Raw genomic sequence first — 115343 nt, forward strand, 5'->3', positions numbered from 1 at the left:
TCTCCATTGAAAGTGTTCCTTTTTTCGTCAGCACGGGGGTGCCAACGAGGCTCGTGCTTCTTTAATAGAAGCGCTAGCTTTTATTGCTTTAATTCGCTTATCTTTCATTCAGTTTTCAAAGGGCAATCGTTGCGCTGTCGCTGTTTTGGCGACTTTTCTATCTTACCACTCAGTCAATGTAGTGTCAATAACTTTTTCGTGGTGTTTTTTCGGCTTGTCGGTTGTTTCCGAAGCGCGAATTCTAATGTAACATTTCCTAACAACCACCGTCAATACTTTATTTCAAAAGTTTTTAGATGGTGGGCCTGAGTGGACTCGAACCACCGACCTCACGCTTATCAGGCGTGCGCTCTAACCAGCTGAGCTACAGGCCCATTTTCTTAAATGGAGCGGGTGATGGGAATCGAACCCACATCATCAGCTTGGAAGGCTGAGGTTTTACCACTAAACTACACCCGCATGAATGTAAGTATGTATTTAGGCAATCATGGTCGGGAAGACAGGATTTGAACCTGCGACCCCTTGGTCCCAAACCAAGTGCTCTGCCAAGCTGAGCTACTTCCCGTTCTTCTTGAAAATGAACGGCGAATCTCTTCGTCATCTGCACTCGTTCGTTCGAGTCGCGTACGGTGTACGCTCACTCTCTCGCTCCTTTGTTTCCTCGACCTTCTTGTTCCTTTCCAAGAAGACCATAGAGCTGAACGGCGAATCTCTTCGTCATCTGCACTCGTTCGTTCGAGTCGCGTACGGTGTACGCTCACTCTCTCGCTCCTTTGTTTCCTCGACCTTCTTGTTCCTTCCCAAGAAGACCACAGAGCTGAACGGCGAATCTCTTCGTCATCTGCACTCGTTCGTTCGAGTCGCGTACGGTGTACGCTCACTCTCTCGCTCCTTTGTTTCCTCGACCTTCTTGTTCCTTTCCAAGAAGACCATAGAGCTGAACGGCGAATCTCTTCGTCATCTGCACTCGTTCGTTCGAGTCGCGTACGGTGTACGCTCACTCTCTCGCTCCTTTGTTTCCTCGACCTTCTTGTTCCTTCCCAAGAAGACCACAGAGCTGAACGGCGAATCTCTTCGTCATCTGCACTCGTTCGTTCGAGTCGCGTACGGTGTACGCTCACTCTCTCGCTCCTTTGTTTCCTCGACCTTCTTGTTCCTTTCCAAGAAGACCATAGAGCTGAACGGCGAATCTCTATATTAATGAAGAAAATGGCGCGCCCGAGAAGAGTCGAACTCCTAACCTCCTGATCCGTAGTCAGACGCTCTATCCAATTGAGCTACGGGCGCATATGAATGGTGTATGTCATCTTTTCGACATGCATTAATATAGCATGTTGCACAGAAGTTATGCAACCCTTTTCGCGAAATCTAATAATTCCCACTCAACATTACTAACCTATTCATCTTCCAACGTGAAGTATTGTTTGAGGAAGTCACGCATGTTTTCATTCCCCCAGTTTGTCATTGAGTGGAGCGTATGGGTATCTTCTGTATCCATTATACTACCCCCTTTTGGTGTCGTCCAAATATAAAAAGATTCCTCTGGGAACTCAACTTTGAAATGAGGATCAGTCGTATCGACGGCTCCACGTTCAGCACTACCGCTATTTATCCAGCGTTGCATGGATCGTAAGACATCACGATCTTCAATTTTAATAGAAGAATCGGGTGCAACATTGTGAAATGACTCCATTTGATGAATAACTGCAGTGTCGGCACTTTCGGTACTTGGCCCACATCCGAGTAGAAACGCGACAAAAATGATTGGTACAAACCACCTTTTCAACATCACCAGCTCCTTACATCAAAACTGACGTTAACTAGCGACACTCGTTGCAAAAACTGCCTCACCGCTATAATTTAGTAGCGATGAGGCAGTCAACGTTTACACAGTACATGCATTTTCAACCATTTCCACAAACAACCGGTGCATACTCAAGTCATCTGTGAGCTCGGGATGGAATGAGCAAGCTAAAAAATTCCCTTCCTGAACAGCAACAGTTTCATCATTGTACGTACTCAATACATCGACGGATGCACCGACAGCTCTGACAAGAGGCGCTCGAATAAAAACTGCTTCAACTTCCTCTGCAACACCTTTCACCCGTAGTTTCACTTCAAAACTTTCTCGTTGTCGTCCGAAAGCATTTCGCTCGACTTCCATATCCATGAGACGCAGGTGATCTCTTCCCATTAATATTAAACCCGCACACGTACCAAACACTGGTTTTTCCGATTTCGCAAAGGCTTGCAACGGTTCAAAAAAGTGATATTTGTCAATGAGCCTTCTCACGGCAGTAGACTCTCCCCCAGGAATGATTAACCCTGAGATCTCTTCAAGTTGGCTTACTCGCTTCACAGCGATCGCATTTGCACCACTCTTTTCAATCATGCGAATGTGTTCGTCTACCGCTCCTTGCAAGGCAAGCACACCAATCGTTGACATTACCAACCTCTCTCTTGCATACGATCTGCAGGTGCCAATGTAGAGATTTCAAGTCCTTTCATTGCAGTACCGAGATCTTTAGATAGCTCAGCAATGAGCGTGTAGTCTGTAAAGTGAGTGGTCGCTTCAACAATTGCACGGGCAAACTTCTCAGGGTGATCGGATTTGAATATGCCCGATCCGACAAACACACCATCTGCGCCAAGTTGCATCATTAATGCAGCATCTGAAGGAGTGGCAATGCCTCCTGCGGCAAAGTTCACAACAGGCAAGTGGCCTTTTTCTTTAATTTCAAGCAACAATTCATACGGCGCACCAATATTCTTCGCTTCTGTCATAATCTCATCTGTCGACATATTAGCGATTTGCTTGATCTGTGCTTGCATTTTTCTCATATGGCGTACAGCTTCTACGATGTTTCCTGTCCCAGGTTCCCCTTTCGTACGAATCATCGACGCACCTTCGCCAATTCTTCTTGACGCTTCCCCTAAATCTCTTGCACCACATACGAACGGAACAGTGAACTCTCGCTTATTTAAATGGAAAACTTCATCTGCAGGCGTAAGAACTTCACTTTCATCGATATAATCAACGCCCATTGCTTCTAATACACGCGCTTCCACGATATGACCAATTCTTGCTTTCGCCATGACCGGGATCGAAACAGCATTCACTACCTCTTCAGTAATTCTAGGATCAGCCATTCGAGCAACGCCTCCAGCTGCACGAATATCCGAAGGTACTCTTTCTAAAGCCATAACCGCAACTGCCCCTGCTTCTTCAGCAATCTTTGCCTGTTCCGCATTCACAACGTCCATAATGACGCCGCCCTTTTGCATTTGTGCCATCCCTTGTTTCACACGATCTGTACCGACGAACTTATCCATCGTAACGCCTCCATAGTATGTAAGTGATTGATGCTTCAAAGTATAAAAGACATCTGGTATTGTTATAAGTGTCAGTTTTTTAATTTTTGATGGGGTCAGGTGAAAACAATGGATCAACTTTGGTGTGAACTGGACCGAACGAGCACAACGCCTCTATATGAGCAGCTTTACACACACATAAAAAATGAAATTATTTCTGGCAGAATCGCTTACAACTCAAAGCTTCCGTCCAAAAGAAAGCTAGCGACCTTCCTTAAAATTAGTCAGAATACAATTGAAACCGCCTATGAACAGTTACACGCGGAAGGATACATCGCCGTACTTCCTCGCAAGGGATATTTCGTACAAGCATTTGAATCTTTGGAATATGTAGCACCGACCAGTAGTGTAGCCGCATCGTATCCTTCAAAGAAACACGCCCATCGTTACACGTTTCACCCTGCACAGATAGACAGCCGCCAATTTCCTTATGACAAGTGGCGCAAACATTTTAGAAACACGATGGAAGAGTCCAATCACGATTTGCTATTGCTCGGTGATGGGAAAGGGGAGCGGTCCTTTCGCGAAGAGATTGCCTCTTATCTTTATCATTCTAGAGGCGTTGCCTGCTCCGTCGATCAAATTGTTGTCGGGGCAGGAATTGAAGTGTTAGTTCAACAATTGTTTTTATTGCTCAGCGATGAGCAAACGTTCGGCATTGAAGATCCTGGGTATCAATTAATGCCAAAACTGCTCAAAAATTACGCCCATAAACTCCAACCCATTCCTGTCGACGACAAAGGAATACGTGTGGATGATATTATAGACTCCACAATCGATGTTGTATGCACGACCCCATCACATCATTTCCCATACGGCTCAGTGCTTTCAATTAATAGAAGAAAGCAGCTACTAGACTGGGCACGAGACAAGAGCGGTCGATACATAATTGAAGATGATTACGATAGTGAATTTCGCTATACAGGGAAAACAATCCCATCTTTGCAAAGCATGGATCAAGACGGCAAGGTAATCTACTTAGGATCCTTTTCCAAGTCGTTAATTCCGTCTGCCCGAATTAGCTATATGGTCATGCCGCAGCCACTATCTGACCGTTACGAAAACGCATTTTCTGACTATCACTCTACCGTATCAAGAATCGATCAACACGTTCTCACTTCATTTATGAAAACGGGTGACTTCGAGAAACATCTCAATCGCATGCGAAAAATCTATCGTCGTAAATTAGATACCGTTATACAATTGTTGCGACCGTACGAGAATACATTGCAAATCATTGGTGAGCATTCCGGCTTACACATCGTTCTTGTTGTTAAGAATCACATGACTGAAAATGAATTGGTTGAAGCTGCAGAACGAGAACATTTGAAAGTTTACCCACTCTCCTATTACTCTCTAACCGCACCAGAGTATAAGCATGCACGAATTGTCTTTGGGTTCGGATCTTTAGCTGAACACGAACTTCCAGACGCACTCTCAAGCCTAATGAAAGCTTGGAACATTTAAACGATCGCTTAGTTTTTACTACCGTTATTGAGAGGGTTCGATATAGAAAATATCGGCATGAATCATGCCTAAGACCGTTTAGGTTTTTCTTTGGCACCTCTGGTTGCTAGCACCAGAGGTTTTATATGAATACACAGGGAAGATTTCGGTGGAGAAACGAAGCTTCATAGACTAGCTAATATGAGGCGACCTGTGGTGCTCCCAAACGATCTAGATTACCATCCACCTAAAAATCACAAAAATGAGGAGCCTTCACCACTGAATGTTCAGCAGATCGCGAAAAAGCGATCTAGATCACCGATCTCCTAATGATTCCCAAATACCATTCAACTAGAGATATATGAAAGCAAACACTACCTTAATCTCGGTAGAGAACGAATGCAAACGCACACTTCTTCGTATACTTGACTAGCGTGAGTTCACTCTTGCATTACTCACTCAGATCAATGCGGAAGTGTGCGGGATGCACTGTTTATTTCTAATTCTTTAAAAGCGTGAGGTTATTAGGTCTAGATCGTTAAACCCTAGTATCGGCCAATTCGGTTCGAGCGCAGAAGCCGAACGAATCTTCACCACACTATCCCCCTAAATCATCCGATGATTCAGGGGGGATTTTCTTCAATTTCACGTCGCTATTTTGTTAAGCGGCGTCATCTTGATCGGAAGGCCTTGGATCTGGCAGCTCGATTGCCGGTAACACTGTAATGACCATTTCATCATCGGATCGAACACTGCCTGATTCGTTTACAGCTTCTGCATGAAGTACATACTCACCAGGAGCGAGTGTTAACCTGGTAGAAAACACGCCATGCTCGTCACTGTATACCGCTTCCAATCGCTCTTCACCTGCGTAGATTTCAATCCGTGTATTCGGATCGGCTGTGCCTTCTACAATTATGGAACGTTCGCGGTATTCACCTGATGTTTCTTTCCAAACCGGTGCGTTAGGTAGCGGCACTTCATCCATTTCTGCTTCCTTCGCCCAATTAACGGCTTCAAGGAACAAGTCTTTTCCATCTGTCGTCCACCCTCGTTCAGGGCCTGTCATGTTATTGACGGCAAACATAGAAAGTAATACGTGTACATGAAATTTACTTCGGTATTCATGCCCAAACCCTGTACCTTTTTCCGTATCACCGACAACAACTTGCCCACTTGCGGTTCCTTCATAACCTGCAAACGTTGCGTACGGACTTCCTTCAGCTAGAATCTCTATTTGCTCATCGGCAAACGACGCAAAGATTGGATGGTCTTCGGTCTGGATCGAAACTGCCCCTTCACCGTAACCTTGCTCGTCTCGATGGAACCCGTCAAAGATCTCGCTTAATGCTTGGAACGTGCCACTATTCCCCCACGTATCCAACAGGACGAGACTCACATTGGCAGCGTCCGTACGATCAATGATTTGTTGGAGTTGAGAAGCATCTGGCGCTTCATTGACAATCACAAGTTCAAACGCCTCTACGTTGAATTCTCTGTCTGCTTGAACCGACACTGCTGCGATATCTTGTTGCTGTAAGAACGTGCTTACCTCTCCTCGGTAATCACCAACAACAGCAACATCGTATGCTGACAGTTCCACATTTACCGTTTCGTCATTCCCATCTTCTAGAGTGATTTCTCTCACCACATTCATGTAACCTTCTTTGTGGAATTCAACTGTATAAGATCCTGCTACCAATCCTTCGAATACGTACTCTCCACCAGCGTTTGTTTCGGTACTTCTTGTTTCTCCGTTATCCAATACTACGCTCACTTCTTGTAACGAGTCCCCCGTTGTACCATCTGTAACAACACCCGACACTTGCATAACCGGCAGTGACTGCAATGTGAAGTTCACTTCTACTGATTCACTATTACTTGCGACAGTCACTTGCTTTTCTTCGTATTCATAGCCGTCTCGCTCCGCTCGGATTGTGTAATCACCTGCTGCAACACTAAGCTGATACTCACCCTCTTCATTTGTTACAGTCTGACGATCAAGCGTATCAATACGCACGGTTGCGCCTTCCAACCTCTCACCGTCTTCGTCTGTGACGACACCCACAATTTCTGAAGATGCCGATTGTGAAGCCCATTGAATCCCATTAATGAATATCGTTTTTGCATCTTCTGTCCAGCGATGATTCGGATGACCGTATGTGGACGATGCGAGTCCTGCCATAAGCAAATGAACATGGTTACTTGAACGGAATTCGTATCCGATGCTAGAACCGAGCTCTTGTTGCTCAGAGCCTACGCTACTTGCAATCACTTGTCCATCGTAGTCATTAAATACCGCATACTGTTGGTTCCCACTCGCGTTATGAAGCACATCAATTTGCTCTCCTTCATCAAACCCTGCAAAAATTGGATGCTCTTCGGCCACTTCAAAACGAACGGTATTCGCTACAAACCCTTGAGACGTGTTACCCGGGTTCCCAGTATAATCACGCAACGCATTAATCGGACTCGCTCCAAATTGACTTAAAAACACGAGACTCGTCTCCGCATCATCTGCTGCTTGAATCAATTGTTGAAACGCTTGTTCTGAGGCAGGTGCAGGCGCTTCATTCATAATAATCACCTCATACTCACCTGCTTGTTCTGTCAGCTGTTCAACTTGATCCCTTGTATACTCGGACACATCATAACCTTCTTCTGCAAGCAATGGTCCTAAACGATCATGATTTACAGGAGAGGCAAACAGCGCAACATCTTCTGCCCCTGATAGATTGATTTGTACTGACGTCTCCTCTCCCTCAATGATCGTTACTTGCTCTGTTACAGGTTGAAATCCTTCTTTAGAAAAACGAATATCGTAATTTCCTTCCGGAAGTGTTACGGCAAATGTGCCGTCTTCTCCCGTCGATGTTGTAACACCACTGTTTATAACGTCGACAACTACCCCTTCTAACGGTTCTCCTGCTCCTAATACTTCACCGATCAGTTGCCCTGATTGATCCGCTTCCATTTCAAATACTTGCTCAATAATGTCACCATTTTGTATCGATTGTTCATACGTAACATCTCGATGCCCAAACGCAGAGAAATGAAGAGTGTACGTGCCTTCAGGCAACGCGACAAAAAATTCGCCATTATCACGTGTTTCTACTTCATCCCCAGTCTCCTCAATGTGAATGATACCTTGGACCGGTGTACCGAAGTTGTTCATGAGCGTCCCTTGAATTTCGCCTGCATAACTTTCTTCTGTGTCGATTGCATAAAGAATCGCGTTATCAATAATTTGCGCGCGATTGTCATCATAGTTCTCATGCCCAGGATAGAAGTGAGTATTAATGGTCATACCTGCCAGCAGAATTTCGATACTTTCTGCTGTCCTCCCTTTCATCCCGACCATGCTACCGATGTTGTCCACGCCTTCTTTTGTTTGCTCAGCTAAGATGTTGCCACTGTACCCATCAAAACCGTAATAGTAGTTGGATTGATTCGTAAATGTAAATGTCTCATCCACATTTTCAAAGATTGGGTGATCATTTGCTGTCACTAAAGCTGTATTCTCACCGGCCACATTTCCCCGGTACTCGGTTTCAGGATCATTCATATAATCTACGAGATAACGAATGCTTCCTCTGCCACCATGTTGACCTGTCCAAATCACAGGAGTACGAGACGCATCTAATGCTTCTGTAAAGCGGATAAACTCCTCTTCGCTCGGAATGAGCTGGTTATTGAAATCAGAATTGGCAAATACGAGATCCACTTCTTCAATCATTTCTGTGTCCGTATATAGAAAATCTTCAGTTTCGTACCCTTGATATTGTAAATAACTGCTCAGGTTAGGACCAGTTCCTGATGACCGATCAACAATAATTCCTACAGTTGGTGAGCTCCGCATCCCTATTTCTAACTGGACATTCTCATTCGGAGCTACATCCACATCAACTTCTTCACGCAACAACCCTTCTTTATACAAAGAAACGGTATAAGAACCTGGCTCTACTGCGTCAAATCTGAAGCTCCCTTCAGCATTCGTTACCGTAGTGCGGTCTGTTGGCCGGAGTGATACTTCTACATTTGCAATCGCACCGTACTCAAAAAGTTGATTCACACTGCCTTGAATGCTACCCGCATCTTCAGCCGTTTGTAGCACGATATCCAGCATCTCAAGATCTTCATTTATGCTTACCTCAATTTCTTCTGTCGCATAACCAAATGCCTCCACGCGCACATTTGCTTCACCAGCAATGGATGGGATGGTGAAAGAAGCGTCATCTTCAGCTGTTCGATCTGCGAGCGTCGCATCATCGATTGAAACCGTCACATCCGCGCGAATGGCTTCGCCATTTTCATTGGTTACCGTTCCTGCTACTTCGTAAAACTGTTCGTACGCGGCCCAAAGGGTTGCGTCGATGAACATGTCCTTCCCGGATGCCGTATAATCATCACCAGACTTGGCGATCTCAACGGCATGAGCACTCATGAGAAGTTCAACACTCTCCGGTGATGTCGGCGTGAACGCCACACCTGTTCCGTGAGGCGCTTCACCTACATGTGCCACCTGAGCAAGGGAGAATCCATCATACTCATTAAACGCAGTTACTCTGCTCGCGGTTGGCGTTAACAGTCCAATATTGCCTGTTTCGTTAGCAAAAATCGGATGTTCGTCTTCAACAACATACTCAGCAGCCGTTTGACGATGGTCAACTCTCGTACGTTCCCCAGGATGGTCCCGGTGGTTATGAAGATGCGAAATTCCACCACCACTAAAATAAGTGTCTCCGTACACTACGCTCGTTTCCCTCGCTATCGCTGCTTCTTCAAAAGCGGCAAAGTCTGATGCACTGACATTGGTTTCATTGTTAAACCAAACCACATCATAGTCTCCGACGGTTTCTAGTATGTCAGCTGTTGAACTGTACCGTTCTGCATCGATATTAACTTCCTCGAAAATGGCTTGTAAGTGATCATTACCAATCGCACGGTCTCCTATAATGGCGACGCTCGGTACCGGCTCCATGAAGATTTGTTGCTCAACCGAGGAAGACGCGACCGTAACTGTCGTCTCGAAGTGGACAAATGATTCGAGTTGTGACGTTAATTGATATTCGCCTTCTGTTAGCTCAGTAAAGACATAGGATCCCTCTCCATCGGACGTCGTTTCTTGAATGACCTCCCCACCTTCATCACGCAGCTGCAATGTAGCCCCTTCTAGCGGAGTGTTGGTTTGCGCGTTCACGACGTCCCCAATAATCTGACTGCCGTCAGATTCGCCCATCTCCACTTCTATTACAACGGCTTCTCCGTAAACAAAGTCAACGTCAACGGTTTCGATCTCATACCCCGAATGACGAACTTCTACAGTAAATTCACCTTCTTCATGATGCAACACGGCTTCACCGTCACGATCAGCTGTCGTTTGCAAACCTGTTTCACGAACCGTCGTTCTTGCTTGTAAAGGATCCCCATTCGTATCCACGATCGTTACGCGCAGTTCTCCAAATCGTGTTTCTTCATCTAATAAATAATCCAACGTTGCGAGCAACACTTCGTGTTGGCCATGTAGCCAATGTTGTTGAGGTTGGTTCCAACTCGCTGCTGTAAATGTTGATAACAGCACATGTGCGCTCTCTTCAGACACAGGTTTGTAAGCAACGCCAGTTCCTGCAGTCCCGATCAAACCACTCTCAATATCTCCCAAATGGATGCCGCTGTACCCGTTAAACCACGATGCGTTTGCACTACTTGCAAAGGGTAACCGGTCCCCTGGCGCTAACCCTTGCAATATCGGATGAGCTTGTTGTACCTCTAATGTAAGAGAAGTCGATCCATAATTTGATTGATGTGAGTCAGGATCCCCGTAGTACTCGACGAGATGTTGAATCGATCCATAACTCGGTCCCCACGTATCAGCGAACACAAGGTCAACATCTTCGGCATTCGCCTTATCAATTAAATCTCGTACTTCCTCATCACTCGGTTGCCAGCCTCCTGAACCATATGCCCCGTTCAGGTACACCACTTCATAGCGCTCAATGTCATCAACAAAACCATCCCACTCACGCTCTTCGGCACGGTACCCTTGCTGCGTAATTAGATCTGTTATTGCTGACTCGTAGTCGTTTAACACAGCAATATCAAAAGGTGCCATTTGCCAATCCACTCTTTTTCGCTGCCCTTCAACAATCGTCACTTCTGACTGAAAATCTTCATATCCACCTGCTTTTGCTGTTACTGTATACGTTCCGGCAGCAATATCTTCTAACTCAAATCGGCCTGATTCATTGGTTGTCCAATCCATTTCAGTATCTTGTAATGAGAACTCGACACCAGAAATCGGTTCTCCCGTTCGTTCATCAGTAACCGTACCGATAAATCTTCCATCTCCAACCGGCGCCAAGGAATACTCCTGCTCATAAATATGCCCAGATCGAAACTCGAGCGTCTCGATAACCTGCTCGTATCCATACGCACCGACACGCACCTCATGTTCTCCAGGCAATACTTCGAGAAGAAACTCCCCTTGCTCGTCCGCGGTGACCACTTGATCCGTTCCCACAACGCGAACCGTACCTTGAAGAGCTTCACCAGACTCATCAGCAATCACACCAGTGAGCATACCTGGGGACACAAATGAAAGGAGTGCATCATGAGTCGTCATAAATAAGTTCCCATCAAGAATGGCTGGGGCGGAGCTACTTGCTGCACCTATTCCCCATTGACCGAGACTTTCCCCATTCGCACTATCAATGGCTGTCAATGTGTTCGTATTGTCGGACAAGTAAAAGGTGCCGCTCCCGTCCATTGCCCCGTTGTTCACCGTTGTACCCACCTCACGGTTTTCCCAAATCATTTCACCCGTGTCGGTATCAAATCCCCGTACACCACCTACAGTTGCGGAACTCGCAATCACAACTGATCCAGCGACTACCGGTCCAGCGGCTTGCGTATCACCCATTCCATCAACTTCCCATAGAACAGTTCCACTATTCGCTTCGATCGCATAAAGGGTCCCATTTGCTGAGAAATTCGTACTAAACGCATAAATTGTGCCATCTTTCACTGCAGGCGTTGCCGCAAACCCTTCTTGGCTACCCGTTTGTACATGCCAGTTTTCAGACCCATCTTCAAGAGACAACGCATAAATCGCTCTGCCTGAGTATGAACCTACGACCAATTGTTCCTCGGCAATCGCCGCACCAAAGTACGTATCCCCTTGAACTTCGGCTCGCCACAATTCACTGCCATCCTCAGCTTGAATCGCCACGACCGTCGTGTTTCCACTAATGTTCGACGTTAAATATAAAACACCGTCATGATACAGAGGTGACTCATAAATCGGCACATTGTCGAGAACAATTTCCCAATCCACGACCCCGGTATCGAGATGAATACGATATAGCCGTTGATTCTGTCCTCCTGTTACATACACATAATCACCGGCAATTGTCGGCGTAGAACGATTCAAACTTTGCGTACGGTACGACCACCTCGTTTCTTCACGATCACGATCCACAGCATGCACATAGCCCGCATCAGTCGTATAAACGATCGTGTCCTCATTCGCAACCGGTGAGGAGAAAATCGTTCTTCCCGGCGCTGATGATTCCCACGCTAAGTCTAAAAAGGATGGATCAACATGTGCATCCGCAACGGCATTTCTTTCAACATTCTGATTTCTCGTTTGCCAGTACGGCTGCTCCGATGTTTCACTTCGCTGGACGGTAATCGTCACTTCATCGGTAGCGGCAACATCCACTTCGTATGTTGTGTTAACAATGCCCTGCCCACTCACACTCAACGTGTATACACCTAAAGGCAAACTACGAATCGTAAATGCCCCGTTATCATCTGTCCAAACGGCAGAGATTGGCGCATCTTGCACCCGAATCCTCGCAGCGGGTACCCCTTCCCCGTCTTCATCGACGATTAATCCTAAGAGATCCGTCTGTGCTGTTTCATTTAAGGTGACGTTCAATTCAACTGTTTCCCCACGTGTCACTTCAAAAGAAAATTCACTCGTCTCATACCCGAATGCTCGAGCAAGTCCGACGTGACTGCCTTCTCTTATTGAAAAAGAAAACGTCCCGTCATCGTTCGTATCCACGTGGATTTGCTCTTGTTCGACTTCGATGCTGCCGGGAATTGCGTTACCATCAGAATCGGTAAGTGTTCCTTCGACAGTGCCTGCGTAACCTGCGATGGTTACCGCTTGATAGGCGTTCGCAATCCCTTCTCCGTAAATGACATTCGGCAAGTTGCCCATATGTGTTTCTGCCCTTGCGGTATCTTTTAATACGTTTCGAATGTCTTGGATCGTCATGTCTGGGTTGGCTTCAATCATGAGAGCAGTGACGCCGGCAACGTGGGGCGCTGCCATTGATGTCCCACTAATCGTATGATACCCTCCCCCTGGCCACGCAGAATAGATTTGCGCACCTGGCGCAGACACTTCCGGCTTGATGTAAGATTCTCCGTCCCACACTACCGGCCCTCGACTTGAGAAGTCGGCAATCTGATCCAATCGATTTGTTGCTCCTATAGCAAACGATTCAGGGAAACTCGCTGGAGAACCGATCGTTCCCCCTCCTGGTCCTTCATTGCCTGCAGAAAACAACGGGAAAATCCCGGCGGCTTCCCAAGCTCGTACCCCTTCTAGAAATGTGGTCGCGTACGTATTCGCATTTCCCCATGAGTTGTTCACTACATCAGGCGCCATCTCTGGGTCACCACCTGGCGCGAGAAACCATTGAAACGCTTGATGAATGCCTGTCTCTGTGGCAGACCCACTATCATTAAAAATCTTTACAGCAATCCACTCAGCTCCTGGAGCGACACCGATCGGCTCCCCGTCATTGCCCCCAACTGCCGTACCTGCAACGTGTGTGCCGTGGCCATGACCATCTTGAGGATCTGCATATCCATTCGATGAAAAGTCTGCCCATGAATAGTCGTGATTATTTGCTGAGCCACGGTAGTTTTCGTGGAGTGCTTCATGGTCACCTTCAACACCTGTGTCCATAATGCCGACAACTACGCCATCTCCTTCAATGCCGTACGTCTCCCATACATCAGGTGCATATACTTTTTCTAATCCCCATTCAGGAAGGCGCGGCTCTGTTTCTACCTCCACCTCTGGTACAGTAAATGTCTCTTCTTTAGTAATATGAGACACATCTGGAAGTTGCTTTATTTCAGCAAGTGCAGCTTCTGTAACACGCACAGAAATGGCATTAATAATCCATAATGAAGCAACTTCACTCGCTTCTCCTTGACTCGCCAAGTTCTCTAGCGCCGATAACACTTCTGTTTGTGTCGTCTCTGCTCTGTCTGTAAGTTGGTCAATAATCGTTTGAATGCGTTCTGCTCGATGATTAATTGCTTGAGCGTCATCTAAAAATTCTTCGCTTTCACCATCTTCTATATGTACGATCACGCTCACATCATCTTCTGATTCAAAAGCTTCCTGTACATCTTGATCAACCTTATCCGTACGCTCACGGTCTACCGCGTCCCCTTCAGACATTTCCACCCATTCTTCTAACCCTCCTTGCACATGGGTATAAGGTTCGTCAACATCTTGAGAAGTCTCCTCTTGTTCGAGTTTCTTTTCTAATTCCAAATATTCGGAAATATCATGCTCTGTTGCACTACTTATACCCGATGGAATCAAACTAAACACGACTAAAAAGCACATAAAAACCATCATCAACTTCTTCAGCCCGTTGCTATACATCAGCATTCCTCCTTTTTAGACTATTAGTAATAGTAAAAATATATCACGATGAAATTTACATGCCTATCAGCCGATTCTATGTACTTTTATGTCGAAGGTTACGTCTTATGAATCAATAGTTTCCTTCTCCTCCATAGCATTGAACTATACCGAGCAATTTCACTAGTTGATGTAACTTACTATGTTATACTGAAGCCAACTTTTCGATAAATTGTCCTAGTGAAAGGGTGGTTCAAATGTCTAAAGAACAAGCGCAAGCCTATGTCGATCAGGTTCTCGCATCTGTAAAAGAGAGAAATCCCCACGAAGAAGAATTTCAGCAAGCGACAGAGGAGATCCTCGAGTCTCTCGTTCCTCTACTCGCTGAGCACCCGAAGTATCAGAAGTTTGGGATTTTAGAGAGAATGGTCGAGCCTGACCGCCTCATTACCTTTCGTGTCCCTTGGGTCGATGATGAGGGCACGGTTCAAGTGAACCGCGGGTACCGCGTCCAATTCAATGCTGCTCTTGGTCCGTATAAAGGCGGTCTTCGCTTTGACCCTTCCGTAAACAGCAGCATCATCAAATTTCTCGGCTTCGAACAAATCTTCAAAAACTCACTTACAGGTCAAGGAATCGGCGGAGGAAAAGGCGGTGCCGATTTTAATCCTAAAGGCAAATCCAATGCAGAAATTATGAGATTTACTCAAAGTTTCATGAGCGAGTTAGCAAAATATATCGGCCCAAATGTTGACGTTCCAGCAGGAGATATTGGCGTCGGCGGCAGAGAAATCAACTATATGGTTGGGCAATACAAGAAGATTAACGGCACAAAAGAGGCCGGTGCTTTTACCGGTAAAGAAATCGACATCGGCGGTAGCCTCACCCGCACGGAATCGACAGGCTACGGTGTCGTGTACTTTGTTGAGAATATGCTCAAAGAAGAAAACAAGACATTAGAAGGGCAAAGAGTTGTCGTTTCCGGAGCTGGTAAAGTATCCATCTATGCGATGGAAAAAGCGGTTGAACTCGGAGGCATCGTCGTTGCTTGTAATGATTCTAGTGGCTACATCTATGATAAAAACGGAATCAACGTAGAAACAATCAAGCAAATTAAAGAAGTCGAGAAGAAACGCATTCACGCCTATACAGAGCATCATCCAGAAGCAGAGTATTACGAGGATAAGAAGATTTGGGAAGTCGCTTGTGATGTCGCCTTGCCTTGTGCCACACAAAACGAATTAGACGGGGAAGACGCTAAACGCCTCGTCGAGAATGGCGTGCGCGTTGTTGCAGAAGGGGCAAATATGCCTTGTACACTTGAAGCGTTTCATCATTTCCGTGATAACAACGTCCAGTTTGCGCCAAGTAAAGCTGCAAACGCCGGTGGGGTTGCCGTATCGGCGCTAGAAATGGCACAAAACAGCTCGCGCGTATCTTGGTCATTTGAAGAAGTCGACACACAGCTAAAAGAAATTATGAAAGAAATCTTCGACAAAAGTTTAGCATCAGGTCGAAAATATCGATGCGAAGACAACTTATCAGATGGCGCCAATATTGCCGGTTTCAAGAAAGTCGCCGATGCAATGATTGCCCAAGGCATCGTCTAGTCATCAATTTTTTGGCCACCTATTATTGTAATAGGTGGCCAAAAATATAAATCACTTAATCATTTAGCGCTTGTTGAAGTATCTCAATGTTCATTTGCATCATGCTTACATAATCTTCGTCATTATCACTGTCTTCTTGAGAGATGCTCTCCATGTTGCGAAGCACTAAGCTCTCTGCACCAATCTCAGATTGAATCACTTCGGTAATCGTGGAGCTAACGTTGTTTTCGAAAATCACATAGTCTAAGTTGTTCTCCTCGGCAATCGTTACAATGTTCACAAGTTCAGACTGTGAAGGTTCTTGCGTCGATGATAAACCGTGGACACTTAATTGCTCCAATCCGTACCGGTCTTCCCAATACCCGTATGCTGCGTGAGAAACAATGATCTGGTTGTGGTCGGCTTCCTCAAAAGTGCTTGCTAACGCTTCATCCAACTGCTCAAGATCGTCAATAAGTGCTTCATAGTTTGCCGTAAAATCATCTTCTTGTTCTGGTCGTAATTCAATGAGGACTTCTTTAATATTTTCAGCAATTTGCTGACTGAGCACAGGATCGAGGAAAACATGTGGATCTCCCACGCCATGTTCTTCGTCATGATCATCAATAATCACGCTCACTTCATTTGTTTCAAGTAGAACTTCGTCCTCTTCATCGTACAAAACCGCTTTTAATTGTTTCGTTTCCGTAGCCTCGCCTGAGTATTCGAGTCCTTCGACATCCGTACGTTGCCAATCACCAGCTTCATCCGTGCGAGTGTACCAGTGCCACTCACCATCGCCGGCGTCATCCGCATCGCCAATGTGGACATCGATCGTGTCACCTGTATGATAGTGGGCTTGAACGCCTTGAATGACCGGGCCATCCTCATCTGCATGCTGTTCATCATGTGCATGATCATGGTCTTCTTCATGGGCGTGGTCGTGACTATGATCATGATCTTCTTCCTCCTGCCCGTGGTCATGTTCATGATGCCCCTCACCACGAAGATCGAGGTTCTCTCCAGCTGCAAACACATGGACGTTCTCATCTTCGAGAACTTCTTCCGCTGTATCAGCAAAAGGCTCCATCCCTACGCCAGAGTAAATAAACAGATCTTGTTCTGCCAACATCACAAATTCACTCGATGAAGGTTCAAATGTATGGGCATCAGCATTAGGTGGATAGATGCTCTCGACCTCTACATGCTCCCCGCCAATCCGACTCGTGAAATCCTCAAGCGCATATAACGTCGTTGAAACCGCTAAAGGGTCCTCGTCTGTCGTGCCTTCATCGCTTTCATCGCCAGAATCTTGACATGCTGTAAGTATTACACTACTTGCTATCGTTAAAAAAAGTAATTTTTTCAAAGTCCCAACCTCCCGTGATCGTCGCTATTTACTATACATGTATATAAATCGTAATGATTACGTTTTATAGATTACCCGTATTTTTTTTTACTGTCAACCTTTTAATTTAAAAAAGTGACCGCGGTTATCGATCACGGAGGAGGGTACATTAGTGAAACGATTCATCAAGTAAGGCGCGGGGATGTTGTCGAATGCGTGCACTTCCGTGTCGAATGCGTGCACTCGCCTGTCGATTGCGTGCACTTCCATGTCGAATGCGTGCACTCTCCCCTCCTCGACCTCACAACGTCGCCCCCTACAACAAAGGACTGCCCCGTCGGAGCAGCCCTAGCCGTTATCTTCTTTCTGAGTCATCTTGGTATGCAGCTTTTACAATACGGTTAATCTCACCGAGCTTATCTTTGAACATTGAACGAGCGCGGTGGGTTTTCGGTTTGGACATTCTCCGTGCGATAAATATCACCCCTGTTCATTATCATGAACGACAGAAGAAACATTTATGCAAAGAATTGTAGGGGTTTTATATGCTTAATGGCTCACTTTGCTTGCTTCGAGACGCTTCGAAAGCTCGTTTGATATTTACTAATCGCTCTGAATCTAGGAACAACTCTAATCCAATAAGCGCGAGCCCTACACCGCCATCGATGACCGCTTGGTCTCCTTTCGGCGAACTAGCCGCTTCGGCGAATTCCCTTGTATGACCGACAAGGTTATCGCCGATCTTAATATGAGGATGGATTGTAGGAAGAACTTGACTCACATTGCCTGTGTCCGTTGATCCAGCTGCTTGAGACGGTGTCTTTTCTACATCGTGACCAAGTTCTGTGAAAATGTCATAAAATAATTCGTTAAATGGATCGTTAGGTAGCAGTTCATCGATAGCGTTTTGGAATTCAGTAATTTCAAGGTCGGCCCCACTCATGAATCCGGCACCTTCAGCGATGCGATCAACTTTCTTCCTTACTTCATTTAGATCATGCCTTGAAGCCGCCCGCAGGAAAAACCGAGCTCGAGCGTAGTCGGGGACAACATTTGGCGCTTTTCCTCCATCAGGAATAACACCGTGAATTCGAATATCGTCTGCTAAATGCTCGCGCAATGCGTTTATACCATTAAATAATTGAATCACACTATCGAGGGCATTAATTCCCTTTTCAGGTGTTGCAGATGCATGAGCCGTTCGTCCGTGGAAATGATAATCAACAGGATCAACCGCTAGAGAATGACCAGACACGCGCGTCTCTTTGCCCGGATGAATCATAATTGCGGCATCGCCATCATCAAAGTACCCTCGATTAACAAAACTTGCTTTTGCACTGCCGTTATCTCCACCTTCTTCTGCAGGCGTTCCAGCAACAGCCACCGTACCTCCAATTTCTTCAATAATTTGCCCTAGAAGAATGGCTGCCAATACGCTCGTCGTCCCGATGATATTATGGCCACAAGCATGCCCGATTTCTGGCAACGCATCGTACTCAGCAAGAAAGTATACGGTTGGACCTGGTTTTTCAGATGACTTTTTTGCAATAAATCCAGTCGAGTGTCCCGCAATGTTTCGTTGGACGGAGAACCCTTCACGTTCTAATTGCTCAGATAATCGTGCAGATGCATACACTTCTTCATTTCCTAATTCCGGACGTGCATGAATTTGCTGACTAATGGTAATAAAGGTTTGTTGGTGCGCTTTTGCGTAATCGGTAATGGTTTGTTTTAACGCTTCTCTCGTCATCGTAATGACCTCCTATTTTGGGTAATTGAGCAATTCTTCGACTGAAATAAATGTCGGAATACTTGCACCTTCATACTCGTCTAAAATAAATTGTTCAACTTCTTCGCTTTGGTAAATGTCGATAATCTTTTGCAACGCTGGATCATCAGCATTGTCCTCACGCGCAGCGATAATATTGATATAAGGCGTAGCCGTCTCATCTTCAATGGCAATGGCATCATCAGGAGGGCTTAAACCTGCATCTACAGCGATTCCGTTGTTAATAATTGCGGCATCAATGTCTGCCATGATGCGAGGCGCATTCGCCGGTTGAACAGGTGTGAGTGTTAGGTTTAAAGGATTCTCTTTAATGTCATCAAGCCCACTCGTTACCCCGAAATCGTCTTCTAGCTCTAATAGCCCGGCTTCTTCGAGAAGCATAAGATTTCTCGCTTGATTGGTCACTTCATTGGCTATGGCAATTTCAGCCCCTTCTGGGATGTCTTCCACGCGCTCATACTCGTCGCTGTACAAGCCTAAAGGAGCGAGCACAGTCGCTGCAATGGCTTCTAAATGATCAAACCCGTGCTCTTCTTTAAAGTTGTCAAAGTAAGAAACGGTTTGAAAAGCATTGGCGTCAATCTCCTCTTCGGCAAGTGCGATATTCGGTTGCACATAATCACTAAAACGAATTAAATCAATCTCAATGCCTTCCTCTTCAGCAAGTTCAGCAATATAGTCCCACTGCGGCGTGTCGGTCCCGCTCACGCCAATCTTTACTGTTACCGGGTCATCAGGGCTAAACGCTCCTGCCTCCGTTTGTGATTGTTCATCATCGCCGCACGCAACGAGTGCCGCTGCAGTAAATGTTACCCCTACGAATTTCAATTGTTTTTTCATTATGGCATTCTCCTCTATCTGTTTTATCTTCTTCTTGCTTTTCGCGAAAAATAATTACCTGATGTTTGTACCGCTTGAACAATTAAGACGAGCAGTACGACGGTGATGAGCATCGTCATATTATCAAACCGCTGATACCCGTATGTGAGCGCAACGTCACCAATTCCTCCAGCTCCAATCGCACCCGCCATCGCAGTCGCCCCAACCAGACCAATGGTTACCGTCGTAATCGTAAGGATGAGCGAGCCCATCGCTTCAGGTAAGATAAACTTTGTAATCACCTGTACTTTCGATGCCCCCATCGCATCAGCTGCCTCCAATATTCCAGGTTCAACTTCAAGCAATGAGTTCTCAACGAGTCTTGCAACATACGGTGCCGCATAGGCAACAAGGGGCACAATGGCTGCCGTCGTTCCGACCGACGTACCAACAATGGCACGAGTAATCGGAATAATTGCAACGAGTAAAATAATAAATGGAATCGAACGCAACACATTAATGACTGGATTTAAAAGGTTAAAAATGAATGGTGATGAAAGGATATGCCCTTCTCTTGTGACAACGAGAATCACGCCTAACACCGCGCCAATTAGAACCGAAAATACGAGAGAGATGCTTACCATATACAATGTTTCATATAAAGCATCCAGTAGTTGAGCGGTCGTAATATTCGGCTGGATTGCAGACGGTAGCATTTCTAACATTTATGCCACCTCCTTTAGGGAAAGGTCGTTTTCGTATACAAAGTCAATGGCCTGCTCGATCGCTTGTTCTTCTCCTTGGATTTGAATGACGAGATGTCCAAAAGGCACTTGTTGTATTTCGGTAATATTGCCGTACAGTACATTCACATCAACTCCGAACTTCTTTACCATCTGCGATAAAATCGGTTCACTCGATGACGAACCAATAAACTCAATCTGAATCACTTTGGAATGCTCATCTTGCGTCTTCACAGTTTCCATAACGCGACTCGGGATGTCGGCTTGAAATACTGACTTTACAAACTTCTTCGTCGTTTCTTCTTGCGGTTTAGAGAAAACATCGATAACAGAACCACTCTCAACAATCTCGCCATCGTCCATGACCGACACCCGATCACAAATTTGTTGAATGACCGACATTTCATGCGTGATGAGTAGCACAGTAATTTGATATTGTTTATTAATTTCTTTAATGAGCTGCAAAATCGAATTTGTCGTCTCCGGGTCGAGTGCGGATGTTGCTTCATCACACAACAGGATCGATGGGTTTGAAGCAAGCGCACGAGCAATACCCACTCGTTGCTTTTGTCCACCTGATAACTGTTCTGGATAATGATGTTTATGATGCTCCAAACCAACAAACTGGAGCAACTCTTCTACACGCTCTGTTATTTCCTTGTTCGACTTCTTCTGTAAGGTTAGCGGCATCGCAATGTTCTGAAACACCGTCCGGGATTGCAACAAATTAAAATGTTGAAAGATCATGCCAATGTTTTGTTTTTGGTTTTGGAGTTGTTTACCAGATTTCTGACTCAAGTCAATACCGTCCACGAGCACGCGCCCCGATGTTGGACGCTCAATGAGATTCACACAACGAATGAGCGTGCTTTTCCCTGCCCCACTCAAGCCGATAACACCATGTATTTCTCCTTTATCAATCGTGACATTCACGTTTTTCAACGCATGAATTGCACCTGTTTTTGTTTCGTATATTTTCGATACGTCTTCAAATGTAATCATCTACATTCCCCTCTAACGACAAATTCTTATTTAACATATAAATTTACTTAGTTTTAACGATAAAAATCTCTTCAACCGTATCCTTTTGGAAACGAAAAATCCTCCCTTCTTAAAATAAGAAGAGAGGATGGTTGGTCTTTATCCCGTTTAGGCTCTTCTTATCTTCGCAGCATACATGCTACAGGAATTGGCACAGTGCTTAAGAGTAAGCCTGTTGCCGAGGTTTCAAAGGGCCAGTCCCTCCACCTCTCTGGATAAGAAATATTTAGTTATGAATTTTCTTTTATTATATAGACAAAATTTATTTTGTCAACTGCCTTTTAAATTTTTTATCTAGTGATGAGCGCTATGATCTTCATTTCCCGATTCCTCTGATCCATTTTCCATTAACAAAAGTACTTCCTCTTGATAGAGACGACCGACGGCAAAATATTTTTTCGGTCGTAGCTTTTGGTCATTGATTTCTACGACGGCCTCCGCGTAATACAGGCCTTCCCGAGAGACTTCTACTTCTGTTTCATACACGCCCATCGTATGGTGGAAGAGCTCGTACTCATCTGCTTCTTCTTCCCCTGCTAATACCGGCCAAATGCGGATACCGACATGTTCTGCATCAACGACAGGAATGTAGTCTGCTGTCACTTGAACAGAGAGGCGTTGCTGTTCGTTTGCGGTGACAATCTCATTTGTCATCATATCTACAACGAGTCTTTCCCTGTCATTGTAGTCATCATGATTGTTGGCGTCCACGAACCGTTCCACCATTGAACAACCCGACAACATTACTAGTAGGAAGCCCACGATCATTCCTCTACGCATGGTGTTCCTCCTCTTGAACATTGAGCCATGTTCGCAACGTTTTGCTCTTTCGAATGATGTAGCGATCAATGAGATAAACGACGACAAGAGACAAACCAACAAGTGGGAAGATGACGGCAAAGATGAGGAGAATCGTCAATATCCCTCTCGCTTCGGTAATTCGGATTGATCTCGGTGCACCAGAATGGGTCGTTGGCTTCCTGCGTTTCCATAGCCAAAAACCACTTAAAATCATGACCACCATCCCTACGCAAACGAGCAGTCCGGCTATCTGATTCCAAAACCCAAATTGTAATCCTTTATGAATCGTAATGCCAAGCGCCATCGCTTTACCTATCGTTCCATAATCATCGTATCGGTAATCGGCCAAAACCGCACCGTTATATTGATCGATATGAACGGTTGCTTCATCTTGAGCTCGGTGCGGGAAGACAGAAAGTGTGAAAACTCCTTCTTGTCCACTTGGATAGAAGATATCGTATGTCGGATGAATATCGAGCTGTTTTGCCACCCTCGTCACTTCGGTAATGGATACTTGTTCAAATCCTGCAATATATTGTGATTCTGGTACAGGCAGATTTTCTGCAGCCCAACTCACATCAGCTACATCTTCAGATATGACTTCAGATTCAGGAGCAGAACCAACCCATATTGAAGGTGGATACCCTGCACCTGTGCTCGTTACTAGTTGTTGAACCCCATTCCCCCAAAAGCCGGTCCACAATAAGCCAGTGACGAGTAAGAAAATCATCCCTCCGGAAAGCCAAAATGCTGGCACCGCGTGAAAATCACGAATGAGTGTGCGTTTACCTTTTCTAAAGCGGGGAACGATCACTCCTTGAACTTTATTTTTTTTACGAGGAAACCATAAGTACAGGCCACTCACAATCATAATAATTGTCCAACAAGCGACGAGTTCGACAATTCGATCTCCAGTTGTCCCTGCCATAAGTTCACTATGTAAGTCAGCCAACCGATCCATCACACGATCGCGATCTTGCAACGTACCGAGAATCGACCCCGTATAAGGATTGACAAACACCGTTAACGACTCACCCGCTTCATCAACAATTCCTACTTCAGCAGAGCGATTGGCATCTTCCCCAGGCCGATATCTAACCACTTCTCCGCCGTGTTCATCCGCTGCAATTTCTACTTGCTCCTCAGGTGGTAGCGTCTCTCCAGACGCTTCTACTTCGTAATAATCAGCATAGATTGCAGCTTCTATATCCCATTTAAAAAGATAAATTCCCCCTGTAATCGCTAGTACGAGCAAAAAAGGAACCAATAGTAGACCTGCATATAAATGCCAGCGCCATATTACTTGCACATTCATCTGTTTTGATTTTTTTGCCATCGGTACGCTCCCCTCATCTACCACTTTTGTAAAGATTGTTCGTTGTTCTGCGATGTAGTGGCCTAACGGTTTTGATAGCGTTTGCCTTCCATAGAGACCCCTACCGCATGTATATCCATCCTAAATAAGCGTTGTGAAGTCTATGTGAAATCTTCAATTCTGGCTTTTATGCCACACAATTTCTTCACAAATCGTGCGTACACTACAAGTAGAAACATTTACTAACTCATCACGTTGTACAATCTAGTGAAAAATTAGCTATAATGCAGTTGAAATGAGAAGGAGGCTACCATGAGTGAACGAAAGACGATTCTCGTCGTAGACGATGAGGAGCCATTATTAAACCTCGTAACTTCAGTATTAATATCAAACGGATACAACGTCGAACGTGCAACGAATGGTTTGGCTGCCCTTAAAAAACTTCGCACGTCGTCGATCCATCTTGTCATTATGGATGTAATGATGCCGGGTATGGACGGCTTTGAACTGTGCCAAGAAGTTAGACACCGATCGGACATTCCGATCATTATGCTTACCGCTCGTGGGGAACAAGAAGAACGAGTACGGGGGCTTCAATTAGGTGCTGATGACTATATTGTCAAACCGTTTGGCCTAGACGAACTCGTAGCTAGAATTCACGCAGTTCTTCGACGTTTAGGTCATCAAAACGAGCGGACGCTCATTAAAGTGGACAACCTTGTTATTGATGTCGAGTCACGAACCGTTACGAATGACAAAGCGCATATTTCCTTGTCAAAGAAAGAATTTGATCTGTTAGTATTTCTTGCCGAACACCCTGCGCAAGTATTTTCTCGAGACCACCTTCACGAGTTGCTTTGGGATAAGGATATGACAGAGGGAAATTTGCGAACAGTAGATACACACATAAAAACATTACGAATAAAACTACAATCCGCGAAACATTTAATACAGACCGTTTGGGGAGTGGGTTACAAATTTCAAAAGGAAACATGAATAAACGCCACCACTCATTGCGAACACGCATCTGGATAACGCTCATTGCTGTATTCCTTATGTTAGCGCTACTCAGCGTATACGTCGCCTCGTACTTATATGAACGGCTATATGTCGACGAACAAATTCAATCACTGACTGAGTCGGGAGAAGAACTTGCATCCATCTATTATGGATACGACTCAGAGAGTTCCTTTTTGTGGCGTGTGCAATGGACCGACCAAAGCTCCGGTGCCGATGTGTTCTACTTTGATCAAGAGCACCCTCTACTCGAACCCGACAGCAGAGACAACCTTATGATTGAATTCTTTACCTCGGACGAGCAGAACGAATTGCTATCTGGAAAAACCATCGAAATTATTCGTACGCACCCAAGCTACGATCAAGAAGTGCTCGGTGTCGTTGTTCCTCTCATAGAAAATGAACAATTCACAGGGATGATCTTACTGTCCCAACCCCTCACGAGCATTTACGAACCTCTATCAGAACTTCGTACTGTAGGCTTAGGTTTGCTTTTCATGTTCGTCACTTTATTTTTTATAACCGGGAAATTAATCTCAAAAGAAATGATTACACCGATTCAGAAAATGGAAAGAGCCGCTCTACGGATGGCAAATGGTGAGTATGATGCTCGCATAACTGCCACGTCCAAAACCAATGAAATCAACCAGCTTGGTGAATCGTTAAACCATCTCGCAGGCACACTTCAGTCGGAAGAAAAGAACCGTACAGAATTCATCGGTAACGTATCTCATGAATTACGTTCACCTCTTGGTTACATTAAAGGGTACGCAGAAGGAATTGAAAAAGGGATAATAAAAAGTGAAGACGGGATTCCCATTATTCGGCAGGAAGCGGAATCGATGCTTCATTTAGCCAATGACCTATTAGATCTTACCAAACTACAAAGTGATACGTATGAGCTCCACTTTGAACCGGTAGCTTTTGCCCAGATTGTTCATGATCTTTTGAATCGAGCTGAACAAGTTGCCGATGAGAAGAACATTGTTATTCACCGGGACATTGATGACAGTTGCATCATACATGGTGACACGCAGAGGTTAGCACAAGTCGTTCGCAACCTATTGGATAACGCCATAAACTATTCTGACGAATCATCCTCCATACAGGTTACTTTAAAAACATTTGATAATCGCTATCTCTTCACCATTCTAGATGAAGGTGTCGGTATTCCAGAGGAGAAAGTTCAGCATATTAAAGAACGATTTTACCGCGTCAACAGTGCCCGTTCAAGATCTGATGGGGGTAGTGGGGTTGGACTCGCCATTGTAGATGAGATTGTTAAGAAACACGGAGGGACATTTACCGTATCTTCACGCTTAGGCGTCGGGACCGTCGTTCAAATCGAACTCCCAGAATATGTAGACGAGGACAACGAGAAAGGGAGTGAAAATACATGAAAAAGTCTTTCACCTATGTTCTCCCTCTACTTGTAGGTCTCATACTTGGGGGGTGTGCGTCATTTTTCACGCCTTCCAATGAAACAACGGCTGAGGTTGCTCGCGACCTCAGTGAACAATCCTTGTACGTTTCATCGTTTTCTTTTGTGAACCAAGACGAAGAGGCTGTTACTGACGAAGATTTTCACGGCTCATACTGGTTAGCGACGATGACATTCACCGACTGTCCGACGATCTGCAACATGATGACGCCAAATATGGCTGAAATCCAAGAAGCATCTGAGGAACAAGGACTTGAATTATCCTTTGTCTCTTTTACTGTCGACCCAGCCACCGATACCCCTGACGTCTTGCAAACATACGGGGAGCAGTACAATGTAGATTTCTCAAACTGGGACTTCTTAACTGGGTACGACCCTAATGAGATTGAACAGTTTGTTGAAGAATCTTTTCACTCTACTGTATTAAACGATCCAGCAGATCCCGATATTATTCATACGACCGACTTCTTCTTAATTAACGACGAAGGCCAAGTTGTGCGAAGTTATGATGGTTTGAATTCGAATATCCCACCAATCATATCTGACCTTGAGTCGGTAATACATTAAGGGAGGGGCTTTCTTAAATTTTAGAAAGCTCCTTCAAAGAATGGATGATCTATTTGAAAATGATACATGCAATTCCAAAACTACCAGTTCATAACATCACATCAAGTATTACTTTCTATGAGTATCAGTTGGGGTTTACACTCATATACAGTGATGAGGAGTATGCCATTTTAACCTATGACAAAGTAGAGCTACACATTTTTAAGTGGTTTACAACAGATGGCGTATCACAATTGATTGCACAAAGTTGTCGTATTCGGGTTAAAGACGTTGCTAAGTTTTATGACGACTATAAAGAAAAGAACATTATCCATCCTAACGGTCATTTAATAACGCAGCCTTGGGGAGAAACAGATTTTACAGTCGTTGATATTAATAATAATGCAATTAGTTTTTATGAGTAGCTACCTTTGAAAAAGACGCGCTTGTTGCGTTTACGCGTTTTCCTATACGACGGTTTCAAAAACCCATGATGTTCTCGGCACTGAAAATCAAGGGTTTTTATTGTTCCCTAAACCACTTGTACCACTGTTAGATTCCCCTCAATGTACCGGCATATGTTCTTCTTCAATAAACTCATATTCCTCTGCATACGTACCTTTAGCAAGTACTCTTACATACGTGCCGTGATCAAGTGGAGTGCTCGTCGTAAATACAACTCTTTTTGTCTCGTTGCCCTCAGTAACCCCTTGCATTGAGTATTTATATCTTTCATTATCTTCTTCGGGCTCGCCTTGGATCTCGACGTAGACGTATTCTGCTTCTATTAGAGGATTATAACGATCCACTGTTTCACGAAAGAATAGGTAGGCACTAGCGATAAAAACAAGAGAAATAAGACTAAAGATGAACATCTTTTTTTTCATAACTATTTTTCCTTTCTATAAAGCTTTTCGAACGATGCTTCTGTAATAACGAATGGTCAGAATGGTAAACATCAAATAGATCGTAATATAAGCTGCCATACTCATAATAATTGGGGTAAGCATGCTTGCGACAATTAGAACAGAACCTACGTTTAAAGCAAAAGCAGCGTGTAATAACCCAATTGCTAGAGGAATGATGTAAACAAAAAGCTGCTTACGGATAATTCCTTTCATAATATCGTTCACTTGAAATCCGAGTTGACGCAGTGTCCGATAATGCCCTTTTTCTTGTTCAGCTTCTGTCATTTGTTTAAAGTACAAAATGCTACCTGTAGAGAGGAGAAACACAATCCCTAAAAAGCCAGCGATAAAAATGAGTAGACCGAAGGTTTGAATAGATTGTTCATAGGAAGTATGGAAGTCAGTAATAAACAAATCATTGTCTATATTTCCCAGAAAGATATCAGAAGCGACATCTGACTGGTCAGCATCTAACAACTGAAACGTCTCATAAGTCAACTCCTCTGCGGATTCCCCGACTTGAATATTTTCCCTTATACTTTGGAAGGTTGGCTCAGAAACAATGAGTTGATCGCCAAAAAATCTGTAGTTCATCACGTTTTCAAGTTTGAAACTAGAGACAGTTAGTTGCATTTCTTCGTCGTTTGTTGCTTTGAATTGTACTTCTTTCGGAAATGAAAGCTCCATCCCTTCGATAATCGCTCGAGTATTATGATAGATCGCTTCATCCTCATCTGGATGTTTCACATCCACCCCAGCCTGAGCGAGTTGTTCCGATGAAAAAAGCAGAAATGTTCTTTGACGTGCGTCTGCATTATTCTCCTTCGAAGTCCACGTGCCATCAAATCGAATTGCATGAAGCTCTGCATAATGAAAGTCGATTTGCTCCTCTTCTAGACGATTTGAAATCGTACCAGCCTCTTGTGGCATATCTTCCACGGCAAAATCAAAGGGCATCGCCAATCTGACATCATTTTCGGTTGAGTAATATAACGAATAGGAGAGGGAAATCATCGTAATTGTCATCGCCGACAGAACGGTAATTAAGGTTAACGAATTCGCGTGGCCTTTTAGCCTGTGCATTAATGACGCAACAGATAAACTATGATATAAACCAAGGTTTCCTCTTTGCTTTCTTCGAAACAAATACAACATCCAGCTAATCGTTGTGTGAAAAATAAGATATGTCCCAAAAATGGTGCTTGAGAGAACGAGTAGCATTAGAAATAGGAGTGAATCAGCATGTTCAATCATTAAGGTTGAGATAAAGTATCCAAAAACGATGAGACCGATTCCTGTTAACGCTAAGATTGCAGACAACATATTCGGTCGCTTATTTATACGTTCTGCCCGTTTTGTGGCATGAAATAATTGCAACAACGTACTTCGGTATACGATCAAGATAATTTGTACAGATGTAATGAGAATAAGGCCTATAAATACAACCATTGTCTGAATTACCGCTTGGCTAGAAAAAGGTAAGCCAAACATTCCGTCAACACCGATAAGGTTCATGAACAGCAACAGAAAGACTCTGGAAAATAACATTCCAACAATAAGACCAATTACGAGGGCTCCAATACCCAGGATGATGTGTTCAAATATTAATAAGCGCGAAACCACCCTTTCGATAAACCGATCAGCTGATATAACCCAATCTCCTGGCTGCGCCTTCGAATGAAGATACTCGTGGCATAGGAACTAAATACGACCGAGATGAAAATAAGTAGTAGACCCGCTACTTGAAAGGCTGCAGAAAAGTTCACACTTGCGTTAGCCATCATCACAACCGTTTCATCATGCTGAAGCGTCGAGAAGATAAAGTAAAAACTGATGCAAGAGATCATGGCAAAAAAGTATAGGTAATACATTTTTATATTTTTTCGAACGCTCCGAATGACGAGCTTTTGAATGCTCATCTTACATGACCTCCTCCGAGCACTGCCTGCATATCAAGGATGTCTTTAAAGAACGCATCCCTCGTTTTATCTCCCCGATACAATTCAGAGTACACATGCCCATCGTGCAAGAACACTACACGGCTACAATAGCTAGAGGCCAACGGGTCGTGGGATACCATCACGATCGTTACTTTTCTTAACTGATTAATTTCGTATAGATTATCTAATAAATTCGAGGCTGCTTTTGAATCTAATGCGCCAGTAGGTTCGTCCGCAAAAACGATCGAAGGGGAGTGAATTAATGCCCGTGCGGCTGAAGTTCGTTGCTTTTGCCCTCCTGAGATTTCGGACGGATACTTATTTGCTAATTCTTCGATCTCCAACATTGTGGCAATGTCATGAAATGCGCGCTCAGCTTGACTGTTCGTTATTGGTGTTAAGGAGATAGGCAACAAAATGTTTTCCTTTACCGTTAACGTGTCCAGTAAATTATAGTCTTGAAAAATAAATCCTAAATGTTCACGTCGGATGTTTGAAAGCTTGCGATCCTTCATGGCTGTTATTTCGTAGTCATTAATAAAGACCTTTCCATCTGTTGCTCGATCAATCGTGGCAAGTGTGTTAAGTAGTGTTGTTTTTCCGGAGCCTGACGGTCCCATAATTCCAATAAACTCACCTTCTGTCACGCGAAGATCTATTCCGTTTAACACGTTCTGGGCATTTTGATGCGAACTATAGGTTTTACGAATTCCCTCAGCAATAAGAACAGATCTAGGTGTGCTTTCGTTTGTCATGTCTTACACTCCAATCAAGTTGTTCTATACAAAGTGTAATTCTTTTAAGAAACAAGGTCGTAGGTTTTACATGATAAATAAACGGTGAATGTGATATTTTTGTCACTTAAAAAAACAGTCAGGTTTTCAACATGTCCTGACTGCTAAGCTATTTCGGTTGCAAAAGTGTTCGTCTCGTCTGTTCAAATGAATTGCCTGGCTTAAAGATCATGGAGAATGATGAACCTTGGCCAACGATTGAACGAACGTTTAGTTGGATGTGTAGTTTGTTGCTAATTTCGTTTGCGAGGTAAAGCCCCATACCGGTTGAGGCATGTTGCACACGCCCATTATCTCCTGTGAAACCTCGATCAAAAATTCGTGGGAGGTCATGCCCTTGTATGCCTGGCCCTTCATCTTTAAAAGTAACAGTTACAGCATTTTTTTGATCTACTTCGGTAGTAATAACTATGGTTCCATTGTCTGGGCTATATTTAATTGCATTAGTTAACAGTTGGCGCATGACAAATGCACACCACTTTTTGTCGGTGTAACTTGTAGCTGCTTCACTTGTCCTTACGTCAATCGCCAAATTCTTTTCCATACACCAAGTCGATAACTCACGAATCTCTTCTTTTATTACAAGATTTACATCTAGCTCTTCTGGAAGCAAATCCGAATCTAGTGTCGCTAAACGTGATATGTAAAGTTGTTGATCAAGAAGTAAATGCATTTTCAGCCAACTTGAGCTTAGCCGCTGTACCAGCTCATTCGAACGATGAGCATCGATCGTAATCTTCATCGCAGTAAGAGGCGTTTTCATTTCATGAATCCAAGAGGCTAGATCATTATGTTCCAAAAACTTATTGGATTTTTCTCTATGACGTAATGTTTGATTTTGCTTATGGATTGTTTTAATTAGCTTGTACACGGTACCGTCAGGAAAACGACTGTCTGGATATGGAATACGTTCAAACCAATTCTCACCTAAGTCTGTTGCAAGAGAAGATAATAATTTATAATATGCGGTTTCTTTTTTGTACCTCCAGAATATAAATGCAAAACAAACAGTCAGAAACAATACATTTAAATATAGGAGAGAATTGGGTTCTACTCGAATCCCCATATCAAGCAAGATGAGCGTGTTCGTAAGGATAAGAAGGAACCCGAGTAATCCAATCCAGCTTTTTTTATACAGAAGATAATGAATAAACAATGGTAGACCCCCTAAAGTGTCACAGCCATATATCCGAGTCCTTTCTTTGTGACGATTCCATCAGCTAAATTAAGAGCTAAGAGCTTTTGGCGTACTCTAGTGATGTTGGCTGTTAGTGTATTGTCATTAATATATTGATCATCATCCCATAGCATCTTCATCAATTCATGGCGAGAAACCACCTGGTTATTCGCTTTTATTAATACAGAAAGAATAAAAAATTCATTTTTTGTAAGGTCAACCATCTTTCCTTCTTTATAAATTCCACCACTTTTTAAGTCGAGAATCGCATCATTCCATTTAACAACATCGGAGGATGCCTCTTCATACGTATACGTACGTCGACAAATCGCTTGGATTTTTGCAAGCAGTACTTCCATATGAAAAGGTTTTTGAACATAATCGTCCGCTCCTAAATTCATCGCCATCACCATATCCGTCGGGTGATCTCTTGAAGAAAGGAAGATAATGGGCACTTTGGAGACAGCTCGTATCTCCCTGCACCAGTGAAAACCGTCGTACTTTGGCAATTGTATATCAATGATGACGAGTTGAGGGTTGTGGGCGACGAAGTCTTCCATAACATGAGAAAAATCACTCGGGTGACTCACCTCATATGACCATTGGTTCAACCCTTCCTTTAAAGCTTTCAAGAGAAGCGAATCATCCTCGATAATATACACATTCAGGTTCATTAGAAAACATCCCTCCAATTTCATTACCAGGTTTCATGCTTTCTTTCAATGATAATTCTATAAATTTGACATTAGTATAATAGAGCTTACACGGATTGTCGAATTCAGTTCTCTACTTCTTTAGCACACTATCCGTTGTCTAAAGAATTCTGGAGCTTATCCCTCTGCATTGCATAAAAGTGGTCTCCACTATCTTCTTCTTTCATTCCGCTTAACTTAAAAAACGGAATTCCCGCTATTGAAATTCTCGGCTGAAGCCCCTAATTCGTAGACGCCTTTATTAGGGACGATTGTGTTCTCAACTGCGAATAGTAGATCGAAGAACCTCCCCCTACAAAATGAATATTTGATTATAACAGTAGAGAGAAGTTGATCTATAAGTTCATAAACCTAAACCTTAACATGGATATCATTCAGATGTAGTAACTCTCCTCCATTAACGCTGTCTGCGTTTAGAAAATAGGGTTGCTACTTCCTACAATTCTAAAATTGCCTATTGATAATAATATATTTTACAAGTATTATAATTAATCAAAGTGCATTTTTATACATGAAGGATAGGGAGAAGAATACTATGGGGAAAAAGGGTATGACGAATGTAGATTTCTTTGGTCTTGCTTTTGGGAGTATGATTGGAATCGGTTGGGTTATTTCCGTTCCACAATGGATAAGTTCAGCGGGTAGCCTTGGTGCAATCATTGCACTACTCGTTACGATGGCGATCGTCATCCCCATTGGCTATGTGTACGCTGAATTAACGTCTAGTTTAAAACTTGCTGGTGGTGAGTTTACTTATACGGCACAATCATTAGGAAAGACTGCAGGCTTTTTATGCGGTTGGTTCCTTATATTAGGATATCTAATCATCTTACCTTGGGTTGCGATATCTGTTCCAATTCTATTTGCTTATGTTTTTCCATTTTTAAATCAGATTCCTTTGTATACGATCATTGGAGAAACGGTATACTTGCCGCACATTCTTCTTAGCCTTGCCATGATTGTAGGAATGACGTACATCAATTACAAAGGCGCTAAACTTTCTGCTCGCTTTCAAAACACGGCTACGTTCGTCATGTTGTTTACCTTTATTGCCTTTTTAGTCGGTGGGTTTTTCTTCGGAGATGCTCAGAATGCGACTCCACTGATGCAAACAAACAGTGAAGACTCTTGGGTAACCGGCATTGTCCTTGCGGTTGCTTCCATCCTGTTCTTTATGAATGGTTTTGATACCATTTCCAAAACGATTGATGAAGCAGATCAAGGCATTAATTATAAAAATTTAGGAAAAGTCACACTTAGCACCATTATCGTAGGTGGTGGGCTATACATCATCATCGTCGCTGCATCCTCTTTTTTAATGCCCGCTGAACAAATGGGCTCAATGGGGTCATTACCCCTTATTCATGCTTTAGAATATCAAACGGGTTCAAAGCTGCTTCCGCTAATCGTTGTCTTCGGAGTCTTATTAGGTGTAATTACGACCTTTAATGGCTTTCTTTTGGCAGGCAGTCGGTTAGTTCGTTCTTTCGCAGCAGAAGGGTATTTACCTAAGTTTTTTGCGAAGCAACATAGCCGCTACAAAACGCCATCCTATACGTTATGGACGATGGCAGCCATCGCTTTTGTAGGCGTATTGTTTGGGAGCGGTGCTTTATTACCTCTCGTCATTATGGGTGGTATTTCTTTTCTCATCGCTTGGTTTTGTATGGCACTTAGTGCCGTTCGGGTGCGACAGATTCTACCTTCACTAGCCAAACCATACAAGATGCCTGGCGGCATCACGATGGCGTACATCGCTTCTCTATTTTCCGGTGTTCTGCTGTTCGCTATGCTCATCCCAGGTACACCGATCTCGATGGGTTCCGTTGAGTACATCTTATTTGCGGTCTGGCTAATCATTGGTGCTTTATTTTATATTTTTTATACGCGAAATAACGTCACACAATTACATTCACTTAAAAAAAGGAGTGCATCATAATGAAAAGTTATCAATCATTTGGAATTTTAGGGTTTCCTTGGGATGGAGGGGCATCGCTTGGGCGACCAGGATCCCGCTTTGCTCCTGAGAAAATTCGCGAAGCTTTTCAATGGTTTGCCAATCGTATTGAGGAAAATAAAGTGTACAATGTTGAAAAACGAACCGTCTATACGTTCTCAGAAGATCCCATTCAAGACTTCGGCAACATAGATATTGTTGCCTACAGCACAGAAGATACGTTCAAAAATGCAGAGCAAAAAGTAACGGAAATATTACAAACTGAATCCTTCCCCTTTATTCTTGGTGGAGACCACTCAATTTCTTATCCTGTCATTAAAGCATTACATGATCAACATCCTGGAAAGAAGATAGGGATTGTTCAATTTGATGCCCATCTTGATCTTGTTGACTCCTCTCCAATCCAAGGAAAATATTCGCAAAGCAGTCAAATGAGACGAGCATTAGAACTGGAACACATTCACCCTGAGCATATTGTGCAAATCGGCGTTCGCAGTTACAACTATCCATGGTATGGTTCTTATCTTGCTAACTCTGGCATTAAACAAGTGACGGCCGCTGAAGTGCACACCCAGCCGATTGAAGAAACCATTCAGTTCGCTTTGTCGGCAATGGAAGAAGTTGACCTCATTTACGTCACATTTGATATGGACGTACTTGAACCGGCCTACGCCCCCGGTGTCGGCGCTAACGAACCCGGGGGGTTAACCCCTGTTCAATGCTTTCAAATGCTTGAAGCCTTGTATCCAATTACAGATGCCTTTGATATTGCAGAAGTAAACCCACTCTATGATCATCAAGATATTACAACCTCTATGGCAGCACGCATCATGTTTGATTGTTTCGTAGCTAAAATGAAAAAAGAAGAATCCACCAATTAAGTAGACGGGAAGGAATCATATCCTGCACGTGCAATAATTTCAATAACCCTTGGTCTTTCCAATACTTGAGATCAAGGGTTTTGTTAAGCTCAATCGCTCTTTTCTAGTTGAGTACTCCTTAGTTTCATAATCAGAAATATATACTGATAAGTTGGCAGCGATTTAAGATTTAAAAGAAACAGATGAAACCGTATAATTACGAAAAGTCACTCATTTATATGTTATACTCGAATTATAATTCATGGACTTCGCAAAGGATGTGTATAGAATGAAAACATCACGAAACCCCGATACGGTTCACAAACCAGTAGCTCCATACGTTCACCAAGTTGAAGTAACAGGGTCAAACCGCTGGCTTACTTTATCTGGACAACTAGGCATGGAGGTAGATGGAGAAGTTCCAGAGCAGCCATTAGAACAATTTGAGTTAGCTTTAGAGAACATTAAACGTAATTTAGAAGCAGCTGATATGCAGATCAATGATTTAACTAAAATGGTTTTTTACTTAGTGGGGGAATTTAATGCCGAGAAAAGAAGAGAACTGATAGCCGACTTTTTAGATGGCCACTTACCTTGCACTACCATGATTTATGTCGTCGCACTAGCTGCTCCAAAATTTAAAGTAGAAATTGATGCGTGGGCTTGTAAAGAATGTAGTTAATTATGCTCCTTACACTCATTTGTACATATACGAATGACACTAACTATATATAATGAAGGTCAGCATTTTAAGCTAAAAGGCTAAGTTTGTGACCATACTATACAATCGTCTCAGGAACCGATGAAGGTACTGATGCTCTTCTTTCCCCACTGCTTCATAGCCCCTCTTCGACAGTTTGTATTGTTCAATTCTCTTTATTCACTCAAGCCATTCATCTCTCTTTCAATGAGAAACACAGAAATTTCAAAGGCTTGTATTCGCCGTTTGGCTAGAGTGATTTGAGATTTATACTGATCAGGTTTTTCTTTAGATTCAAAGGTTTTTACTGTTTCTCTTAACTTGTTTAATGTCGAGTCAATCTGACGTTTTGCTTCAACTAAGTCCGCTCGTGAAACCTCCATTTTAGTCCCACCCTTCTTAGTGTTGAATAACGGCAACTTCCGAGGGTCGTTGTTGCTGTTACACCTCAACATTTAGTATACAGCCTCATTACTAGTAACCTATTTGTTTGTGCAGTGTTTAGCTTGACGTAATGCAAGCAATTACCCCACGTATCAAGTGAAATGAATATATACTGAAGCCCATTATTTTATGACAACACCTTTATACGTTTCAACCATGTTTCTTGTGTACAATTCAATAATGTTCTTTTCTGTGTCCTTAAAGTAAATTCTATATTCTCTCTGACTGTCCATCTCTTCTACGATTACTTTATAATCAATATCTTCTGTCTGAAGAACATGCAATACTTCTCCCACATTTTCAATTGCAACATGTAATGCGAAATGCACATGAACGCCTCCCTCATCAAATAAATTTGACCAGGATGAGATTGCTTTCTGCTTTTCTACCTGTTCTTGTTCATTGAATCTCCTTGGTAGCCATAAGCCTAAGCGTGTATTACCTCCAACATACAACCACGTTGCCCAAATACTACTCTTGTCGACGGTCGCAGATCCACCATCGGTATATCCCCATTGGTCAACAATCGGAAAACCTAACTTTTGATGCCAGAATTCAATAGCCTTGTCCATTGACTCCACTTCCACTACCAATTCTGATATCCCATTAACATTCATTTTCATAAGAATTCACCTCCCCTAAGATTAATTGTATATGAAAATTGTAATTTAACTTCATTGTAATTTGCTCAATCTAAAGGAGGTTTCATTACACAACTTTAGTCGTACGCTTTTGTAGTTGAACCTTTCTGTAATCATTTGGACAGTTTTAAGTTTACTGTATAGTACAAAATAAGAGTGGAGAATAACGGGGACTTCACTCAAGAAATTGGAGCGCGTAAATGTAAAAATCCTACCACGCGACATTTGCTTGTTAAATACTAACAACTACCGAAGGTTAGAGTCGCAGAATTAGATAATGCAAGTGTAGGAATTACGATGGTTTAATGAAAAAAGAACAGCTTTTCACTGTTCTATCCCTAAAACTTAAAGTTCCGCACACCATAATTCGATTTCGATTTTTAATTCAGGTAGCCCGAGTGCTGCAATATATGCAATCGTCATTGACGGGTATTCATCGGTGAACCATTCATTCCACAACTGATCTAAATAATCCCAATCGATCTCTTCAGTTGCCCACACGTTAACTTTAATCACGCTGTCTGGCAACAGTCTCTCTGATTTGAGCACTTGTTTCATATTCGCAAATGTATTCTTGATTTGCTCATTTAGTTGATTTGGGACGTTCCCGTTCATGTCTGTCCCAATTTGACCCGCGGTTACAATTAAACCCGCACCTTTTGGCACTCTTGTCACGTGACTGTAGTTTCCAACCGGTTCATGCATTAGACGGGGGTTCGTTCGAACAATTCTCTCCATGAATATAACCTCTCTCACTATATGTTTTCTGCGTATTTCTTACGAATTAGACACACTTCTCCAATTTTTGACTAATCAATAAAAAACAGCAGTCGAGTACCCATAACCCATAGAGATAAACGAAAGTATTTTCTTTTTCATGGCAAGGGCACTTCCTTTCACGATCGTCTGAGAAGTATATTTGTTAAATGCAATTCATAGTAGTAATCTCTCTTACTACACATCATAGCATAAGGACTTCCCAAAAATGGAAAGTCCATGTGTTTACGCTCTCTTCTCGTTAATAAAACGGGTGAGTACGAGTGCTAGAAGGGCAATGAGTGCCATCACTAAAAAGGCAAGTGAAGTTCCCCAATACGTACCCACTTCGTACGGGGCGTCCATCGTTGTTGCTGTAACACTGATGATCGTTGATAGCACAATAATGCCAAACGTCATCCCAAATTGCCGAACCGTATTGACGAGTGCCGACCCATGTGGGATATCTTCATCATCCAGTGCATCCATGCTTACTGTCACGAGCGGCATAAGCGTCAATCCAAAACCGATCATAAAGAAACAAAAGTGGAACATTACCCAATACGGTGAACTATCCATACCGACGGTGTTCAACAAAACGAGAGACAATAACGTAAATGAAAAACCAATCAATGAAATCTTCTTTCCACCATACCGGTCGTATAAATTCCCAGATATGATCGTTATCACACTTAACAAGATCGTTCCTGGTACAAGAATGAAACCAGAAAGAAACGCCGTTGTCCCGAGTACATCTTGAGCAAACATCGGTAGAATCGTTTCTGCGGATAATAACAACATCATATTTAAGAAGACAAGAATCATCGCTAAACGAAAGGTGCTATTTTTAAGTAACATCAAATTAAGCACCGGCATATCAAGGTTTATTTGTCTTCTTACGAACACGACTAATGCTAGCGCACCTGCGACAATTGGACCGGCGACGAGCAAATGCGTAAATCCATACACACTGATGTTACTCATTCCTAAAATAAGCAATGAGAACCCGAGTGCCGAAACGATAATGGACAATACGTCCAATCCCGCCGCTTGTTTTTTTATCACATCTTTCATCGTAAAGACGGCGGCCACGAGCGTGATGATAATGAGTGGCAAGATCACCCAATGAAGGGATCGCCAATCAAACACATCAATAATCATGCCTGAAATTGATGGTGCACTGGCCGGCGCAACATTAATAACCGCACCGAGTAGACCCATCGCAAACCCTCGCCGCTCATAAGGAAATACCGTGAGTAAAATCGTTTGGACGAGCGGCAAAATAATGCCCGCACCGACAGCTTGAATGACTCGGGAAAGAACAAGTGTACCAAATTGTGCCGATAACCCTCCTAAAACGGTACCAGCAGCGAGACACCCAAGCGCGAATACGACAAGTGCTTTCGTTGAAAAACGATTCGATAAATACCCCGACATCGGAATGAGCACGATGGTCGTAAGCAAAAACGCCGTTGTGAGCCATTGTACTTGAGTAGCATTAACCCCATACTCTTCCATAATTGTCGGGTATGCTGTGATCAATAAAAATTGACTGAACGTAAATAAAAATGCCGCAGAAAGAATAACGGCTACGACACCTTTATGTGCAATTTTTCCTCCCGCTCATGTTTTCATCTCCTCACTTTCTCATGCCATTTAAGAACAATGGCAAAATTGCTTGAACTCGCCGTTCAAATCTGCGAACATCGCCAAAGAATAATTCAATAAAACAACCTTCAACAACCGTCAAAAAGGCAATTGAAACGTCTGCTTCACTTTGCAATAGCCGGAAGTGATCGGTTCGCTTCTTCTCGCGAATATATCGCGCCAGTAATTTTTCAAATGAGACGAGCAAGGCGCCTGTATATTGAGAGGACTCGTAAGACTTTAAGTGACTCGGTGGAAAATACAGCATCCGCAGTAAAAACTTCAACTGTAGGTGGTCCTCGCTTTCTTTTACAAACCATCTAAAAAATGCATGCAACGTTTCATCTAACGGTTGATCCCGTTGTTCAAGAAAAAAACGCACAATCTTTTGTTTTCCATCGTGTAACGCCTCGGTTAAGACCGCATAAAAGATCTCTTCCTTACTACGGTAATGGGCATAGATCGATGCTTTTTTAATTCCGACCTCATTAGCAATTTGGTTCATTGAAAATGCATCATAATCATACGCCGCCAGGTACTGAAGCGCGACGTTACGAATGGCTGTTGCTGTCATTGTCTCCCCTCCCTACCGGTAGGTAGGTTTATTATTTCATAGATCCATAAACGGGTCAATCGTTCAGTCATGCTAGAATAGACATACGTGCAGATCCACTCAGGAGGAATAACTTATGAAAATTCGTCACATTAGAGAAAGCGATTACGATCGTATCGTACCCCTAATCAATGACTGGTGGGCGGGAAGACAAATGGCTGATATGGTGCCCCGCTTGTTCTTTGCCCATTTTCAGCTGACAAGCTTTATTGCAGATGAGGACGGTGAAATTCTTGGATTTCTTATCGGCTTCTTGTCCCCTGCCCGGACGAATGAAGCCTATATACATTTCGTTGGCGTCGACCCGAACCACCGTCAGAAAAGCATCGGCAAACACTTATACGAGCACTTTTTCTATACCGTGCAACAAGAAAAGCGTAGCATCGTTCGCGCTGTTACTTCCCCTGTTAACGAAACGTCGATTGCCTATCATGTTAAAATGGGATTTTCGATTGAACCTGGTGAAGAGGAGAATGGGATTCATATTCACAAAAATTATGACGGGCCCGGACAAGATCGCGTGCGATTTGTAAAAGAGCTCGACCTTATTTAGCGAATAACACTCTCTACTTATGGAGGTTGGACTATGACAAACAGAACAAAAGACAACTTGTTAGATAAATCTCTAAAAATCATCCAAGCATTTGTTGATGTTAACGAAGGTTGGGGGGTTAGAGAACTTGCTGCTGCAATGAATTATACCGTGCCTACTACTCATCGAATCTTGCTGCAGCTTAAAGATCACGGGATTGTCGAATACCAAACGGATAAGAATAAATACTATATAGGCACTGAATTGATACGTATAGGTGCTAAAGTAGCCAATACAACCCCTCTGCAAAGTATCACAAAGCCCTTCCTAAAAACGTTAGCTGAAAAGTATGAAGAAACCATTTGTTTACTTATGCTTCGAAAAGATAAAAAACAAATCTTTTGGGCTGATAAAGTGAATGGCCCGAAACCGTTGCAATATATCATTCCTATCGGAGAAATGCAGCCAATCCCTTATGGGGGTAGTGGAAAAACGATTTTGGCGTTTTTAGAAAACGATCTTATTGAAGAGATATTAAATGATGAAAAGTTTACATCAACAGAGAAAGAAAGCATATTAACGCAACTTCAGCACATTCGAAACGAAAAAGTCACAAGCACGGTTAGTGAACGTTTGGAAGGGTCAACAGGAATTGCTTCTCCTATCTTTAATCATGAAAACCACCCCGTCGGTAGCCTTCTGCTAACAGCTCCAACCCCTAGAGTTACACCTGATGTTGTTAAAAATGCTTCCGTAGATATACGCGATGCTGCCAAAGAGATCTCTTCTATCCTCGGTTCAAGTTTGTAAAGCGGGCATTTCACCCGCTTTGCAAACTCTTCAACTTAATGATTGCAGTTGCAATGTGAACACAATCCCCCTTAACCTCAAATGATTACCCAGTACAATAATTCCGAAATCTTAAACAAGTAATTGACAGCTATCTTTTGCTAGTATCAACTGTTCCTAATTAACGATACACTGTATCATATTATGATACAAAGAGGTGATTTTGTTGAATAGAATTGGTTTTATTGGCGTTGGTGCTATGGGTCACTGGATGGTCAAACGCCTGTTAGATCACCAATTAAATGTAACCGTTTTCGATTCAAACCCAGAGGCACTCGAACCATTTTTAAATCAACCAATAGGCGTTGCACGTTCTGTAACAGAAATAGGTGAGAACTGTAACATCGTCATTCTCATGCTTCCAGACTCTCAAATTGTAAAAGACGTGATTCTCGGAAACGGCGGACTCATCACATCGCTTAGTAAAGAATCGATCATTATTGATATGGGCAGTTCGTATCCCGTTGAAACTCAGAAGATCGCGACAATTTTACGAAAGGAGACGCTTCGTTTTGTAGACGCACCGGTCTCAGGTGGTGTAAGAAAAGCAATTAGCGGTGAACTTACCGTCATGGTTGGCGCAGAAGAAGCAGACTATGATGAGATTGAGCCTATTCTCAAGTATTTAGGCACCAATATTCGCTGGGTTGGCCAATCAGGTTCTGGACATGCTCTGAAATCAATTAATAACTATTTATCGGCCTCATCGATGTATGCAACAGCAGAAGCGATGGTTTTACTTAAAAAAATGGATATTGAGCTCAATACCGCATTAGAAATCATTAACGAAAGTACAGGGCAAAGCCATTCAACGTCGTACAAGTACCCAACTTTCATCTTGCCTAGAACCTTTAATTCAAATTTTTCTTTAAAGCTTTTACTCAAAGATATAAAAATGGCCAAATCTTTAGCAAATGATGTTCACATGCCAATGCTGCTCGGTTCTTCACTAGTTGAGATCTATGAAGCTGCCCATCTAATGGGCGGAGAGGATCAAGACCACACCGAGATCATTAAGTTTCTTGAGCAATTAGCAAAACAAAACTTATTTGAAGGAGAGAAAAGTGATGAATGAACAATTTGAAAAAGGGCTTAAAATCCGTAAAGAAGTGCTTGGAAGTGAATATGTCGAGAATTCCATAAACAACGCTACTAGCTTTAATAAAGATCTACAAGAACTCGTGACCTCATATTGTTGGGGAGAAGTTTGGGGGAGAGAAGGTCTACCAAGAAAGACAAGAAGCATCATCAATTTAGCGATGATTACAGCTTTAAATCGACCTCATGAACTGAAACTTCATGTTCGTGGGGCGCTAAGAAACGGGCTTACCGAAGATGAGATTAAAGAAGTTTTGCTACAAACCGCCATATACTGTGGTGTACCTGCGGCCATTGATAGTTTTCGGGTAGCGAAAGAAGCGATTGATGAGCATACAGCCAGTTCTTAAACATGCCAATCTCCTAACTGCGTTAGGAGATTCTTTTTCAACAAAGCGAAAGGAGAAGGTTGATGTCTAGCTACAATGTTATCCACCGAGTATGGAATGCACTTTGGGACCAACATTTGATTATGAGAAGAATGCTCCACTTTTCTCAACATCTTCGATTAGAAAAAGATGAACACAATCATGAAAAATCTACATCTTTAAATACTGACAAAGAACCCAGACCAGGGCGTACGTATTCAAAAACAAAATTTATCGGGTTACTTCTAGGTCCTGCACTCTTTCTTGTGACACTATTTCTGTTCCATCCTGCTGAATTAAGCTTTGAAGGTAGAGCTACATTAGCTATCACACTGTGGGTTGCGACGTGGTGGATTACAGAAGCGATCCCCATTCCTGCTAGTGCTTTACTTCCAGTGATCTTGTTTCCGCTTTTCGGAGCGCTAGAAGCAGATGGCGTTGTTTCCTCTTATGGAAATGATATCATCTTTCTTTTTTTAGGAGGGTTTCTCATTGCAGCGGCAATGGAGAAATGGAATTTGCACTTACGAATTGCCCTCACCATCATTAATTTCGTGGGTGCGAGTCCTAACCGACTCGTTTTAGGATTTATGATCGCTACTGGCTTTTTATCTCTATGGATTTCAAACACTGCCGCTGCTATGCTTATGATTCCAATTGGTCTTGCGATCATTACTCAAGCAACAGAGTCTTTCAAACATCATAACCAACCTCTGGACGACTTAAAAAAGTTTGAGAAGTCGATTGTTTTCGGTATTGGTTATGCTGCAACTATTGCCGGATCTGGAACATTAATTAGCGGGACGGCAAATCCAATCATGGCTGGTCAAGCAAGTCAAATGTTCGGAATTGACATTACTTTCGGTCAAATAATGGCAATTGGTATCCCTTTTGTTACAGTCTTTATCGTCCTCGCTTGGGGGTACATTACAAAAATAAAATACCGTACATCGCTTCACTACTTACCAGGCGGTTCAGACATTATTAAATCAGAAAAGAAGAAACTAGGGCGCATGAATTTCGAAGAGAAGATCGTACTTTTTGTCTTCCTTACGGTTGCCTTTTTATGGATTACGCGAACGTTCGTCTGGGAAAGTGTGTTCATACAGATTACCGATGGGATGATTGCTATGGTTGCTGTACTCTTACTCTTCGCTATTCCTGCTTCTTCCTTACAGGAAAGAATCCTCGAATGGAAAGACACAGCTAAGATTCCTTGGGGGATATTAGTTCTTTTTGGAGGAGGATTGGCTATTGCAGCTGCTTTTCAGAACACTGGATTGGCCGAATGGATCGGTATACAATTTACATTACTAGAGGGCACGCATTTTCTAGTTATTATTATTGTACTTACGTTGTCAGTACTGCTACTCACTGAAATCACTTCAACGACAGCTACAGCTACGTTACTCATGCCGATCGTCGGTTCACTTGGCTTAGCACTCGGTGTTAACCCTGTTGTATTAATGGTTGCTTGTGCCTTCGCTACGAATGCATCATTTATGTTGCCTGTGGCAACCCCACCAAATGCGATTATGTTTGGTACTGGAAAAATTACAAGTTTGGATATGATAAGGGTTGGTGGCGTACTTAATATTATATCTGCGATCTTAATTGTAAGCGTTGTCACTTTGTTAGTTCCTCTAATTTGGGGCATGGATCTTCTAAGTCTCTAACGTTGATTATACTAAACAACCAAAACGTACAAAGCTAGCAATCTAAAGAAATATGCTTTTCTTAACAAAACAGTGGTAGCGGTCACACGCACCGCTACCACCGTTTACCACCAAGGAAGACTCCCCTACCCATACATAAACGCTAATGCATCATCCAAGTCTTTCTCCCACGTTCGCCATACGTGCTGCCCTCCTGGAATTTTTTTGTACGTATACTGAGCAGGGGCATGCTGTTTCATTACATCGTGCAAGCGGTCCCCCATCTCCACGAAGTCTAATGTTCGACCGTCTGTAGCTGTCGCCTCAACTTCATCTAAGCCGACCGATTGATACATATCAATGAACGATAATTGGTGAGAGTACGAAACTTTTTCAATGAGGTCATCATTCACATAGGGCGACATCATGACGACCCGCTGAAAGAGGTGGGGATACTTGAGACAAGCGAGCAACCCCATCGATCCAGCAAGCGAGTCTCCGAGTAATGTGCATGATTTTGGGCCTTGTTGGATATGGTATTTATCCTGGAGAAAAGGTACCAGTTCTTCAGCTAGAAACTGGTGATACTCATTAATTTGCTCTCCTCCTGGTGCGTACCACAATCGCCGATACGAAATTCTTGGATAAGGAACGCCAACAACGATCGTCTCCTCTGCCCCTTCTTCCAAAATGAGGTCTTCCATTTTTTCAGCAATCTTTCCTAGCTTAAAAAAATCTTGTCCATCTCCAGTAATCGCTACTTGGCATGGATACTGTTCACTATAATTCGGTGGGATATATACGTGTAAAGGAAATGTATGATTAAGAATATGGCTCGTAAACGCTTCAATGTGGGTGTGACCTTCCATGTTGAATCTCCTTCTTCACTCGATCTACTTTGTAATTGTGAATTCTTCTCTTAGGCTTTCGGTATGTTCGCCAACTTTAGGTATAGGTTTCATAACAACATCAAAGTCTTTGCTATTGATTGGCGGAAGCAGCGCATCGACGAGTCCAACAGGACTGTCTACTTGTGTCCAGCGATTACGGTCTTTTAATTGGGGGTGATCTTTGAAAGCTTTCATGTCATTTAAATTCGCATTGGCAATCTTCGCTCGATCAAGTTTTTCGATGACTTCTGCTGCAGGCACGGTTTGAAGTTTCTGTTCAATGATTGAACGAAGAATTTCTTGATTTTCCACGCGCTGTGCATTATCTAGAAAACGAGAATCACTATACAATGTATCGTCTTCCAAGATTTGTTCACAGAACACTTGCCACTCCCGATTGTTTTGGATGCCTATAAAAATGGTTCGATCTTCGGTCGGAAATGGTCCGTAAGGAAAAATCGATGCGTGAGACGCACCCGTTCGGTTTAACTTTTTCCCACCGATCCCTTCATAGTACATCGGGTAGCCCATCCATTCCCCTAGCGTTTCGAGCATTGAAATTTCTAGATGCGTGCCTTTTCCAGTTTGACCTCTTGCAATAATGGCAGACAACACGCCGCTAAATGCGTACATTCCTGCGCTGATGTCGGCAATAGAAATGCCGGTTTTGGACGGGGTTTCTTTTGTTCCTGTAACAGAAACCGCCCCTGCTTCACATTGAATGAGTAAATCATACGCCTTTTTATTCATGTACGATCCGCTTTCTCCATACCCGGATATGCTGCACGTAATCAATTGCGGGAACCTCTCCCTTAGCTCATCTGACTGAAAACCTAACCGGTCAACCGCTCCTGGTGCTAAATTGTGCAAAAACACATCAGCCTTACTTAACATCGACGTTAGAAATGCACGGCTTTCGTCATCTTTTAAGTCAAGAGCAGCAGACTCTTTGGAACGGTTTAACCACGTAAAAAAACTCGACATTCCTTGAACCGTATCATCATAATTTCGGGCAAAATCTCCAACTTCCGGACGTTCAACCTTTATCACACGCGCACCTAAATCCGCCAATTGCCTGCTTGCAAACGGCGCAGCCACAGCTTGTTCTATCGATACAACGGTAATACCTTTTAGTGGTAACATCGCTGATTCTCCCCCTACTCTATGAAAACGTCGTCATAAGTAAAGTCTATCTTTCACACAGGACGAAGAACAATCGCAATCTTGCATCATAACGATGCACAGATCCGATTGTTTCACATGCGGTATCGCATATACAATGAAAATAACTAAAGGAGGCGTCTACGATGACCGCAACAACCGATCAACTGCATACTGAAACATTGCGTAGTGAAATCAGGGAATTATTGAAATCGTTTCCAAATAAATATTGGCGAGATCTTGATGCGATCCGGGAATATCCCTATGAATTTGTCGATACCTTAACGAAAAAAGGTTACCTTTCCGGGCTTATCCCTAAAGAATATGGCGGGGGTGGCTACGGGATCACCCAGGCAAATGTCGTTCTTGAAGAAATCCATCGGAGCGGGGGCCATGCCGCAGGTTGCCATGCGCAAATGTATACGATGGGCGCCTTGTTAAAACACGGGAGTGAGGAGCAAAAACAAGAATACCTCCCTGGCATTGCTCAAGGGGATATTCGCTTCCAGTCCTTTTCGATTACTGAGCCACAAGCAGGATCCAATACATCTGCCATTGAAACCGAAGCGTTAAAAACAAACGACGGATATGTGGTAAACGGGCATAAAAATTGGACGAGTCGAATTGAGCAATCCGACTTGCTCATGCTTTTAGCGAGAACAACTCCTTTGGCAGAAGTCGAGAAAAAAACCGACGGCATTAGCTTGTTTCTTATTGACCTGCGTGACATTCGAGCAAATCAACCTGAAGCACTCGTCATTGAGCCGGTCAAAACGATGTTTAATTATGCGACCAACAAAGTCTGGTATAAAGAGATGATCATTCCTAAAAAGTCGTTAATTGGGGAAGAAGGAAAAGGGTTTAAATATGTGTTGGATGGCATGAATGCCGAACGCATTCTACTTGCTTCAGAAGCGATTGGGGATGGGTATTTCTTTATTGACCAAGCGACGAACTATGCCAACGAACGCGAAGTGTTTAATCGAAAAATTGGAACAAATCAAGGAATCCAATTTCCGATCTCAAAGTCTTACGCCAATGTTAAAGCGGCTGAAGCCATCCGAGACCAAGCCGCTTTGAAGTTTGACGACAATCAAAAGTGCGGGGAAGAAGCAAACATGGCCAAGTATTTGGCGAGTGAAGCGAGCTGGGAAGCTGCCAATGCATGTATCAACACTTTTGGTGGCAATGGCTTTGTCGATGAATACGACGTAGAGCGCAAGTTCCGAGAAACAAGAATGTATCAAGTTGCCCCCGTGAATAACAACATGATTCTCTCGTATATCGGCCAACATGTATTAAACATGCCCCGCTCTTATTAATCTTGAGATATGTTGTGATGATTCATGACCATTTGCTTAAACTGCCTCGCAGCAATGGATAAGAAACCTTGCTTTTTATGAATCAAGTAGATGGGTCGTTCAACTTTAAATTCTGTCACCGGAACCTTCACGAGACCGGCTTCGGAGATCGTGTCGACAATGGATTCTGCCATAAATGCAACACCTAGATTCGCTTTAACCATTCCAATAATGCTGCTAATTTCTAGCCCCTCATACATGATATTCATGGAAGTGTTTTGCTCAGCGAACGCTGCATCGAGAAGCTGCTTAAGCTCAGTTTTCGGGTTGTACTGAATAAAAGGCTCTTTAGCAATTTCATCAATTAGAATGGGCTCATTACGAGAGGCAAATGGATGGTCGCTTGAGACGACGAGTACGAGATTATCTTTAAATAGCTGCTCATATTCCAGTTCAGCAAACGTCTGAAATTGTGTGGCAAACCCAAAATCGATGTCATTTGCGAGTACGCGATTCACAATGTAATTCGCTTTTGCTTCTTGTAACGTTAATGAAAATTTGGGTTGCTGGTGTTCGACCGCTCGTACCAATTGGGGTGCATAAGCAATCCCTAAGCTATGTACAAAACCTATGGAAATGTTCCCAGACTCAGGATGCACCATATTCGTAATCGACGTTTGGGTATGCTCCCAGCGATTAAGAATTTGTTTCGCTTCTGATAGAAATGTCTTCCCGTAACGGTTAAGAACAATCTTTCGATTTTTTCGATCAAAGAGTGGAACGCCTAGCTCTGTTTCAAGCGTCGTAATTGAACGACTCAGTGCCGATTGGGAAAGCAACAACAATTCGGCGGCTTTTGTCATACTGCCTTGTTCTGCAGTCACGATGAAATTCTTCAACTGTGCCATATCCATCGGTATCACTCCAACGTGTTGAACTAACGTGTCTTAATAGTAATCCAAAAGCGAACAATAATAAATAGTAAGGGTGATCATATGTCAATGAACAACGTAAAACAAGGATGGAACGGTCGCTTTTTTGAAGACTTTGAAGTGGGCGATGTATACCCTCACCCGCTCGGAAAAACAATTACCGAAGCAGACAATCATTCGTTTACGCTACTCACACAAAATACGAATCCGATCCACTTTGATCAAGTGTACGCAGAACAAACGAACTTCAAGCAAATTCTCGTAAACTCCGCGTATACGATTGCGCTCATCACTGGACAATCCGTGTCCGACGTCTCCCAAAACGTGATGGCGAACCTCGGCTGGGATGAAGTGAAACTACCCAACCCTGTATTTGAAGGGGATACGCTATATTCATATAGTGAAGTATTAGAAAAAAGAGAATCGAAATCACGTGATAACGTTGGGATCGTAAAAATTAAAACATACGGATACAATCAAGACGCTAAAATCGTCATCCACTTCCTTCGGACCATTATGGTGTACAAACAAGCCGATGCGCCAAAAGCAAAACAAACGCTATTAGAGCAAGTTTTACGGGGAAATGATTAATGAGACGTCTCGCTTATCTTTTCGTTCCAGCAAACAGTGAGAAGATGATCGAAAAAGGAATACATTCAAAAGCCGATGCCATCATTTTCGATCTGGAGGATGCGGTCGCTCATGAAGAGAAACAAAGAGCGAGAGACCGGCTCGTGAACAAGTTAGGAAGCCATAGAGCGGAGCACTTCTTTGTTCGCATCAATGATTTAGCGAGCGAGTTTTGGGAAGCCGACGTCGAAGCGATCGATCAGTTGCCAGAGTACCGGCTCGTGATCCCTAAAGTCACTTGTGCCAAAGACATTAACATAGTGGAACAAAGGGCAACGAACTGTGCTGAAATTCTGCCAATCATTGAAAGTGCCGAAGGCATGTGGAATGTCATGGAGATCGCCAAGGCCTCGTCTAAAGTGAAGCAATTCGCATTCGGAGCCGAAGATTATCGGTTGGATCTTAATATCGAGAAATCAGCAAACGACGAAGCCCTTCTCCACGCCCGCTCTCAAATTGTGCTCGCTTCTAAAGTCGCAGGCCTTGCTCCTCCAATCGATTCCGTATTTGTGAACTTACACGATTCAGAAGGGTTCAAATCAGAAAGTGTGCGTCATCGACAGTTGGGATTCCAAGGGAAACTACTCATACACCCGAAACAAATCGAAGATTTACAGAGCATTTATGCTGTGACCGACAAAGAATACGAACAGGCACTCACCATTTGCAAAGCCTTTGAAGATGCCCAATCACAAGGCATCGCCTCAATTTCTGTAAACGGTCAGATGGTTGATTACCCTGTGTACAAACAAAGAAAGCAACTGGTGGAACGGTATGAATCGAATCAATAAAAAGTAAGCGTTGACCGTTAGACAATTGCGGCTGCAGGCGGAGTGACTTTTCTACGCCGAGGGTATGAAACGGTGATTCGATACTCTCTCGACCATAGGTTTCAATGAATTTCTTAATGCGTTTAACTCATTAAAACAAGCCGCAAATTCTCATATGCGGCTTGTCTCTTTATGTTAATGTGCGTGTATTTTTTAATGTTTCTTTTTTTCTTTATCGATGATGAGCTGCAACCCTTCTGGATAAGCATCTTTTCCAGTCGTATCAATAGAAGCTTTTCGCTTCGGGATAAGGCTCAAGTCTAGATCTGCATAAAGGATCCCTTCTTCGTCATATAACGGACCTGCGATATAGTTGCCACTTGGATCAATGATGGCGGATCCGCCAAAGTAGTGCCAGCTGGCATTGTTAATGTCTGCTTTGCTCGCTTCATGTTCAGGCACATAAAACGATGAGGCGATAACAAAGCATTGTCCTTCTAAGGCGTATGCCTTGCTTGCTGTTTCAATGACCCCTTTGTTATTTCTCCCATTTTCAAATGCCGGCCACCCTGGCCACGATGCACAATGAATTTGTTCTCCTTGTGAAATGAGTGCATATTTTAACAAAGGTTGTAAGTGTTCGTAACAGATGAGGCCGCCAACACGCCCAACAGGGGTGTCAACTACTTCTAATGTGCTTGAATCTGCACGGGTATGAAATAATTTTTCTCGATTTGATGGGAACAGTTTCCGATGCACGTGCCAAATTTCTCCATCGCTACCGATCGTAACGAGCGAGTTGTATAAAGTAGATGTATGATTTGAAACGGTTTCGTTCACACCAATTACAGTAATTATACCGGTTTCTTTGGCCGCTTCTTGTAAGGGCAACAAATCCCCTGCTTCAATGTTGACAGCTTCTAGAGTAAAGCGGGCAAGGTCTTCTTCCCAGTCACTTGGCTCATCAAAATCGATCGTCCAGTTTGGATAAGCGGGGATAAAACACTCAGGGAATACGATAATTTCTGTTTGTTCTTTTTGCGCTTCTTTCATATACTTGATCGTTTTCTTTATCGTTTCACTCTTATTAAAAGGAAAAACAGGCGATAGTTGTACGGCAGCGGCTCTCACTGTCTTGTATGATAGCTTCATGAATGGACACCTCTTTTTTGTAATGGCTGCTTTTGATCTTGTTTTGATGCGTCTTCTCCATACAGTGCTTGTTTTAAACCGTCGTGAAATTCATGTTGAATCGGTGTTGTTTCTTCCTTGGACAACAAACTGCCAACAACGAGGACGAGACTCGCTATAATAATTCCTGCCGTTCCTGGTCCGATGTTAAACGGCATATCAATGAGATACACGATGACTAACGTCAACTCTCCCACAATAATGCTCCAAAATGCCGCCTTCGCTTTTGCCCGGCGCCATACGAGTGGTCCCATGACTGCAGGAACGAGTTGAATCGAGATGGCATAGCCTAATGAAGCGAGTGGCACGAGAAATCCTTGAGCAAACGGGAAAAGGGCGACAATTACAATTAGACCGGTAAGACCAAGAACAGTGCCGCGCCCGATCCATGTCTTCTTTTTGACAGAAAGGTTTGGATTAATAAACCGAGCATAAATATCTGTAATGATAAGGCTCGCTGATGATAACAGTTGGCTGTTTACGGTTGAAATAGCTGCAGCTACAATAGCCGCGATGACAATGGAACCAAAAATAGGTGCTGCATCTGCAAAGAATAGCGGAATAATTTGGTCACTGTTCTCTGTCGTGACGTTCGGAACAAGCCCTGGAGTGTGGGCGAGCATCCCGATGAACAACGCACACATCGCCATTAGCCACGAGTTCCAAAATGGAGTCACCATTGCCGTTCGTGCTAATGTAATTGGCGAAGACGCGGAATAGAACTTTTGCCACATATGTGGCATTACCCAAAACGCAAGGCCTAGACCGAGTGCTAGCTCTATGATTCCAAAGATATTGCCTTGATTAACAAGGACTTCAGGTATAACATCTTCTAGATTTTGAAAAGCTGAAAATCCACCTGAACCATAGATAAATGTGATCGCAATTCCTAGAAGCGTGAACCCGAAGAAAAATCCCATAAACGTATCTCCCCAAGCTGCACCTCGCCCCCCACTTAACGTTACAATCAGGCCAACGAACACTCCCATGATGAGTACGCCTACCCAATACGGGATATCCCCCATCGTTAAGCTTGATAATGAACTAGCACCACCAGTCACTTGAATAAGCATGACAGGAATGAGGCCAAGCATTCCAAAAATGGCGACGACAATCCGGATTTTCGGATCACCATAATACTTCTCCATCAGATCTCCTGGCGTAATAAAGTTATAACGGTTGCCTAAGTACCAAATCCTTGCACCAAATAACCAAATAAAAATTGCATGAACAATCGCCCAAGCTGCGAAACCAATAAACCAGGTGCCATCTCTATAGAAGTTGCCTACAGCACCGAGCAGCGTCCACGTACTAAAAAAACTTGCACCCGTTGTCATCACCATAACGATCGAACCAAGACCACGGTTAGCAAGGTAAAAATCATCAGGCGTGGACACGTTTGAGCGCGAAGCAACGATGCTAATAATAAGGATAATGCTAAGAAAAATCGTAAGGATAATGATTGTACCTAGTGACGAACCCATTAGTCAGCTCCTCCTGCCTTTGCCTTTTCCATTCGCCTAGCAAAAGGAACAAAATAATTACGATAGATCACCCAAATCACAAGAGTGTTTATTACATTTAATAACAACACCCACGCCATTGGCAGCGGGAACGGTCCTACCCAATCGAGTGTATTTAAGATATTAAAGTTTGGTAGAAACGTTAAAGCATAGACGACAAAAAAGATAACAATGATGAGATGGTGTGTTTTTTTAAACGTCATAACCAGCTCCTTTACTTTGATGATTACAACTATCAGAATAGTCATAATCGAATGAGGTAGCAAGATAAGGACACGAAAAAACTATGCGAATTTGCATAGCTTCAAAACAGACCTCGTATACAATAAGTTTTTAATTATGCATTTATGCATAATTACGATTAAAGATTATACTTCACTCGCTTTCTGCTCACATTAGATTGATGAATACCGAGAGCTTGAGCCATTTGCACCGTCGATGGATATTCTAATTTTGCCATATGCAACAGTTGCTTCTCCATGCTTTCTAATGCTTCTTTTAGCGTCGTTAATTTTTTTACATACACCGGTTCTTCATTCGTTTCCATGCTAAATACCATTGAGAGTTGATTTGTATCAATCACGTCTTCTTCTGTTAGAACAACAAATTTCTCAATCGCATTCTCAAGTTCTTCAACATTGCCTGGCCAAGAATGGTGCATAAGCTCCTGTATCATCTTAGGACCAATCCGTTTAGTATCAGCATATTGCTCATTGAATTGCACCAAAAATTGTTGAATAAGAGGTGGAATATCTTCTTTTCGATCACGGAGTGGGGGCACAGAAATGTGAATAATACTTACTCTTTGATACAGTTGTTCATTGAACGTCCCTTCCAAAACGAGAGCTCGCAAATCCATTTTTGTCGTTGAAATGATGCTTGGCGCATGATGGTTTGAATGCTTTGACTGGTGACGTATCTCATCTAGTAAATGAAGAATTTCCTCTTGTTCTTCAGCCGTTGCATGATCTATGTTTTCTAATAGAATCGTTTCAGATGAACTTGCTTCCTGGCGTTTTTGGACGACGTAACGCAATTCACTTACCGACAATCGATAGCAAGGAAAAACGTGTATATGATCTTTCGTGCTTGTACGAATCTCATGAATATACGATGACAATACTGATTTACCTGTCCCAGATTCCCCACTAATGAGTACAGGTGAGTGACTCAATGACGCGCGTTTTGTAAGATTTAGCACTGCTTTCATTGATTTAGAACGAGCGACGATCCATTGTTCAATGCCTTGATTTCTGCGCGCAAGCTGAAGTTCATATTTGTAATCATTCATCAACTGCTTTGCTTCTGATAGCTCATTCTGCAAATTACTGACCTCTGTGATATCACGAGCAATATTCACAATACGAACCATTGCATGATGATCATCGAAGATCGGAACACCAATAATGATTAACCTGCGTCCCGTCGAAGTAACTTGCATTGATGTAACCTTCTCTTCTTTTTCAATAACGAGTCGAACAACAGAAGGACGAAAAACTCCCTCTCCTTCTAAGTCGTATACATTTCTTCCAATTAATTGTTCAGGTGTATATCCCCAAATCTTTTGAGATGCATTGCTCACCCGTATTGTATTTCCTTTTGCATCTGCAACAAAAATAACATCATACGTATGTTCAAAAATTGCTTGAATATCAAGCTCGAGATCGGTGGCTTGTTGTGATTCCTTCACATTCATCTCTCCATTTCAAATACAAATCCAACGTATTATAAGACTTTATGCTGGCTTTTCTTTGGGAATCGTGTAACAAGAAAAGGTGTTGACCATGAGTATCTACCCTCTTTATTCAATAATCATTTTTTTTACATCATAGACTTAGAATTTCTTACTACTATTTGTTATAACGCTGCATTTCAATCAATATGTTTCTTGAAGCTAGTCTCTTTCCATATACAATAAACACAAGCAAGGCTAGCACATAAACAATAAAAACCATAATCAACGTAATTTGATACGAGAGTGTAAGGCCAGAGGAATCGATTAAACTGAAGATTAACATTGCGGCCGTACCACTTAGCACACCTAAGCCTGTCCCAAAGCTTATATAAAGAATAACTTGAGTCAAGATGACAATTAAAATGCCTTTAGGTGTAAGAGAAATCGTTCTAAGTATGGCAAACTCTCGACGCTTTGACTGAATATTGTTGATTAATGTATTAAACACTCCTAACAACACACTGAACAACATAATTGAAGTTGCTCCAATGAATAATGACCACCTTTGCCACAACATTTCTTCAGCTAGCTCTACTGAACGGTCAAGCCGATTGATTTGCAACTCTGGGTAGCTGTCTGTTAATTCTGTTAACGTTTGAACAGTTTCATCGATATTGTTAGTACTAACAAATGCCCGATCGAATAATGGTTCGTGTTGTTCAGCAAGACCGCTACGCCCATCAACGATGACTTCAAAGCTACGAATAAACAAAGGAAACTCTTCCATAATTGAGGTTACTTGCAGTTCACCAGAAATGTTAGGCTGATTTTCTGCATAAAGTGAAAGAAGTAATTCATCGCCTACTTCTATACCATTTTTATCTGCCAATTCGCTTGTAATGATGACTTGATCGTTACTAGTAGAGTCTTCTATATCAAGAATCCCTTGACCCTGCATACTCTGAATATCAGCCATAGAATAATTCATAGGGATTGTGTGATTAATTGTACCCACATGATCTTCACTTTGCGTACTGAAACCTGAAACCGTGGGCATTCGTTCGCCAACTCGTTGTAATTCGTAGCGATCAATACTTGAAAACTCATCTGCCCTACTCGTTATAACAATCTCTGTTGGGTGTTGTTGCTCTAGATAACGAACTTCGTTTTGCTGAATTGTAGCATAAAGGCTCGATCCTATAATGACAACGATAAATAACATGCTAATGATAAAAATAATGAAGACGTTTGTTCTCATCTGAGGGATGACATTTTTTATAGCTACAAATGAAGCATTACTAATAAAAGCTTGAATGAAAGGTAATATACGTAGTAAAAACTTCTCAACATACATTAGAAATAATATGTGTATTGCAATGAGCAGTAGTATGGCTCCAAGTAGAACTCCGGTGTCTAAAGAAATGTACGATGAAGCAAGCACAATTACTATACTTCCTATGAACATTAACCAAATTACTTTTGATCGGACATGTATACGTTGAATCGCTTGCTTTTCATTCGCTTGGATGATGTTTAATGGTAGTGTCCGACTGCTTCGGTACGCGGGAATGAGCATGAATACTTGAATGATGATCCCACATATCGCCCCGTAAGATAACGCTACCAAATGATTAAATGACTCATTGGCGAGCTCTAACCTAATGATGTCTCCAACCCAATTACTCAGTAACGTGTAGCTAAGATAAGAGAGAACGTAACCACTAATCACACCGGCACTATTTAGCAAACTGCTTTGCAAAAAGATAATGATAAACGTCTGTTTCGTACTCCCACCTATCGCACGCATAATCGCCAGCTGATGTTTATATTTATAAAGATAGACTTCAAAGTTTGCGATTATGAATAATGAAGCAATAATTAATACTAAAAATGATAACACCAAAATGAACTGGGAAAGCAAACTAACGTTTTCACTCATTGCTGGATCTTCTTCTGCTATATCTATACGTAAATCTTCCTCAATGTCTGTAATTTGTTGCACCATTTCGTAAGTTCCTGCATCTTCATGTAGTTCTAGGAGTACATAAGTTGCTTCAAGACTGTCATTACTATTATCTAGGTTTAATTGTTTCACACTACTTCTACTCAATAATACATAGTCGTTAACCAAACCAGCAAATTCAAAATCTGGAATGATTTCCACCACATTAAAATGTACATTTTCGACCTCAACGACGTCCCCTACGTTTACACCAAGTGCATTTGCTAGAGAGTAGTTAAGTATCATTTCGTCTTCTTCAAGGGATTCAGTGAATTGGTAACGGCTTTTTACGAGATCATCATTATCAACTCCAATTGTATAGATATGGGTTCTTAAATCATTAGCATACAAGTCAGAAATAAGTACTGGAGAGTAGCTAACAACTTCTTCATGCGCAGTCAACTGACTTAATAAATCTGCATTAATATACTGACCATCATGCAACTCATAACCAACAGACAAATCCATATAACCATAAAGATCCTCAATTTCCGACACGATCGCTTCTTGAGAACTAGAAGACAAGACAGCCATTGACATGATTAATGATACGGATAGTGCAATACTAATAATGGAAGTTAAAACGATGCCTGTATTTTTACGAAAGAACTTTAGCGCAACACCGAATATAGAGAACACCACGCTATAACTCCACTATGTGCTTAAATTTCTCTAATATGTGCAGCATATTATCGGTATCATCGTTCATTACATAAGTATCAACAATTTGTCCATCATGAAAAAACAATACTCGATCAGCAAAAGTAGCTACGTAAGGATCATGTGTTACAAGGATCATACTTTGAATCAATTGCTCCTCTTTCATAGACGTTAATACACGTAATATTTCCTTGGACGTATTAAAGTCTAAATTGCCAGTTAATTCATCAGCTAATAACACTGGTGGCGAAGTGATAAGGGCTCTTGCAATCGCTACACGCTGCTGTTGCCCTCCAGACAATTCATACGGTTGGTGATTCGCCCATTTCTCCAAACCTACCAATTTGACGATGCACTGAACTTCCACCTGAATCGTTGCTTTACTTTCCCCGTTTAAAATTAATGGCAGCGCAATGTTTTCTTCAACGGATAAGTCTTTTAAAAGATTAAATGATTGAAAGATAAATCCTATATTTTTTCTACGATAATCTGTAGCGTAAGGCTCTTTAAAGCGATGCGTAGATGGTTTCCCATTTATACTAATTTCTCCTTCTGTAGGTTGATCCATTGCACCTAAAATATTTAGTAGCGTACTTTTTCCAGAACCGCTTGTGCCCATGATGGCAACAAGCTCCCCTTTATACAAATTAAACGTAACATTCTTTAGGGCTTTCACATCGTTTGAGTGCATGCGATACGTCTTGGAAAGCCCCTGAACTCCTAAAACGATTTCTTGATTGACTTCAGTCATCAAGCAACCTCATCTCCTTTTATGTATTTGTCCATCTTATAAATACATAATTTTTTCAATATATAAAATATTATTGAGTTAGTCGGATTATTTCTTTAGTTATATCAGTTTCGGCACGGATTTACAATTAACATTAGAAATCATTCCTAACTATTGCTGACGACATTTCCATATTTGTCCCCCGCCATTTAACCACTCATCAGCGCTTGTCCAGGCATAAACTGTTACAACACAAATAATGGGGTGAGGGGATGGCTTCAAATCAAACGGAACTTTTGCAAGAGCTGAGTGTGCAAACGAATCCGATTATCATTGAGAACAGCTTTACCATTAGTCAAACGATTACCATCACTTATGGTGTCACCTTCGTAAGTGGAGTGGGTGGGCCTTATACATTAACTCGCGCACTTACATTTTCCGATTATATGTTCAATATTGTATTAAACGGATCCATGCAAGTGATTGATCTAATTTTAGATGGGGATGCAGCGAATCATCCGATTACAGACACAACAAATCGGAGCTTAATTGCAGTTACTGGCGGATCTTTATTTTTAGAATCAGGGTCGATCTTAACGAACAACAATGCCTTTTTAGAAGGTGGTGGCGTTTATTTAAGGGGAAATCCTGCTTTTGTTAACACGCTCGTCATGAGAGGAGATGCTCGCATTACGGGCTGCTATACTCGTGTAACGGGCGGCGGCATTATGGCTGCACTTCGAAATAATGGGGATTCTGTCACGATTGCTGAAAATGCCCTCATCGATTCAAACCAAGCACAATTTGGTGGTGGCGTTTATTTTCGATCTTACGTACAAGGTGTTGGTGGAAATTTAACGATCGGTGATAACGTTCAGATTGCAGCGAACTCCGCCGTTGCAAATGGCGGGGGGATTTATGTATCCAACTTCATTACTGGCAACACCGTCCCTATTTCATTGACCATCACGGGAAATGCGTTGATAGATCAAAATACAGCGAATAACGGTGCGGGTCTTTACCTTTTTGCTACAAACAGTAATGATGCGTATATTCAAACGGGTACACCTTCGATTACAAACAACACAGCTGGCAATAACGGGGCGGCTGGATTTTTGAATTTCTTAGCGCCAAGTCAAGCAAATGTAACAATTACAGGTGGGACAGTCACCGATAACACAGCGAATTTCGCCGCTGGTGGTTTTCAAGTCTCTTCAGCTGGAGGAGGAACGTGTGACCTTTCCAATGTCATTTTCTCAGGAAACACCGCAGGCGCATCACAAGCGGGGGGATTCCTATATTCAGATAGTTCAACCAATCCTTCAAACATCGCGATTAATGCGGTTACATTCCAAGGTAATTCGGCGGGCACTAACGGTGGTGGAGCGATTATTAACGGCGGTCCCGGCCCGCTAAACGTTACGGTTCTAAACAGTCTGTTCACGGATAATATTGCAGGAGCCGCAGGAAGCGGAGGCGGATTAACGATTACGAATGTCTCAGGTGGCTCAACGACTGAAGTTATTGGAACGCAGTTTTCAAACAATACGGCCGGCGTGGATGGCGGCGGTTTGTTCTTCGGTCAAGGTGCAAACGGCAATGATACGTTTGCCATTGAATCTTCTACGATTACGAACAACACAGCGACAATTGATGGTGGAGGGATTCACTTTTCTGCAGGCGGGGGCGTGTTGAATGCAAGCATTTCCAACACGAACGTTTCCGACAACATTTCTACGAACGGAAATGGCGGAGGCATCTGGGCGAGTGATCCAAATGCAAATGTGACGTTGAACGGTAGCACGACCGTTGCTGGCAATACGACCATTAACGGAAATGGCGGGGGCGTTTATTTCAACGCCACAACAGGTACGCTGCTCGTCACAGGTCCAGTTGTCATTGAAGAGAATGCGGCGAACAATAACCTCCAACTGGCTGCGAATAATGGTGGCGGCATCGCTGTAGTCGCAGGTACGGCTATTATTGAGGATTCTACGCAGATTCGCAACAATTTAGCAGGTAGATTAGGCGGCGGTATATTCATTGGGAACGGGGCTAGTGCTACCGGAACTGGCGGTACGATTTCCGGAAATGAAGCTGGTCTCTCCGGGGGTGCCATCTATACGAGTACAGGTGGAATTCTAACATTGTCAAACGCTACGGTCATCGGTGTTCCGGTTCCGAATGTTGCGCCGATTGGTCCTGGAATATTTAATGGTGGAACGTTTAATGTAAGTGGCGTGCAAAGCATCACAAACGGACTTTACATTCCAACTGCTGATAATGTTGCACAAATTCAAGGACCGCTCGCCGGCTCAGTGATTCAATTAGATAACACACCGTACGTCGTGACAAATCCACAAGGTATACCGGTCACGGTCGCTGTCGCAACACCGGGATACCCATTGCTCAGCCAAAGTGATGCAGATGCTTTCTTAAAGCCAGTCGTTGGTTTTGACGGTTGGGAAGTTCGACTAAATGCAGACCGGACTGCGGTTGAAATTGCACCTGTCGTGTATACGATTACGTATTTGAACTTACAAGGCGGCCAAAGCAATAATCCGTCGACGTATACCGTCTTAGATTTGCCGATTGTGTTAAACGATCCTGACCCAATACCAGGGCTCACTTTTATCGGTTGGCAAGATGAGTTTGGCAACTTCATTACTGTTATTCCTGAAGGAACAACTGGAAATCTCGTGCTGACTGCTGTATTCCAGCAAATTAACCCTCCAGTGCCACCTGGTCCTGTTGTAACAGGCGATCAAATCATTAATCAGTCCATTCAAATTCCTTGTGGTTGTTTCGATTTCTGTTCATGTAAAGAAAAAGAAGACGAGTGCAAATAACTTCCGTCCGGCCCGAAGAGCATCATCATTGCTCTGGCCGGATTTTTTTGAATAGACTTCTCATGCTTACATAAACTACACACACAACCAAGCTTTTCCTATTCCCATTCGTAAAGTCGGTGTCACATATGTTGCTAAAGAGAAAATATCAGACGAACAGCCGCTCTACTTCCCAATCACCGAAGACAACCATCGAACAGCTCCATCGTTCTGCTGACTTTGTGACAGATGAATTGACGGCGACCAACCCGTTTCGCATTCATTATTACAAAACACTCGTCAATCAAATATCCATACATAATATCGTTTTACGCTACCTTAAGAACCAAGACATGCGCACACTGGACGAAGCGCAGGAATTGTTGCCCGTGGAGGGGATTAAAAAGCTCAGGTTCCAAGATTCTGTTCAAGATGAATTGTTACGCGGCAACCTTATTGTTGTGGAAAAGAACGATCCACAAACGATCTTATCCATTCCACTAAGAAAAACTGAACAGCGTTCCGTGGAGATTACGGAAAACGAATTTACGGTATTGGGGCCGAAGGAAGCCTTTATTGAAGCGTTGGATGTGAACATCAACCTCATCCGCAAGCAGTTTCATAACACCCATCTCATCATTCGCGAACAGACGGTTGGAAGTGAAGGAAAAAATACGGCCGCCATCATATACGTCGAAACGATTGCTTCTAAACAGAACGTAAACACGATGATTCAACGCCTCGAAGATTTGAGCTTTGATGAGCCGATTGATGTTTCACAACTCGGGCACCTCGTCTCTGACAATCCGAACTCCCCTTTTGCTCAGCTACTCGGAACAGAGCGACCTGATCGGGTTTTAGCTGCACTGAATGAAGGAAAAGTCGTCACTATGCTTGATGGCTCTCCAATGGCACTTATTGGTCCGACAAACTTGTATGAGTTCTTTTCTTCACCTGACGATAATTACGTGTTATGGCCTGTAGGTTCTTTTATTCGGATGATGAGAATCTTCGGTGTCTTGTTCTCTGTAATTTCGACTTCTTTATACATTGCCATAACGACTTATCATCATGAACTCATTCCTAATGATTTGTTAACGACGATGATTTCATCAAGAATCGAAGTCCCCTACCCACCTATAGTGGAAGTGTTATTTCTGGAGATTACGATTGAATTGCTTCGCGAAGGCGGTGCACGGTTACCGAATCGGATTGGGCAAACGATCGGTATTGTCGGGGGGATTGTCATCGGAACAGCTGTTGTTGAAGCTTCTCTTGCGAGCAGTGTTCTCCTCATTATCGTATCGTTAACCGCACTCGCATCGTTTACAACGCCTACATATCAGATGGGAAATACGATCCGTCTTATTCGATTTCCCTTTATTCTTTTCTCACAATGGTTAGGGTTTCTAGGAATTTCAATTTGTTCATTATTATTCCTCGTGCATCTCTTGAATCTCAAATCATTAGGAAATCCATATATGGCCCCAATCTATCCGTTCAGGTGGCGTGATTTACGTAACAGCTTAGCGGTCTTACCAGTCCGTATGCAAAACATGCGGCCGAGTTTTTTAAGACCGCAAAAAACAAAGCGATTTTCACCCAGGCCGTTAAACCATCAATCCGAGGACATTGAAGAATAAGGTGACACAATGATTTCCAAACAACTCTCCCCATTTTTTTCATTTTTTATCGTAGCTGTCGTCCAAATTGGAGTCGGTATATTTACGTATACGAGAGAGATTGCTGCGATTACAGGAAATGATGGCTGGATTTCTATCCTACTCGCAGGCGTAATCACTCACTTTATTTTATGGTTGATGTACCGAATGCTTCGCCACGAGAATACGCTCACATCCATTCACGAACACGCCTTTCACAAATTCGGGAAAGTTGTTGATTTGTTTTTTATTCTCTATTTCACGGCGCTCGTCATCGCCCTCACGACAACGTATGTAGAGATTGTGCGCGTCTGGTTATTCCCAGGTCTTGATCAATGGGTACTCATCATTATCATTATGGGTCTCGTATATTTATTTACCAATTCTGGACTGAGAACGATTGTTGGCGTTTGCGTGATCGCCTTTTTCTTAATTATTCCTTTGTTGTTGTTTTCACATTACCCTTCTGGGATGCTGCAAACGGGGAGCCTCTTCCCGATATTCAACCATACCGTCCTTGAGGTCTTGCAAGGCGCCAAGAAAATGACGTTTCAACTGTTAGGCATTGAAGTGCTGCTCGTCGCCTATCCGTTTTTAAAAGATGGACAAGCTTCCCATCGCTATGCACAGTGGGGTCTCGCATTTAACATTGTGCTTTACGTGTTCATCTACGCGATCACATACCTCATATTTCATAAACATCATTTGGTTGAAATTGTGTGGCCTACCCTTTCGGTATGGCGAATGGAATACTTAGGCATTTCCCTTTGGTTAATCATATTGTTACCGACAATGAGCCTATATTTATGGTCCAGTAGCTATATCGCCAAACAATCCTTCCCCATTCGTCAACGACCGGCCCTGCGTATTCTTATCGTCATTTCCATAGTAACTGCCTCTTTTTTTCAGAGGGAAGTCGACATTCTACAGCTCAGCCGCGTGTTAAGCACCGTTGGTTTTTCTACGCTTTATTTGTATATTCCTTTGCTGTTCATCTGGACAACCGCAAAGCGAAAGTGGGGATCGGTTTGATAAAAAAATGGTTACTGCTGCTCGTCACCGTCTTACTCGTCAGTTGTAGTCCTGAACAAACAAAAATTGAAGACATTCAATACTTACAAGCACTAGGTCATGACTTGTATGACGGTAAACTCGAAACGACAGGAATTACGACAGTCATCATGCCGATGGATGAAGTCATACCTGAAAGCGAGAGCCTTGTTACCGAGTACGAGCATCTCGAAGCCCTCTATTCTGGGTTTCAATCAGAATCATCCCGAATTGTGGACACGAGCCGGACGAGTTTGCAATTGTTTAACGATGAGGTCGCGCAAGCAGGCGTTTTTCAAATTGCAGATAACACACAGAGAAATCCAATGATCGAGCAAGATATGCACCTCGCTGTTACGGAAGGTTCAACACGTGACATTCTTGAGTTTAATTACCCATTCCATACGACACCAGAAAAATACCTCGTTGACCTTATCGAACGAAATGAAGAGATTCAACTTCCAAAGAGCAACTTGCATGAATTCTTATACCGTTATTATGCGGAAGGAGCTGAGCCGTTTTTGCCGTTCATCGAAAAGCAAGGTGACCGTGTAGAAGTCGTTGGTCTTGCACTGTTTAAAGGAGACGAACACAAGCAAACGCTTTCGATGGATCAAACGAAATATTTTCGGCAACTGTTCGAAAAAACAGCAGGCGGCAACCTAAGTGTTCCGTTCAACAATGATCGGAAAGTGACATTGATTGATCTTGAAACGAAACCTGATTTGAAAATTGAGCCGGTCGGAGACCACGATTTCCACGTCACCATTAATGTTGTGATTTATGCGTCCTTACGTGAAACAACAAACGTGGATGCCAATGAATACGAAAACGTCCAACAGATCGAACGCCTGACCGAAGAATTGGCAGAAACGGAGATGAACAGCATCGTCAGCTTTCTTCAAGATGAAAATATTGATGCAATCGGCATTGGAGAAATTGCGAGTTATCATATTCGTGGGCTCGATATTCAACAGTGGGAAACCGACCATTTCCAAGAAGCCGACATTCATGTAAACGTCGATGTGTCTCTAGAAGATACGGGCGCCGTCATGTAGATTCGACTCTCTCCCTTGAGAATTATTCTCAATTAGTATATAGTGAAGGTACTTACACTTTTGCTTGATTGGGAGGAACCGATATGCAAATCTATTGGACGAAGATTAATAAAATTATTGACGAGTCACCTGAGGTGAAAACGTACATGCTCGACTGCCCAGAAGGATTCACATGGGAAGAAGGCGCGCACACTCACCTGGCATTTGAAGGGTTTAATGCTGGGGAGAAACCAAACCGCAGCCTCATCCGCCACATGTCGATTAGCACATTGCCACATGAGAATTCCATTGGCATTACGACGCGTATAAAAGAACAGTGCTCAGAATTTAAGACGATATTAAGAAACCTAGACATTGGCGATGAAGTGGCCTTATTCAAGACCCATTCCAACGTCCCATTGAAAAGAGAAGATAAGAATATTTACTTGCTATCGTCTGGTGTCGGTCTAGCCACATTCCGACCGCTCGTCCTTGATTATTTAGAGCGTGCGGACAATGTAAATCAAATTCATTCTTTAAACATTGACTCCTCAAAAGAGTACCTCTTCACAACGATGTTTGCATCCGCACCCGAGAAAAAGTTCACCGTCCAGTTTGTCGATAACCGAGGGGACTATTATGAAGAAGTCCGCAAACTCTCCGCAGACAAAAACGGTCTTTTCTACATCGTTGGTAGCGATGAGTTTCTCGTTCACAACATAGATGTACTTCGTAACGAAGGCATTCAACCAGAACAAATGATGCTCGACAAGCACGAGCAAAAAATGGCGGAGTTCTTATCCACGAACGTATCCATCTAAGACACTTGCACAATCCAACAACCGTTGGATTGTGTTTTTATTTTCGCTATACTCATAAGAAAAGGGCTGATTCGATGGACGAGAATACGAATGAATTTAATCAACCTGTAGGGAAACCCTTTCCGAATTGGAAAGAGAGTGCCATCCCTACTGAAATGAAGTACATCGGTCGATACACGATCGTTACGAGATTGAGTCTTGCCTACACTAAGGAACTATACGACGCTTTTTCGCAGTCTCATCCGAGCCATTGGACGTACCTTTCCGAGGAGCGTCCGAATCATTTTAGCGATTTTGAACATTTGATGGAAAAGAAAATTGCATGCAACATCCACATTTATTATGTGGTCATCAACAAATTAACCGAGAAACCCGTCGGGATTTTTAGCTTGCTTAGAATCGATCCCCGTAACGGCGTCATCGAAGTCGGTAACATCCATTTTTCAGATTCCCTCAAAAAGACAGCAATGGCAACTGAAGCCCACGCGCTACTCGCCGAATACATATTTGAAGAGCTCGGATACCGCCGCTACGAATGGAAGTGCGACTCCTTAAATGCCCCGTCGATCCATAGCGCAAAACGCCTTGGCTTTACATACGAAGGAACATTTAGAAACGCTGTTATCTACAAAAACCGCTCAAGAGACACAAGCTGGTTCTCTATGCTATTGGAAGAATGGCCAGACCGAAAACAAGCCTTCCACCGTTGGCTCTCTCCTGCTAACTTTGATAATAAAGGAGAGCAAATCGAACGGTTGGAGACGTTTCGGTATTAGGGAGGGGCTAGGCAAGATCATTGAAACACTCCGAGAGAGCTTGGTAAGAGGTGGATCGAATGAGACAGTTACTACCGAATAAAAATTTTAGATATCTATGGATGCATAATAGCTCCTTGTTATTGAATCTTAGATTTCGTGAAATCGTCATCCCTTTAATTGTTCTTGCCCTAACCACATCGCCTGTAATGACAAGCTTGGTTGCTATGTCCCAACGACTTGCAACCGTTTTATTCGCAATTCCATTCGGGACATGGGTTGAGACCAAAAATAAAATTAGAATATCTGCGACAAGCCACATTCTGTATGCAGCGTGTATCTTCTTACTTGCCTATTTAATTTCAAGCAACCAAGTGACTCTTGCTAGTCTAATTCTGCTACTATTTATGATGGGTGCATTAGAAGTTGTGAGTACAACCGTTGTACAGGTGGTCGTTCCTAGAGTTGTTGGTCGAACGAATTTATTACAAGCAAATACAGCGTTAGAAGCTGGTGATGCATTAGTTACACTAGTCGGTCCTGCCCTTGGGGGATTTATTCTTGCACAGTATGGTCATAGCGTTACGTTATACGTGTGTGGAATTCTTTCACTATTGAGTATGCTCCTTATCTCCTTTGTGAAATATCAGAAATTTGAGCAAACAGAAGTGATACAAGAAACAAAAAACAAAACTCAAGACTTCATTATAAGATCTATAGCAGGCATTAAGTATCTAACTGCTAACATGCAACAAAAAATATCAATTATATTTGCTTGTTCACTGGGATTCACGACTGTATATATTACACTAGTGATCCTTTATCATGCTAGAATTTCTCTCGGTTTTTCGGAAGAATATATCGGAATCATCTTGGCTAGTGCAGGCATCGGAAATATTCTCGGTATCTTGATTATTCCTTACCTTCGACGTAGCAATTGGATCTTTTTATTATGTACACTTTCCCTATGTTCTGCAGCCGGCATCCTTCTAATGATGTCGGATCAATTCATTATCATATGTATTGGTATGATTGTTTTTGATGGTGCCCTTTCCATGGGTTTTATCGTTCAACTTTCTGCTCAACAAGGCATCACGGAAGACCATTTTCTATCAAGAATACGTAGTGCTACTTATGTGCTTGGAGGAATTGTTGCTATCGTTGCTACTTTTTTATCTGGAGCTCTAACAGAATGGATATCCTCCTATTTTGCACTGAGCTTTGGGGCACTTGTAATTGCAATTCCAGGAGTACTTTTATTGTTTTATTGCAAACACGGCACTCCTATGAATAAAGTAAATCCGATAACTCTTGAACACCGTTCTTCAACAACGTCAACGTAACATTCCCCACCTTCTAACGACTGTACGAGTAGGAGGGGTTAACATGCGACGAAATCTTGTACTCATGTGTGCGCCGGTCATTTTCCTGTTCATGGCTTGTGATGAGCAGGAAAACACAAATGATGAGACGATAGACGATGGTTTACCTACTGACATGCCTGATGACTTTGCTTTCTCATTGGCTTATGGTTATGAGAAAGCAAACGAAATCAATACGTATGAAAATACGTACACAAAAGATTTAGCAGACTACGGCGATATTACAATAGACTTTGAGCTTACTGATGAAGAGATGAACTTTGTTTATGAACAACTCCAACAAGCGGATATACTGAATACACCCGGTTATGTTGCAGAAAATCCTTGTGTAGAGCCGTATATGGAGAATTCAATATCGATAACCGTAAATGATGAAACGTTCGTACGAGAATGGCCGTCTTCCAATTGTGATTCGAACGATGAGCGATTGGGCATGGCAGTCCATACGATTCACTTGGAAGTCGTTGAGCCGCGGGAAGAATACCAAGAACTGCCTGACCCTGTTGGCGGATACGATTAATTTTTGACATGGGATGAACCCCACACTAGTAAAAGAGCTCACTGATTCGCTTGCTACTAATAGTAAATTTCATTTAGACCTTTTTCGTGATGACTAAAAAATAACGATCCGCTTCTATATCTTATCCGTTAACACAAACGATGTTGAGTTTGAATTGGGTAGTGATTCGCTATGATGGGATTTTCTAAAACTCGCTAGCGTACTCGGCTGAAATTTTACCATGGGTCATTCTATGGTGAAATTTCTCGTTTCTATGGGAAGATTTTCAACAATACGCCTCGTAAAATAAGGAGAAACTTACCACAGAACCATCTATGGTAAGTTTCTCCTCCCATGCCCGCGCCAATGCTCAGGTCAAGAAAGCGGTATGTCTATGATGGAATAATATTCGTTCACAACGCTAGATGCTGCTAAAATCCCCACATAGAACGGATTAGATGTCACGTTAACGAGGAACTTAGAGCGTGAGACGCTATTTATTCGTCAACATTCCCACAACATACAAAGACGCATCAGCTTCTAGACCCGAGCGAAAAGAGATGGCTGGCTGAGTAGATCACATCAATGACGACGACAATGAGCCACACAGAAGAGATGGCGAAAACCGTTTCTGACGCATACGGAGACTGTTCATAGTCCCCTGCCGAAAACCATTCACCGATGTCTCTGAGCGATTCACCCCAACTTGAGACCGGCACAGGACCTTGCGACCAAAAGAATACTTGCACACTAAGAAAAATAAGGACGTGCACTGACGTAACGAGAAAATCTTTTCGTCTGATCTGACGAGGATCTCGCTGTTTCCTCATATGTTCCCGGTCTCGTGGTGTTAATAAGTCTTGGCCACGAAGCTGGCCAATCTTCTTACGCATCCAACGATCGAGGCGACGGAAGTCACTAATGCCAAACGTACACGCATACAGCACGAAGATGGTGATGATGATTGTGAATGGAGACACTTCTCCTGTCTCACGGTAAACGACAAGTGCGAGCACCGCTTGAAACAATGTCATTCCGATAAATGTGATAAGGAAGAGTATGCTCGCATTTTTTCTTTGCCACAAATAACGAAGCGCCCCAAACAAAAGAAGCGATAACCAACTCGAGATTTCGGCAATAATAAACCATTCCCACTGATAACTGACGAGTATAGAACTCACAGCTGTTGCTTCTCGTTTCTAACGAGTTGTAAGGTAAACAGTGCTCCCCAAATGGAAACGAACACGTAAAAACTTCGTTGGAGCAACCCACCGATTAACGGAAAGAACACGGTTAATGCCATACCAATAAAACAGAGAATGAGCAAACTAAAGAAAACCCAATTTAGCGTCTTGCCCGCGCGTTCACGTCTCGCATACATCGGCTAGTATGATCGGCACTAGAAACATCGCCAACGCCGGCAGTGTGTGCGCAGTAAAATGAATATCCGCAGGAATGAGTCCAGAGAGGACCGCCCCAACTGAAAATACGACCCATAACCGAAATGCCGCCGGCACACGTGAGAACTGGTGAATAATAAATCCCCCGACGAAATAAGCCATTCCAGAAATAACAAATAGCGTATTTACGATTAGGTAATGAGGAGAACAGATCATATAGCTTGCCATAGGGTAAGCATTTTCTTCGCATACCGTCACCCCAAGATCACTCATTGGTTGCATCCTAAAATCGTAAGGCACAGGTGAGGCGGCGATAGCAAATGGTTCGTAGAGAATCGGAAGTAATGAAGCCACCCACGCCACCACACCGACCCACAGTAATTGTTGTCGTCGCTTCACGTCACATCCACCCTTTCTCTTTGGCAATACGGACGGCTTCGTGGCGATGAGTGACGTGCAGTTTCTGAAGAGCCGACGATAAGTAATTGCGTACCGTTCCTTCTGATAAATGCTTCGCTTTTGCGATTTGTTCGGTTGAAAGCCCTTCTTTCACAGCGTGTAGCAACATCACTTCTCGTTCATTCAACGGATTCGTTTCCAATGAAAATAGCAGCGGTTGCAAATCAGTCGATATGACTCGTTCTCCTTCATGTATGCGTACAATCGACTCAATTAACGTTTCGATTGGTTCATCTTTTAACAAATAACCGTCGACTTTGGCAATCATCGCTTTCTCAATGTATCCAGGACGTGAGAATGTCGTTAATAATGCGACTTTGCCGTCATACTCCTCACCTTTCTTCAGCTGTTCTGCCACTTGAATGCCCGTGAGGCCCGGCATCTCGATATCCAGTAGTGCGACGTCAACGTGCTCCGTAGTCGCTAGATGTAACGCTTCGCTGCCATTGCCCGTCGATGCCACGATGTCAATATGATTGGACAGTTGCAATAACGACTGAATCGCATCACGAAGTAACACTTGATCTTCTGCTAAGAGAAGTCGAATCATTTGTTTTCCTCATTTCCTATTGGGATCACTAACGTGACGACCGTGCCTTTGGGTGTTGAATCGATCACCGCGTTCCCTTTTGCTAATTTCATTCGCTCACGAATCGAATTCATTCCGTTTCCAGCCTGAATGAGCTGTTGCTCAAAACCGTTGCCGTTATCAACCACACGTGAGGTAAACGATTGCTGCTCGGTATAAAAAGATACACTCACTTCACTGGCCTCACTATGTTTATATACATTCAGTAGAGCTTCTCGAAGGGATTGAGCAATCATCGTTTCGATCACATCGCTCAATTCAGGGACATTTGCGATACCATCGCTTTTGAACGTCGTCTTATTCGTCTGAAACAACTGCTCAGCGTGCATAACTTCTTCTTTAATGGATGTATAGCGAAGCGTCGTCACAACTTCACGCACTTGTTTTGAAGCAAATCGCGTTGTTTGTAGAACGTCATTCATTTCTGCTTTCGCACGTTCAGGATCATGATCGATAAATCTGAGAGCCAGTTCACTTTTCACTTTCATCATCGTTAGCGTGTGACCAAGGGTGTCGTGCAATTCACGGGCAATCCGATTGCGTTCTTCTTCTTGAATGTACACATCCAATTGCGACTGGGTATCTTCTAGCTCTCTTTGTAACTCTTTTGCTCGAATGACGGACCGAGAAACGTATGGAATAAGAAGCTGAATAATTAAGATTGGAAAAAGGACGGTTGAAACATACGCACCATCAGCCGGTGGCACAGCCCCTACATAAACAACCCAGTGTGTCACAACGAGCAGCGCTTGTTGGCATAGTAGCATAGGAACAATAGGGACTTTTCGATAAAAATCTGTAAAAAAGATCATAAAGATGAGTAAATAATAATGAAGCACGAATGCTAGAAGAATAAACAATAGAAACGCAAGCGCACTAAACAACACATAACGCATATCAAAGTACCAGAGCGTACCTAAATATAGAGCTAAAATAACGAGAACAATCAAGATTCTCCACACAAAAGAGAAATCATTGTCATACGTCAAAACGTTAAAAAAGAAAAACACAATACTCACGAGCTCAAATAGTAAAAAACGCTTCGCATAATTCGGATAAAAAGAAACATCCATCCCCACGATCTCCTCTGATTCGGCTAATTTTATTGTAGCGAAGACTCATGATGAAACCTATTCACGACTGTCATCACTTCCATGTGACACGTGTCACATGATGAATATAAAAACACTCTGCCCGCTGGAGAGTGTTCATTGTCAATATGCTTATTCCTATGCTTTAGGAATGTTCGTCCCTTGGTGGAAGTACAATTGCCAGCGGCCCTCTTCGAATGTCCACACCGAGCTTCTTAATGACTCTCTTTTTGTCTGGCTGTTAAACACTCGATATGTTGTGAGTACGGATTGCGTTGACAATCGGTGTATGGAAAAGTCATGCATCGTCAAATCAACCTCCTCAAAAACACCTGGTTGAATGAAATCTTCTGTATAGAAAACCTTTCCGGAACTTCCAAATTCAAAAAAATCCTTCGATAACAATCCGCTAAGTTGTTCAGGAGAAGAGCGGATCTCATAGGATAAGTGGCTTTTTTCTAACTGTTTAATATGCTCTTCTAATTCTTCCACTGAACATTCCCCACAATTCAAATGCCAAACACAAGCTTGGAAAAGTGTCTGGGCAACCTTTTATTCTTGTTCGTTTCAATTAGGATTGACATACTACCATGACAAATTATAATGAACCAAAAGGGGGAAAACAACACGATGAATATTACACAAGCAACGATCGAAGACCTGAACCGAGTAGTTCCATTATTTAATTTGTACAGAGGTTTTTATCATCAAACGAGCGACCTTCCAGGCGCAACGGATTACATACAAGCTCGTCTAGAGAATGGCGATTCAACCATCTTTCTCGCTGAAATCGACGGTGAAGACGTTGGCTTCGTTCAACTGTACCCAACATATTCTTCCATTGCCATGCAAAACAGCTGGATACTTAATGACCTTTACGTATTAGAAGGAGCTCGTAAACATGGCGTAGGGGAAGCTCTCATGAAACGAGCGTTACAATTAGGTAAAGAGACTGGTGCTAACGCCATCGAATTGAGCACTGCCATTGACAATACCCGCGCCCAACATTTGTACGAAAAATTAAACTACACACGCGAAACTGACTTCTATACGTATACGCTTCACCTTTAATATACATCGTTTGGGTCTTTAATGAAGACTTTTTCAGGAGAGGATGACGGGCTTTTGTCTTTCTCCTCTCTTCGCCAATACGTTCGATCAATCAGATCCGCTACTTGTTGAGGATGTTTTTGTGGAATCATATGACCTACATTTTCGAGTATGAACAGATTAGAATACTCTGTTTCTTTAAAGAGACGGTTAGCCATTTGTACAGTGTTAAAAGGGTCACTATCACCAACAATTATCGTAATTGGAGTCGTAATTTTGCAATAATGATGGCTGTTGGCGTAAGCACATTCAGGAAAAAGAAGCACATCCTCGCGATTCGCCCGAAACTGTTTGGGACGCCCCCATGAGTCTAAGAGCCGTTGTTCATACCCACTCGGCGCAACTTCTGGTTTGAACGTCTCGACAACGGTTTGTTTCCCCATTCTTTTGGCCACTGGTGTGGCTAACAGCGTATTCATTAAGACCGTGCCTACTAGTGGGGTCATAATAAGTTTTGATAACAAGTCGCCTCGTTCTGCAGGATAACCTTCTTTGTACATGGCAGCCCCTAACGTAACGATGTTCGCCACATCCTTAGGGAATTGACGAGCATAAGAGAGCGTTAATGTGCCGCTCCAGGAATGGCCAACGATAATTACAGGTTCAACGATTCCAATTTCATACAATGCTTTATGGATCAGTTCCGCTTGCTTGTCTGCTGACATTGCTTTTTTAGGTCGGTCACTATGCCCATAGCCAGGTCGGTCAAATGATATACAATCATATTCTTTATTAGAAAGATAGTAAAGCACTTCAGTAAAGTCTTCACAAGAAGTGACCCCGCCGTGCAACAACACAACCGGTTGCCCCTTTCCTTGACGTAAATAGTGTAACTTCACCCCATCAACGTCTACAAACCTTCCTTTTGGGGGATTTCGTTTTTCACTTTTTTTGAATTGGTATTGATTAAATAGAACAAGTGCTAGAACACTGACAAAAAATAGTAGTACGATGATGATTCCAGTCATCTTATCCCCCCTATTGTTTGATCATCGTGTTAACCATCGTTGTTGCTACCGTATCCGCTAGATCTAACAAAGAAACGGATTCAGGAGCAACGGCCCACATGAGTATCGTGCCGTTCATCAAGGCATGTAAAGTAATGGCCGCTTGCCTCGCATCTACTTGCTTAGATACCTTTCCCCTTTTTTGCAATGCTTGCATAACTTCTTCGGTCCCTGTAAAGAGCATTGCGAATGAACCATCTAGTTGTTGCTTGACACGCTCGTCACGCCGTCTAGATACGAATTCATACAATAATGTTGGAGGATCGTCGATACACCGTTGAAACTCATGCTTCACCATCGCTTTAATCGCTTTTTCAGGATCTGGCTGTTCAAAAACTTGTTCAACCATTTCTGGAATTTCACGAAGTAAATCAGTTAAGACGACATCCATTAACGCTAGGAACACATCATCTTTACTATCAAAATACCAATAGATCGCCCCCTTTGTTAGCTTGGCTTCGGCACTGATTTCATCCAATGTGGCTTTATCATACCCACGCTGCTTAAATACTTGCTTTGCCGCTGCGAGTAACCTTTCTCTTGTACCAAGATGTTGACTACCTTCAGCTGCACGAACTCGCCCGTGCATCGCTTCTTTTGACCCAAAGTAACGTTTGACAGTCGTCCAGTGTACCCCGGCTTCACGAGCAACTTTTGCAAACGTTAATTGATCAACTAAGGAATGACGCAGTAACGCCACAATTGCTGTTTCCACTTTATCGTTTGTTTTCATAATGTTTCCTTCCTCAGTGTGATAAAAACATACTGATGAGTATGTTTTTATCATATCATAAGACGGCTAAATTGAATACTTATCACGAAAACACACGTTGCCCCCACAACGTGTGTTTTCAAGTCTATATCACTTACTCTTCTTCCATCCACTTCTCCACTAACTGATGAAATGTCGTTGGACTATGCAGCGGAACACCGTGACCTACATCTGGCATGACATACCTTTTGCACTGGTCATTACACTCTATTAGCTGGGTCATCGATTTTTTCATCATTGATTTTTCTTTTTCACCGATAATGACGAGCATTTTACAGTTTGTGTCTTCAAAGCCTCCGGGTATTGAAAATGATAAATTTTCAGTCATCACTTGATGGAAGATTGTTTTTGGCATAGCAATCGTTTCTTTATAATAGTCTTAGAAATACTTGTCACTTATGTACAATTGTTTTGCCTGCAAGCGCGCAAATGCCTTGTTTCTCACGAGTGGCAAGCTCCAAGTTGCCATAGTTGCGACCACTCTAGGAAACTTCATTGAACTCGTCGACGCACTGATGATGAGGGCACGATCGATGAGTGACGGGTGCTTACTTAGCATTGATACGAGCACTTGCGCCCCTAATGAAAAACCGATAACGGTGACTTGGCGTTCGTCTTTATATTGTTCAATCAATGCCAAAAGCTCATCTGCACAATCGTGTATTGAAAAGTGGCTCTTACTGCTCCGTCCATGGCCGAGAAGGTCTGGGACGATGCATTCATAATCTCTGAAATACTCGACTTGCTCTTGCCACATCCAACCACTCACTCCCCCGCCATGAAGAAAGACGAGTAGAGGGAGACGGTTTCCACTTCGATATGTTTCATAATGAATGTTCACTTCAATCACCACCGCTCTTTGTGCGTCAACCAATGGTCTGGCACTTGCAAGTGTTCTGGAATTATTGTGTTCGCATCGCCTTTTGCTGAATTCAACTATGCTTGAGTCAGGAAAAGCGCGCCACTCAAGTTCGCTCCATGAAATTTTGCCCCTCGCACATCCGCACCGAGAAAGTCGCAACGGCGTAAATCACTGTTCGTAAAATTAGCTGCAATCATCAGTCTTCCACGAAAACTTTCATGAGAAAGATCTTGATTGGAGAAATTAGCTTCAATACAATCGGTTCCTTTTTTATGAAGAAGTGCGTTTCTTTTCTTTTTTTGTGTACGATACGCGTCACTTGAACGATTTAGCCATCCACTCACTTCAGTACGATAGTGTGCGATATCCGTGTTCATAATTTCCGCTGGGGATTGATGCGTTTGCGTGCTTATTGTGTCGTAAAGCTCACCTAGCTGTTTGTGAAACGGTGCCGTCTCCTCAAGTTGCATACATTGATTTACATAGACCATCATCTCTTGCAATTGTTGGACGACTGGAAAGACACAGAACATTTCTTCAGATGTACTCGGATGAGTACGCCAATCGTTGCCTGCATAAATGAGTTGTGAAACCTTTTGGCCAGCACCGAAACATTCATAAGAAACGCACCCGTGAAACCCTCTTTCTCGTAATTGATCGTGAACTTTGCACAAGAAATCCTTTCGCAAATGCCGACACGGTTCACCACTCTCTTTATCGTCGGGAAAATCTGCAGATTTTCGGTAAGGTAATGCTACACAGCATAGGCCAAAGCACTGAAAACAGTCACGTGTTAATTCTGCTTGCAAACGTCACACTTCCTTTAATTTTGTAAATGAAAATGAGAGGGACTGTGAAATTCCCACTTCTATTAAGCTTTTATTTAAACCAACCTCTATCTTTAAACAAAGAAATGGCTTCTATACGATTGCTTACATTTAGCTTTTCGTAAATGACAGAAACGTAATTTCGGACGGTGCCGGTTTTGATTTTCAGGTGATCGGCGACTTCTTTTGTACTTTTTCCTTCTGCAATCAGTTGAATGACTTGCCCTTCTCTGTCCGTAAGGGGGTTATCATTTTGATTGATCATATCCATGAGTTCCGGTGCATACACTTTCCGATCACTCATAATCGTTCTGATTGCTCTCGCCAGTTCGTCACTCGGGCTATCTTTTAACAAATACCCACTCACACCTGCCGCTCGGGCATAGTTGAAGTACCCAGTTCTCGCAAAGGTCGTCAAGATAATAATCTTGCATTGTTCATCTTTGAGTGCCTCGGCCGCTTCTATTCCCGTCATCATTGGCATCTCGATATCCATTATGCAAACGTCCGGCTTCAATTCCTTGACGAGGTCAACCGCTTCAACCCCTGTCTTTGCCTTACCTACAACGGTCATGTCACCTTCTAACTCGAGTAGTGATGCGAGTGCCCCGAGCAGCATTCCCTGATCTTCTGCGATCACAATCCGCATCATAATAAACCTCCCGCCTCTTGATGAATGATTCGAGGAATTCGAATGACTAACCTCGTTCCCACTTTAGTTGAGTGAACGTCCAACTCACCATTCACAAAATCCAAACGTTCTTTCATGCCGATCATTCCACTTCCTTGCTCTGACGACTCGTCAGCTTGTATCCCTACACCGTGATCTTGCACTTCCATACGCCATTCATTTGCGAGTAAAGCCAAGTGAATTTCACATGTTTTTGACTGGCTATGTTTAACAACGTTCGTTACCGATTCTTTTAAACACATGCAAACCACATCTTCAATGAGCATTGGTAAATGTTTGAATGATTGTTCCCCATGAATTTCACACGTGATATGACTGGAATGCAACAGTTGTTGGACGCGAACGATCTCATCTTCTAGACGGGCCGTTCTCATATCAGAGACGATTTCTCTCACTTCACTCAGTGCGGTTCTTGACGTCTGGTGAATGTCTTCAATTTCTTGTTGAACCAAGTCTGGTTTAGAAGGTAATAGTTTCATAGCGAGGTCACTTTTCAACCCGATTAATGATAGTTTCTGTCCGAGTGTATCGTGAAGATCCCTGGCAATCCGTTGCCTTTCCTCAATAATCATAAGCTGCGAAATCCGATCATTGGCGTCTTTAAGTTGACTTTCCAATTCCTCTCGACGGTTCCGGTGATAGATCGTAAATGGCAACAAAATTACCCCTAAAATACTTAAAACGTTGAACGGCAATTGGGCCATAAACTCCTCATACTCAAGCAGAAATCCGATAAGAAACGCAATAACCGTTGTTGATAGATGAACGACGTATAGGCTAATAAAACCTGCTTTACTTTTTAAGTTACCAATAAAAAAGGCAATAAACAAGGCGAAATACACGTAACCGAAGTAGATCGTCATGCCAATACTAATGAGCATTTCAATGCTTAACGCTACATAAACCGTCCACCCTTTTTTCACAAAGGACAAGCGATAAATGGTAAAGAAAAAAACGATCATGGCAACACCAAGAATAATTTCATAAACGGTCGCTGAACGAATAATAAAGTAAAAAGGTAGCAGACAAAAGGCAATCCACGCAAACAAGCTCAGACCTGTATTCTTTGGGAAAATATGAAACCAATGATACACCGAAAATAACCCCCTTCACCGTAGGCAACACAGAAAAAGCTCTCAATAGGAGAGCTTTTCTTTTTACGATCTGTGTTCTGCTTGCTTACTGTTCGTTTGCACATGTGGCATGGCACGTTGACGCCGAGCCCGCTTTAACGCTTTGAAACTGACAAATGTTTGATTGTTTTCATCATATAGTCGAAACCGAATGGATTCAAGACTCTTTTTCAATGTGATGGTCGTTGCCGTTTGCAACGGCGGGGTGTTGTTATGGGTTTTCTCTAGATGATAATTCGGGACCTTAGGGCTCAAATGGTGCACATGATGATACCCAATATTGCCAGTCATCCATTGAATGACTTTCGGTAATTTATAATAAGAACTACCATCCACTGCGGCTTTTACAAAATCCCACTCTTCATCGTTCTCAAAATAAGAATCCTCAAATTGATGTTGTACATAAAAAAGCCAAATTCCTGCAGCCCCTGATACGTACATAATTGGAAGTTGAACGATCAAAAACGCTTCCCAACCGATGAGCGCCATCATTCCAACATAAATAGCGACTAAGCACACATTCGTAAGCACTGTATTGAGTCGTTCTTTCTGTTTAACCCCTTTTTTATTGAAGCGATTTTCTACGAGAAACAAATAGAGAGGTCCGAGTCCAAACAAAATGATCGGGTTTCGATACAGCCGGTACTTTAGCCGATCAAACTTCGACGCCGATTCGTATTCTTCCACTGTCATGACCCAAATGTCACCGGTGCCTCGTTTATCAAGATTCCCGCTCGTCGCATGATGAATGGCATGGCTATGCTTCCATTTTTCAAATGGAAAATGCGTAAGTACACCGCACACATTCCCGATAATCCGATTCCACTTCCGACTCGTAAAGAAGCTCGCATGCGTACAATCATGAAAAATAATAAAGATTCGAACGACAAATCCTGCCGCAACAATTGAAAATAACAAACTCAGCAAAATAGAAATTTGTAAACTTTGATACGCCAAAAACCATGTAACTAAAAATGGAACGATCGTATTGATCAACTGTACAATTCCAGCTTTCGTATTGGACGTTGCATAAGGTGCAACACTTTTCTTCAAAGCCCGTTGTTTTTCCCTACTCATATCAATTCACCCCAAACGGATACGTTACCGTTAGTGTATCCAATCAATGAAGGCAGCGTAAGACACATCTGTCACAGCACATGTATGACAAGTGTCATGGGTGGGGGGGAAGTTATTTCGCTATGACCCTCGAAGTGTAATCGTATAAAGCGCCCAATGAGGGTGCTGGTTAACTGCTGACACAACAATCCGCCTTAATTAATTGTCACCCGTCTTCTAAAATGAGCGATAATATCATACGAGCAAAGATGAACAAGAGTAAACATTCCGAATATTGCAGAGAGCTGATGGTTGGTGCGAATCAGTACAGGATGAATGTTGAATGGGCTTCTGAGCTCCTAAGCTGAACTGCGGAGTAGGCTTAGCGGTATGTCTTACCGTTACATGAGACAAAATATCGAGACCACCTGTGGTCTTTGTATGGATAAGTGCGTTTATTGTAAAATAAACGAATGAAGGTGGTACCACGGGAGTTCCTCGTCCTTTTTTGGACGGGGAACTTTTTTATATTTCAAATAAGAAAGGGAAGCTACTATGAAGAAAACGGTGCTTACAGGCATTAAACCGACTGGAGACGTACATGTAGGCAATTACATTGGATCAATTATCCCCTCATTGCTTCTAGCTCAAAAACAAGCCTATCAACCTGTCTACTTTATTGCGGATTATCATGCTCTCACTACCCCACGCACACACGCTGATTCTAAAACGCTATCGTATGGGGTGGGGGCTACTTGGTTAGCTCTTGGCTTAGAGCCCGAGAAAGTCATCTTCTATAAGCAATCAGATGTCCCGGAAATTTATGAACTCAGTTGGATTTTAAGCTGCGTGACCCACAAAGGGTTCATGAATCGCGCTCATGCTTACAAAGCGATTACCGACAAAAACCGCTTGAATGGAAGTGAGCAAGACTTGAATGTAAACATGGGTCTATTCAATTATCCAATACTCATGGCGGCAGATGTACTATCCTTCCAATCAGATATTGTGCCTGTAGGCAAAGACCAAATTCAGCACATTGAAATTGCTCGTGACATTGCCCAAAGCTTTAATTCAACCTATGGGGATACGTTCAAGCTTCCAAACTATAAAATTGATGAAGATACAGCGACCTTGCCAGGATTAGATGGACGGAAAATGAGCAAGAGTTATCATAATACCATTCCGCTGTTTGCAGAACCTATAGTACTGCAAAAGCTCATTAACAAGATCAAAACCGACTCATCCACACCAGATGCACCTAAGGATCCAAACGCTTCCGTGCTTTTTACTCTCTATAAAGAATTTGGAACCCCTGAGCAAATAAACGAGTTGCGCGAGCAGTTTATCCGAGGCATTTCTTGGGGACAGGTGAAGAATGAATTGTTCACCGTAATGAATACAGCGTTGACCGAACCAAGGGAAAAATACCAACAATTCATGGCGTCACCGAAGACGATTGATCAAATTTTGGAAGAAGGGGCCCAAAAAGCACGAGCCATTACAGGTCCCATTTTAAGAGATGTGAAAGACAAGATCGGTTTGTAGTTAGAGCTAACAGCTTGCAATAAAGGAGTGGCAATTATGCAAAAAATCACTTCGTGGATTATTTCCCTCAACTGTGAGAGAACTTTTATCTTATGCGACATCAATAAACAAAGTTGACGCTCATTACTTTAAATACATCTCGTGTAAAGACCACAAACTATTTATCATTGAGCATAATGAACTCGTTGTGGGGTGTATAGGTGTTGATCTCACACACCCCACTTCTTGTGAAATCAAGCACATTGCAGTTTCACCAAGCTATTGAAAGAGTGGTTTAGGTAGTCAGATGTTGGAATATTTATTGAATGAGTACCCATGCCATAACTTTTACGCTGAGACCGACCATGAAGCTGTCAACTTCTATCGTAAAAACAACTTTTGAGTGACAAGTTTAGGGGAGAAATACCCAAATGTAGAGCGGTTCCAGTGTACCTATTCTTCGAACTAACTAACACGCATTGCTCGTTTCATTGCGAACGTATAGCAGCAAGAAAAGTAAAAAGTTTTTTACATTACCTGATGCTAGTGTTAACATAATAATGTAAAATATTTTAGACATTTGGATGATATGAGATGAACAATATTATTAAAGAACTAAGAAAATCACAACGCATGTCACAAGAAGACTTAGCACGGTTGTGTAATGTATCTAGGCAAACCATTAATGCTATTGAAAATAATAAATATGATCCCACGCTCAAGTTAAGTTTTCGCTTGGCACATCACCTTAATACGACAGTTGATCAGCTATTTTTGTTTAAGGAGGAATAAGGATGCGAAAAGCAGATGAAATGGAAAAAAGTCACTCCCACTTGGCAGCAATTATTGCATTTAATTTCTATAGTTTGGCCCTTCTCGGCATGGCAGTGAACTCATTTATTTCAGAAGGCTCAGGTGGTGCGTACTTTTTAATTCTCATGATCGGGATGATTATTTTCTTTCTGAGCAATATGTTCATACGTCATAGAGCTATGTAATCATTCCTCCAACACAAATGTCACTCGCTCTTCTAACTGCTCACCCTCTTCTTCCCAACTTATGTCCAAATATGTTTCGATGCCGACATCTTGCCGGTAATTCTGGATGATGTCGGGGGCAGGCAAGGTTAGTTCGTACGGTTCATTTGGGTTCATGTCAGCATCGTGACTGACTGAACCGCTTTGCTCGTCATCCTCGATAAGAATTGTGACTGGCGAATGTAACGTTTCTGCGCTCCCTACGTACGTTACTTCGATGTCTAGATTCGTCATACTCGCCGGTGATTCTCCTTCAAAGATCTCCCCAACAGCCTCGACCTCCCAATGATCCGATGATCCGTGGAATGTTGCTGAATCAACAACTTCTGGATTGTCGTCTGGGTCGTTCGTACAGGCGACGAGTACGAACGTGCAACTGATGAATAACGTTTTTTTAAACATGCACATCGCTCCTAACTAATTCATCCAATGAGTCATTACAAATACTAAAATTAGACTAATGACTGTGAAGACAACCGCTTCAATCCGTTTTCTAGCTTTCGTCTTATTCGCTTTTTTTGTTAAATATCTGCGCTCTTTTTCTACAATTTTTTCTTCACTTCTAAACACCCAACTACACGTGACACCAACCAAAACACCAACAACATACGGGAGGAATTGAATAAACGCGGGCAATTGCTCGTTTATAACTACTTGTGCAATAAAGAAGCCTGTTAACACAGAAATCGGCGTATATACAAAGGTACGAATGTCTACTTTTCACTTCTTCATATGAATTAACATTCTCCATAAAAAACAACACCTAATTCGAATACAGATTAGTACAGATTTTACCATATATTTCACATCACTAGTCATTCAACGAGGCGACGTTTATTTCCTAAATTATTTAGTAAGAAATTCCATCAAAATTTTTTAAAAAAACTGTTGCTTTCATATCTTCCCTGGTTGTATGATATACGCAAGTTTTAACAATTAAAACTCATAAACTAACACTTGCGAGGTGGTATTATGAAGCGTATCGTTTATCAAACCAATAAGAAGTTTCGTCAGTTTTTTTCGAAAGAGTACTTTACACATGATTGTAACTGTACGGAAACCGAACATCAGCGAACGTATTATCTTTTTGGAGACGATATTGTTTCAGAATGCCTTCTCCATCGACAAGATATGCCCGAGCATAACGAAACTGTATGAGTAAGACCTTTTCATTACGAATGAAGTTTTTATAATACAGTTATGTTAAGAACCGATGTAAAGTTATCGAAACCATTGTAAGTTGTTTATATGTAGCTATAATGAAACAAATGAGATTTTCCCAAAGGGGAGTAGCATTCGAGTAGCTGTCGTCATTACGGGAGAAATCCTCGGCACTACTGGCAACTATTGTTGCTTGCGAGACCTTTGTCCATCTAACTTGGTGGGCAAAGGTTTTTTTGTATCCTTTGTTGCCACCTTTGAAGGAGAATGTTCAATGAGTGCACTAAAGAAACTGCTCAAGTCAAAAGTAGTTAGAGATGGGATTAAAGAAGCCCAAAAACATGTCGTTCCACTTGTAAAGAAAGAACTTGCCAAACGCAAAGGAACGAAAAAACGATAATGGCTGGTGTCACAAAGACGTATAAGCAATATGCTGACAGTGTTTCATTTCGGGTAGTAAAAGGAACGTATGAAGTCTACTCATCACACCCTCACTTGTCCATTTGCGGTGCAGGGAGAAGCGCTGCTGTTTTTAAACTTCCTGAAGAGAATCGAGTCATCAAAGTATATTATCCTCCTTTTGAATCGGTCGCTAAACAAGAATACATCAACTATATGAAAATTACGGATCACCCTCAATACGCTTCACTTTATGAAGTCGATACCAACTATATTGTTCACGAGTACATCAAAGGCAAGACAGCGTTTCAATGTTTGCATGAAGGCATTCATATTTCCCTTGATCAGATTAAACAAGTTGATGATGCGTTAGGCTACGCACGCACACAAGGCCTTTACCCGTCAGATATCCACTTACACAACCTATTAATTACGAGCGACGGTTTAGTCCGTATCATCGATATTGCCCGCTTTTCTAATCCTAAGCCATGCCGACAGTGGGACGATCTTAAAGCAGGCTACTACAAGCATTATCGTAAAGCTTATTTCCCTACTCAGGTTCCAAAATGGCTGATGAACACCGTTGCAAAAATCTATCGTTCGCGCTACCCGAATCGCCATTGAAAGATACATTTCCATCGTGCAATAATGGTTTAAGAGTATTCTGTTAATATTTGTTGTTTTCGATTGGAGTGTATGTTCCATGGATTTTATTTTTTCGAATCACTTTATCTTTACAATGATTGTTCTTGTGGCGGTTGCCTGCGGTATGCTCATTAAAAACGAGGTGAGTAAAGATAAACGACAAGTTGTTTTTGGTATTAGTATGGCCCCTGCCATCCTTTTATATTGGGACATATCTTCTACGAGCCCAGCAATTTTTTTAATGTTCATTTTACCACTTCTTCTCACCATCGCTTATGCTATTATGACGACTTATCATGTGTACAAGGTAGTAAAGAACGGGTGAAAACTGAAAAGCAAAGTAGTGTATTGGGACAACTACTTTGCTTTTCTTTAAACCCTAATAGGCGTCGTCTTCATTCACTTCTGTCACAAACAAACGATACAAGTTGTCTGGCATTTTAATAAGACCTTCAACATTCTGAGAAATTGCGTAGATGTTGTCTTGGTGAACGAGATTCACCATTGGTGCTTCTTCGACGATGATGGCTTGCGCTTCGTGATACATACTTTCGCGAGTGTCTATATCAGTCTCTTGGCGTGCATCAAATAACAGTTCATCAACGTCTGCATTCTCATAGTACGTTCTGTTGCCTGAACCACCCCAGTTGCTTGAATGGAAAGGATTATAAAGGCCGTTATCACTATCTCCAGAAACGGCTGTCCAAGACATAATCATTGCCTCATGCGTACCATTTGCCGTACCGTCGAGCAATGTCCCCCACTCCATTGACTCAATGCTCATATCCACACCGACTTCTGACAACTGGTCCTGAATGATTACCGCCATTTGCTGGGTGACTTCATCCGCATCGCCGACCCAAACGGTAAAGTTGATGTCTTCGCCAACTTCCTCTAAAAGTGACTGAGCCGCTTCTGGATCGTAAGCAATCGGTTCTAAATTGTCGTCATACCCAAAGATTAAATCACTAATCGGTCCATCTGCTACTTTCCCGTTTCCTTGCATAATCCCCTCGAGTATTACTTCCTTATCAATGGCCATAGAGATCGCTCGACGAACATCTGCATCTTGAAACAGCTCATGCTGATTATTAAAACCTAAATAGGTCATGCCCAAGCTCGCATCACTAACGAGCTCAACATTTTCCGTGCTTTCTACTTGACTCGTATTTAATGCACTAATCGTATCTGCTACATGTGCTTCTCCGTTAGAAACCATCCCGATTCGTGTTAACTCCTCAGGAACGACTTTAAAAGTAACAGCATCAAGGGCTACGGCATCTCCCCAATATTCAGTATTTCGAGAGAGAACGGCTTCATTTCCTTGATTCCATGTGTCTAATACAAAAGGTCCTGTCCCCGCCGTCTCCGTATCAAGATTAAACTGCCCCTCTTCTACTGCATCAAGAGCTTTCGGACTAATGATACTGCCTCCATTATGCGCTAAGTGTGCGGGTAATGGCGCAAACGGATAAGAGGTCGTAATCGTTACTTCATTCTCCCCTTCAACGTCAATTGAATCAATCATGTCAAACAAAAATGCCCGAGGGGACGCAACATCCGGATCAATGACACGTTCTAGCGACTGCTTGACCGCTTCTCCTGTTAACGGCTCACCGTCGTGGAACGTGATATCTTCACGAAGCTCAAAAACCCAAGTGAGTTCATCCACTTGCTCGAAAGATTCTGCCAAGTGAGGTTGGACTTCCATATTTTCATCCATAATTGTTAAACTTTCATAAATTTGACTTCGTACTTGTGTAGAAGCCGTATCATTTGAACCGTGAGGACTCAAGTCAACCGCATCGCTAGACATTGCAAAAATAAGCTCAGAATCTCCTCCCGTTGACTCAGTCGTTTCCTCAACCTGCTCGTCAACATCTTCGCTACAACCCGCTAAAGCGGCAGCCAGCATAATGGCGACAGCACTTTTACTTGTTCTTCTTTTCATGATTACCTCTCCTCTGTAGTTGCTGTTTGAACAAACGTTTTCACTACACGCATAAATCGCTCATATTCGTCTGACATCACTCGATGACTACTATTTTCAAATAACACATACGTCGCTGTAGGTATAGATTCAGCTACGGCTTCATTCGCTTTAGGAGGTGTGATCCAATCATGAGCACCGGCGATGACGAGGGTTGGGACTGTGATCGAACGATTGCTTTCTGTAAAATCCATCTCCCGCATAAAACCGCCAAACCCTTGGTTCAATGCCCGATAATTTCTACGCACTTTTGGCCTTTTGGATTTCCCTTCTTTCTGCTCCCGTACTGAATAGAAAGACCCCATTTGTGCATAAAACAGATCCAACTCTTCGTCCGTTTGAAAGTCCCCATTCCAAAGCTTTTCGCAAATCTCAATCTGCTCAGGGGTCCCATTTTCTTTCACAATCTTCTTTGCATCTTCAAGAAAACGATGATTCGGCGCTGTCGTGACGAGTAGTAATCCTAATAAACGCTGACCATACTTCCGTGCATACCCTTGAGCAACCATCCCCCCATATGAGTGGCCTAAGATCCATACTCGATCCAATCCGAGGTGCTCGCGCAATGCTTCCAAATCTTCAACGTTATAATCAATATGTAATGTCTCCTCGGGCGCATCGTCTGAAAATCCACACCCACGCTGGTCCACATAAATGAGTTGCATCGTATCCGTAAGCGCTTGAAATGTTGGCTTAAACCCGATATGATTCCCTCCTGGTCCACCATGTAGCACAAAACAAACAGGCTTTTTCACTAAATTTCCCTCTCGAACTTCATACTCTGCACCTTCAACATCAAAATAAAGTCTTGTTCCATTCACCGTTGCATACATCGGGTTCATTCCTTTCCGTGAAAATTTTCCGAATATAATTACTAGAATACTGAATTCTGGATTCAATGTAAATATTAAATGGCTGCTTTCTATAAGTAGGCTAATCCATTTACGTAAATCACCATCTAATGTGTTCGAAATTTGCAATACAAAAAATTGCCGAATGAGCAAAATTGCACATTGAGCAATTTTAGTTTACGATATTAAAAAGCAAAGACGAAGGGGCAATGATGATGGAGACTCACAGCTTGCGTGAAAGAAAAAAAGAAGCGACGAGGGCTTCAATTGCTGATTGTGCATTTCAATTGGCCCAAAAATATGGTGTTGATGGCTTCGGCATTCAAGACATTGCCAATGATGCAATGATCTCTCGCCGTACTTTCTCAAACTACTTTTCTTGTAAAGAAGAAGCCATTGCTCATGCAGCTTTTATCTTCGACAAAAATATTGACTTGTTGTCTATGAGCGTCGACATTAACGAAGAAACCCCATTATCTCTTATTAAGTACGGGTTAAAAAACCAGATGGTCTTTGAAAATATAGAACGCAAACATCAAATTGTTCAACTCGGGAGAACGAATAAAACATTGATGCTTTATATTTATGGGACATTCACTGAAATTCAGCGTCATAGTGTTGACGCACTAAAAGATCATTTTGGTCATCGTTATCCTGATTATTATTATCAACTTCTCTTAGGTGCTGTGATTTCTGTAGTTATTCCTACAACCGATTCGCAAGGTTCTATAAGACTTCCCGAGCAGCTAACCGAAAGCCATTTTAACGATTATTTGGATGATGTTTTCCTCACGTTAGAAAATGGTTTTTCACATTAATTCAAGATATGGAGAGATATAATGAATAATAAAACGGTCATCATCACCGGTTCTAATAGCGGCATTGGATTTGAAGCGGCGAAACACTTCGCCCAACTAGGCAGTCACGTCGTGCTCGCGGTAAGAAATGAAGCAAAAGGTGAGGAAGCTAAGCATGAGATTCTCACTAATTACCCAAATGCCCAGGTTTACGTATATTATATTGACCTTGCGAAACTTGAAACCGTTGATCCGTTTGTCAACCGAATACAAGAGAAATTCTCTGCCATTGACGTGCTCATTAACAATGCGGGTGTCATGATGCCCCCACACACCGTTACAGATGATGGCTTTGAATTGCAATTCGCCAGTAATCATCTCGGTCACTTCGCACTTACCGGCCGATTACTCCCCCTATTAGAAAAAGGAGAAGCATCCCGAATTGTCACGTTAACTTCCATTGCATATCGCTACGGAACCATTCATTTTGATAACTTAAATGGAATATCAGGGTACAGTAGCTCCAAGTTTTACAGCCAGAGTAAGTTAGCAAATCTCCTGTTTGCAAAAGAACTGGATGATCGCTTAAAAACACACGGCTACACTACAATTAGCGTAGCCGCTCATCCTGGATTATCCTCCACAAATCTATTTAAACTTGGAAAAACAGAAACCCGTTGGTTTGCCAAACCACTTCTTAAACTCTTTAGCCAACCGCCAAGTATGGGGGCATTGCCGATGATTATGGCAGCTACTGATGATTCGCTCCAAGGTGGTGAACTCATTGGCCCCGATGGCGCAGGTGGGAGGAAAGGAAACCCAACGATTGAGGAACCAAAGACCGACGTTTATCATTCAGCTACGATGCGTAAACTTTGGACTGTTTCAGAAGACTTAACGAACACCCACTTTGCTAATGACAATGAAACGGTTACCCGTTCAGCTACTAGATAGTTTGAACTAAAGAAACTCAACAGTACTTGATGTTGAAACTGCATCAAATCTCAATTCCTTCCGCTCGGCGTAAGAAGTTCTACGAACCTTTTCTGTCACAAAGGAAAACGAGGCGTCGGCCCCTTTGGTGATGACAGGGTACTCGCTTATGGGCATTGAATCTGCGCTCCAGTTTGAACAAACTGCCCGCATGTTTAGCGGAATGAGCGCCAAAATCGTTAAACTAGGCAAACTTGCGCGCAGAAAGTGTAAACTAGCGCGCAAAATGGCACCCAGCACCGCGCTACCCTTCCAACCCAACAGCGCAAATCAGGAAAGTCTTACGTTCATTGTATATAGAGAACCTGCGTTGTTATACAAACAAGAACAAGCGCCGTGACGCTTGTTCTTGTTTGCACTTCTCGTCAGTCATTTAAGCAACCGCAGCTTTATTGGCGGGGTTTAGTTTTCGTTCGATTTTACCCATGATAAGGTCTGCAATAATCGCCATCAGAGCTGTTGGTATTGCACCTGCAAGAATAATTGCCGTTCCGTCGGTCGCATTTGTTCCACGCACGATAATCGCACCAAGTCCCCCAGCACCAACGAACGTTCCAATAGCCACAATCCCGATGCCGACAACGAGTGCTGTCCGAATTCCAGCCATAATAACACTGACTGCAAGGGGTAACTCCACCTTTGTTAACAATTGTAAGCGTGTCATCCCTGAAGCATAAGCGGCGTTTGTTACTGTCTTGTCAACACCTTTAATGCCAACATACGTGTTTTGGATGATCGGTAGAAGTGAGTAAAAGAATACGGTCGTAATGACCGTCGTTGTACCAAGTCCCATCGCAACCATCGTAATGGCCATAAAGCCGAGTACAGGAATCGTTTGAATAATGCTACCAAAAGTGAGTACCCAAGAACTTAGTTTTCCGTACCTTGCAATAAGAATACCCACTGGAATGGAAACGATCGATGCAAAAAGGACTCCGTAGGCAGCCATCAAGAAGTGACGGTAAAACTCTTCCCAGATGTAAAAACCATTTTGAGAAACATACGTAATAAACGTTTCCATTACTGATCCTCCTCGTTGACTACCCCATCTTCAAAGTAGTTATTCTCTTCGAGAAATTCTCGAGCAATCGTTGATGGGCCAACCAATTCAACATCGCCCATATAATTCATCTCTTGCATATCTTCTGTGCTCACCGTATCACTTAACTTATGAAGAATGCCTTCAAGTTCTGGGTGATCATCAAGCACTTCATTACGTATCACAGGTGAAGCGTCATATGGAGGAAAAAAGTCATCTTCCAGAACGGTTAAATCATAAGCCGCAATACGACCATCTGATGAATAGCCTAGAACGGCATCCATGTTCCCAGAAGCCGCAGCTTCATAAACAAGACCAATTGCCATCGGGTACACATCACCAAAAGCAAAATGCGTTTCAGTGAATGCCGCATAACCATCTCCCGTTCGATTGACCCAGGCATTATCAACACCGAAATTCATCTCATCTGCGAATGGTTTTAAGTCATCTACATGCTCAATATTCTCTTGTTCTGCAAATGATTCTGTGACAGACACCGTGTAACTATTGTCAAATCCATAGGATTCTGCCCACGTCTGATTGAACAACTCATCGAATTCCTGCTGGACGATCTGCATCGCTTCTTCAGGATCTGTAACATCTTCATAATTGAGCACGCCCGCGATATCTGTTCCCGTATAACGGGTTGCTGTGATATCAACTTCTTCTTGCATCATCGCTTGATGCAACACCATCGTCGATCCAAGATTTGTTACTAATTCAGTCTCTAAATCTGTATAATGCTCAATCATATGAGCAAGTGTGTAACCCCAGATTTCAGATTCGACGGTATCTAACGTTGCAATACGAATCGTCTGTTCTGACGGTCCACCTAAGCCGGGCAAAGAACAGCCTGACAACAGAAGTGCTGAAGCCATCACGGTTGGTATTACTTTTTTCATGCGGTTTCACCTCTCATTGCAACCGGTGTTAGTTTCTTTTCAATCTTTGAAAGTAAACCATTTGCAAGCAATGCAAGTAAGGTTGCAGGAATGGTTCCTAGAATAATTAACTCAGGTTGATACAAGTTTAAGCCATCAAAGATGAGATCACCTAAACCACCACCACCGATAAAAGCGGCAAGAGTTGCCCAACCGATTAAGTATACCGTCGCAAAGCGAATGCCTGACATAATGACGGGTAGCGCAAGGGGTAGTTCAATCTTTCTAACTGTTTCCCAATTGCTCATCCCCATGCCTCTCCCGGCTTCTTTTAAACTATGATCAACTTCCATCACACCGGTATACGTGTTTCTTAATATTGGCAGTACCGAGTAGATAAATAGTGCGATGATTGCAGGCAACACACCAACACCTAGAAATGGCATTAAAAATGCAAGGATCGCAAGACTAGGCACAGTCTGTAAGATGCCGACAAATGAAATGATTCGATCAGCGACTTTTGGAATTCTCGTTAATAAAATACCAGCAGGGATTGCTACAATCACTCCGAGAAGGATCGCTGCCAGTGAAATGTACATATGCTCGCCGGTCTTTTCTACTAGATCCCAGCCGTACGTTGTTAGCGTATCGATGATTGCTTCAAACATGTCGTAACCTCCTTATTCCGTTGCGGCAACTTGGGCGGTTTCTTCACCCCAGATTGTGTCATAAACCATATTCGCGAGCGCTGCTCTCGTAACAATTCCTACAAGTCGATCGTTCTCTTCAACGACTGGCACGTACGCACTACCACGACGAAGCATCCGGTACATGGAGTCACGCAACAAATCCTCACTATGAACGGAATATTCTTCGGTATCCATCGCTTCATAGACGAAATTCCGTTTCTTATAATGCGAATCAATCATTTCAATATCGATGTATCCTTTTAACGTGTCCATCTCATCAATGACTAACAGAGAATCGACACGGTTGTCACGCATCACTTGAATCGCTTCTTTTAAAGTACGCTCTTCTTTCACTGTGACTGGCTCTGCATTCATGATTTGCTTAACAGTCGTCACATCTGGACGACTTTGAAGCAAACGATCTTTGCCGATAAAGTCCTCAACAAATTCATTAGCGGGATTCTTTAAAATCTCATCTGGACTTCCGACTTGCACGATTTCTCCAGCGTTCATAATGACGATTTTATCGGCTAATTTAATGGCTTCATCCATGTCATGAGTGACAAAAACAATTGTTTTATCCACTTCTTTTTGCAACTTCTTGAATTCTTCTTGTAAACCATCACGGGTAATCGGATCTAGCGCTCCGAATGGCTCGTCCATCAAGATTAACGGTGGATTTGCAGCTAATGCACGCAACACACCAATTCGTTGTTGTTGCCCACCACTAAGTTCGTGAGGATAACGCTGTAAGTACTCTTCTGGTAAATCCACTAAAGAAATAAGCTCTTTCGCACGTTCTTGTTGCTTTTGCTTACTCCATTTTAATAATGAACCTACAAGGGAGATGTTCTCCCCTACCGTCATATGCGGCATTAAACCAATTTGTTGAATCACGTACCCAATCGAACGACGCAATTGCACAGAATCTTGATCTAACACATTCGTCCCATCTACCAAGATTTGACCTTCCGATGGTTCTACGAGACGGTTAATCATTTTCATTGTTGTTGTTTTTCCACAACCACTTGGTCCAATAAATACGACAAACTCACCTCGTTCAATCGTTAAGTTCAGTTTATTTACTGCAGGCTTTTCACTGCCATCAAAGGCTTTTGTTACGTCTTTGAATTCTAGCAAATCAAGCACCTCCATCATTTCTTACTCTCGTTTGCAACTTTCTCAGTATAATGTTTCGACCTTAAAATAGGAAAACCTGAAAAAACCGATACAGTTTGTATAATCTATGCAATTTAAACTTTACAAAGTATACAAAAGGTAATATCGTAAAATTACTAACGATTCCTCACTTTTTCTACCTGACCTGTTTTTTTGCAATTGATTTGAGGAATGGTAAGGTTAATCACAGTGATTGAAGGAGGCATGTCAGTGGAATCATTATCAAACGATCAGCTACTTACAGAATTACAAGCAGCAGAAGATCAAATTACCGACCGAATTGCTGATAATATGGAGACATTTGGTGTTTCATCAACAGTTGGAAGGCTACTCGGTATCATTTATATGAATCGTGAAGCGATGACGTTAGATGCCCTTGCCGAAGAAACAGGCATGAGCAAAACGCGAATGAGTCAAGTCATGCGTCAGATGCTTGCGTTAAATATTGCAGAGAAAGAGTTTGTCAAAGGCAGTCGCAAAGAACATTACAATGTAGAAAGCGATTATGCACAAACATTCATCTCGTTGTTTACGACGAATTGGAAGGAAGTTGTGTCACGTAATATGACACTTGAACGACGATTACGAGAACGCGTGGATCATATGAAGACTTCCTTATCGAGTGAAACGCCTGTAAAAATTAAAGATCGCGTTGAAGCGCTATCCGAAGAACTTGATGCGTGGCAAGCGTATTACAACTGGATTGATCGACTCGTGTACTTCTTTGAAAGTGGCCAGATCTTTGATCATGTACCGATTCGCGACAGCCAAAAGGAGGACAACCATCATGAACAATAAACGAATCATTACCGCTGCACTTACAGGTGCGGGTGACACAACGAGCAAAAGCAAGCACGTACCGATAACACCAAAAGAAATTGCCGATTCAGCCATTGAATCTGCTAAAGCCGGTGCAGCGATCGCGCACATTCATGTTCGTGATCCTAAAACTGGAAAGCTAAGTCACGACGTTGAACTTTTTAAAGAAACGGTTGAAAGAATTCGTGAAGCTGATACGGATGTGATTATTAACATTACTGCCGGCGGTGGCGGTGACTTTGTCCCAAGTCTAGAAACACCAACTGCAGGTGGCCCTGGAACAGACATCCAGACCCCTCAGGAACGCCATGAACCCGTCGGCAAATTGCTACCAGAAATCTGTACGCTCGATTGTGGCAGCTTGAACTTCGGAGATGAAGTCTATCTTGGCCCTGCTGGATGGCTCCGGGAGCATGCACAACTCATTAAAGACAGTGGCGTGAAACCTGAGATGGAGATCTTTGATACAGGTCATATTCGTTTAGCGAATCAGCTTATCTCTGAAGGATTAATTGAAGGAAACCCAATGTATCAATTCTGCCTAGGGATCCCATGGGGTGCCGATGCAGATGCCGAAACGATTGATTACATGCGTAAACGTACCGTAGAAGGCTCCCATTGGTCAGCGTTTGGAATTGGTCGTATGCAACTTCCGATGGTTGCACAATCGGCTTTACTCGGAGGAAATGTACGCGTTGGACTGGAAGACAACCTTTACCTTGAAAAAGGTGTACTTGGCTCTAATGAACAACTTGTCGACCGAGCCGTTTCCGTCTTAAACAGTGTTAACCTTGAACCTATGACACCAAGAGAAGCACGTGAACAATTGAATTTAAAAGCATTTAATCGATAGAGGTGTAAATCATGAAGACATTTGCAGTACTCGGTACGGGTGTTATTGGCAACGGTTGGATCGCTCGTTTTATCGCGAATGGCCACCGCGTACACGCCTTTGATCCCGCTCCAGGCGCCGAAGAAAACACGAGAAACCTCCTTGAAGAAATTTGGCCTACACTCACAGAGTATGGCATTTCTGAAGATGCATCGCTGAACAATCTTACATTCTTTGAAACCTTGGAAGAAGCGGTTGAAGATGCAGATCTCATTCAAGAAAATGTACCTGAACGTGAAGAACTAAAGAAATCCGTGCTCGCGCAAGCCGATGCTGCGGCGAAACCGGAGGCGATTCTCGCTTCAAGCACATCGGGCTATATGCCGTCTGTGTTACAAGAGGCTTGCACGAAACATCCAGAGCGAGTCATTGTTGCTCACCCTTTTAACCCGGTCTATTTAGTGCCGCTTGTCGAAATTGCCGGGGGTAAACAAACAGATCGCCGTTACACGGAGCAAGCACAAGCGATGTACGACGAGATGAACATGAAACCACTCATGATGAGCGGAGAAATTGATGGTCACATTGGCGATCGCCTGATGGAAGCTCTTTGGAGGGAAAGTCTTCACATCGTCAATGACGGTGTTGCGACTACAGAAGAAGTCGACAAAGCCATCGTTTATGGCCCTGGCCTTCGTTGGGCATTAATGGGACCGTTTATGACGTTGCATTTAGCAGGCGGCAACGCCGGCATGCGCCATATGCTTGAGCAATTTGGTCCGGCGCTAAAACTTCCGTGGACACGTCTCGTTGCCCCTGAACTAACGAAAGAATTAAGCGAAAAAGTCATTCAAGGAACGGCAGAACAAAGTGGAACTGTATCAATCGCAGACCTTGAACATCGTCGCGATCGTTTCTTAATTAAATTGATGGACTTACTCGAAGAAGAAGGTTTTTGGCCATCAGAAAAGGTGATTGCTTATGACAGAACGTAAAGTCATTTGGAACGGTCGTGTCCAATCTGACATGGTCGATTACAATGGTCACATGAACGATGCATCTTATTCCTTGGTGTTTAGCGAGAGCCTCGATGCACTCATGGAAACGACCGGGTTGGATGCATCTGGACGAGAGCGCCACGCATACACGATTTTCACGTTAGAAGCGCACATTCGTTATTTACAAGAAGCCCATGAACAACAAGCGTTACGAACGACCGTCACCATTCTCGATCAAGATGCCAAACGTTTGCACCTTTGGTTTGAGATGGAAAATGATCACGGTGACATCATCGCAACAAGTGAACAAATGGTAATGGGAATGGACACAACGACTGGACGCCCTGGACCATTTCCAGAGGAAATTGAACAAAGCCTCTCTTCTCTACCCAAATTAGACAGAGGGCAATGGCCAGAACGCGCAAATGTGCCGATGGGCATTCGGAGGAAATAAGAAAAAGCTCGCGTTGTAGTTAAACAATGCGAGCTTTTTTTGTTTGGTTTTATCACGGCTACTGATTTATACGACCTTTTGCTTCGGCCGCCTTACAATATTAATAATCAGGCTAACAATGACGATAAATCCGATGTACCCAAGCAATGGATAAACGGTGTTGACGAGGTCAACAAAACCGATGAATCCAAAACCTAAGCCGAGTAAGCAAGCAACAACAACTGCTCCTCTGTAGGCGTTCGTGTTCGGTGCAAAGAAACGTACTAGGAACGTGTATAACGACGTTGCTGCTGTACTATAGATCATCATGAGTAAACCGATTGCCATGAAGAATCCAACAATTGGATTAAACTCATGTGCCAATAACAGGATTGGCATTTCAGCCTCATGAACCCGGTCTAAGTTTAAGTACACACCAAGTGCCACAATAATAGCAATTACACCTAACGCCACACCACCTAAGATCGCACCATTTCGTAATCCTTTCCGATCTTTCTCTACGGCTCCTAACACAACCATGATGGCAAATCCGACCATAAAGTTAAACGAAACACTAATGAGTGTACTTAGTGTCCAATGTGGAGACACCGTTAATTGTTGGCTAGCGATGCTTTCCAACGTCGCGAAGCTCGCTTCGCTCGCAAAGATTGAATACACAACGATAATGAATAAAAGCACGAGTATGTAAGGACTTAACGAGCTAATGATCGTTATGATTTTATTCGTATCGAGTAATAAGGTGGATATGAGTACGAGACTCATAAAAACATAGCCCCAAATCGGTGCAAGGCCGAATGATTGTTCAAATAATGAACCACTTCCTGCAATCATAATCGCTCCTAAGCCAAACAGGAAAAAAGTAAGCGCGACATCGATGACCGGTCCAAGGTATTTTCCACATAAATGATACAGCACCTTTTTATGATTGCGAACGTGTAACTGATCTCCGAGCATCACGAGATGGTAGCCGAGAATCGGCAACAAAATCATCGTAACCGCCGTTCCTACAATTCCCCACACACCATGACTCACAAAGAATTGAAGCATTTCTTGTCCTGAAGCATAGCCCGCACCAACGACGGCACCAACGTAAACCCCAGCAACACGGAGTGTCGTCTTCAATGTTTTCTACCTCCTATGCTGCACGATGTACCGCACATTATTCTCTATCTATATATGATAAATATTTAGATAAAACTATACTATTAAATTATTAAATGTCAAATGAAACACTAGAATATTAAAATAAGAAGAGCCCCACAAAAGTGAGGCTCCACACTGCTATTACACATTTTCTTGTTTTAGTGTCTCAATGATATTGTCTTTTTTGATTTTGGACATGGAATAGATCATCGCGACGATGACAATTACCAAAACCGCAACAATGGCAATGATAATCTCCAGCCATGGCAGTGTAAAAGCGTAAGCAAACGCGTTTTGATTCGTAATATAGATGCTATACATAATCCCAATACTAATTGGAAGGCCATACAACAACGCCTTTAGACCATAAAAGATGCTTTCGAAATAGATCATCTTGTTAAACGACCGAGGCGTCATACCGATTGATTTTAACATCGCAAATTCTCGTCTTCTAAGCGCAATACTCGTAGAAATTGTGTTTATAATGTTTGCAATAGCAATCATTGATATGAGCGTAATAAACCCGTATAAAAAGATGGACATGACGGTGGTGATTTGTTGATCCCGCTGCTCTTGAGCGTACGTATTATGAATCGCTGCCTCATCAATGAGCGCATGATCTTCAAGTTCTTGCTGTAAAGCCTCCGGTTGGTCAGTCGTTACATACAGCATATCATACAAAGGTTGACCGCTTACCGTTTGAATATCTTCAAATACATCTGGTGAAACGATGAGAACCATTGACCCTAACCATTGTTCAAAATAACCAAGTGGGTAATCGTTCGTAATCGCTCCGATCTCAACATCAACAACGTCTTCATATTCGTACAATTCTCGTTCTTCATCGTAATTTTCCTGTTCTATTGTGAACGTATCATTTTCATTCGCAAGTACACTAGGCTCTTCTACATATCTACCTGCTTCTGTATCTTCGTACAGTATCTCACTCACAAGTATGGCCCGCGTTTCATCTGCACCGATAAATCGCTCAACATCTGCACCGATGGAAGTCGCGTATTCAGAAAAGCTATCGGCATCGAGACCGATCACTTGGACAGGATAAGGATAGTTCCCATCAATCAAGTAATCCATGTTATCCTCGACCTGATTGGTCAAGCCTTCAGGCCACCTTTCCGGCTCCACAAGCGTTCGAAATGTCACAGAGCGGTTTACACTGCCTTCATTTACCGAATCCATGTTCATCACTTGATCAACAATGGCTGCAAACTCATCGTCATTACGATCAACTTGAATACTAAGATCGTAATTTTGGTTCCCAAAAGACATGTGCATTGATTGCGAAAGTGCTGAAGCAAAGTACGATATCGAAAGAAATAAAATGATGCTCACGACCAATGAAGAAACGGTAACGAAATAACGCTTATTGTTTCGCTTCAAATTCTTTAATGCGAAATCTCCTTCTACCCCAAACAGCTTTCGCACGAGACGATTGGTTTTCACTTTCTTTTTCGTAAGCTTGACGTCTTGTGATTGCCGGATTGCATCAACCGCGGTAATTCGTGAAGCCCGTAAGGCCGGAATAATCGTGGAGATGAAAATTGTCATCGCTGCAAGGCCAATTGAAATAAAGACCGATTCTTTAGAAACGACCATTCTTAGTTCGGTATCGAGTGCACTAGATAGAAGATCATTAATAAAATAAGTCGTCACCCCAATTCCTGCAACTCCAGCTACAATCCCAATAGGAATCGCAATCAGTCCGATGATCAATCCTTCAAAGTAGACCGAATTTCGTTTCTGCCGCTTCGTCGCACCAACACTTGAGAGCATTCCTAAATAGCGAGAACGCTCAGATACAGAGATGGCAAACGAATTAAAGATGAGAGCCACTGATCCAATGACGATAATTACCATCACAATGGCCATGAGTCCATACAGCGTCGTTTGCATATTGTCGCTTGCTGTCAGCCCATGTGCACGTAATAGTGAATCATTGTAGAACGGTTGCTCTAAGCCTGCCTCCTCGGCAAACGTGTTCACTTGATCATAAATCGTACGGTCCACATCACTGACTGACATGTACGCCATCGCTGTGCTGTCGTCTGCAATTTCTCCTTCATCAAGATGACCGATAATAGGGTAACCTGGTGTCCAAGAATGCTGCCAGAGAGGCTCCCGGACAACCCCAACGATACTAAACGAATCTTCCGTGACATTCGTTAGTCGCTCGGCACGTTCACCGTTAACGGTGTGTAGAGCATACGCATGTGTCCGCTCATCATCAAACGTGATGTCTTCTGCGACTCGCTCCCCCATTTCCAGATGAATCTCACTACCGATGTCCATCAATTGTTCCGACACAATCACTTCATCTGGTCCGCTCGGAAATCGCCCTTCAACAAGCTCTAATTGCATCGTATCAAAACCCGCTTCATTTAATTTTGTGACATATACATAGGGCTTTGATGAATCAGTACTCGCCCCGTACTCAGCGTAACCAGACTCACGTATTAGCGCGACGTCATCAAACAAATCACTTTCTTGAATTGCTTGAAGTTGGGTTTGGTTGACCTGCTCAAATGCAGCATGCCAATCGCCTACATTTTCAATGGCATTGCGCTTTAAGACGTCTTGAAACGTGGATCCTAACGTTGCTACTCCCATGATCATGGCAACAGAAATAATCGTTCCCATGATTGTAATGAGCGTGCGTTTTTTGTTCTCTTTAAGATGCCGCCTAGTTATTTTGTTGACGATGCTCATGGACGAATCACCTCGTCCTTACTCACGCGCCCGTCTTCAATCGAAATGATTCGATCCGCTTGAAGAGCAATACGGTCATCGTGCGTAATGACGAGCAACGTCTGATTGTACGTGCGGTTGAACATCTTTAGTAGATCAATGATTTCTTTACTGTTTTTACTGTCTAAGTTTCCCGTTGGCTCATCTGCCAACATAATCGCAGGGTTGCTAATTAACGCTCGACCAATGGACACGCGTTGTTGCTGCCCCCCAGACAGTTGATTCGGCAAGTGATGAATACGCTCTTGCAACCCTAACAACTCTACCGTTTCTTGAAACTGTTTCTTGTCAACCTTATGGCCGTCTAACAAAAGCGGCAACGTAATATTCTCTTCAACCGTTAAAATCGGCAACAGATTATAAAATTGATAAATTAACCCGATTTGTCGGCGACGAAAAATCGCTAATTTTGTTTCATTCAATTGATAAATATCTGTATTATCGACCCACACTTTGCCACTGCTCGGCCGATCCACGCCTCCCAATAAGTGAAGAAGCGTCGACTTCCCAGAGCCGGATGGACCCACGATCGCCACAAACTCTCCTTTTTTCACAGAGAATGAAACGTCATCTAACGCCTTCACCGCTGTATCTGCTTGTCCGTATACTTTTGACAATTGTTCAATCTTTAAAATCTCCATAACGTTCCCTCCAGATCATCTGTATACGTTAAGCATAAGCGTCTAACGTGACGGCTTCGTGACTCGGCAAGTGACAATACCGTCACTTAAAATGAAATGCAAATAAGAGTAGCGTTAATGCTTCTTTGCATAACGACTACTCTTAGATCGTCTGTTTGTAAAACTTCATTGAAAACGTTGTCCCTATGCCCTCTTCACTTCGCACTTCAAGGTCGCCACCTTGCCTTGTGACAATCTGATACGCCATTGCCAAACCTATGCCAACACTATTATCACCAGCATTTTCCCCTTTGTAAAAACGTTTAAAAACATACGGCACGTCATGTTTTGGAATGCCGCTGCCATAGTCAGTAACCTCAATTTCTTGATACAACGCATTCTCGTGATAATGAATCGTTAACGTCTTTCCTGGATGACTATGTTCTACTGCATTCTTAAGAATGTTAATAAGGGCTTCCTTTGTCCAATGGTAATCTGCAACGAGTCGACTTTGATCGTTGCCAATCTGGTTAATCGTTAAACCTTTTAAATCAATGGAAATGAGCATGGGCTTAAGTGCATCTTCAACCAACGTATTCATGTCAAACCGGTCTCTCTTAAACGCAATCGTTCCTGCATCCATCTTTGAGAGCTTTAAAAGAGAACTTACAAGCCAATCTAACCGTTCCAATTGTTCTTGAATGGCCTTTGTGAACTGCTGGCGCTTTGCAACATCGAGGTTATCCCTCTCAAGTAAATCCGCCATCACCATCATTGATGTGATGGGTGTTTTCAACTGATGAGACACGTCAGAGATCGCTTCTGTGAGCTTCTCTTTATCTCCTTTCAACCCAGCCGAATAGTCTGCTAACCGTGTTGTCACTTTATAGATGTTATTCTTTAAGATACTTAACTCGCCTTCTTCATTATCCCGTACATCTAGCGTATAGTCTCCAGCATTGATTTGTTGTAAGTATGCCGACAACCGTTGTAATCGTTTGTATTTCCAGTGCGTAAAAGACAGATGAACCACTATGAGGAGTACCGACAAACTAATCATAATTATGAGTGAAGCACTTGGAAAAAGAAGGACTCCGGAAATTGCGACGAGACAGATGATCAATTGACTCACTAAAAGCAGACGTATTTCTCGATTACGCAACATCTTCATTCACCTGCCCGATACCCCAGACCTCTAACCGTCTGAATGATCTGTGGTTGTTGAGGGTGATCTTCAAGTTTTTCACGTAACCGTTTAATGTAAACCGTAAGTGTATTGTCATTCACAAACTCACCCGCCACATCCCAAATCTGCTCCAATAATTGAGCTCGGGATAAGACTTGTCCTTTATGTTGCAGAAATATAAGTAATAAACGGTATTCTAACGCCGTCAACATGACTTCCTGCCCGGCCTTCCACACCTTTGCCTCTTGAACAGCAACCTCAACATCATAAAGCTCCACACGAGTATTCTGCTCATGACCGTGTTGCTTTTCATAACGACGCAACACCGACTTTATTCTGGAGATTAACTCACGAATTCGAAACGGCTTGGTAATGTAATCGTCCGCGCCCATATCAAGCCCCATCACTACATTCACCTCATCATCAACGACGGTAAGGAAAATGACCGGAATGTCCTTCTTGCCTTTTACGAGCTCACAAAGCTCATATCCAGAACCATCGGGCAATGACAAATCAAGCAAACAAAGTGAAATTGACTCGATCGATGCACTAATCATCGATTTCGCAGAAGCAACATCTACAGCATGAATCGTTTCAAACCCTTCTTGTTGGAGTGAATATTCCAGACCGAGCGCAATCGTTTTGTCATCCTCTACGAGTAGAATCGTCATCAACTTATTCCCCTTGTGCTTTACTTTTAGGATAGACAGAACGGTGAAGGTTGTAAACAGGCAGTGACGACTTCGATAGACTGGCTGCTTAGATCTATTGAAAAGACTGATCCCTTTTTCAGGATCAGTCAATAATAATACTCTAGCAAGACGTAGCGCCTTCAGACCCACCACTAGCGCTTAGCGCTTCTTCATCCCAATCGGTAAGTTGATATTCTTCGATGAGTGTAGTAATTCGCTCGACATAGTTAGGGTCGGTCGCATAGCCTGCATCAAATAGCGCTTGTGCAGCGACTAGATAGTCGGTCTCCCCGATGACAGCATCATACAAGCCGCGCACGTGCAAATAGTCGGCATAATCTTGAATCGACGCTCCCCAAGAATCGTAAATTCGGAACGTATCATACACTTGAATATCTTCCCCATCAATATGCTCCCACGTTAAGTGACAAATCACACCTCCTGTCCAACTTGGGTCATCAAAGGATACGGGCTCACCTGGCCCATCGCATACACCGTTCGCGACTTTAATACCAAATAGTGCATTCCCATTTTGTGCCAAATCAGATTGTCCGTTCCCCGATTCATGTGCCGCTTGTGCAGCAGCAATGGAAGGTAAAATTTGAAAGTCTGCCCACAACGTCATCACTGTCTCACGGATTTCTTGTAGAAATTCCTCTCTCGTCATCTTCTCGTTCCCCTTTCCTATTTTTTTGTCGTTCAATATAAAAAGAGGAAAAAAGAAGCAAACCTCAACCATTTTAAAGAAAATGTGCCTGTGTCTTTATTCTCAGACTTCCGCCTTCGATGGCTTACCTAGTGTTGTTAATCGCCATGGTCAGCATAGTTAATTAGATACCACACGCAAACCAATGACAGCTACAACGATGACAGCTAGACATACAATACGCTTTACATCTTTGGAATCGTTGTAGAAAATCATACCGATGACCGCACTTCCGACAGTCCCCATGCCCGTCCACACCGCATATGCAACACCAAGAGGGATCTGCTCCATCGCAATGGCTAAGAGGGTGAGACTTATCGCAAACCCAAACACAACGAACAAAATTCCGCTCACCTTTTGTCCTTTTATATAACGTTGAATTCCATTGACACCAACGACTTCAAGTAACCCCGCAATAATGAGAATGATCCAACTCATGACCGACCTTCCTCCTTTTCACCTGTTACCATTTTCAGTCCTAACACGCCAGAAAGAAGCATCACAACGAAAAAGATAACGCCAATATTGATCGCTGTACCAAAGAATATAATATCAACAGCTACCGTTCCAACCGTTCCTAATCCAACGAATACCGCATACACCGTACTCGTCGGCAACGTCGACGCTGCTCGGATTAACAAACCAAAACTAATAACAATGGCGATAATCGTTAATGTCCACGTCAACGCATCATTTGCATATTTTAAGCCCGTTGCCCAGCCAATTTCAAAAATCGCGGCAATCACGACAACAATCCACATATAATCACCTCATGTTTTATTATTCCCAAGGCTTTTAAGAACATGAAAAAGCCCGGGACATACTGCGTGGCCTCATCACACAATATCTCCCGGGCTTTTTTCCCTCCGTGAACAGCACTGGAACATGCATGCTGCACTTTCCCTCGGACCAGACCTACCGAGTAGCGGAACCCTAGAAAGTTCTATTCGATTATAAATAACTAACGGTAGTTAATATTTTATCTCGTTTTTAGATGTCAACACGTTTGAGTCGGGTTTAATAGTGAGAACCGTAAATGGTCTTCCCAAACCCCGTTTACTAATAGCATTTTTTTCGTTAGTCCATCTTGTTCAAATCCTAATTTCTCAACAACTCGAATAGAAGCTATGTTCCTTGGCATAATGGGTGCTTCTATTCGATGTAAATTATATTTACTAAACATTAAATCAACAGCAGCATGTAACGCTTCGGTGATGTATCCTTTCCCGTTTTCTAAACCATCCATCTTGTAGCCAACAAAGCAAGATTGCATAATACTACGAATGATTGTCGAAAAATGAATGCAACCAATAATGCGACTATCATCTTCTTTCTTATAAATCCATAACTTCAAAGCTTTCCCTGCTTCAAAGTTCACTTGGTCATCTAGTAACAACTTCTCCTGCGCTTGAAGTGTGTAAAAATCTTCACTCTTTCTCGCCTCCCACTCTAGTAGGAAATCTTGATTTTGAACATAAAATTCTAATACATCTTTCGCATGATCCGCATTCAGTTGTTGAATAATTAAACGGGGTGTTTCAATCGCCTCCATTGTTTCTGTTCCTCCCCAACATAAATTCATGTCCCAATTGTCCGTCTGTATCTAAGGTTCACGTACCGCTCATCTTCAGTATTGGCATACGCCTTTACGCGCGACTCGTAAATAAATCCTTTCGCTTCATAAAAGGGAATGCCTTTTTGATTTCCTTCTTGTACACTCACCCACTGCTCAGTGGCACCTAGATTCATTTGTTGCGCGGTTATTTCTGCAAGGATTTTTGAGCCAATGCCTTCATTTCTTCTGTCTGGATCCAAGTAAAGCACGTACACCTCAGAACGGTTGGCTGATAGCATCCCTCCACCACCTGCTCCAATCACTTGTCCGTCCTCAATAGCAACAATGTAACCAACCCAACGCTCATCGATGGATGTCACTTCACTTGTGACTCGCTCTTCGTTGTAGAATTCATTACAAATTCGCTCAATGTATTCATCAGACACAAGTTCTCTGTACGTTGCCCAGTACCCTTTTGTGCACACACGAATAATTCCCGGTACATCGTCAATAGTTGCTCGTTGAATGTGCATAGCAACTGCCCCTCTCCTTCAAAGAACTACTAATTCAAGTGTACACCATCTCCTTAGCTAGATAAATTGAATGGCACGGGTCATTTTTAATTTTAGTCGAGGAGGAGGGTGTCGAATGGGTGCACTTCTTTGTCAAAAGTGTGCACTCTCATGTCGATTATGTGCACTTTCGTGTCGAATGTGTTCGCTCTAGTGTCGAATGCGTGCACTTCGCCACAATGTGCGCATTTAACGAAAAACGAGCACTGTCTACAACTCAATCAAATAATAAGGCGTGAAGTTGTTGGCATGTTCACAAGCTATATGCTATAACTAAATAGTAAACTAATTTACATTTTGTAAATTAAGTCTTCAATAATTGGAGGGGAACATTTTGAGATTACAAGATAAAGTTGCGATTATTACAGGTGCTGCGAACGGCATGGGCGCGAAGGAAGCAGAGCTTTTTGCTGCGGAAGGCGCAAAGGTTGTCGCCACCGATATTAATGAAGAAGTATTAAAAGAACTTGTATCGTCCATCCAGGAAAACGACGGCGATATTATTGGCATCAAACACGATGTTGCTTCTGAGGATCAATGGAAGGCTGTCATCAAGCAGACGCTAGACACGTTCGGCGGTGTTGATGTGCTTGTGAACAATGCGGGGATTTCTATAAACAAAAGCTTTGCTGAATTATCAATGGAACAATGGAATCAAGTGATGGATGTGAATTTAAACGGCTGTATTCTCGGTATGAAGTATGCAATTCCAGAAATGAAAAACCGCGGATCAGGGTCAGTCATTAACATCTCTTCCATTGGTGGACTTGTTGGTATGGCCGGCTCGAGCCCATATACAGCTGCAAAAGGCGCACTGCGTTCCTTATCTAAATCAGCAGCGGTTGAGTATGGGAAAGACAACATTCGTGTGAATTCCGTACACCCTGGTATCATCGTCACTCCTATGACGGCAGAAACGATGGAAAACGCCATGCCATACTATCAAATGCACACACAACTACCAAACCTCGGTGAACCCGAAGACGTTGCCTACGGTGTATTATTCCTAGCGAGTAACGAATCGAAATTCATGACCGGCTCTGAGCTTGTGATCGATGGCGGTTGGACAGCACTATAAATTAATAATCGAGAAATCAGGACGCTCCTGATTTCTTTTTTTAACAGCTCCTGAAACATATAATTATGCCGCTTGCTATGATAGAATTTGTACGACTATAACAGCAGGTGATAACAATGAAAAAAACCGATCCGAGGCAATCCCGTTCAAAGGATAAACTTCACACCGCATACATCACGCTAATCGCAAATGAATCTTCACCACTAACCATTCAACAAGTGTGCCAAGAGGCGAATGTGACCCGCCCAACGTTTTATAAGCAATTCAACGATATCGCATCCCTTAGGCAAGACATTCATTCCACCCTTTTACACGAATTGAAACAATCATTAACGATCAATAATCCTAAACCGTTAACACAATTACGTGCAGAAGAACGGGCAACGTACTTGACAACATTATTTGAGCATATTTATGACCAGCACCTCACTTATGAAACAATGCTCGTACAACAAGTTGATGCGGTGTTTCTCGATCACGTGAAAACCATTATTCAAGAATACGTGGACGAAGGCATTACGCACACGATGTATAGTGATCGACTTCGTGTAGACCGCACGTTACTCGTCTCCTACATCACCGGCGCTTACGTTGAAAGTATTCTTTGGTGGATAAAAAATCATTACACCCACTCCCCAGAACAAATGGCTGAACAACTGATTGAGTTGTCCATTTTTGGTCCATATATTTTGGACTCAGAAACTGGAATATGAAAATGGCAGGACTCCCGTGTCGTCTTGCCATTTCCAGCAAGAGTTATGGCTTCATTGTTCTGTTCAATACAGCTTCAACGACTTTTACCTTCGTCCGCTCATCTAAGTCTTCGAAACCAGGAAGTTCATAGATCGTGACAATAAACTTGAGCGTTTTTTCTTCAATCATATGGTTTTTGTACAAGTGCAAAAGATGGCGCTTCAAATCTGAATGAAACGGCACGGTATCCAATAATCTATGGAGCTCACCTTCAGGAATGCTTTCGGACAATACTTTGAAAACACCCATGTCTAATAACTTTTCAACGTGGCGAACGACTTGCTCCGCCGTTAATGGCTTTGTGTTTATCTCCAATAATAACTGATCGTATAGCCGATTCGCTTTCGATGTGCAAGGTCGTACGAGACAATACGTCTCTTCAATCCCAAGTTCCGTGAGCGCATTATACCTACGAAACCCATCAAGTAAAATGTAATCTCGCTCATCAATTTGCTCAACGATCAACGGAGCAACAATACCCGTAATTTGAATGCTCTCTGCCAAATCATGAATGTCCACAGGTTTTCGATCCACATTTTCCAAGCGAATTTCTTTTAGAGATACTAGCGCACAATATGTCTTCATGACACCCACTCTCCTTCCACATATCCCCTACGGTATGCGCGGAAGTTTTGGACCGTTCCTAACTGGGATTAGAAGCGGTCCAGTTATTCCACATCCAAAAAGATCGCGATAATCTCCGAAGCGCCTGGTAAAAACATAACGAGAGCGAGGATGGTGCATGCACCTCCGCAAAAAAAGAGGATCACAAATAACTTTACCTCTCGAGATACAGTGCGAATATTCAAACTCATAATGACCGACGCCATTCCGACAAGTAGCAATAAAAAATACCAGAAGCCCATACACAACCCCCTTGAATTGAATCCGGAGCGATCCAACATTCCTTACCAACTTTCAACGAGTACGGCGAGGATTCATAAAGTTCACTACGTCCATCGCTAAAAATGCCGATATTCCTATAATTACTGGATAAACAATGAAAAGTGTAACGACATCGGTCACGATGGCATCAGGGACAATACCTAGCCAATACGTCCTCTCTACGAATTGATGCTGAAGATAGACGAACGATAAGAAAAGAAATATGCCTATGACCTTACCTCGCATAACATCCCCACCTAAATTGTAGTAAACACTTGGCTTTCCTTGGTTCACGACCAACTGATGGACGCTCGCTACATGATATTGAAATGCTCATTACTGAATTAACTTGCCACTCCCCAAATAATTAATGCAGAAACCTTATTAATAAGTACAACAATTTCACCCTTTTTATCAATCGCACGTACAGCTTTAAAACTCATAACAAGTCCTACAAAAGCTAAAATCAGCCCGAATGATTATACAAACCTGTGCACTATAGCGCCTGACATTTAAAATATTCTTCGAGGTGAACAAATCTAACTCAATAAAAAAGGAACACACCACTGCGTAACGAACTTAAAATTTGAACTCCCCCTCTTTCATTAGCAACACACCCTCTCCGTTTTCTTTCATTCCGGTTACTTTCATACTTTCAGAACCAAAGGTCACATTCACTAATAGGAGGGAACGATTGAGCCCTGCTTCCTCTAACTCTGTTACCGATCGGTTACTCCCTCCCTGAAGGTTGGATGGAGAAGCGTTTCCAATTCCAATGTGGCACGCCGTATTCTCGTCAAACAAGGTGTTATAAAAAAGCGTGTCTGTCTGAGCAAGAGGAGAATGGTTAGACACTAAAGCAATTTCGCCTAAATAATGTGAACCTTCGTCCGTTTCAATTAGCCTTTGTAACGCCTTTTGCCCAATTGAGGCATGGTAGTTAGTGATCCGCCCTTCTTCAAAGATTAAATAGAAATCATCGATAGTACTTCCCTCATAAATCAGTGGTTTAGTCGCTACGAGCTTTCCACTCACCTTTTCTTTGTGGGGAGCTGTAAATATTTCTTCTGTTGGAATGTTTGGAAAGAACGTAATTCCCTCTGAATCTTTAACCCCTCCGCCAATATAATTGTGACTGTTAGGCAAACCGACGAATAAATCAGTTCCTTGGCTATTCGTAAAATGTAAGGATTCAAACTGGCTGTCATTTAGATACTTCTTTCGGGACGCCAAGACTCTGTCATGATTTGTCCAGTCTATAATAGGATTTATCCCATCAGCCCGTGCACCTCGTAAGATGAGTTGCCACAACGTTTGTATCGCTTCTTCTTGTTCTAAATCGGGAAATACTTGAGTTGCCCAAGCAAATGATGGGACAGCTAGAAGACACCAACGTAACTGGTGAGATCTAGTTTTTTCGTAATGATCCTTCAACTTAGTCCGCAACGCCTTCTGGAAACGGCTCATCCGCTCTGCAGGCACTTCTTTAAAAACATCTAAGTTTTCAGAAATAATTCGGATATGGGCAGCACCTGCATCATCCCACTCCTTAAAACGTGCCTTCTCCCACTCAGGTATGCAATCGATATGAACGTCCGCTGCATTCTTAAAAAAAAGTTTAGTTGCCTGTTCATCTGACCAGTATATAACCACATGTGAAGCCTCAGCATCATAAGCCTCTGTTTGAATTAGACGAGCAAACGTTGCATCTTTGATGTCACTATGAATGATGACCAATTGGTTCTTTTGCACATTCACACCTGCCCGGACAGCAAGCGTTGCGTACTTTTTCAGCTGCTCATCGTCAACATGGTCGTAGATTCCCTTCATCATCTCTCTATCAACTCCAAACTTCAGGATATAATTAATTCGCTATTCATCGATAACCTAGATGATGAGTACGAAAATTTGAAGGTTAAGATAGTATCCCCTACCGATACCACTGGCTACCATTGATTAACTCGCAAACAGTCTAAACAGCAGTCACTGAGAATTGAAATACCAAAAAAGTAAGCACGCAGAGATTATCCTTTTCTAAAATGCTCTATAAGTTGAACGAAAGAAATTCACTGAATCCGATGATCGAGATCGGTCTTTACAGGCAAACCCCCACCTATTGTCTGTTGAAATTCATCTCACTTCAACAACTTCGTTGCCGTTCGTTGTTCGTCACTGCAAGGATTGCAGACAACACGGGAAAACGTTGGCCGAAGGGTAACAAGACGTGGCCAATAGTCATCACTCGGCGCAAGCATGTGAGACCTGTCACTTATGTGACAATCCAGCCCTCAAACCGTTCATTTTCGGCCCTCAACGGTCACATATATAGTTATTTGTGACCGTTGACTCCGTTTATGTGCGCATCCACGTTTAAAATGATGCTATTTCTTTCCCAAATGTCACTTAAATGAATATATGGGGCATTTGGACTTTTTTCCCACACCGTAACCAGTAGGCAGAAACGTGAACCGGGTCGCCCTTGTACTCTAGAGTGTCAAGAAAACACGGTGGGCGTACTTTGACCACCGATGTTGCACTTGTAGTCCGGACTGCATAGAAAACACGGTGGCAGATGTTTCGCCACCGCTGTTGCACTTGTGCTCTGGAGTACAACCATCCGCCAGCAGTGAAAAGCACCCACTAACTGTGCTAATCAGGAAAAGGTTTAGTTCATTCCATATAGATCGTTCTTCCACTCTCCACAGTGTAATTTACTATGGGTAATTACGGACAACTAGCAGCAAATGCTATTATTGATTTGTTTCATTTTCACTATCCTCAAATTCTCCGTCAATCGGTACATCAATGATTCTCCAAGGAACGAGGTAATCTATCCATTGATCAATATCTAAATCATAGTTATCGCTTGGGGCTTTATCAACCGTAATCGTCTCGCCCGGGACATCAGGCCATATGATAGTGACGACCATTGCGCCACCTTCGCCTAGTGTATTCCCTGAACCTTCACGTACATTACGATGGGTTAACGGGGTCAATTCTTCTGTTCCCTTTTCCACCTCATCATAGGCAGTTAGAGCCCAATAATCAATTGGAAAAATGCGTTTGTCCCCATAAAGTAACGTGACACCGTCCGCGTCATAATTATCAAGAAAGCCACCTGATGTAAGTGCATCACCTTCTACATGAAGGCTCCTCGCACCGTGACCATATCCAATATTTACAGGATTGTGAATGTGACTGGATCTGTCACTTGTATTATGCAGGCGAACACGCCCGATAATATAGCCATCTAACCTCTTTAAAGAATCTATAGATACCCCCATAGGATTATTACTGTATTCGACTTCAATGACTTCACCATCTTCGTATGTGGCAACAGGTCCTAAGTTGTCAGGGAGTTCGAACTCTTCCTCTGTCACTTCCACCATGTCATCAGGTTGTGAGAAATGAAATTCTACACGGCGGTTCAGTTGTTGACCTTCTTCATCTTCATTAGAAGCAATGGGCTCATTAAATGACATTCCTTCTGTTTCTACGCCATCAAAAACTTCAAGATCCATGATGGTTTCTAACTCTTCGTAGACTGACTGCGCACGACTTTCAGATAATTCTTGATTATACGCTTCATCTCCTTGGTCATCCGTGTGACCTACAATCATAAGATCTCCACCGCTTACACGTTCTAATTCTTCTGCTGTTGTTTCTAATATTTGCTCAGCATCATCCTGTAATTCTGCAGAGTCAAATTCAAACAACACATCGGAATCTAATGTAATTGATGCTTGCCCTTCCTCTACTAAAGTTCCTACTGGAGCGTTGACACTTTCATTGTATGTTTGTACTGGATAGGTTTGTTCCGTAAGATCTTCCAATGAAATAGATGTGGTATCTAACACACTCTCATATAAAAATTCTTCCGCAGTATCAATGACTTCATCTGATTGGACAACGGGAACATCTAAAATGAGATCAAAACTTTCCATCATGACATGAACTTGCTCTTCTGTCGGAGCATCAAAGACCGCTGAATAACTGACGATATCTCCCTCATTGAATTCACGATTATCAATCTCTTCACTTTTCAACGCATGTGTAGAAAGATATTGATCTCCTCTGTCGTCTCTGTACTCTTGATAAAATAACGTATGAGAAATCGTATCGTTTGTACTGTCAAACAACCGTATTTGATAGCCAAGACGATCATATTGATTTCCCCGTGCGGTAGATTGATTGGAAGTCCTTGTTGTACTTGGATGACTTAACATGTGATCTAAACCAATCCTTGCCTCACCACTGACTTTTTCAAACTCAACGGTAAAAATAGCAAGGTCATCTTCCCGCTCAATAGGATGTACCGTTACACCCACCTCAACTTCTTCCCCTTCACGCTCGAATGTTTCTGTATGTACAACGGGTTCTGGGGCAACACTGTCAACGTCATTCTCGGACTCGCGAGAATGTTCTTCCTCTTCTTCAATCAATAATTCGTCTGCTTCTTCCTCTTCAGAGGTGGCGTCATCTTCTTCACCATCAACCTCTTCTTCTGTATCCGCACCATTGTTAAAACACCCGACCAACGTAAAAGATACAGCTAATAAAGCGAATAATTGTTTGTTCATATTAACCTCCTAACTCAAGGTAAAGTATTTCAAGATAACTTAATTTTACCATAATCCACCTCAAATACAGAATTAGGCGAAGACACAAAATGTTTAATAGAAATACCAAAGCTTTAATGAAGAAAAATACACAGATTTTCAAAAGGCCTGTAATCTTTGGTAAGCCTGTGTTTGTTGTGTTACGGGTGAGAAGACCAAGACCTCCCCGGGATACTAGAACCTATGTTCACAATACATGTCCCCAATACATATCAAATTACGGTTTTCAAATACCTTGGTGAATCTAAAAAGCACTTATTCTTAGCCATCTGAAAAAGTTATGTATATTTTATATTCTATTCACAGAAACTTCTTGATACTCATTGGTATGAATCAATGTTGGGATTTACAGTGAAAATAACTAGTTAGACTGTTTACATTCATAAATAATCATTAACCTATTCCTTACTTTGTGAAACAGGTTTTATATCACCAAAGTTTATTCAACTTAACAACTCATAAAATTACATGGAGTAGACGGAACTAAAAAAGCCCACATTTTAATTGTCAGATGAACACAAAAAAATACCACCCGCTCATCTGCGTTGGTATTGCTTCGTTCGTATAAATGGTGCGGTTGAGTGGACTTGAACCACCACGGGATTTAACTCCCACTAGGCCCTCAACCTAGCGCGTCTGCCATTCCGCCACAACCGCGTTATGGTAATAATTATGGTGCGGGTGGAGGGACTTGAACCCCCACGTCACAAGGACACTAGATCCTAAGTCTAGCGCGTCTGCCAATTCCGCCACACCCGCATGTGTGTAATAAATCTGTGGTCGGCAGCGACCTGGTTTTTGAAAAAAATGGCTGGGCCAGCTGGATTCGAACCAGCGCATCACGGAATCAAAATCCGATGCCTTACCGCTTGGCTATGGCCCAATTTCATTTTTGTAGTTTTCAAGGATTGGTTTCTCAAATAATGTAAATGGCGGGCCTGACGGGAATCGAACCCGCGATCTCCTGCGTGACAGGCAGGCATGTTAACCGCTACACCACAGGCCCCTATTATTTAAAATAAGCGGCGGATTTCTTTGTCAGCTTCCTTCCTTCACTCGAGTCGTGTACTGTGTACACTCACTCGCTCAGTCAGTTGCTTCCGCGAACTCCTTGCTTCTTTTAAGTATTACTTATTTTGAATGAATTAGCTACGAATATCGTATCACTAATTGTCATCTCATCTGCTCGTTGCGCCGTGCAGACTTTATCCATTGTACTTGTTTCACCGTCTGGTGTCAATGGTGAAAATGGTGGAGGGTGACGGGATCGAACCGCCGACCCCCTGCTTGTAAGGCAGATGCTCTCCCAGCTGAGCTAACCCTCCGAATATTGGTGACCCGTGCGGGATTCGAACCCGCGTTACCGCCGTGAAAGGGCGGTGTCTTAACCCCTTGACCAACGGGCCATACTTGTCCACTTGTTAGGTAATTCAATGGCGGAGAAGGAGGGATTTGAACCCTCGCGCCGCTTGCGCGACCTACACCCTTAGCAGGGGCGCCTCTTCAGCCACTTGAGTACTTCTCCGAATGGCTCCACAGGCAGGATTCGAACCAGCGACCTACCGGTTAACAGCCGGTTGCTCTACCACTGAGCTACTGTGGAATCTGTCAATTGAAGTGCCTGTCATTTTATGACGGCAAGTAATATGATAACATCTTAGTTGTTTCAATGTCAACAACTTTTTATGTAATGTTTCTTGTTTCATCGCTGTTATGGTGCGTTTTTCGCGCTCTCTCTTAGCGACTGTTATAATATATCATAGCGATTCAGAGAACGTCAACGGTTTTCCTGAATTTTTTTTAGACGTCCTCTGCACCCACCGCAAACGTATTGTTTCGTGTTAATTTGTCGTTTGCGCTTGTACTGTCTGCTACACGACTTGCATTCGTACAAATGCTTATATGGCAAGGGTTTGTGCATCCCTGGTATCGTCTGACAGTGCCTCGATCCACCGACTTGGGCTAGCAATTCTTTGAAGCTTCTGTCTTTATGTTGATAGCCCTTCCCTTCTAAATGAAGGTGGTAATGACATAGCTCGTGCAAAATGATTCGTTTTAATTCTTCTTCCCCGAAATAGTCTAACTGTTTCGGATTTATTTCGATATGATGCGTTGAGAGCATGTATCTGCCACCGGTCGTTCGCAACCGGTTATTAAATGTGATCTGATGACGAAAGGGTTTATTGAAAGCATGCATTGATAGCTGCTCGGTCCATTGTTGCAATTGTTCATTCTCCATACTCGTACCCACACTTTATTTTTAATTAGTAAACGTATACAAGCGTGTGCTCATATACTATGGCTAACACCTTCCGTACCTTATCCTATACGGCAAGGAGGGGATGGCATGCCTTATTGGTTAAGAAAACAGTTGGAAAAGGCGTATTACGAAAAAAACCATTATGAAATCGTCATGCTCAATCAATGTTGGTATTCGTATTTACGTAAAAATGAATATAAAGATCTCTTCCAATCATAGCAATTGCACTGGCATAAGAAAACCTAAGCGAATGGAATTCGCTTAGGTTTTTATTGGTGTTGTTAGGTCGTCACTTTCTTCTTAGTCGGTTGCAGCATCGTCAGTGCGATTCGACCTTTTCGCTCATCTACGTTTTCAACCCAGACGGTCACGATGTCACCAACAGCGACGACGTCTTGTGGGTTCTTTACAAAACGATTGGCGAGCTTAGAAATATGGACAAGCCCGTCTTGCTTGACGCCAATATCAATAAACGCGCCGAAATCAACGACATTTCGGACTGTGCCTGTAAGCTCCATCCCTTCATCTAAATCTTCCATCGCCATGACGCCTGTTTTTAGAATCGGTTTCGGCAAATCTTCACGAGGGTCTCTGCCTGGGCGCATGAGCGCTTGCACGATGTCTTGCAACGTGATTTTACCAACGTCGAGTTGGTTACTCAACTGTTCGAGTTCCGCAATCTGTAATCTTTCTTTCGTTTCTTCAGATCCGATTTCTTGGGGTTTAATGTTCATGTCTTTGAGCAGTTGCTTCGTCACTTTGTAGCTTTCTGGGTGAATCGGTGTTTGATCAAGTGGGTCTTTGCCTTCTACAATGCGTAAAAAGCCTGCAGCTTGCTCAAACGTTTTTGCGCCGAGTCTTGGCACCTTCTTCAAATCGGTTCTCGACATGTACTTGCCGTTCTCTTCACGGTGCTTCACGATCAAGTTCGCAACCGTACCATTTAGACCTGCCACATATTGGAGCAAGCTAGAAGAAGCTGTATTCACATCAACGCCGACGAGGTTCACTGCCGACTCGACGACGAAATCGAGGCTGTCAGACAGCTTCCCTGCACTCACGTCGTGTTGATACTGACCGACACCAATTGACTTTGGATCAATTTTCACGAGTTCAGATAGTGGGTCTTG

General features: G+C 42.8%; 110 protein-coding genes, 12 tRNA genes, 2 riboswitches and 1 other annotated feature (1 of these 125 running past the window's edge). Of the genes, 41 read left to right on the forward strand and 81 right to left on the reverse strand.

The window, feature by feature from the left end:
- Positions 1–297: 297 nt before the first annotated feature.
- The 7 genes from ACE1TF_RS15515 to pdxS form a co-directional block, all read right to left on the reverse strand.
- Positions 298–374 (reverse strand) — tRNA-Ile (locus ACE1TF_RS15515).
- Positions 375–385: 11 nt separating this feature from the next.
- Positions 386–459, reverse strand: a tRNA-Gly gene (locus ACE1TF_RS15520).
- Positions 460–488: 29 nt separating this feature from the next.
- A tRNA-Pro gene (locus tag ACE1TF_RS15525) sits at positions 489–565 on the reverse strand.
- A gap of 645 nt (positions 566–1210) precedes the next feature.
- Positions 1211–1287, reverse strand: a tRNA-Arg gene (locus ACE1TF_RS15530).
- 109 nt (positions 1288–1396) lie between these two features.
- On the reverse strand, positions 1397–1786 hold the full coding sequence (locus ACE1TF_RS15535) for a hypothetical protein (protein WP_375018111.1): 390 nt from the start codon (positions 1784–1786) through the stop codon (positions 1397–1399).
- 99 nt (positions 1787–1885) lie between these two features.
- On the reverse strand, positions 1886–2446 hold the full coding sequence (gene pdxT / locus ACE1TF_RS15540) for a pyridoxal 5'-phosphate synthase glutaminase subunit PdxT (protein WP_375018113.1): 561 nt from the start codon (positions 2444–2446) through the stop codon (positions 1886–1888).
- Complete coding sequence (gene pdxS / locus ACE1TF_RS15545) at positions 2446–3333, reverse strand: pyridoxal 5'-phosphate synthase lyase subunit PdxS (protein ID WP_042401441.1); 888 nt, start codon at positions 3331–3333, stop codon at positions 2446–2448. The genes pdxT and pdxS overlap by 1 nt, the downstream gene beginning before the upstream one ends.
- 108 nt (positions 3334–3441) lie before the next feature.
- Between pdxS and pdxR the strand changes: the two genes are divergently transcribed.
- A complete protein-coding gene (gene pdxR, locus ACE1TF_RS15550) occupies positions 3442–4839 on the forward strand; it encodes a MocR-like pyridoxine biosynthesis transcription factor PdxR (protein WP_375018116.1) in 1398 nt (465 codons plus the stop codon).
- A 640-nt stretch (positions 4840–5479) separates the two neighbouring features.
- On the opposite strand, the gene ACE1TF_RS15555 is transcribed toward pdxR, so the two are convergent.
- Entirely contained in the window at positions 5480–14515 is a 9036-nt protein-coding gene (locus ACE1TF_RS15555) for a carboxypeptidase regulatory-like domain-containing protein (protein WP_375018118.1), read from the reverse strand.
- Between the two features lie 236 nt (positions 14516–14751).
- Between ACE1TF_RS15555 and gdhA the strand changes: the two genes are divergently transcribed.
- Entirely contained in the window at positions 14752–16104 is a 1353-nt protein-coding gene (gene gdhA / locus ACE1TF_RS15560) for an NADP-specific glutamate dehydrogenase (RefSeq protein WP_042401422.1), read from the forward strand.
- Positions 16105–16159: 55 nt separating this feature from the next.
- Here gdhA and ACE1TF_RS15565 read toward each other — a convergent pair whose 3' ends face one another.
- The 7 genes from ACE1TF_RS15565 to ACE1TF_RS15595 all read right to left on the reverse strand — a co-directional run bounded on the left by ACE1TF_RS15565 (position 16160) and on the right by ACE1TF_RS15595 (position 23960).
- The gene (locus ACE1TF_RS15565; RefSeq protein WP_375018121.1) at positions 16160–17452 is read right to left on the reverse strand and encodes a metal ABC transporter solute-binding protein, Zn/Mn family; all 1293 of its coding nucleotides are present in this window, start codon (positions 17450–17452) and stop codon (positions 16160–16162) included.
- 520 nt (positions 17453–17972) lie between these two features.
- Complete coding sequence (locus ACE1TF_RS15570) at positions 17973–19181, reverse strand: M20 family metallopeptidase (RefSeq protein WP_042401420.1); 1209 nt, start codon at positions 19179–19181, stop codon at positions 17973–17975.
- 12 nt (positions 19182–19193) lie between these two features.
- Positions 19194–20060 (reverse strand): MetQ/NlpA family ABC transporter substrate-binding protein, encoded by an 867-nt coding sequence (locus ACE1TF_RS15575; RefSeq protein ID WP_375018123.1) that lies wholly within the window; start codon positions 20058–20060, stop codon positions 19194–19196.
- Positions 20061–20083: 23 nt separating this feature from the next.
- A complete protein-coding gene (locus tag ACE1TF_RS15580; RefSeq protein ID WP_375018125.1) occupies positions 20084–20764 on the reverse strand; it encodes a methionine ABC transporter permease in 681 nt (226 codons plus the stop codon).
- The gene (locus ACE1TF_RS15585; RefSeq protein WP_375018127.1) at positions 20765–21784 is read right to left on the reverse strand and encodes a methionine ABC transporter ATP-binding protein; all 1020 of its coding nucleotides are present in this window, start codon (positions 21782–21784) and stop codon (positions 20765–20767) included.
- A gap of 155 nt (positions 21785–21939) precedes the next feature.
- A riboswitch (SAM riboswitch) is annotated at positions 21940–22045 on the reverse strand.
- 72 nt (positions 22046–22117) lie between these two features.
- A complete protein-coding gene (locus ACE1TF_RS15590; RefSeq protein ID WP_375018129.1) occupies positions 22118–22603 on the reverse strand; it encodes a FixH family protein in 486 nt (161 codons plus the stop codon).
- Entirely contained in the window at positions 22596–23960 is a 1365-nt protein-coding gene (locus ACE1TF_RS15595) for a PepSY-associated TM helix domain-containing protein (RefSeq protein ID WP_375018131.1), read from the reverse strand. Before ACE1TF_RS15595 ends, ACE1TF_RS15590 begins: the two co-directional genes overlap by 8 nt.
- A 291-nt stretch (positions 23961–24251) precedes the next feature.
- On the opposite strand from ACE1TF_RS15595, the gene ACE1TF_RS15600 reads away from it, so the two are divergent.
- Genes ACE1TF_RS15600 through ACE1TF_RS15615 form a run of 4 tightly spaced genes read left to right on the forward strand, consistent with a single transcriptional unit; the run spans position 24252 to position 27368 of the window.
- On the forward strand, positions 24252–24935 hold the full coding sequence (locus ACE1TF_RS15600; protein WP_375018133.1) for a response regulator transcription factor: 684 nt from the start codon (positions 24252–24254) through the stop codon (positions 24933–24935).
- On the forward strand, positions 24932–26356 hold the full coding sequence (locus ACE1TF_RS15605) for a sensor histidine kinase (RefSeq protein ID WP_375018135.1): 1425 nt from the start codon (positions 24932–24934) through the stop codon (positions 26354–26356). Before ACE1TF_RS15600 ends, ACE1TF_RS15605 begins: the two co-directional genes overlap by 4 nt.
- The gene (locus ACE1TF_RS15610) at positions 26353–26964 is read left to right on the forward strand and encodes an SCO family protein (RefSeq protein WP_375018137.1); all 612 of its coding nucleotides are present in this window, start codon (positions 26353–26355) and stop codon (positions 26962–26964) included. Before ACE1TF_RS15605 ends, ACE1TF_RS15610 begins: the two co-directional genes overlap by 4 nt.
- 53 nt (positions 26965–27017) lie before the next feature.
- Positions 27018–27368 (forward strand): VOC family protein, encoded by a 351-nt coding sequence (locus ACE1TF_RS15615; protein ID WP_375018139.1) that lies wholly within the window; start codon positions 27018–27020, stop codon positions 27366–27368.
- A gap of 138 nt (positions 27369–27506) precedes the next feature.
- Here the strand turns inward: ACE1TF_RS15615 and ACE1TF_RS15620 are convergent, their stop codons facing one another.
- The 6 genes from ACE1TF_RS15620 to ACE1TF_RS15645 form a co-directional block, all read right to left on the reverse strand.
- A complete protein-coding gene (locus ACE1TF_RS15620) occupies positions 27507–27830 on the reverse strand; it encodes a YxeA family protein (RefSeq protein ID WP_375018141.1) in 324 nt (107 codons plus the stop codon).
- Positions 27831–27845: 15 nt separating this feature from the next.
- A complete protein-coding gene (locus tag ACE1TF_RS15625) occupies positions 27846–29366 on the reverse strand; it encodes an ABC transporter permease (protein ID WP_375018383.1) in 1521 nt (506 codons plus the stop codon).
- An 89-nt stretch (positions 29367–29455) separates the two neighbouring features.
- A complete protein-coding gene (locus ACE1TF_RS15630) occupies positions 29456–29770 on the reverse strand; it encodes a hypothetical protein (RefSeq protein ID WP_375018143.1) in 315 nt (104 codons plus the stop codon).
- A complete protein-coding gene (locus ACE1TF_RS15635; RefSeq protein WP_042423335.1) occupies positions 29767–30546 on the reverse strand; it encodes an ABC transporter ATP-binding protein in 780 nt (259 codons plus the stop codon). The genes ACE1TF_RS15630 and ACE1TF_RS15635 overlap by 4 nt, the downstream gene beginning before the upstream one ends.
- Before the next feature lie 148 nt (positions 30547–30694).
- Positions 30695–31741, reverse strand: a complete 1047-nt coding sequence (locus ACE1TF_RS15640; protein WP_375018146.1) for a sensor histidine kinase — start codon at positions 31739–31741, stop codon at positions 30695–30697.
- A gap of 11 nt (positions 31742–31752) precedes the next feature.
- Complete coding sequence (locus ACE1TF_RS15645) at positions 31753–32436, reverse strand: response regulator transcription factor (protein WP_375018148.1); 684 nt, start codon at positions 32434–32436, stop codon at positions 31753–31755.
- 589 nt (positions 32437–33025) lie between these two features.
- Here ACE1TF_RS15645 and ACE1TF_RS15650 point away from each other — a divergent pair.
- The 3 genes from ACE1TF_RS15650 (at position 33026) to ACE1TF_RS15660 (ending at position 35974) form a co-directional block, all read left to right on the forward strand.
- The gene (locus ACE1TF_RS15650; RefSeq protein ID WP_375018150.1) at positions 33026–34414 is read left to right on the forward strand and encodes an APC family permease; all 1389 of its coding nucleotides are present in this window, start codon (positions 33026–33028) and stop codon (positions 34412–34414) included.
- Positions 34414–35313, forward strand: a complete 900-nt coding sequence (locus tag ACE1TF_RS15655; protein ID WP_375018152.1) for an agmatinase family protein — start codon at positions 34414–34416, stop codon at positions 35311–35313. Before ACE1TF_RS15650 ends, ACE1TF_RS15655 begins: the two co-directional genes overlap by 1 nt.
- A gap of 268 nt (positions 35314–35581) precedes the next feature.
- Positions 35582–35974 (forward strand): RidA family protein, encoded by a 393-nt coding sequence (locus tag ACE1TF_RS15660; protein WP_375018154.1) that lies wholly within the window; start codon positions 35582–35584, stop codon positions 35972–35974.
- Positions 35975–36168: 194 nt separating this feature from the next.
- Here the strand turns inward: ACE1TF_RS15660 and ACE1TF_RS15665 are convergent, their stop codons facing one another.
- The 5 genes from ACE1TF_RS15665 to ACE1TF_RS15685 form a co-directional block, all read right to left on the reverse strand.
- Positions 36169–36375, reverse strand: a complete 207-nt coding sequence (locus tag ACE1TF_RS15665) for a hypothetical protein (protein ID WP_042423318.1) — start codon at positions 36373–36375, stop codon at positions 36169–36171.
- A gap of 183 nt (positions 36376–36558) precedes the next feature.
- On the reverse strand, positions 36559–37059 hold the full coding sequence (locus ACE1TF_RS15670) for a VOC family protein (RefSeq protein ID WP_375018156.1): 501 nt from the start codon (positions 37057–37059) through the stop codon (positions 36559–36561).
- Between the two features lie 363 nt (positions 37060–37422).
- Positions 37423–37815 (reverse strand): RidA family protein, encoded by a 393-nt coding sequence (locus ACE1TF_RS15675; RefSeq protein ID WP_375018158.1) that lies wholly within the window; start codon positions 37813–37815, stop codon positions 37423–37425.
- 264 nt (positions 37816–38079) lie between these two features.
- Positions 38080–39444 (reverse strand): MFS transporter, encoded by a 1365-nt coding sequence (locus tag ACE1TF_RS15680; protein ID WP_375018385.1) that lies wholly within the window; start codon positions 39442–39444, stop codon positions 38080–38082.
- Between the two features lie 28 nt (positions 39445–39472).
- Entirely contained in the window at positions 39473–40054 is a 582-nt protein-coding gene (locus ACE1TF_RS15685; RefSeq protein WP_375018160.1) for a TetR/AcrR family transcriptional regulator, read from the reverse strand.
- A gap of 115 nt (positions 40055–40169) precedes the next feature.
- Here ACE1TF_RS15685 and ACE1TF_RS15690 point away from each other — a divergent pair, with 115 nt between their 5' ends.
- The 5 genes from ACE1TF_RS15690 (at position 40170) to ACE1TF_RS15710 (ending at position 44616) form a co-directional block, all read left to right on the forward strand.
- Positions 40170–40646 carry a GNAT family N-acetyltransferase gene (locus ACE1TF_RS15690; protein WP_375018162.1) on the forward strand — a complete coding sequence of 159 codons (477 nt, stop codon included), beginning with the start codon at positions 40170–40172 and terminating at the stop codon, positions 40644–40646.
- Between the two features lie 33 nt (positions 40647–40679).
- Complete coding sequence (locus ACE1TF_RS15695) at positions 40680–41435, forward strand: IclR family transcriptional regulator (protein WP_042423303.1); 756 nt, start codon at positions 40680–40682, stop codon at positions 41433–41435.
- A gap of 205 nt (positions 41436–41640) precedes the next feature.
- Positions 41641–42549 carry an NAD(P)-dependent oxidoreductase gene (locus ACE1TF_RS15700; RefSeq protein ID WP_375018165.1) on the forward strand — a complete coding sequence of 303 codons (909 nt, stop codon included), beginning with the start codon at positions 41641–41643 and terminating at the stop codon, positions 42547–42549.
- Positions 42542–42922 carry a carboxymuconolactone decarboxylase family protein gene (locus tag ACE1TF_RS15705; protein ID WP_238544691.1) on the forward strand — a complete coding sequence of 127 codons (381 nt, stop codon included), beginning with the start codon at positions 42542–42544 and terminating at the stop codon, positions 42920–42922. Before ACE1TF_RS15700 ends, ACE1TF_RS15705 begins: the two co-directional genes overlap by 8 nt.
- Before the next feature lie 62 nt (positions 42923–42984).
- On the forward strand, positions 42985–44616 hold the full coding sequence (locus ACE1TF_RS15710; RefSeq protein ID WP_042401379.1) for an SLC13 family permease: 1632 nt from the start codon (positions 42985–42987) through the stop codon (positions 44614–44616).
- Between the two features lie 125 nt (positions 44617–44741).
- On the opposite strand, the gene ACE1TF_RS15715 is transcribed toward ACE1TF_RS15710, so the two are convergent.
- Positions 44742–45464, reverse strand: a complete 723-nt coding sequence (locus ACE1TF_RS15715; protein ID WP_375018167.1) for an alpha/beta hydrolase — start codon at positions 45462–45464, stop codon at positions 44742–44744.
- Positions 45465–45488: 24 nt separating this feature from the next.
- Positions 45489–46628 carry a CaiB/BaiF CoA transferase family protein gene (locus ACE1TF_RS15720; RefSeq protein ID WP_375018169.1) on the reverse strand — a complete coding sequence of 380 codons (1140 nt, stop codon included), beginning with the start codon at positions 46626–46628 and terminating at the stop codon, positions 45489–45491.
- A 164-nt stretch (positions 46629–46792) separates the two neighbouring features.
- Here ACE1TF_RS15720 and ACE1TF_RS15725 point away from each other — a divergent pair, with 164 nt between their 5' ends.
- The gene (locus tag ACE1TF_RS15725; protein WP_375018171.1) at positions 46793–47968 is read left to right on the forward strand and encodes an acyl-CoA dehydrogenase family protein; all 1176 of its coding nucleotides are present in this window, start codon (positions 46793–46795) and stop codon (positions 47966–47968) included.
- Here the strand turns inward: ACE1TF_RS15725 and ACE1TF_RS15730 are convergent.
- Positions 47965–48861: a LysR family transcriptional regulator gene (locus ACE1TF_RS15730; RefSeq protein WP_042401371.1), complete on the reverse strand. Its 897-nt coding sequence runs from the start codon at positions 48859–48861 to the stop codon at positions 47965–47967. The genes ACE1TF_RS15725 and ACE1TF_RS15730 overlap by 4 nt on opposite strands.
- Positions 48862–48948: 87 nt before the next feature.
- On the opposite strand from ACE1TF_RS15730, the gene ACE1TF_RS15735 reads away from it, so the two are divergent.
- The gene (locus ACE1TF_RS15735; RefSeq protein ID WP_052363847.1) at positions 48949–49470 is read left to right on the forward strand and encodes a MaoC family dehydratase; all 522 of its coding nucleotides are present in this window, start codon (positions 48949–48951) and stop codon (positions 49468–49470) included.
- Positions 49470–50300, forward strand: a complete 831-nt coding sequence (locus ACE1TF_RS15740) for an HpcH/HpaI aldolase/citrate lyase family protein (protein WP_375018173.1) — start codon at positions 49470–49472, stop codon at positions 50298–50300. Before ACE1TF_RS15735 ends, ACE1TF_RS15740 begins: the two co-directional genes overlap by 1 nt.
- A 192-nt stretch (positions 50301–50492) precedes the next feature.
- On the opposite strand, the gene ACE1TF_RS15745 is transcribed toward ACE1TF_RS15740, so the two are convergent.
- The 6 genes from ACE1TF_RS15745 to ACE1TF_RS15770 form a co-directional block, all read right to left on the reverse strand.
- Positions 50493–51431 (reverse strand): carbon-nitrogen hydrolase family protein, encoded by a 939-nt coding sequence (locus ACE1TF_RS15745; protein ID WP_375018175.1) that lies wholly within the window; start codon positions 51429–51431, stop codon positions 50493–50495.
- Positions 51428–52954: a sodium:solute symporter family protein gene (locus tag ACE1TF_RS15750; protein WP_375018177.1), complete on the reverse strand. Its 1527-nt coding sequence runs from the start codon at positions 52952–52954 to the stop codon at positions 51428–51430. Before ACE1TF_RS15750 ends, ACE1TF_RS15745 begins: the two co-directional genes overlap by 4 nt.
- Complete coding sequence (locus ACE1TF_RS15755; protein WP_375018179.1) at positions 52954–53196, reverse strand: hypothetical protein; 243 nt, start codon at positions 53194–53196, stop codon at positions 52954–52956. Before ACE1TF_RS15755 ends, ACE1TF_RS15750 begins: the two co-directional genes overlap by 1 nt.
- Positions 53197–53354: 158 nt before the next feature.
- Positions 53355–54683, reverse strand: coding sequence for an AAA-type ATPase lid domain-containing protein (locus ACE1TF_RS15760; protein ID WP_375018181.1), 1329 nt, complete (start codon positions 54681–54683; stop codon positions 53355–53357).
- A 160-nt stretch (positions 54684–54843) separates the two neighbouring features.
- Positions 54844–57312: an ABC transporter permease gene (locus ACE1TF_RS15765; protein ID WP_375018182.1), complete on the reverse strand. Its 2469-nt coding sequence runs from the start codon at positions 57310–57312 to the stop codon at positions 54844–54846.
- A 1-nt stretch (position 57313) separates the two neighbouring features.
- Positions 57314–58081, reverse strand: coding sequence for an ABC transporter ATP-binding protein (locus ACE1TF_RS15770; protein ID WP_375018184.1), 768 nt, complete (start codon positions 58079–58081; stop codon positions 57314–57316).
- A gap of 251 nt (positions 58082–58332) precedes the next feature.
- On the opposite strand from ACE1TF_RS15770, the gene ACE1TF_RS15775 reads away from it, so the two are divergent.
- The 8 genes from ACE1TF_RS15775 (at position 58333) to ACE1TF_RS15810 (ending at position 68114) form a co-directional block, all read left to right on the forward strand.
- Entirely contained in the window at positions 58333–60909 is a 2577-nt protein-coding gene (locus ACE1TF_RS15775) for a beta strand repeat-containing protein (protein ID WP_375018186.1), read from the forward strand.
- Between the two features lie 131 nt (positions 60910–61040).
- Positions 61041–62531 carry a spore germination protein gene (locus tag ACE1TF_RS15780; RefSeq protein WP_375018188.1) on the forward strand — a complete coding sequence of 497 codons (1491 nt, stop codon included), beginning with the start codon at positions 61041–61043 and terminating at the stop codon, positions 62529–62531.
- Between the two features lie 9 nt (positions 62532–62540).
- Positions 62541–63581 (forward strand): GerAB/ArcD/ProY family transporter, encoded by a 1041-nt coding sequence (locus ACE1TF_RS15785; RefSeq protein WP_375018190.1) that lies wholly within the window; start codon positions 62541–62543, stop codon positions 63579–63581.
- A complete protein-coding gene (locus tag ACE1TF_RS15790; protein WP_375018192.1) occupies positions 63578–64657 on the forward strand; it encodes a Ger(x)C family spore germination protein in 1080 nt (359 codons plus the stop codon). Before ACE1TF_RS15785 ends, ACE1TF_RS15790 begins: the two co-directional genes overlap by 4 nt.
- An 83-nt stretch (positions 64658–64740) precedes the next feature.
- On the forward strand, positions 64741–65457 hold the full coding sequence (locus ACE1TF_RS15795) for a dihydropteridine reductase (RefSeq protein WP_375018194.1): 717 nt from the start codon (positions 64741–64743) through the stop codon (positions 65455–65457).
- Positions 65458–65531: 74 nt separating this feature from the next.
- A complete protein-coding gene (locus tag ACE1TF_RS15800) occupies positions 65532–66233 on the forward strand; it encodes a GNAT family N-acetyltransferase (RefSeq protein WP_375018196.1) in 702 nt (233 codons plus the stop codon).
- A 59-nt stretch (positions 66234–66292) separates the two neighbouring features.
- On the forward strand, positions 66293–67555 hold the full coding sequence (locus ACE1TF_RS15805; RefSeq protein ID WP_375018198.1) for an MFS transporter: 1263 nt from the start codon (positions 66293–66295) through the stop codon (positions 67553–67555).
- 43 nt (positions 67556–67598) lie between these two features.
- Positions 67599–68114 carry a hypothetical protein gene (locus ACE1TF_RS15810; protein ID WP_375018200.1) on the forward strand — a complete coding sequence of 172 codons (516 nt, stop codon included), beginning with the start codon at positions 67599–67601 and terminating at the stop codon, positions 68112–68114.
- A gap of 512 nt (positions 68115–68626) precedes the next feature.
- Here ACE1TF_RS15810 and ACE1TF_RS15815 read toward each other — a convergent pair.
- From ACE1TF_RS15815 to ACE1TF_RS15840, 6 genes are all read right to left on the reverse strand, one after another.
- Positions 68627–69274: a hypothetical protein gene (locus ACE1TF_RS15815; RefSeq protein ID WP_375018202.1), complete on the reverse strand. Its 648-nt coding sequence runs from the start codon at positions 69272–69274 to the stop codon at positions 68627–68629.
- A complete protein-coding gene (locus ACE1TF_RS15820; protein WP_375018204.1) occupies positions 69271–69474 on the reverse strand; it encodes a hypothetical protein in 204 nt (67 codons plus the stop codon). Before ACE1TF_RS15820 ends, ACE1TF_RS15815 begins: the two co-directional genes overlap by 4 nt.
- Entirely contained in the window at positions 69458–69892 is a 435-nt protein-coding gene (locus ACE1TF_RS15825; RefSeq protein ID WP_375018206.1) for a hypothetical protein, read from the reverse strand. The genes ACE1TF_RS15820 and ACE1TF_RS15825 overlap by 17 nt, the downstream gene beginning before the upstream one ends.
- A gap of 1 nt (position 69893) precedes the next feature.
- Positions 69894–70502: a response regulator transcription factor gene (locus tag ACE1TF_RS15830; protein ID WP_375018208.1), complete on the reverse strand. Its 609-nt coding sequence runs from the start codon at positions 70500–70502 to the stop codon at positions 69894–69896.
- The gene (locus ACE1TF_RS15835; RefSeq protein WP_052363834.1) at positions 70499–71614 is read right to left on the reverse strand and encodes a sensor histidine kinase; all 1116 of its coding nucleotides are present in this window, start codon (positions 71612–71614) and stop codon (positions 70499–70501) included. The genes ACE1TF_RS15830 and ACE1TF_RS15835 overlap by 4 nt, the downstream gene beginning before the upstream one ends.
- 156 nt (positions 71615–71770) lie before the next feature.
- Positions 71771–72124 carry a nuclear transport factor 2 family protein gene (locus ACE1TF_RS15840; protein ID WP_375018210.1) on the reverse strand — a complete coding sequence of 118 codons (354 nt, stop codon included), beginning with the start codon at positions 72122–72124 and terminating at the stop codon, positions 71771–71773.
- Between the two features lie 138 nt (positions 72125–72262).
- Here ACE1TF_RS15840 and ACE1TF_RS15845 point away from each other — a divergent pair, with 138 nt between their 5' ends.
- Complete coding sequence (locus tag ACE1TF_RS15845; protein WP_375018212.1) at positions 72263–72703, forward strand: GNAT family N-acetyltransferase; 441 nt, start codon at positions 72263–72265, stop codon at positions 72701–72703.
- On the opposite strand, the gene ACE1TF_RS15850 is transcribed toward ACE1TF_RS15845, so the two are convergent.
- The 8 genes from ACE1TF_RS15850 to desA form a co-directional block, all read right to left on the reverse strand.
- The gene (locus ACE1TF_RS15850; protein ID WP_375018214.1) at positions 72700–73710 is read right to left on the reverse strand and encodes an alpha/beta fold hydrolase; all 1011 of its coding nucleotides are present in this window, start codon (positions 73708–73710) and stop codon (positions 72700–72702) included. The genes ACE1TF_RS15845 and ACE1TF_RS15850 overlap by 4 nt on opposite strands.
- A 10-nt stretch (positions 73711–73720) precedes the next feature.
- Positions 73721–74482 carry a TetR family transcriptional regulator gene (locus ACE1TF_RS15855; protein WP_375018216.1) on the reverse strand — a complete coding sequence of 254 codons (762 nt, stop codon included), beginning with the start codon at positions 74480–74482 and terminating at the stop codon, positions 73721–73723.
- A gap of 133 nt (positions 74483–74615) precedes the next feature.
- On the reverse strand, positions 74616–74876 hold the full coding sequence (locus tag ACE1TF_RS15860; protein WP_375018218.1) for an alpha/beta fold hydrolase: 261 nt from the start codon (positions 74874–74876) through the stop codon (positions 74616–74618).
- 24 nt (positions 74877–74900) lie between these two features.
- Positions 74901–75395, reverse strand: a complete 495-nt coding sequence (locus ACE1TF_RS15865; RefSeq protein WP_375018220.1) for an alpha/beta fold hydrolase — start codon at positions 75393–75395, stop codon at positions 74901–74903.
- A gap of 62 nt (positions 75396–75457) precedes the next feature.
- Positions 75458–76192 carry a pentapeptide repeat-containing protein gene (locus tag ACE1TF_RS15870; RefSeq protein WP_375018222.1) on the reverse strand — a complete coding sequence of 245 codons (735 nt, stop codon included), beginning with the start codon at positions 76190–76192 and terminating at the stop codon, positions 75458–75460.
- Between the two features lie 70 nt (positions 76193–76262).
- Positions 76263–76862, reverse strand: coding sequence for a response regulator transcription factor (locus ACE1TF_RS15875; protein WP_375018224.1), 600 nt, complete (start codon positions 76860–76862; stop codon positions 76263–76265).
- Positions 76859–77995: a sensor histidine kinase gene (locus ACE1TF_RS15880; RefSeq protein WP_375018226.1), complete on the reverse strand. Its 1137-nt coding sequence runs from the start codon at positions 77993–77995 to the stop codon at positions 76859–76861. The genes ACE1TF_RS15875 and ACE1TF_RS15880 overlap by 4 nt, the downstream gene beginning before the upstream one ends.
- 63 nt (positions 77996–78058) lie before the next feature.
- A complete protein-coding gene (gene desA, locus ACE1TF_RS15885) occupies positions 78059–79111 on the reverse strand; it encodes a Delta(5) desaturase DesA (protein ID WP_375018228.1) in 1053 nt (350 codons plus the stop codon).
- A gap of 236 nt (positions 79112–79347) precedes the next feature.
- Positions 79348–79599 (forward strand) — a binding site (T-box leader).
- Between the two features lie 46 nt (positions 79600–79645).
- On the opposite strand from desA, the gene ACE1TF_RS15890 reads away from it, so the two are divergent.
- The 3 genes from ACE1TF_RS15890 (at position 79646) to ACE1TF_RS15900 (ending at position 81615) form a co-directional block, all read left to right on the forward strand.
- A complete protein-coding gene (locus tag ACE1TF_RS15890) occupies positions 79646–80638 on the forward strand; it encodes a tryptophan--tRNA ligase (RefSeq protein WP_375018230.1) in 993 nt (330 codons plus the stop codon).
- A 573-nt stretch (positions 80639–81211) separates the two neighbouring features.
- Entirely contained in the window at positions 81212–81409 is a 198-nt protein-coding gene (locus ACE1TF_RS15895; protein WP_375018232.1) for a helix-turn-helix transcriptional regulator, read from the forward strand.
- A gap of 2 nt (positions 81410–81411) precedes the next feature.
- Positions 81412–81615, forward strand: a complete 204-nt coding sequence (locus ACE1TF_RS15900) for a hypothetical protein (protein ID WP_375018234.1) — start codon at positions 81412–81414, stop codon at positions 81613–81615.
- On the opposite strand, the gene ACE1TF_RS15905 is transcribed toward ACE1TF_RS15900, so the two are convergent.
- Entirely contained in the window at positions 81616–82056 is a 441-nt protein-coding gene (locus ACE1TF_RS15905; RefSeq protein ID WP_375018236.1) for a hypothetical protein, read from the reverse strand. It lies immediately after the preceding gene.
- 1033 nt (positions 82057–83089) lie between these two features.
- On the opposite strand from ACE1TF_RS15905, the gene ACE1TF_RS15910 reads away from it, so the two are divergent.
- The 3 genes from ACE1TF_RS15910 (at position 83090) to ACE1TF_RS15920 (ending at position 84184) form a co-directional block, all read left to right on the forward strand.
- A complete protein-coding gene (locus tag ACE1TF_RS15910; protein ID WP_255357912.1) occupies positions 83090–83215 on the forward strand; it encodes a hypothetical protein in 126 nt (41 codons plus the stop codon).
- Entirely contained in the window at positions 83215–83838 is a 624-nt protein-coding gene (locus ACE1TF_RS15915; RefSeq protein ID WP_375018238.1) for a protein kinase family protein, read from the forward strand. The genes ACE1TF_RS15910 and ACE1TF_RS15915 overlap by 1 nt, the downstream gene beginning before the upstream one ends.
- A gap of 79 nt (positions 83839–83917) precedes the next feature.
- On the forward strand, positions 83918–84184 hold the full coding sequence (locus tag ACE1TF_RS15920) for a hypothetical protein (protein ID WP_375018240.1): 267 nt from the start codon (positions 83918–83920) through the stop codon (positions 84182–84184).
- Positions 84185–84238: 54 nt separating this feature from the next.
- On the opposite strand, the gene ACE1TF_RS15925 is transcribed toward ACE1TF_RS15920, so the two are convergent.
- Together ACE1TF_RS15925 and ACE1TF_RS15930 are read right to left on the reverse strand one after the other, a co-directional pair.
- A complete protein-coding gene (locus ACE1TF_RS15925) occupies positions 84239–85810 on the reverse strand; it encodes a glutathione ABC transporter substrate-binding protein (protein ID WP_375018242.1) in 1572 nt (523 codons plus the stop codon).
- A gap of 2 nt (positions 85811–85812) precedes the next feature.
- Positions 85813–86682 carry an alpha/beta fold hydrolase gene (locus ACE1TF_RS15930; protein ID WP_042401599.1) on the reverse strand — a complete coding sequence of 290 codons (870 nt, stop codon included), beginning with the start codon at positions 86680–86682 and terminating at the stop codon, positions 85813–85815.
- A gap of 248 nt (positions 86683–86930) precedes the next feature.
- Here ACE1TF_RS15930 and ACE1TF_RS15935 point away from each other — a divergent pair, with 248 nt between their 5' ends.
- Together ACE1TF_RS15935 and ACE1TF_RS15940 are read left to right on the forward strand one after the other, a co-directional pair.
- Positions 86931–87518: a TetR/AcrR family transcriptional regulator gene (locus ACE1TF_RS15935; protein ID WP_375018244.1), complete on the forward strand. Its 588-nt coding sequence runs from the start codon at positions 86931–86933 to the stop codon at positions 87516–87518.
- Between the two features lie 21 nt (positions 87519–87539).
- Positions 87540–88451, forward strand: coding sequence for an oxidoreductase (locus ACE1TF_RS15940; protein WP_375018246.1), 912 nt, complete (start codon positions 87540–87542; stop codon positions 88449–88451).
- Between the two features lie 412 nt (positions 88452–88863).
- Here the strand turns inward: ACE1TF_RS15940 and ACE1TF_RS15945 are convergent, their stop codons facing one another.
- The 4 genes from ACE1TF_RS15945 to ACE1TF_RS15960 are packed head-to-tail and all read right to left on the reverse strand — an operon-like array spanning position 88864 to position 92239.
- Positions 88864–89511, reverse strand: coding sequence for an ABC transporter permease (locus ACE1TF_RS15945; protein ID WP_042401589.1), 648 nt, complete (start codon positions 89509–89511; stop codon positions 88864–88866).
- Entirely contained in the window at positions 89511–90431 is a 921-nt protein-coding gene (locus ACE1TF_RS15950; protein WP_375018248.1) for an osmoprotectant ABC transporter substrate-binding protein, read from the reverse strand. The genes ACE1TF_RS15945 and ACE1TF_RS15950 overlap by 1 nt, the downstream gene beginning before the upstream one ends.
- Positions 90428–91078 carry an ABC transporter permease gene (locus ACE1TF_RS15955; protein WP_375018250.1) on the reverse strand — a complete coding sequence of 217 codons (651 nt, stop codon included), beginning with the start codon at positions 91076–91078 and terminating at the stop codon, positions 90428–90430. The genes ACE1TF_RS15950 and ACE1TF_RS15955 overlap by 4 nt, the downstream gene beginning before the upstream one ends.
- Before the next feature lie 12 nt (positions 91079–91090).
- Positions 91091–92239, reverse strand: a complete 1149-nt coding sequence (locus ACE1TF_RS15960; protein WP_375018252.1) for a betaine/proline/choline family ABC transporter ATP-binding protein — start codon at positions 92237–92239, stop codon at positions 91091–91093.
- A gap of 330 nt (positions 92240–92569) precedes the next feature.
- Between ACE1TF_RS15960 and ACE1TF_RS15965 the strand changes: the two genes are divergently transcribed.
- From ACE1TF_RS15965 to ACE1TF_RS15980, 4 genes are read left to right on the forward strand one after another with little or no spacing between them, the layout of a single operon-like run.
- The gene (locus tag ACE1TF_RS15965) at positions 92570–93076 is read left to right on the forward strand and encodes a GbsR/MarR family transcriptional regulator (RefSeq protein ID WP_375018387.1); all 507 of its coding nucleotides are present in this window, start codon (positions 92570–92572) and stop codon (positions 93074–93076) included.
- Positions 93066–93950 (forward strand): beta-keto acid cleavage family enzyme, encoded by an 885-nt coding sequence (locus tag ACE1TF_RS15970; RefSeq protein ID WP_375018254.1) that lies wholly within the window; start codon positions 93066–93068, stop codon positions 93948–93950. Before ACE1TF_RS15965 ends, ACE1TF_RS15970 begins: the two co-directional genes overlap by 11 nt.
- Before the next feature lie 11 nt (positions 93951–93961).
- Positions 93962–94924: a 3-hydroxyacyl-CoA dehydrogenase NAD-binding domain-containing protein gene (locus ACE1TF_RS15975; protein WP_375018256.1), complete on the forward strand. Its 963-nt coding sequence runs from the start codon at positions 93962–93964 to the stop codon at positions 94922–94924.
- The gene (locus ACE1TF_RS15980) at positions 94911–95381 is read left to right on the forward strand and encodes a thioesterase family protein (RefSeq protein WP_375018258.1); all 471 of its coding nucleotides are present in this window, start codon (positions 94911–94913) and stop codon (positions 95379–95381) included. Before ACE1TF_RS15975 ends, ACE1TF_RS15980 begins: the two co-directional genes overlap by 14 nt.
- A 66-nt stretch (positions 95382–95447) precedes the next feature.
- Here the strand turns inward: ACE1TF_RS15980 and ACE1TF_RS15985 are convergent, their stop codons facing one another.
- The 10 genes from ACE1TF_RS15985 to ACE1TF_RS16030 all read right to left on the reverse strand — a co-directional run bounded on the left by ACE1TF_RS15985 (position 95448) and on the right by ACE1TF_RS16030 (position 104579).
- Positions 95448–96503: a YkvI family membrane protein gene (locus ACE1TF_RS15985; RefSeq protein ID WP_375018260.1), complete on the reverse strand. Its 1056-nt coding sequence runs from the start codon at positions 96501–96503 to the stop codon at positions 95448–95450.
- Between the two features lie 162 nt (positions 96504–96665).
- Positions 96666–99248, reverse strand: a complete 2583-nt coding sequence (locus ACE1TF_RS15990) for an ABC transporter permease (RefSeq protein ID WP_375018262.1) — start codon at positions 99246–99248, stop codon at positions 96666–96668.
- Positions 99245–99928 carry an ABC transporter ATP-binding protein gene (locus tag ACE1TF_RS15995; protein ID WP_375018264.1) on the reverse strand — a complete coding sequence of 228 codons (684 nt, stop codon included), beginning with the start codon at positions 99926–99928 and terminating at the stop codon, positions 99245–99247. The genes ACE1TF_RS15990 and ACE1TF_RS15995 overlap by 4 nt, the downstream gene beginning before the upstream one ends.
- 142 nt (positions 99929–100070) lie before the next feature.
- Entirely contained in the window at positions 100071–101072 is a 1002-nt protein-coding gene (locus tag ACE1TF_RS16000; protein ID WP_375018266.1) for a sensor histidine kinase, read from the reverse strand.
- 2 nt (positions 101073–101074) lie between these two features.
- Positions 101075–101764 carry a response regulator transcription factor gene (locus ACE1TF_RS16005; protein ID WP_375018268.1) on the reverse strand — a complete coding sequence of 230 codons (690 nt, stop codon included), beginning with the start codon at positions 101762–101764 and terminating at the stop codon, positions 101075–101077.
- 142 nt (positions 101765–101906) lie between these two features.
- A complete protein-coding gene (locus tag ACE1TF_RS16010) occupies positions 101907–102452 on the reverse strand; it encodes a glycoside hydrolase family 73 protein (RefSeq protein ID WP_375018270.1) in 546 nt (181 codons plus the stop codon).
- 159 nt (positions 102453–102611) lie between these two features.
- Entirely contained in the window at positions 102612–102929 is a 318-nt protein-coding gene (locus ACE1TF_RS16015) for a DMT family transporter (protein WP_375018272.1), read from the reverse strand.
- A complete protein-coding gene (locus ACE1TF_RS16020; protein ID WP_375018274.1) occupies positions 102926–103252 on the reverse strand; it encodes a DMT family transporter in 327 nt (108 codons plus the stop codon). Before ACE1TF_RS16020 ends, ACE1TF_RS16015 begins: the two co-directional genes overlap by 4 nt.
- An 84-nt stretch (positions 103253–103336) precedes the next feature.
- Positions 103337–103439: riboswitch (guanidine-I (ykkC/yxkD leader) on the reverse strand.
- A 49-nt stretch (positions 103440–103488) separates the two neighbouring features.
- Positions 103489–104043: a GNAT family N-acetyltransferase gene (locus ACE1TF_RS16025; protein ID WP_375018276.1), complete on the reverse strand. Its 555-nt coding sequence runs from the start codon at positions 104041–104043 to the stop codon at positions 103489–103491.
- Positions 104044–104069: 26 nt separating this feature from the next.
- Entirely contained in the window at positions 104070–104579 is a 510-nt protein-coding gene (locus ACE1TF_RS16030) for a GNAT family N-acetyltransferase (protein ID WP_375018278.1), read from the reverse strand.
- A 370-nt stretch (positions 104580–104949) separates the two neighbouring features.
- Between ACE1TF_RS16030 and ACE1TF_RS16035 the strand changes: the two genes are divergently transcribed.
- Both ACE1TF_RS16035 and ACE1TF_RS16040 read left to right on the forward strand, forming a co-directional pair.
- Complete coding sequence (locus ACE1TF_RS16035) at positions 104950–105696, forward strand: SDR family NAD(P)-dependent oxidoreductase (protein ID WP_375018389.1); 747 nt, start codon at positions 104950–104952, stop codon at positions 105694–105696.
- Positions 105697–105812: 116 nt separating this feature from the next.
- A complete protein-coding gene (locus ACE1TF_RS16040) occupies positions 105813–106409 on the forward strand; it encodes a TetR/AcrR family transcriptional regulator (RefSeq protein ID WP_042401552.1) in 597 nt (198 codons plus the stop codon).
- Positions 106410–106452: 43 nt separating this feature from the next.
- Here ACE1TF_RS16040 and ACE1TF_RS16045 read toward each other — a convergent pair whose 3' ends face one another.
- From ACE1TF_RS16045 to ACE1TF_RS16110, 14 genes are all read right to left on the reverse strand, one after another.
- Complete coding sequence (locus ACE1TF_RS16045) at positions 106453–107034, reverse strand: ParB/Srx family N-terminal domain-containing protein (protein ID WP_042401550.1); 582 nt, start codon at positions 107032–107034, stop codon at positions 106453–106455.
- An 83-nt stretch (positions 107035–107117) separates the two neighbouring features.
- Positions 107118–107315, reverse strand: coding sequence for a hypothetical protein (locus tag ACE1TF_RS16050; RefSeq protein WP_375018280.1), 198 nt, complete (start codon positions 107313–107315; stop codon positions 107118–107120).
- Between the two features lie 52 nt (positions 107316–107367).
- Complete coding sequence (locus ACE1TF_RS16055) at positions 107368–107580, reverse strand: hypothetical protein (protein ID WP_042401547.1); 213 nt, start codon at positions 107578–107580, stop codon at positions 107368–107370.
- 333 nt (positions 107581–107913) lie between these two features.
- Positions 107914–109167, reverse strand: a complete 1254-nt coding sequence (locus ACE1TF_RS16060) for an aminopeptidase (RefSeq protein ID WP_375018283.1) — start codon at positions 109165–109167, stop codon at positions 107914–107916.
- Between the two features lie 917 nt (positions 109168–110084).
- Positions 110085–111914 carry an OmpA family protein gene (locus ACE1TF_RS16065; RefSeq protein ID WP_375018285.1) on the reverse strand — a complete coding sequence of 610 codons (1830 nt, stop codon included), beginning with the start codon at positions 111912–111914 and terminating at the stop codon, positions 110085–110087.
- 608 nt (positions 111915–112522) lie between these two features.
- Positions 112523–112610 (reverse strand) — tRNA-Leu (locus ACE1TF_RS16070).
- Between the two features lie 16 nt (positions 112611–112626).
- Positions 112627–112712 (reverse strand) — tRNA-Leu (locus ACE1TF_RS16075).
- A 49-nt stretch (positions 112713–112761) separates the two neighbouring features.
- Positions 112762–112836, reverse strand: a tRNA-Gln gene (locus tag ACE1TF_RS16080).
- 47 nt (positions 112837–112883) lie between these two features.
- Positions 112884–112959, reverse strand: a tRNA-Asp gene (locus ACE1TF_RS16085).
- A gap of 243 nt (positions 112960–113202) precedes the next feature.
- Positions 113203–113278, reverse strand: a tRNA-Val gene (locus tag ACE1TF_RS16090).
- Positions 113279–113284: 6 nt separating this feature from the next.
- Positions 113285–113359: transfer RNA gene (locus ACE1TF_RS16095), tRNA-Glu, on the reverse strand.
- A 28-nt stretch (positions 113360–113387) separates the two neighbouring features.
- Positions 113388–113478, reverse strand: a tRNA-Ser gene (locus tag ACE1TF_RS16100).
- 3 nt (positions 113479–113481) lie between these two features.
- Positions 113482–113556: transfer RNA gene (locus tag ACE1TF_RS16105), tRNA-Asn, on the reverse strand.
- Between the two features lie 174 nt (positions 113557–113730).
- Positions 113731–114192, reverse strand: coding sequence for a SprT family protein (locus ACE1TF_RS16110; RefSeq protein WP_375018287.1), 462 nt, complete (start codon positions 114190–114192; stop codon positions 113731–113733).
- A 108-nt stretch (positions 114193–114300) separates the two neighbouring features.
- Between ACE1TF_RS16110 and cmpA the strand changes: the two genes are divergently transcribed.
- Entirely contained in the window at positions 114301–114432 is a 132-nt protein-coding gene (cmpA, locus tag ACE1TF_RS16115) for a cortex morphogenetic protein CmpA (protein WP_152549058.1), read from the forward strand.
- Between the two features lie 62 nt (positions 114433–114494).
- On the opposite strand, the gene ACE1TF_RS16120 is transcribed toward cmpA, so the two are convergent.
- On the reverse strand, positions 114495–115343 hold the 3' portion of the coding sequence (locus ACE1TF_RS16120; protein WP_375018289.1) for a Tex family protein. Its footprint extends 1338 nt past the window's final position; the window shows 849 of its 2187 coding nt (coding positions 1339–2187); its start codon lies off the right edge, out of view; the stop codon is at positions 114495–114497.

Source organism: Geomicrobium sp. JSM 1781026, from assembly GCF_041949955.1.
Classification (GTDB): domain Bacteria; phylum Bacillota; class Bacilli; order Bacillales; family Marinococcaceae; genus Geomicrobium_A.

What these genes read in the sequence shown, in the direction of transcription:
- ACE1TF_RS15725 (WP_375018171.1), top strand. Translation starts at nt 46,793, where the DNA reads ATGACCGCAACAACCGATCAACTGCATACTGAAACATTGCGTAGTGAA.
- ACE1TF_RS15685 (WP_375018160.1), bottom strand. Translation starts at nt 40,054, where the DNA reads ATGACAGCAACAGCCATTCGTAACGTCGCGCTTCAGTACCTGGCGGCG.
- ACE1TF_RS15705 (WP_238544691.1), top strand. Translation starts at nt 42,542, where the DNA reads ATGAATGAACAATTTGAAAAAGGGCTTAAAATCCGTAAAGAAGTGCTT.
- ACE1TF_RS15770 (WP_375018184.1), bottom strand. Translation starts at nt 58,081, where the DNA reads ATGACTGAAGTCAATCAAGAAATCGTTTTAGGAGTTCAGGGGCTTTCC.
- ACE1TF_RS15800 (WP_375018196.1), top strand. Translation starts at nt 65,532, where the DNA reads ATGGACGAGAATACGAATGAATTTAATCAACCTGTAGGGAAACCCTTT.
- ACE1TF_RS15915 (WP_375018238.1), top strand. Translation starts at nt 83,215, where the DNA reads ATGGCTGGTGTCACAAAGACGTATAAGCAATATGCTGACAGTGTTTCA.
- ACE1TF_RS15650 (WP_375018150.1), top strand. Translation starts at nt 33,026, where the DNA reads ATGACGAATGTAGATTTCTTTGGTCTTGCTTTTGGGAGTATGATTGGA.
- ACE1TF_RS15590 (WP_375018129.1), bottom strand. Translation starts at nt 22,603, where the DNA reads ATGCGTAGAGGAATGATCGTGGGCTTCCTACTAGTAATGTTGTCGGGT.
- ACE1TF_RS15975 (WP_375018256.1), top strand. Translation starts at nt 93,962, where the DNA reads ATGAAGACATTTGCAGTACTCGGTACGGGTGTTATTGGCAACGGTTGG.
- ACE1TF_RS15890 (WP_375018230.1), top strand. Translation starts at nt 79,646, where the DNA reads ATGAAGAAAACGGTGCTTACAGGCATTAAACCGACTGGAGACGTACAT.
- ACE1TF_RS15690 (WP_375018162.1), top strand. Translation starts at nt 40,170, where the DNA reads ATGAAAATTCGTCACATTAGAGAAAGCGATTACGATCGTATCGTACCC.
- ACE1TF_RS15595 (WP_375018131.1), bottom strand. Translation starts at nt 23,960, where the DNA reads ATGGCAAAAAAATCAAAACAGATGAATGTGCAAGTAATATGGCGCTGG.
- ACE1TF_RS15695 (WP_042423303.1), top strand. Translation starts at nt 40,680, where the DNA reads ATGACAAACAGAACAAAAGACAACTTGTTAGATAAATCTCTAAAAATC.
- ACE1TF_RS15830 (WP_375018208.1), bottom strand. Translation starts at nt 70,502, where the DNA reads ATGATTCGACTTCTCTTAGCAGAAGATCAAGTGTTACTTCGTGATGCG.
- cmpA (WP_152549058.1), top strand. Translation starts at nt 114,301, where the DNA reads ATGCCTTATTGGTTAAGAAAACAGTTGGAAAAGGCGTATTACGAAAAA.
- ACE1TF_RS15795 (WP_375018194.1), top strand. Translation starts at nt 64,741, where the DNA reads ATGCAAATCTATTGGACGAAGATTAATAAAATTATTGACGAGTCACCT.
- ACE1TF_RS16015 (WP_375018272.1), bottom strand. Translation starts at nt 102,929, where the DNA reads ATGAGTTGGATCATTCTCATTATTGCGGGGTTACTTGAAGTCGTTGGT.
- ACE1TF_RS16050 (WP_375018280.1), bottom strand. Translation starts at nt 107,315, where the DNA reads ATGGGCTTCTGGTATTTTTTATTGCTACTTGTCGGAATGGCGTCGGTC.
- ACE1TF_RS15955 (WP_375018250.1), bottom strand. Translation starts at nt 91,078, where the DNA reads ATGTTTGAAGCAATCATCGATACGCTAACAACGTACGGCTGGGATCTA.
- ACE1TF_RS15720 (WP_375018169.1), bottom strand. Translation starts at nt 46,628, where the DNA reads ATGTTACCACTAAAAGGTATTACCGTTGTATCGATAGAACAAGCTGTG.
- ACE1TF_RS16025 (WP_375018276.1), bottom strand. Translation starts at nt 104,043, where the DNA reads ATGGAGGCGATTGAAACACCCCGTTTAATTATTCAACAACTGAATGCG.
- ACE1TF_RS15980 (WP_375018258.1), top strand. Translation starts at nt 94,911, where the DNA reads ATGACAGAACGTAAAGTCATTTGGAACGGTCGTGTCCAATCTGACATG.
- ACE1TF_RS16060 (WP_375018283.1), bottom strand. Translation starts at nt 109,167, where the DNA reads ATGATGAAGGGAATCTACGACCATGTTGACGATGAGCAGCTGAAAAAG.
- ACE1TF_RS15940 (WP_375018246.1), top strand. Translation starts at nt 87,540, where the DNA reads ATGAATAATAAAACGGTCATCATCACCGGTTCTAATAGCGGCATTGGA.
- ACE1TF_RS15805 (WP_375018198.1), top strand. Translation starts at nt 66,293, where the DNA reads ATGAGACAGTTACTACCGAATAAAAATTTTAGATATCTATGGATGCAT.
- desA (WP_375018228.1), bottom strand. Translation starts at nt 79,111, where the DNA reads ATGAGTAGGGAAAAACAACGGGCTTTGAAGAAAAGTGTTGCACCTTAT.
- ACE1TF_RS15670 (WP_375018156.1), bottom strand. Translation starts at nt 37,059, where the DNA reads ATGAAAATGAATGTTAATGGGATATCAGAATTGGTAGTGGAAGTGGAG.
- ACE1TF_RS15585 (WP_375018127.1), bottom strand. Translation starts at nt 21,784, where the DNA reads ATGATTACATTTGAAGACGTATCGAAAATATACGAAACAAAAACAGGT.
- ACE1TF_RS15895 (WP_375018232.1), top strand. Translation starts at nt 81,212, where the DNA reads ATGAACAATATTATTAAAGAACTAAGAAAATCACAACGCATGTCACAA.
- ACE1TF_RS15605 (WP_375018135.1), top strand. Translation starts at nt 24,932, where the DNA reads ATGAATAAACGCCACCACTCATTGCGAACACGCATCTGGATAACGCTC.
- ACE1TF_RS15600 (WP_375018133.1), top strand. Translation starts at nt 24,252, where the DNA reads ATGAGTGAACGAAAGACGATTCTCGTCGTAGACGATGAGGAGCCATTA.
- ACE1TF_RS15990 (WP_375018262.1), bottom strand. Translation starts at nt 99,248, where the DNA reads ATGAGCATCGTCAACAAAATAACTAGGCGGCATCTTAAAGAGAACAAA.
- ACE1TF_RS15850 (WP_375018214.1), bottom strand. Translation starts at nt 73,710, where the DNA reads ATGACTGGAATCATCATCGTACTACTATTTTTTGTCAGTGTTCTAGCA.
- ACE1TF_RS16040 (WP_042401552.1), top strand. Translation starts at nt 105,813, where the DNA reads ATGAAAAAAACCGATCCGAGGCAATCCCGTTCAAAGGATAAACTTCAC.
- ACE1TF_RS15820 (WP_375018204.1), bottom strand. Translation starts at nt 69,474, where the DNA reads ATGTATGCGAGACGTGAACGCGCGGGCAAGACGCTAAATTGGGTTTTC.
- ACE1TF_RS15945 (WP_042401589.1), bottom strand. Translation starts at nt 89,511, where the DNA reads ATGGAAACGTTTATTACGTATGTTTCTCAAAATGGTTTTTACATCTGG.
- ACE1TF_RS15925 (WP_375018242.1), bottom strand. Translation starts at nt 85,810, where the DNA reads ATGAAAAGAAGAACAAGTAAAAGTGCTGTCGCCATTATGCTGGCTGCC.
- ACE1TF_RS15630 (WP_375018143.1), bottom strand. Translation starts at nt 29,770, where the DNA reads ATGAGCATTCAAAAGCTCGTCATTCGGAGCGTTCGAAAAAATATAAAA.
- pdxS (WP_042401441.1), bottom strand. Translation starts at nt 3,333, where the DNA reads ATGGATAAGTTCGTCGGTACAGATCGTGTGAAACAAGGGATGGCACAA.
- ACE1TF_RS15620 (WP_375018141.1), bottom strand. Translation starts at nt 27,830, where the DNA reads ATGAAAAAAAAGATGTTCATCTTTAGTCTTATTTCTCTTGTTTTTATC.
- ACE1TF_RS15660 (WP_375018154.1), top strand. Translation starts at nt 35,582, where the DNA reads ATGAAAACATCACGAAACCCCGATACGGTTCACAAACCAGTAGCTCCA.
- ACE1TF_RS15875 (WP_375018224.1), bottom strand. Translation starts at nt 76,862, where the DNA reads ATGATGCGGATTGTGATCGCAGAAGATCAGGGAATGCTGCTCGGGGCA.
- ACE1TF_RS15835 (WP_052363834.1), bottom strand. Translation starts at nt 71,614, where the DNA reads ATGGATGTTTCTTTTTATCCGAATTATGCGAAGCGTTTTTTACTATTT.
- ACE1TF_RS15745 (WP_375018175.1), bottom strand. Translation starts at nt 51,431, where the DNA reads ATGAAGCTATCATACAAGACAGTGAGAGCCGCTGCCGTACAACTATCG.
- ACE1TF_RS15750 (WP_375018177.1), bottom strand. Translation starts at nt 52,954, where the DNA reads ATGGGTTCGTCACTAGGTACAATCATTATCCTTACGATTTTTCTTAGC.
- ACE1TF_RS16000 (WP_375018266.1), bottom strand. Translation starts at nt 101,072, where the DNA reads ATGTTGCGTAATCGAGAAATACGTCTGCTTTTAGTGAGTCAATTGATC.
- pdxR (WP_375018116.1), top strand. Translation starts at nt 3,442, where the DNA reads ATGGATCAACTTTGGTGTGAACTGGACCGAACGAGCACAACGCCTCTA.
- ACE1TF_RS15920 (WP_375018240.1), top strand. Translation starts at nt 83,918, where the DNA reads ATGGATTTTATTTTTTCGAATCACTTTATCTTTACAATGATTGTTCTT.
- ACE1TF_RS15610 (WP_375018137.1), top strand. Translation starts at nt 26,353, where the DNA reads ATGAAAAAGTCTTTCACCTATGTTCTCCCTCTACTTGTAGGTCTCATA.
- ACE1TF_RS16045 (WP_042401550.1), bottom strand. Translation starts at nt 107,034, where the DNA reads ATGAAGACATATTGTGCGCTAGTATCTCTAAAAGAAATTCGCTTGGAA.
- ACE1TF_RS15675 (WP_375018158.1), bottom strand. Translation starts at nt 37,815, where the DNA reads ATGGAGAGAATTGTTCGAACGAACCCCCGTCTAATGCATGAACCGGTT.
- ACE1TF_RS15575 (WP_375018123.1), bottom strand. Translation starts at nt 20,060, where the DNA reads ATGAAAAAACAATTGAAATTCGTAGGGGTAACATTTACTGCAGCGGCA.
- ACE1TF_RS15810 (WP_375018200.1), top strand. Translation starts at nt 67,599, where the DNA reads ATGCGACGAAATCTTGTACTCATGTGTGCGCCGGTCATTTTCCTGTTC.
- ACE1TF_RS15655 (WP_375018152.1), top strand. Translation starts at nt 34,414, where the DNA reads ATGAAAAGTTATCAATCATTTGGAATTTTAGGGTTTCCTTGGGATGGA.
- ACE1TF_RS15950 (WP_375018248.1), bottom strand. Translation starts at nt 90,431, where the DNA reads ATGAAAAAAGTAATACCAACCGTGATGGCTTCAGCACTTCTGTTGTCA.
- ACE1TF_RS15730 (WP_042401371.1), bottom strand. Translation starts at nt 48,861, where the DNA reads ATGGATATGGCACAGTTGAAGAATTTCATCGTGACTGCAGAACAAGGC.
- ACE1TF_RS15785 (WP_375018190.1), top strand. Translation starts at nt 62,541, where the DNA reads ATGATTTCCAAACAACTCTCCCCATTTTTTTCATTTTTTATCGTAGCT.
- ACE1TF_RS15580 (WP_375018125.1), bottom strand. Translation starts at nt 20,764, where the DNA reads ATGTTAGAAATGCTACCGTCTGCAATCCAGCCGAATATTACGACCGCT.
- ACE1TF_RS15735 (WP_052363847.1), top strand. Translation starts at nt 48,949, where the DNA reads ATGAACAACGTAAAACAAGGATGGAACGGTCGCTTTTTTGAAGACTTT.
- ACE1TF_RS15855 (WP_375018216.1), bottom strand. Translation starts at nt 74,482, where the DNA reads ATGAAAACAAACGATAAAGTGGAAACAGCAATTGTGGCGTTACTGCGT.
- pdxT (WP_375018113.1), bottom strand. Translation starts at nt 2,446, where the DNA reads ATGTCAACGATTGGTGTGCTTGCCTTGCAAGGAGCGGTAGACGAACAC.
- ACE1TF_RS15970 (WP_375018254.1), top strand. Translation starts at nt 93,066, where the DNA reads ATGAACAATAAACGAATCATTACCGCTGCACTTACAGGTGCGGGTGAC.
- ACE1TF_RS15930 (WP_042401599.1), bottom strand. Translation starts at nt 86,682, where the DNA reads ATGTATGCAACGGTGAATGGAACAAGACTTTATTTTGATGTTGAAGGT.
- ACE1TF_RS15710 (WP_042401379.1), top strand. Translation starts at nt 42,985, where the DNA reads ATGTCTAGCTACAATGTTATCCACCGAGTATGGAATGCACTTTGGGAC.
- ACE1TF_RS15740 (WP_375018173.1), top strand. Translation starts at nt 49,470, where the DNA reads ATGAGACGTCTCGCTTATCTTTTCGTTCCAGCAAACAGTGAGAAGATG.
- ACE1TF_RS15900 (WP_375018234.1), top strand. Translation starts at nt 81,412, where the DNA reads ATGCGAAAAGCAGATGAAATGGAAAAAAGTCACTCCCACTTGGCAGCA.
- ACE1TF_RS16065 (WP_375018285.1), bottom strand. Translation starts at nt 111,914, where the DNA reads ATGAACAAACAATTATTCGCTTTATTAGCTGTATCTTTTACGTTGGTC.
- ACE1TF_RS15910 (WP_255357912.1), top strand. Translation starts at nt 83,090, where the DNA reads ATGAGTGCACTAAAGAAACTGCTCAAGTCAAAAGTAGTTAGAGATGGG.
- ACE1TF_RS15845 (WP_375018212.1), top strand. Translation starts at nt 72,263, where the DNA reads ATGAATATTACACAAGCAACGATCGAAGACCTGAACCGAGTAGTTCCA.
- ACE1TF_RS15860 (WP_375018218.1), bottom strand. Translation starts at nt 74,876, where the DNA reads ATGCCAAAAACAATCTTCCATCAAGTGATGACTGAAAATTTATCATTT.
- ACE1TF_RS16055 (WP_042401547.1), bottom strand. Translation starts at nt 107,580, where the DNA reads ATGCGAGGTAAGGTCATAGGCATATTTCTTTTCTTATCGTTCGTCTAT.
- ACE1TF_RS15570 (WP_042401420.1), bottom strand. Translation starts at nt 19,181, where the DNA reads ATGACGAGAGAAGCGTTAAAACAAACCATTACCGATTACGCAAAAGCG.
- ACE1TF_RS15995 (WP_375018264.1), bottom strand. Translation starts at nt 99,928, where the DNA reads ATGGAGATTTTAAAGATTGAACAATTGTCAAAAGTATACGGACAAGCA.
- ACE1TF_RS15555 (WP_375018118.1), bottom strand. Translation starts at nt 14,515, where the DNA reads ATGTATAGCAACGGGCTGAAGAAGTTGATGATGGTTTTTATGTGCTTT.
- ACE1TF_RS15625 (WP_375018383.1), bottom strand. Translation starts at nt 29,366, where the DNA reads ATGAACCTTATCGGTGTTGACGGAATGTTTGGCTTACCTTTTTCTAGC.
- ACE1TF_RS16005 (WP_375018268.1), bottom strand. Translation starts at nt 101,764, where the DNA reads ATGACGATTCTACTCGTAGAGGATGACAAAACGATTGCGCTCGGTCTG.
- ACE1TF_RS15665 (WP_042423318.1), bottom strand. Translation starts at nt 36,375, where the DNA reads ATGGAGGTTTCACGAGCGGACTTAGTTGAAGCAAAACGTCAGATTGAC.
- ACE1TF_RS15635 (WP_042423335.1), bottom strand. Translation starts at nt 30,546, where the DNA reads ATGACAAACGAAAGCACACCTAGATCTGTTCTTATTGCTGAGGGAATT.
- ACE1TF_RS15905 (WP_375018236.1), bottom strand. Translation starts at nt 82,056, where the DNA reads ATGTTTAAAAAAACGTTATTCATCAGTTGCACGTTCGTACTCGTCGCC.
- ACE1TF_RS16110 (WP_375018287.1), bottom strand. Translation starts at nt 114,192, where the DNA reads ATGGAGAATGAACAATTGCAACAATGGACCGAGCAGCTATCAATGCAT.
- ACE1TF_RS15715 (WP_375018167.1), bottom strand. Translation starts at nt 45,464, where the DNA reads ATGGAAGGTCACACCCACATTGAAGCGTTTACGAGCCATATTCTTAAT.
- ACE1TF_RS15965 (WP_375018387.1), top strand. Translation starts at nt 92,570, where the DNA reads ATGGAGACATTTGGTGTTTCATCAACAGTTGGAAGGCTACTCGGTATC.
- ACE1TF_RS15775 (WP_375018186.1), top strand. Translation starts at nt 58,333, where the DNA reads ATGGCTTCAAATCAAACGGAACTTTTGCAAGAGCTGAGTGTGCAAACG.
- ACE1TF_RS16030 (WP_375018278.1), bottom strand. Translation starts at nt 104,579, where the DNA reads ATGCACATTCAACGAGCAACTATTGACGATGTACCGGGAATTATTCGT.
- ACE1TF_RS16010 (WP_375018270.1), bottom strand. Translation starts at nt 102,452, where the DNA reads ATGACGAGAGAGGAATTTCTACAAGAAATCCGTGAGACAGTGATGACG.
- ACE1TF_RS15755 (WP_375018179.1), bottom strand. Translation starts at nt 53,196, where the DNA reads ATGACGTTTAAAAAAACACACCATCTCATCATTGTTATCTTTTTTGTC.
- ACE1TF_RS16020 (WP_375018274.1), bottom strand. Translation starts at nt 103,252, where the DNA reads ATGTGGATTGTTGTCGTGATTGCCGCGATTTTTGAAATTGGCTGGGCA.
- ACE1TF_RS15645 (WP_375018148.1), bottom strand. Translation starts at nt 32,436, where the DNA reads ATGAACCTGAATGTGTATATTATCGAGGATGATTCGCTTCTCTTGAAA.
- gdhA (WP_042401422.1), top strand. Translation starts at nt 14,752, where the DNA reads ATGTCTAAAGAACAAGCGCAAGCCTATGTCGATCAGGTTCTCGCATCT.